The 115,343-nt window shown below is 72.4% G+C and carries 99 protein-coding genes (2 of these 99 only partly in view); 58 read left to right on the plus strand and 41 right to left on the minus strand.

Translation table 11 applies throughout. The features are described 5' to 3' along the window. Positions 1-1,029, minus strand: the 5' portion of a protein-coding gene (locus ABZ805_RS01665) for a long-chain fatty acid--CoA ligase (protein WP_358432826.1). The gene continues 765 nt to the left of window position 1, outside the view; only the first 1,029 of its 1,794 coding nucleotides appear in the window; its start codon is at positions 1,027-1,029; the stop codon falls past the left edge of the window. Positions 1,030-1,438: 409 nt separating this feature from the next. On the opposite strand from ABZ805_RS01665, the gene ABZ805_RS01670 reads away from it, so the two are divergent. The 5 genes from ABZ805_RS01670 (at position 1,439) to ABZ805_RS01690 (ending at position 5,733) form a co-directional block, all read left to right on the plus strand. Beyond that, on the plus strand, positions 1,439-2,227 hold the full coding sequence (locus tag ABZ805_RS01670) for a metallophosphoesterase (protein WP_358432828.1): 789 nt from the start codon (positions 1,439-1,441) through the stop codon (positions 2,225-2,227). Between the two features lie 80 nt (positions 2,228-2,307). Further along, positions 2,308-2,748, plus strand: coding sequence for an SRPBCC family protein (locus ABZ805_RS01675; protein ID WP_358432830.1), 441 nt, complete (start codon positions 2,308-2,310; stop codon positions 2,746-2,748). Between the two features lie 181 nt (positions 2,749-2,929). Then, entirely contained in the window at positions 2,930-4,150 is a 1,221-nt protein-coding gene (locus ABZ805_RS01680) for an ArsA family ATPase (protein WP_358432832.1), read from the plus strand. A 33-nt stretch (positions 4,151-4,183) separates the two neighbouring features. Continuing rightward, a complete protein-coding gene (locus ABZ805_RS01685) occupies positions 4,184-4,780 on the plus strand; it encodes a hypothetical protein (protein WP_358432834.1) in 597 nt (198 codons plus the stop codon). Next, positions 4,774-5,733, plus strand: coding sequence for an ROK family protein (locus tag ABZ805_RS01690; protein WP_358432836.1), 960 nt, complete (start codon positions 4,774-4,776; stop codon positions 5,731-5,733). The genes ABZ805_RS01685 and ABZ805_RS01690 overlap by 7 nt, the downstream gene beginning before the upstream one ends. A gap of 66 nt (positions 5,734-5,799) precedes the next feature. On the opposite strand, the gene ABZ805_RS01695 is transcribed toward ABZ805_RS01690, so the two are convergent. Further along, positions 5,800-6,252, minus strand: coding sequence for a DUF308 domain-containing protein (locus ABZ805_RS01695; protein ID WP_358432838.1), 453 nt, complete (start codon positions 6,250-6,252; stop codon positions 5,800-5,802). Beyond that, a complete protein-coding gene (locus tag ABZ805_RS01700; protein WP_358432840.1) occupies positions 6,249-7,016 on the minus strand; it encodes an alpha/beta fold hydrolase in 768 nt (255 codons plus the stop codon). The genes ABZ805_RS01695 and ABZ805_RS01700 overlap by 4 nt, the downstream gene beginning before the upstream one ends. 175 nt (positions 7,017-7,191) lie before the next feature. On the opposite strand from ABZ805_RS01700, the gene ABZ805_RS01705 reads away from it, so the two are divergent. From ABZ805_RS01705 to ABZ805_RS01745, 9 genes are all read left to right on the plus strand, one after another. Continuing rightward, positions 7,192-7,956, plus strand: a complete 765-nt coding sequence (locus tag ABZ805_RS01705) for a lysophospholipid acyltransferase family protein (protein WP_358432842.1) — start codon at positions 7,192-7,194, stop codon at positions 7,954-7,956. Between the two features lie 78 nt (positions 7,957-8,034). Further along, on the plus strand, positions 8,035-8,535 hold the full coding sequence (locus ABZ805_RS01710) for a polyadenylate-specific 3'-exoribonuclease AS (RefSeq protein WP_358432844.1): 501 nt from the start codon (positions 8,035-8,037) through the stop codon (positions 8,533-8,535). A gap of 156 nt (positions 8,536-8,691) precedes the next feature. Further along, positions 8,692-9,729, plus strand: a complete 1,038-nt coding sequence (locus ABZ805_RS01715) for a 6-phosphofructokinase (RefSeq protein ID WP_358432846.1) — start codon at positions 8,692-8,694, stop codon at positions 9,727-9,729. Positions 9,730-9,883: 154 nt separating this feature from the next. Then, positions 9,884-11,269 carry a class II 3-deoxy-7-phosphoheptulonate synthase gene (locus ABZ805_RS01720; RefSeq protein ID WP_358432848.1) on the plus strand — a complete coding sequence of 462 codons (1,386 nt, stop codon included), beginning with the start codon at positions 9,884-9,886 and terminating at the stop codon, positions 11,267-11,269. 409 nt (positions 11,270-11,678) lie between these two features. Further along, entirely contained in the window at positions 11,679-12,440 is a 762-nt protein-coding gene (locus tag ABZ805_RS01725; protein ID WP_358432850.1) for a DeoR/GlpR family DNA-binding transcription regulator, read from the plus strand. Positions 12,441-12,462: 22 nt separating this feature from the next. Beyond that, entirely contained in the window at positions 12,463-13,818 is a 1,356-nt protein-coding gene (locus ABZ805_RS01730) for a sugar ABC transporter substrate-binding protein (RefSeq protein WP_358432852.1), read from the plus strand. Between the two features lie 11 nt (positions 13,819-13,829). Further along, positions 13,830-14,738 carry a sugar ABC transporter permease gene (locus ABZ805_RS01735; protein WP_358433062.1) on the plus strand — a complete coding sequence of 303 codons (909 nt, stop codon included), beginning with the start codon at positions 13,830-13,832 and terminating at the stop codon, positions 14,736-14,738. Beyond that, on the plus strand, positions 14,735-15,553 hold the full coding sequence (locus tag ABZ805_RS01740; protein ID WP_358432854.1) for a carbohydrate ABC transporter permease: 819 nt from the start codon (positions 14,735-14,737) through the stop codon (positions 15,551-15,553). Before ABZ805_RS01735 ends, ABZ805_RS01740 begins: the two co-directional genes overlap by 4 nt. A 254-nt stretch (positions 15,554-15,807) precedes the next feature. Beyond that, complete coding sequence (locus ABZ805_RS01745; RefSeq protein ID WP_358432856.1) at positions 15,808-16,809, plus strand: zinc-dependent alcohol dehydrogenase family protein; 1,002 nt, start codon at positions 15,808-15,810, stop codon at positions 16,807-16,809. Between the two features lie 114 nt (positions 16,810-16,923). Here ABZ805_RS01745 and ABZ805_RS01750 read toward each other — a convergent pair whose 3' ends face one another. From ABZ805_RS01750 to pknB, 3 genes are all read right to left on the minus strand, one after another. Then, entirely contained in the window at positions 16,924-18,072 is a 1,149-nt protein-coding gene (locus ABZ805_RS01750) for a Cmx/CmrA family chloramphenicol efflux MFS transporter (RefSeq protein WP_358432858.1), read from the minus strand. 472 nt (positions 18,073-18,544) lie between these two features. Then, positions 18,545-20,251 carry a polyprenol phosphomannose-dependent alpha 1,6 mannosyltransferase MptB gene (gene mptB / locus ABZ805_RS01755; RefSeq protein ID WP_358432860.1) on the minus strand — a complete coding sequence of 569 codons (1,707 nt, stop codon included), beginning with the start codon at positions 20,249-20,251 and terminating at the stop codon, positions 18,545-18,547. 106 nt (positions 20,252-20,357) lie between these two features. Continuing rightward, positions 20,358-22,364, minus strand: coding sequence for a Stk1 family PASTA domain-containing Ser/Thr kinase (gene pknB, locus ABZ805_RS01760; protein ID WP_358432862.1), 2,007 nt, complete (start codon positions 22,362-22,364; stop codon positions 20,358-20,360). A gap of 162 nt (positions 22,365-22,526) precedes the next feature. On the opposite strand from pknB, the gene ABZ805_RS01765 reads away from it, so the two are divergent. Next, complete coding sequence (locus ABZ805_RS01765) at positions 22,527-22,892, plus strand: Rv2175c family DNA-binding protein (RefSeq protein WP_224955337.1); 366 nt, start codon at positions 22,527-22,529, stop codon at positions 22,890-22,892. A gap of 359 nt (positions 22,893-23,251) precedes the next feature. Next, positions 23,252-23,821, plus strand: coding sequence for a VanZ family protein (locus ABZ805_RS01770; RefSeq protein ID WP_358432864.1), 570 nt, complete (start codon positions 23,252-23,254; stop codon positions 23,819-23,821). 127 nt (positions 23,822-23,948) lie between these two features. On the opposite strand, the gene crtI is transcribed toward ABZ805_RS01770, so the two are convergent. From crtI to ABZ805_RS01785, 3 genes are all read right to left on the minus strand, one after another. Continuing rightward, positions 23,949-25,409, minus strand: a complete 1,461-nt coding sequence (gene crtI, locus ABZ805_RS01775) for a phytoene desaturase family protein (protein WP_358432866.1) — start codon at positions 25,407-25,409, stop codon at positions 23,949-23,951. After that, positions 25,409-26,542: a polyprenyl synthetase family protein gene (locus tag ABZ805_RS01780; protein WP_358433064.1), complete on the minus strand. Its 1,134-nt coding sequence runs from the start codon at positions 26,540-26,542 to the stop codon at positions 25,409-25,411. The genes crtI and ABZ805_RS01780 overlap by 1 nt, the downstream gene beginning before the upstream one ends. A gap of 74 nt (positions 26,543-26,616) precedes the next feature. After that, on the minus strand, positions 26,617-27,297 hold the full coding sequence (locus ABZ805_RS01785) for a DUF3153 domain-containing protein (RefSeq protein WP_358432868.1): 681 nt from the start codon (positions 27,295-27,297) through the stop codon (positions 26,617-26,619). A 115-nt stretch (positions 27,298-27,412) separates the two neighbouring features. Here ABZ805_RS01785 and ABZ805_RS01790 point away from each other — a divergent pair, with 115 nt between their 5' ends. Beyond that, positions 27,413-29,092 carry a DUF885 domain-containing protein gene (locus ABZ805_RS01790; protein WP_358432870.1) on the plus strand — a complete coding sequence of 560 codons (1,680 nt, stop codon included), beginning with the start codon at positions 27,413-27,415 and terminating at the stop codon, positions 29,090-29,092. A gap of 238 nt (positions 29,093-29,330) precedes the next feature. Here the strand turns inward: ABZ805_RS01790 and ABZ805_RS01795 are convergent, their stop codons facing one another. Both ABZ805_RS01795 and ABZ805_RS01800 read right to left on the minus strand, forming a co-directional pair. Continuing rightward, complete coding sequence (locus ABZ805_RS01795; RefSeq protein ID WP_358432872.1) at positions 29,331-30,113, minus strand: hypothetical protein; 783 nt, start codon at positions 30,111-30,113, stop codon at positions 29,331-29,333. Next, positions 30,110-30,643 (minus strand): SAV_6107 family HEPN domain-containing protein, encoded by a 534-nt coding sequence (locus ABZ805_RS01800; protein ID WP_358432874.1) that lies wholly within the window; start codon positions 30,641-30,643, stop codon positions 30,110-30,112. Before ABZ805_RS01800 ends, ABZ805_RS01795 begins: the two co-directional genes overlap by 4 nt. A gap of 384 nt (positions 30,644-31,027) precedes the next feature. Between ABZ805_RS01800 and ABZ805_RS01805 the strand changes: the two genes are divergently transcribed. Beyond that, a complete protein-coding gene (locus ABZ805_RS01805; protein WP_358432876.1) occupies positions 31,028-31,603 on the plus strand; it encodes a GNAT family N-acetyltransferase in 576 nt (191 codons plus the stop codon). A 139-nt stretch (positions 31,604-31,742) separates the two neighbouring features. On the opposite strand, the gene ABZ805_RS01810 is transcribed toward ABZ805_RS01805, so the two are convergent. Next, positions 31,743-36,332: an ATP-dependent helicase gene (locus ABZ805_RS01810; RefSeq protein ID WP_358432878.1), complete on the minus strand. Its 4,590-nt coding sequence runs from the start codon at positions 36,330-36,332 to the stop codon at positions 31,743-31,745. 472 nt (positions 36,333-36,804) lie between these two features. Between ABZ805_RS01810 and ABZ805_RS01815 the strand changes: the two genes are divergently transcribed. The 4 genes from ABZ805_RS01815 to ABZ805_RS01830 all read left to right on the plus strand — a co-directional run bounded on the left by ABZ805_RS01815 (position 36,805) and on the right by ABZ805_RS01830 (position 39,947). Next, a complete protein-coding gene (locus ABZ805_RS01815; RefSeq protein ID WP_358432880.1) occupies positions 36,805-36,999 on the plus strand; it encodes a DUF3046 domain-containing protein in 195 nt (64 codons plus the stop codon). A gap of 237 nt (positions 37,000-37,236) precedes the next feature. Next, positions 37,237-38,283, plus strand: coding sequence for a recombinase RecA (gene recA / locus ABZ805_RS01820; protein WP_358432882.1), 1,047 nt, complete (start codon positions 37,237-37,239; stop codon positions 38,281-38,283). 362 nt (positions 38,284-38,645) lie between these two features. Beyond that, positions 38,646-39,134 (plus strand): regulatory protein RecX, encoded by a 489-nt coding sequence (locus ABZ805_RS01825; RefSeq protein WP_358433066.1) that lies wholly within the window; start codon positions 38,646-38,648, stop codon positions 39,132-39,134. Between the two features lie 129 nt (positions 39,135-39,263). Next, positions 39,264-39,947 carry an HAD family hydrolase gene (locus ABZ805_RS01830; RefSeq protein ID WP_358432884.1) on the plus strand — a complete coding sequence of 228 codons (684 nt, stop codon included), beginning with the start codon at positions 39,264-39,266 and terminating at the stop codon, positions 39,945-39,947. 170 nt (positions 39,948-40,117) lie between these two features. Here the strand turns inward: ABZ805_RS01830 and ABZ805_RS01835 are convergent, their stop codons facing one another. The 4 genes from ABZ805_RS01835 to edd form a co-directional block, all read right to left on the minus strand. Beyond that, complete coding sequence (locus ABZ805_RS01835; protein ID WP_358432886.1) at positions 40,118-40,861, minus strand: hypothetical protein; 744 nt, start codon at positions 40,859-40,861, stop codon at positions 40,118-40,120. Positions 40,862-40,887: 26 nt separating this feature from the next. Further along, positions 40,888-42,288 carry a polysaccharide deacetylase family protein gene (locus tag ABZ805_RS01840; RefSeq protein ID WP_358432888.1) on the minus strand — a complete coding sequence of 467 codons (1,401 nt, stop codon included), beginning with the start codon at positions 42,286-42,288 and terminating at the stop codon, positions 40,888-40,890. A 283-nt stretch (positions 42,289-42,571) separates the two neighbouring features. Then, positions 42,572-43,195: a bifunctional 4-hydroxy-2-oxoglutarate aldolase/2-dehydro-3-deoxy-phosphogluconate aldolase gene (gene eda / locus ABZ805_RS01845; RefSeq protein WP_358432890.1), complete on the minus strand. Its 624-nt coding sequence runs from the start codon at positions 43,193-43,195 to the stop codon at positions 42,572-42,574. A gap of 82 nt (positions 43,196-43,277) precedes the next feature. Then, complete coding sequence (gene edd / locus ABZ805_RS01850; RefSeq protein WP_358432892.1) at positions 43,278-45,140, minus strand: phosphogluconate dehydratase; 1,863 nt, start codon at positions 45,138-45,140, stop codon at positions 43,278-43,280. Between the two features lie 354 nt (positions 45,141-45,494). Between edd and ABZ805_RS01855 the strand changes: the two genes are divergently transcribed. Continuing rightward, a complete protein-coding gene (locus ABZ805_RS01855) occupies positions 45,495-46,127 on the plus strand; it encodes a hypothetical protein (protein WP_358432894.1) in 633 nt (210 codons plus the stop codon). Between the two features lie 22 nt (positions 46,128-46,149). On the opposite strand, the gene ABZ805_RS01860 is transcribed toward ABZ805_RS01855, so the two are convergent. The 4 genes from ABZ805_RS01860 to ABZ805_RS01875 form a co-directional block, all read right to left on the minus strand. Continuing rightward, positions 46,150-47,016: an amino acid ABC transporter permease gene (locus tag ABZ805_RS01860; RefSeq protein ID WP_358432896.1), complete on the minus strand. Its 867-nt coding sequence runs from the start codon at positions 47,014-47,016 to the stop codon at positions 46,150-46,152. Beyond that, positions 47,013-47,663, minus strand: a complete 651-nt coding sequence (locus ABZ805_RS01865; RefSeq protein WP_358432898.1) for an amino acid ABC transporter permease — start codon at positions 47,661-47,663, stop codon at positions 47,013-47,015. The genes ABZ805_RS01860 and ABZ805_RS01865 overlap by 4 nt, the downstream gene beginning before the upstream one ends. 73 nt (positions 47,664-47,736) lie before the next feature. Then, the gene (locus tag ABZ805_RS01870; protein ID WP_358432900.1) at positions 47,737-48,630 is read right to left on the minus strand and encodes a glutamate ABC transporter substrate-binding protein; all 894 of its coding nucleotides are present in this window, start codon (positions 48,628-48,630) and stop codon (positions 47,737-47,739) included. Positions 48,631-48,701: 71 nt separating this feature from the next. Beyond that, positions 48,702-49,430, minus strand: a complete 729-nt coding sequence (locus ABZ805_RS01875) for an amino acid ABC transporter ATP-binding protein (RefSeq protein WP_358433068.1) — start codon at positions 49,428-49,430, stop codon at positions 48,702-48,704. A gap of 693 nt (positions 49,431-50,123) precedes the next feature. On the opposite strand from ABZ805_RS01875, the gene miaB reads away from it, so the two are divergent. Together miaB and ABZ805_RS01885 are read left to right on the plus strand one after the other, a co-directional pair. Then, positions 50,124-51,614: a tRNA (N6-isopentenyl adenosine(37)-C2)-methylthiotransferase MiaB gene (gene miaB, locus ABZ805_RS01880; protein WP_358432902.1), complete on the plus strand. Its 1,491-nt coding sequence runs from the start codon at positions 50,124-50,126 to the stop codon at positions 51,612-51,614. 152 nt (positions 51,615-51,766) lie between these two features. Then, on the plus strand, positions 51,767-52,255 hold the full coding sequence (locus ABZ805_RS01885; protein WP_358432904.1) for a hypothetical protein: 489 nt from the start codon (positions 51,767-51,769) through the stop codon (positions 52,253-52,255). A gap of 248 nt (positions 52,256-52,503) precedes the next feature. Here the strand turns inward: ABZ805_RS01885 and ABZ805_RS01890 are convergent, their stop codons facing one another. Beyond that, positions 52,504-53,832 (minus strand): DUF349 domain-containing protein, encoded by a 1,329-nt coding sequence (locus tag ABZ805_RS01890; protein ID WP_358432906.1) that lies wholly within the window; start codon positions 53,830-53,832, stop codon positions 52,504-52,506. A gap of 278 nt (positions 53,833-54,110) precedes the next feature. Between ABZ805_RS01890 and ABZ805_RS01895 the strand changes: the two genes are divergently transcribed. The 5 genes from ABZ805_RS01895 to ABZ805_RS01915 all read left to right on the plus strand — a co-directional run bounded on the left by ABZ805_RS01895 (position 54,111) and on the right by ABZ805_RS01915 (position 59,494). Next, a complete protein-coding gene (locus ABZ805_RS01895) occupies positions 54,111-54,821 on the plus strand; it encodes a hypothetical protein (RefSeq protein ID WP_358432908.1) in 711 nt (236 codons plus the stop codon). A gap of 47 nt (positions 54,822-54,868) precedes the next feature. Beyond that, positions 54,869-55,786 (plus strand): tRNA (adenosine(37)-N6)-dimethylallyltransferase MiaA, encoded by a 918-nt coding sequence (gene miaA, locus ABZ805_RS01900; protein ID WP_358432910.1) that lies wholly within the window; start codon positions 54,869-54,871, stop codon positions 55,784-55,786. Between the two features lie 10 nt (positions 55,787-55,796). Next, positions 55,797-56,648 (plus strand): diaminopimelate epimerase, encoded by an 852-nt coding sequence (dapF, locus tag ABZ805_RS01905; RefSeq protein ID WP_358432912.1) that lies wholly within the window; start codon positions 55,797-55,799, stop codon positions 56,646-56,648. Between the two features lie 253 nt (positions 56,649-56,901). Further along, complete coding sequence (gene hflX / locus ABZ805_RS01910; RefSeq protein ID WP_358433070.1) at positions 56,902-58,272, plus strand: GTPase HflX; 1,371 nt, start codon at positions 56,902-56,904, stop codon at positions 58,270-58,272. A 130-nt stretch (positions 58,273-58,402) separates the two neighbouring features. Beyond that, entirely contained in the window at positions 58,403-59,494 is a 1,092-nt protein-coding gene (locus ABZ805_RS01915; RefSeq protein WP_358432914.1) for a hypothetical protein, read from the plus strand. A gap of 117 nt (positions 59,495-59,611) precedes the next feature. Here ABZ805_RS01915 and lexA read toward each other — a convergent pair whose 3' ends face one another. Beyond that, entirely contained in the window at positions 59,612-60,280 is a 669-nt protein-coding gene (gene lexA / locus ABZ805_RS01920) for a transcriptional repressor LexA (protein ID WP_358433072.1), read from the minus strand. Positions 60,281-60,457: 177 nt separating this feature from the next. Here lexA and ABZ805_RS01925 point away from each other — a divergent pair, with 177 nt between their 5' ends. From ABZ805_RS01925 to ABZ805_RS01935, 3 genes are all read left to right on the plus strand, one after another. Further along, on the plus strand, positions 60,458-61,075 hold the full coding sequence (locus ABZ805_RS01925; RefSeq protein WP_358432916.1) for a LysM peptidoglycan-binding domain-containing protein: 618 nt from the start codon (positions 60,458-60,460) through the stop codon (positions 61,073-61,075). 274 nt (positions 61,076-61,349) lie between these two features. Next, complete coding sequence (gene nrdR / locus ABZ805_RS01930) at positions 61,350-61,841, plus strand: transcriptional regulator NrdR (protein WP_358432918.1); 492 nt, start codon at positions 61,350-61,352, stop codon at positions 61,839-61,841. Positions 61,842-61,965: 124 nt separating this feature from the next. After that, positions 61,966-64,794: a vitamin B12-dependent ribonucleotide reductase gene (locus tag ABZ805_RS01935; RefSeq protein WP_358432920.1), complete on the plus strand. Its 2,829-nt coding sequence runs from the start codon at positions 61,966-61,968 to the stop codon at positions 64,792-64,794. 111 nt (positions 64,795-64,905) lie between these two features. Here ABZ805_RS01935 and ABZ805_RS01940 read toward each other — a convergent pair whose 3' ends face one another. Then, positions 64,906-65,205: a hypothetical protein gene (locus tag ABZ805_RS01940; protein WP_358432922.1), complete on the minus strand. Its 300-nt coding sequence runs from the start codon at positions 65,203-65,205 to the stop codon at positions 64,906-64,908. Between the two features lie 193 nt (positions 65,206-65,398). Here ABZ805_RS01940 and ABZ805_RS01945 point away from each other — a divergent pair, with 193 nt between their 5' ends. After that, on the plus strand, positions 65,399-68,728 hold the full coding sequence (locus tag ABZ805_RS01945) for a phosphodiester glycosidase family protein (protein ID WP_358432924.1): 3,330 nt from the start codon (positions 65,399-65,401) through the stop codon (positions 68,726-68,728). A 104-nt stretch (positions 68,729-68,832) separates the two neighbouring features. Continuing rightward, entirely contained in the window at positions 68,833-69,966 is a 1,134-nt protein-coding gene (locus ABZ805_RS01950) for a DUF4192 domain-containing protein (RefSeq protein ID WP_358432926.1), read from the plus strand. 86 nt (positions 69,967-70,052) lie between these two features. On the opposite strand, the gene galE is transcribed toward ABZ805_RS01950, so the two are convergent. Genes galE through ABZ805_RS01965 form a run of 3 tightly spaced genes read right to left on the minus strand, consistent with a single transcriptional unit; the run spans position 70,053 to position 72,949 of the window. Further along, a complete protein-coding gene (galE, locus tag ABZ805_RS01955; RefSeq protein WP_358432928.1) occupies positions 70,053-71,015 on the minus strand; it encodes a UDP-glucose 4-epimerase GalE in 963 nt (320 codons plus the stop codon). A 60-nt stretch (positions 71,016-71,075) separates the two neighbouring features. After that, positions 71,076-72,254, minus strand: coding sequence for a galactokinase (galK, locus tag ABZ805_RS01960; protein WP_358432930.1), 1,179 nt, complete (start codon positions 72,252-72,254; stop codon positions 71,076-71,078). Further along, positions 72,251-72,949 (minus strand): metal-dependent transcriptional regulator, encoded by a 699-nt coding sequence (locus ABZ805_RS01965; RefSeq protein ID WP_358432932.1) that lies wholly within the window; start codon positions 72,947-72,949, stop codon positions 72,251-72,253. The genes galK and ABZ805_RS01965 overlap by 4 nt, the downstream gene beginning before the upstream one ends. 151 nt (positions 72,950-73,100) lie before the next feature. Here ABZ805_RS01965 and ABZ805_RS01970 point away from each other — a divergent pair, with 151 nt between their 5' ends. The 5 genes from ABZ805_RS01970 (at position 73,101) to ABZ805_RS01990 (ending at position 80,256) form a co-directional block, all read left to right on the plus strand. Beyond that, a complete protein-coding gene (locus ABZ805_RS01970) occupies positions 73,101-73,952 on the plus strand; it encodes a sulfurtransferase (RefSeq protein WP_358432934.1) in 852 nt (283 codons plus the stop codon). A gap of 86 nt (positions 73,953-74,038) precedes the next feature. Continuing rightward, positions 74,039-75,214, plus strand: coding sequence for an acetoin utilization protein AcuC (locus ABZ805_RS01975; protein ID WP_358432936.1), 1,176 nt, complete (start codon positions 74,039-74,041; stop codon positions 75,212-75,214). 84 nt (positions 75,215-75,298) lie between these two features. Further along, positions 75,299-78,307: a GNAT family N-acetyltransferase gene (locus ABZ805_RS01980; protein ID WP_358432938.1), complete on the plus strand. Its 3,009-nt coding sequence runs from the start codon at positions 75,299-75,301 to the stop codon at positions 78,305-78,307. A 436-nt stretch (positions 78,308-78,743) separates the two neighbouring features. Further along, positions 78,744-79,643 carry an alpha/beta fold hydrolase gene (locus tag ABZ805_RS01985; RefSeq protein WP_358432940.1) on the plus strand — a complete coding sequence of 300 codons (900 nt, stop codon included), beginning with the start codon at positions 78,744-78,746 and terminating at the stop codon, positions 79,641-79,643. Between the two features lie 175 nt (positions 79,644-79,818). Next, a complete protein-coding gene (locus tag ABZ805_RS01990; RefSeq protein WP_358432942.1) occupies positions 79,819-80,256 on the plus strand; it encodes a hypothetical protein in 438 nt (145 codons plus the stop codon). Positions 80,257-80,648: 392 nt separating this feature from the next. Here ABZ805_RS01990 and ABZ805_RS01995 read toward each other — a convergent pair whose 3' ends face one another. Next, positions 80,649-82,301 (minus strand): fumarate hydratase, encoded by a 1,653-nt coding sequence (locus ABZ805_RS01995; protein ID WP_358432944.1) that lies wholly within the window; start codon positions 82,299-82,301, stop codon positions 80,649-80,651. A gap of 133 nt (positions 82,302-82,434) precedes the next feature. Between ABZ805_RS01995 and ABZ805_RS02000 the strand changes: the two genes are divergently transcribed. Then, positions 82,435-83,148: a tyrosine-protein phosphatase gene (locus ABZ805_RS02000; RefSeq protein ID WP_358432946.1), complete on the plus strand. Its 714-nt coding sequence runs from the start codon at positions 82,435-82,437 to the stop codon at positions 83,146-83,148. Between the two features lie 178 nt (positions 83,149-83,326). Here the strand turns inward: ABZ805_RS02000 and ABZ805_RS02005 are convergent, their stop codons facing one another. The 3 genes from ABZ805_RS02005 to ABZ805_RS02015 form a co-directional block, all read right to left on the minus strand. Then, complete coding sequence (locus tag ABZ805_RS02005) at positions 83,327-84,295, minus strand: sigma-70 family RNA polymerase sigma factor (RefSeq protein ID WP_358432948.1); 969 nt, start codon at positions 84,293-84,295, stop codon at positions 83,327-83,329. A 402-nt stretch (positions 84,296-84,697) separates the two neighbouring features. After that, on the minus strand, positions 84,698-85,123 hold the full coding sequence (dtd, locus tag ABZ805_RS02010) for a D-aminoacyl-tRNA deacylase (protein WP_358432950.1): 426 nt from the start codon (positions 85,121-85,123) through the stop codon (positions 84,698-84,700). Continuing rightward, entirely contained in the window at positions 85,123-86,637 is a 1,515-nt protein-coding gene (locus ABZ805_RS02015; protein ID WP_358432952.1) for a methyltransferase, read from the minus strand. The genes dtd and ABZ805_RS02015 overlap by 1 nt, the downstream gene beginning before the upstream one ends. A 74-nt stretch (positions 86,638-86,711) precedes the next feature. Here ABZ805_RS02015 and ABZ805_RS02020 point away from each other — a divergent pair, with 74 nt between their 5' ends. Then, complete coding sequence (locus ABZ805_RS02020; RefSeq protein WP_358432954.1) at positions 86,712-87,287, plus strand: HhH-GPD-type base excision DNA repair protein; 576 nt, start codon at positions 86,712-86,714, stop codon at positions 87,285-87,287. 241 nt (positions 87,288-87,528) lie between these two features. Here the strand turns inward: ABZ805_RS02020 and ABZ805_RS02025 are convergent, their stop codons facing one another. After that, positions 87,529-88,200, minus strand: a complete 672-nt coding sequence (locus ABZ805_RS02025; RefSeq protein ID WP_358432956.1) for a lysophospholipid acyltransferase family protein — start codon at positions 88,198-88,200, stop codon at positions 87,529-87,531. Positions 88,201-88,383: 183 nt separating this feature from the next. Here ABZ805_RS02025 and ABZ805_RS02030 point away from each other — a divergent pair, with 183 nt between their 5' ends. Together ABZ805_RS02030 and ABZ805_RS02035 are read left to right on the plus strand one after the other, a co-directional pair. After that, on the plus strand, positions 88,384-88,704 hold the full coding sequence (locus ABZ805_RS02030) for a DUF3099 domain-containing protein (protein WP_358432958.1): 321 nt from the start codon (positions 88,384-88,386) through the stop codon (positions 88,702-88,704). A 60-nt stretch (positions 88,705-88,764) separates the two neighbouring features. Further along, complete coding sequence (locus ABZ805_RS02035) at positions 88,765-89,019, plus strand: DUF3039 domain-containing protein (protein WP_224955395.1); 255 nt, start codon at positions 88,765-88,767, stop codon at positions 89,017-89,019. 72 nt (positions 89,020-89,091) lie between these two features. Here the strand turns inward: ABZ805_RS02035 and ABZ805_RS02040 are convergent, their stop codons facing one another. Beyond that, positions 89,092-90,270 carry a YihY/virulence factor BrkB family protein gene (locus tag ABZ805_RS02040; protein ID WP_358432960.1) on the minus strand — a complete coding sequence of 393 codons (1,179 nt, stop codon included), beginning with the start codon at positions 90,268-90,270 and terminating at the stop codon, positions 89,092-89,094. 327 nt (positions 90,271-90,597) lie between these two features. Here ABZ805_RS02040 and ABZ805_RS02045 point away from each other — a divergent pair, with 327 nt between their 5' ends. Both ABZ805_RS02045 and ABZ805_RS02050 read left to right on the plus strand, forming a co-directional pair. Further along, positions 90,598-92,340 (plus strand): DEAD/DEAH box helicase, encoded by a 1,743-nt coding sequence (locus tag ABZ805_RS02045; RefSeq protein WP_358433074.1) that lies wholly within the window; start codon positions 90,598-90,600, stop codon positions 92,338-92,340. A 64-nt stretch (positions 92,341-92,404) separates the two neighbouring features. Further along, entirely contained in the window at positions 92,405-93,613 is a 1,209-nt protein-coding gene (locus ABZ805_RS02050; protein WP_358432962.1) for a cysteine desulfurase-like protein, read from the plus strand. Positions 93,614-93,699: 86 nt separating this feature from the next. Here ABZ805_RS02050 and ABZ805_RS02055 read toward each other — a convergent pair whose 3' ends face one another. Further along, positions 93,700-93,885, minus strand: coding sequence for a hypothetical protein (locus ABZ805_RS02055; RefSeq protein ID WP_358432964.1), 186 nt, complete (start codon positions 93,883-93,885; stop codon positions 93,700-93,702). Positions 93,886-94,703: 818 nt separating this feature from the next. Further along, positions 94,704-95,681, minus strand: a complete 978-nt coding sequence (locus ABZ805_RS02060) for a pentapeptide repeat-containing protein (protein ID WP_358432966.1) — start codon at positions 95,679-95,681, stop codon at positions 94,704-94,706. Between the two features lie 145 nt (positions 95,682-95,826). Between ABZ805_RS02060 and ABZ805_RS02065 the strand changes: the two genes are divergently transcribed. After that, positions 95,827-96,441, plus strand: coding sequence for a hypothetical protein (locus ABZ805_RS02065; protein ID WP_358432968.1), 615 nt, complete (start codon positions 95,827-95,829; stop codon positions 96,439-96,441). A gap of 246 nt (positions 96,442-96,687) precedes the next feature. Here ABZ805_RS02065 and ABZ805_RS02070 read toward each other — a convergent pair whose 3' ends face one another. Further along, complete coding sequence (locus ABZ805_RS02070; protein WP_358432970.1) at positions 96,688-98,088, minus strand: RNA polymerase sigma factor; 1,401 nt, start codon at positions 98,086-98,088, stop codon at positions 96,688-96,690. Positions 98,089-98,394: 306 nt separating this feature from the next. Further along, positions 98,395-99,153 carry a polyphosphate--glucose phosphotransferase gene (gene ppgK / locus ABZ805_RS02075; protein ID WP_358432972.1) on the minus strand — a complete coding sequence of 253 codons (759 nt, stop codon included), beginning with the start codon at positions 99,151-99,153 and terminating at the stop codon, positions 98,395-98,397. Positions 99,154-99,240: 87 nt separating this feature from the next. On the opposite strand from ppgK, the gene ABZ805_RS02080 reads away from it, so the two are divergent. Next, entirely contained in the window at positions 99,241-100,047 is an 807-nt protein-coding gene (locus ABZ805_RS02080) for an inositol monophosphatase family protein (RefSeq protein ID WP_358432974.1), read from the plus strand. A gap of 59 nt (positions 100,048-100,106) precedes the next feature. Here the strand turns inward: ABZ805_RS02080 and cei are convergent, their stop codons facing one another. Continuing rightward, complete coding sequence (gene cei / locus ABZ805_RS02085; RefSeq protein WP_358432976.1) at positions 100,107-100,835, minus strand: envelope integrity protein Cei; 729 nt, start codon at positions 100,833-100,835, stop codon at positions 100,107-100,109. A 357-nt stretch (positions 100,836-101,192) separates the two neighbouring features. On the opposite strand from cei, the gene ABZ805_RS02090 reads away from it, so the two are divergent. Beyond that, positions 101,193-101,495, plus strand: coding sequence for a DUF4193 domain-containing protein (locus ABZ805_RS02090; protein WP_224955409.1), 303 nt, complete (start codon positions 101,193-101,195; stop codon positions 101,493-101,495). Positions 101,496-101,822: 327 nt separating this feature from the next. Here the strand turns inward: ABZ805_RS02090 and ABZ805_RS02095 are convergent, their stop codons facing one another. Beyond that, positions 101,823-102,326: a DUF3093 domain-containing protein gene (locus ABZ805_RS02095; protein ID WP_358432978.1), complete on the minus strand. Its 504-nt coding sequence runs from the start codon at positions 102,324-102,326 to the stop codon at positions 101,823-101,825. 24 nt (positions 102,327-102,350) lie between these two features. Between ABZ805_RS02095 and dut the strand changes: the two genes are divergently transcribed. The 4 genes from dut (at position 102,351) to ABZ805_RS02115 (ending at position 104,841) form a co-directional block, all read left to right on the plus strand. Continuing rightward, a complete protein-coding gene (gene dut, locus ABZ805_RS02100; RefSeq protein WP_358432980.1) occupies positions 102,351-102,845 on the plus strand; it encodes a dUTP diphosphatase in 495 nt (164 codons plus the stop codon). 4 nt (positions 102,846-102,849) lie between these two features. Then, the gene (locus tag ABZ805_RS02105; protein WP_358432982.1) at positions 102,850-103,491 is read left to right on the plus strand and encodes a DUF3710 domain-containing protein; all 642 of its coding nucleotides are present in this window, start codon (positions 102,850-102,852) and stop codon (positions 103,489-103,491) included. 199 nt (positions 103,492-103,690) lie between these two features. Further along, positions 103,691-104,068 carry an OB-fold nucleic acid binding domain-containing protein gene (locus ABZ805_RS02110; RefSeq protein ID WP_358432984.1) on the plus strand — a complete coding sequence of 126 codons (378 nt, stop codon included), beginning with the start codon at positions 103,691-103,693 and terminating at the stop codon, positions 104,066-104,068. A 122-nt stretch (positions 104,069-104,190) separates the two neighbouring features. Beyond that, entirely contained in the window at positions 104,191-104,841 is a 651-nt protein-coding gene (locus ABZ805_RS02115; protein WP_358433076.1) for a DUF3159 domain-containing protein, read from the plus strand. Between the two features lie 228 nt (positions 104,842-105,069). Here the strand turns inward: ABZ805_RS02115 and ABZ805_RS02120 are convergent, their stop codons facing one another. Then, positions 105,070-105,729, minus strand: coding sequence for a TrkA family potassium uptake protein (locus tag ABZ805_RS02120; RefSeq protein ID WP_358432986.1), 660 nt, complete (start codon positions 105,727-105,729; stop codon positions 105,070-105,072). Beyond that, positions 105,729-106,394, minus strand: a complete 666-nt coding sequence (locus ABZ805_RS02125; protein ID WP_358432988.1) for a TrkA family potassium uptake protein — start codon at positions 106,392-106,394, stop codon at positions 105,729-105,731. The genes ABZ805_RS02120 and ABZ805_RS02125 overlap by 1 nt, the downstream gene beginning before the upstream one ends. 239 nt (positions 106,395-106,633) lie before the next feature. Between ABZ805_RS02125 and ABZ805_RS02130 the strand changes: the two genes are divergently transcribed. The 5 genes from ABZ805_RS02130 to ABZ805_RS02150 all read left to right on the plus strand — a co-directional run bounded on the left by ABZ805_RS02130 (position 106,634) and on the right by ABZ805_RS02150 (position 114,351). Next, positions 106,634-108,646, plus strand: a complete 2,013-nt coding sequence (locus ABZ805_RS02130; protein ID WP_358432990.1) for an APC family permease — start codon at positions 106,634-106,636, stop codon at positions 108,644-108,646. Further along, positions 108,643-109,884 carry a TRAM domain-containing protein gene (locus ABZ805_RS02135; RefSeq protein ID WP_358432992.1) on the plus strand — a complete coding sequence of 414 codons (1,242 nt, stop codon included), beginning with the start codon at positions 108,643-108,645 and terminating at the stop codon, positions 109,882-109,884. Before ABZ805_RS02130 ends, ABZ805_RS02135 begins: the two co-directional genes overlap by 4 nt. Positions 109,885-110,473: 589 nt before the next feature. Further along, complete coding sequence (gene dxs, locus ABZ805_RS02140; protein ID WP_358432994.1) at positions 110,474-112,405, plus strand: 1-deoxy-D-xylulose-5-phosphate synthase; 1,932 nt, start codon at positions 110,474-110,476, stop codon at positions 112,403-112,405. Positions 112,406-112,501: 96 nt separating this feature from the next. Continuing rightward, entirely contained in the window at positions 112,502-113,188 is a 687-nt protein-coding gene (locus ABZ805_RS02145; RefSeq protein WP_358432996.1) for a response regulator transcription factor, read from the plus strand. Between the two features lie 2 nt (positions 113,189-113,190). Beyond that, on the plus strand, positions 113,191-114,351 hold the full coding sequence (locus tag ABZ805_RS02150) for a HAMP domain-containing sensor histidine kinase (RefSeq protein ID WP_358433078.1): 1,161 nt from the start codon (positions 113,191-113,193) through the stop codon (positions 114,349-114,351). A 235-nt stretch (positions 114,352-114,586) separates the two neighbouring features. Here ABZ805_RS02150 and ABZ805_RS02155 read toward each other — a convergent pair whose 3' ends face one another. Beyond that, positions 114,587-115,343, minus strand: the 3' end of a protein-coding gene (locus ABZ805_RS02155; RefSeq protein ID WP_358432998.1) for a 3-hydroxyacyl-CoA dehydrogenase NAD-binding domain-containing protein. The gene runs 1,349 nt beyond the window's last position; only the last 757 of its 2,106 coding nucleotides appear in the window; its start codon lies off the right edge, out of view — the gene reads right to left on this strand; its stop codon occupies positions 114,587-114,589.

Consider the following 115,343-nt stretch of genomic DNA (forward strand, 5'->3'; position numbering starts at 1 on the left):
GCCGCCGAGCGCGGCGCGCAGCTTGCCGAAGACGAGCTTGTCGAACAGGAAGTGCTTGGCGCGCAGGCCGATGCCGGGCCCGCCGGTGTCCAGCGCCTGGCTGTAGGCGACGGCGGTGTCCTCGGCGGCGTCGAAGATGCGGCCCTTGCCGTCGCCGTGCGCCTTCTGCTTGGCGGTGTTGTAGACCTTCTCGAACACGCGCGGCACGGCGAGGATCAGCGTGGGCCGGAACGACCCGAGGTCGCTGACGAGGTCCTTGACATCGCCGGTGTGCCCGAGCGTGGTGCGCGAGTAGACGCAGGCGGTGGCGATGGCGCGGGCCAGCACGTGCGCCATCGGCAGGAACATCAGCATCGAGTTGCCCTGCCGCAGCAGCTGCGGGAAGACGCTGACGTCGCCGCGGACCTCGGCGAGCAGGTTGCGGTGGCTGAGCTCGCAGCCCTTGGGGCGGCCGGTGGTGCCGGAGGTGTAGATGAGGGTGGCCAGCTCGTCGGCGCGGACTTCGCGGCGGCGCCGGTGGGCGTCCTGGTCGGTGATGTCGGCGCCGAGCTCGGTGAGCGCGTCGACGGCGCCCTCGGCCGCGTCGATCTGCCAGACGTGCTCCAGGGCGGGGAGCTTCTCGACGACGCCGTCGAGCTCCGCGCGGTGCGCGTCGGTCTCGACGAACACGGCGCGGGCGCCGGAGTCGCTGAGGATCCACTCGGCCTGGTCGGCGGAGGAGGTCTCGTACACCGGCACGGTCACGCAGCCCGCGGACCAGATGGCGAAGTCCAGCAGCGTCCACTCGTAGCGGGTGCGGGACATCAGCCCGACCCGGTCGCCGTGCTGCAGCCCGGCGGCGATCAGCCCTTTGGCGATCGCGAGCACCTGGGCGGCGAATTCGGCGGCGGTGACGTCGATCCAGGTGCCGTCCACCCGGCGGCGGAAGCTCACGTTGCCGCCGAAGCGTTCCGCGTTCGCCCACACCATGTCGGTGAGGTTCTCGTCTTCGGCCACGGCCTCAGTCGCGGGGACGCTGAACTCTCGCACCTTGAAACCTCCGATGAAACGCGAAATGTGCGGACAACCTAACGCTGATGGTTACCGAGCGGTAGACCCGAGCCCCCGATTACGAAACTAGTCCGACTCGTTTACTGCCCCCGCCCGCAGCCTGCCACGCCGCGATCCGCCGCGCACCGGTGCCCGCCCGAGTCGTTTCCGCCGGTGGTGAGGATCATGGCAGGCTGTCCGGTGCCACCGCTAACCACGTCCGGAGCAGTCGAGGGCCCGCGGAACCGTCCGCGCGGACCACTCGGCGCCGCCGAACGGCTGGCCCGCGCCGTCCCGGACGGTGATCGCTGCTGGTTCCATCCCGCGCGGCACGGCAGCATGGCGGTGCGGCGGACAGCGGCGTCCGCGCTCGCGACCCGGTCGGCAGAACTGCGGTGAGGAGTAGATCGTGCGCGTGCACGTGGTGTCCGATGTCCATGGCAACGCCGAAGCCCTGAAGCGGGCCGGTGACGGTGCCGACGCGCTCGTCGTGCTCGGCGACCTGATCGACTTCGTCGACTACCACGACCACGGCCGGGGCATCCTCGGCGCGGTCTTCGGCGCCGAGAAGGTCGCGCACTTCGCCGAACTGCGCCGCAACCACCGCGGTGCCGAGATCGGTGCCTACGCGCGCTCCCTGTGGGCCTCGCTGGACGAGCCCAAGCGCGTCGTGCGCGAAGCCGTCCGCGAGCAGTACGCCACCCTGTTCGCCGCGATGAGCGCCCCGACCTACGCCATCGCGGGCAACGTGGACGAACCCGAGCTGTGGCCCGAGTTCGCCCGCGACGGCGTGCACTTCGTCGACGGCACCAGCGTCGAGATCGGCGGCCTGCGGTTCGGCTTCGTCGGCGGCACCGTGCTGTCCCCGGGCGGCGTGCTGCGCCGGGACGCGGCCTGGGTGCCGTACCTGCGGCCGGAGGAGGAGTACGACGCCGCCGTCGCGGCCCTCGACCCGGTCGACGTGCTGTGCAGCCACCTGCCGCCCGCGGTCCCCGACCTGGTCTACGACGTCATCGCCCGCCGCCCCGAGCACGGTTCCGCGGCGCTGCTGGAGCGCATCCACCGGGACCGGCCGCGCTGGTCGCTGTTCGGGCACGTGCACCAGCCGCTGGCCACCCGGGTGCGGGTCGGGAGCACCGAATGCGTCAACGTCGGGCACTTCCAGCGCACCGAGCGGCCCTACGCGCTCCGCTGGTGACGATCACGAACGATGGACGGCGCCGGACACCGGGCCGCCGGTCGCGCCCCGCCCGCGCGCGGACCTGTAATCTTCGGGGCATGGTCGATCAGTCCACCCAGTCCATCGTGATCCAGGCGGCCGCTGCCGACATCATGGCGGTGATCGCGGACTTCGCGAGCTACCCGGAATGGGCGGAAGCGGTCAAGGAGACCGAGGTGCTCTCGACGACCGGCGGCGGGCAGGCCGAGAAGGTGCGCTTCGTGCTCGACGCCGGGGTGGTCAAGGACACCTACGTCAACGTCTACGAGTGGGCCGAGGACGGGCTGTCGGTGAGCTGGACGCTGTCCGAAGGGCAGGTCCAGAAGGCGCAGCAGGGCAGCTACCGGCTCGCGCCGAAGGACGGCGGCACCGAAGTGACCTACAGCCTCGCGGTGGACCTGGCGATGCCGATGATCGGCATGTTCAAGCGCAAGGCCGAGAAGATGATCATGAATACCGCTCTGAAGGAGCTCAAGCGCCGGGTCGAAGCCCGCTCCTGACCCGGGCGCCCCGCACCGCGGTGATCGTCGGTCCGGGTGCGGGTCCCGACCGACGCGGCACCAGCAGCACCGGTCCCAGCAGCACACCGACCACAGCGGCGGTGACCCCCGAGCCGGTGGCCGGACGGCTCGGCGACCGGTCGGCCCCGGCACCAGCCCCGATCCGATCCAGAGACCGCCCTTGCGCATCCTGTTGTTCACCGGAAAAGGCGGCGTCGGCAAGACGACCCTCGCCGCCGCTACCGCCGCACGCCTCGCCGAGCTCGGGCAGAAGGTGCTGGTGGTCTCCACCGATCCGGCGCACTCCCTGGGCGACTCGCTGGGCACGCCGCTGGGCGCCGAACCCGCCGAGGTCGAACTGCGCGCCGAGCAGCGCACCGCCCGGCTGCACGCCGCCGAGGTGCAGACCCGCGACCTGCTCGACCGCGCGTGGTCCGACCTGCGAGAACACCTGCGCACCATGCTGCTCGGCGCGGGGGTCGGCGAGCTTGAGGCCGAAGAACTCACCCACCTGCCCGGGGTGGAGGACCTGCTGGCGCTCGCCGAGGTGCACCGCTTCGCGTTCGACGGGGTGTGGGACGCCGTCGTCGTCGACTGCGGGCCCACCGCCGAGACGCTGCGGCTGCTGGCGCTGCCCGAATCGCTGTCCGGGTACCTGGAGCGGCTGTTCCCGGCCCACCGCCGCGTGGTGCGCGGGCTGCTCGCGGGCGTCGCGGGCAGCGAGAACGTGGAGCGCTGGGACGGGGTCGCCGAAGCGCTCGGCAGGCTCGCGGACCGGTTGGCGGAGCTGCGCGGCACGCTGCTCTCCCCGCAGACCGGGGTGCGGCTGGTGCTCACCCCGGAAGCCGTGGTGGCCGCCGAGACCCGGCGCACGTTGACCGCGCTGGCCCTGCAGCAGATCCGGGTGGACGGATTGGTGGCGAACCGGCTGGTGCCGCACCCGGGATCGGCCCGCGGGGAGGCGGCCACCTGGCTGCGCACCCGCCGCCGGGAGCAGGAGAATGTGCTGGCCGACGTGCGGGCGGCGACGGACCTGCCGGTGCGCTCGGTGCTGCACCGGGCCGCGGAGCCGGTGGGCCCGGCGCTGCTGGAGCTCGCCGACGAGCTCTACGGGACCGACGATCCGCTGGCCGGCGCCGCGAGCGCCCCGGAGGTGGAGCTCGGCGGCGGGGGCCGGTCGCTGGACGCGGAGTACACGCTGCGGCTGGGCCTGCCGCTGCACGAGGACGCCGAGGTGGACCTGGCGCGGATCGGCGACGAGCTCGCCGTCACCGTCGACGGCAGGCGGCGGCTGATCGCGCTGCCCGCGGTGCTGCGCCGGTGCACGGTGACCGGTGCGGTGGCCGCCGACGACGGGCTGACCGTGTCGTTCCGGCCGGACCCCGGCCAGTGGATGCGATGAGAGCGGCCCCGATCAGTGGAGGTGGTGGACCAGATGCGCGGTGAGCATGCCGATCCCGCGGGAACGGGCTCCGCGGACGAGTCCCGGACGACCGGGGCCGGTCGCGACCGGATGGCCGAGGAGTTCCGGCTGCTGCTCGACGCGGCGGCCGGGCGCGCGGAGGAGTACCTGCGCGGACTCGGCGGCGCGGAGCACGCCGCGCACGCGAGCACCGGTGACCCGCGGACCGGTGACCCGCGAACCGGCGACCCGCGGACCGGCGGCGCCGGGACCGGCGATGCGGGAATCGGAGACCGGCGAACCGGCGCGGGCCGCACCGAGCCGGGTACCGGCGACCGCGCCACCACCGGCGCGGACCGCGGCGGTCCCACCTGCGGTTGGTGCCCGATCTGCGCGATCGCGAGCCTGCTGCGCGGCGAGCGCCCCGAACTGACCTCCCGGCTGGCCGACCAGCTGGCCGGACTGCTGGACCTGCTGCGCGAATCCGCCGCCGAGCACCACCCGGCGGGCACCGCGAACCCGCCGCCCGAACCGGCCGCACCGGAACCGTCGAAGGTGCAGCGCATCGACGTGCGACGGGTCCGCGGCCGGACCGCCGCGCAGGCCGCGGGCGGAGGTGCCGAGTGCTGACCGTCGGAGTGGACGTCGGCGGCACCAGCCTGCGCGCCAGCGTCGTCGACCCGCAGGGCACCGTGCTCGACACGCTGCGGGTGCCGTCCGCGGGCACCGGCCCGGAACTGGACTCGGCGATCGCCGACACCGTGCTGTGCCTCGCCGACCAGTACCCGGTGGCCGGGGTGGGCCTCGCCGTGGCGGGCTTCGTCAGCGAGGACCGGCGGGTCGTGCGGTTCGCCCCGCACCTGCCGTGGCGGCACGTCGCGGTCGCCGACAACATCGCCGACCGGGTGCGGCTGCCGGTGGTGCTGGAGCACGACGCGAACGCGGCCGCGATCGCCGAGCAGCGCTTCGGCGCGGCGGCGGGCGCGAAGGTCGCCGCGCTCGTCGCGCTCGGCACCGGCATCGGCGGCGCGCTGGTGCTGGACGGCGACGTGTTCCGCGGTGCGCACGGCGTCGCCCCCGAACTCGGGCACCTGCGGCTGGTGCCGGGCGGGCGCGCATGTCCCTGCGGGAAGCGGGGCTGCTGGGAGCGGTACTGCAGCGGCACCGCGCTGGCCGCGACGGCGCTGGAACTGCTGGCCGAGGACCCGTCCTCCCCGCTGGCCGCCGAGGCCGCCAAGGACCCGGGTGAGATCACCGGGGAGCGGGTCGCGCAGGCCGCTGAGCAGGGCGATCCGGTGGCGGCGCGCGCGGTGGACGAGCTCGCGCGCTGGTTGGGCGAAGGACTCGCGCTGGTCGCCGACGTCTACGACCCGGAGGTCGTGGTGCTCGCGGGCGGCGTGTCCGGCTCGGCGCACCTGTTCCTGCCCGCCGCCCGGCGGCACTACGCGGCGGCGCTCACCGGCGCGGGCCACCGCCCGCTGGCCCAGGTGCGGGTCGCCAAGCGCGGTGACGAAGCGGGCATCGTCGGCGCCGCCACCCTGGCCAGGGAGCACGTGGCCGCCACCGCCACCCACCTCAGCTGAGCACGAACGGCGAAGGACCGACCGGCCCGATCTCCGCTGGGGCGGGCGGGCCGGTCGCCCCTGGGATCAGAGCTGGGCGCCGTCGTCGGTGGGGTCCTCCGGCGGTGTCCGGCGTATCCGGAACAGCAGCCAGCCGATGCCGGCGCTCACCGCGACCAGCCCGATCGAGAGCGCGGGCGTGGTGCCCAGGCCGAGGAGCCCCGGCACCAGCAGCAGCGTCATGCCGAGCGCGACCAGCAGCACGCCGCCGACCGTGCCGACCCCGGGACGCGGCATCGGCGGCGGTTCCGGCGGCTCGTAGTGCCCCTCGTCGGGCGCGTCCGCGGGCGGGGTCCAGTCGCGCGGCGCGGCCGCGGGTTCCGGTGCGGCGGCCGGGGGCTTCGGCGCCTCGTCGCCGGTGCCGCGGTCCTCCTCGGGCCACCGCGCCATCGGCTCGTCCTGCTCGAGACCTGCGACGATCTCGGCGAAGGCGGCGTCGATGTCCTCCGGGCCGTCGGCGTTCTCATGACGCGTGCTCATGCGGGTTCCTCGACACGCTCGCGGTGGATCCTGCGGACGAATTCGACGCTACCGGTGAACACCGACGCGGCGTCGTGGTCGAGGGTCGCCACGTGGTAGCTGTCCCGCAGCACGACTTCGGTGACGTCGCCGCTTCGGATGCCTTCCAGCACGATCGTCGAGTTCACCGGCTCCACGACGTGGTCGGTGGCGGAGTGGGCCAGCAGCACCGGCTGCCGCACCTTCCCGAGATCGCGGCGCACCAGCCGCCACAACCGCTGCAGGCTCGCGGCCGCGCGCAGCGGCGTCCGGTCGTAGCCGAGCTCCACGGCGCCCGGCTTGGCGATGTCCCCGGCCACGCCCGGGATCGACGGCAGCACCCGGGACAGCAGGGGAAGCAGGACCGCGTCCTTGCGCAGCGTCGTCACCGACGGGTTCACCAGCACGATGCCGGACAGCTCCGGGTGGTTCTGCGCCAGCCGCAACGTGAGCGTGCCGCCCATCGACAGCCCGAAGACGAACACCGACCGGCAGCGCCCGGTCAGCTCGGCGAGGTCCCGCTCCACGGCCGCGTACCAGTCGGTCCAGCCGGTGCGGTTGAGGTCCCGCCAGTGCGTGCCGTGCCCCGGGAGCCGTGGGCAGCGCACCGTGAACCCCTCGGCGGCCAGGTGCTCACCCCAGTCCCGCATGCCCTGCGGGGTTCCGGTGAACCCGTGGCACAGCAGGACCCCGATCTCGTCGGACCCGTCGTGCACGAACGGTTCGGCGCCGGGAAGAACGGGCACCGCAGCCTCCTACCGCCATCGATCCGCCGCTGTCCGGACATCGTCGCACGCGAGAGGCCTCCACGGGGCGATCTCCAGCCGCGTGATCCGTCTCGGGCGGGGTCGCATTGTGCGCGCTGACCGGGCTCCGTAACCTTGAACGAGGCATTCCGGGTGTTCAGAAAGGCAGCGGCGCGTGCTGTACTGGGTGATGAAGCACATCGTGCTCGGTCCGCTCATGAAGCTGTTCTGCCGTCCACGGGTGGAGGGCATCGAGCACGTACCGGAATCCGGGGCGGCCATCCTGGTCAGCAACCACGTGGCGGTGGCCGACTCGTTCTTCATGCCGCTGATGATGCCGCGGCGGGTGACGTTCCTGGCCAAGCGCGAGTACTTCACCGGCACCGGGCTCAAGGGCAAGCTGCAGAAGTACTTCTTCTCCGGCGTCGGCCAGGTCCCGATCGACCGCTCCAGCGGTGCCGCGGCGCAGGCCGCGCTGGACACCGGGGTGCGGCTGCTGCGCGAGGGCAAGCTGCTCGGCGTGTACCCCGAGGGCACCCGCTCGCCGGACGGCCGGCTCTACAAGGGCAAGACCGGTGTCGCGCGGATGGCGCTGGAAGCCGACGTGACCGTCATCCCGATCGCCATGTTCGGCACCGACAAGGTCAACCCCATCGGCTCCAAGATGTGGTACCCGCACAAGGTCAAGGTGAAGATCGGCGAGCCGCTGGACTTCTCCCGCTACGAGGGCCTCGCCGGCGACCGGTTCGTGGAGCGCTCGATCACCGACGAGATCATGTACGCGCTGATGGAGCTCTCCGGCCAGGAGTACGTGGACGTCTACGCCGCGAAGGCCAAGGACGACCTGGCCGCGCAGGGCAAGCACGTCGCGGGCTGGAACGTGCAGCAGCAGGGTGGTCCCGGCGGCGCCGACCGGCTCCCGCGCTCGCAGGCCGGCTGAACCCCCAGCACACCGCGCATCGGGTGACCGCGGCCGGGGCCGGTCCTGGCCGGTGGGCGGCGTCTTTACGCTGGGCCGGTGCGGTTCTTCTACGACTGTGAGTTCATCGAGGACGGCCAGACCATCGACCTGGTCTCGATCGGGGTGGTGGACGAGACCGGCCGCGAGTTCTACGCCGTGTCCACCGAGTTCGACGAGTCCAAGGCCGGGCAGTGGGTGCGCCGGAACGTGCTGCCGCAGCTGCCGCCGCCCGCGGACAGGGCGTGGCGCTCGCGGAGCAGGATCCGGGACGACCTCTACGAGTTCCTGACCGCACGCGATCAGGACGTCGAGCTGTGGGCCTGGCTGGCCTCCTACGACCACGTGGCGCTGGCGCAGCTGTGGGGTGCGATGCCCGCGCTGCCGCCGAAGGTCCCCAAGTTCACCCGCGATCTGCGGCAGCGCTGGGAGGACGTGGGCAAGCCGAGGCTGCCCTCCGCGCCGTCGAACGCGCACGACGCGCTCGCCGACGCCCGGCACAACCTGACCCGGTGGAAGGTGATCGAGGAGGTGCAGCGCAAGCGCGGGTTCCCGCTGTGAGCGCCCGGCCGCGCTGACCAGGTAGTTCGCCGATCTTCGCGCCGTTCGCGCCCGATCCGTCGCCCGGTCGGAGTACTTGCTGCACCGATACAGGGCGTGACAGGCTCCCGGACGAGATCCAGATCACCGTGGAGCGGATCAAGGGAGGCGGCGACGATGCCGGCTGGAACGCGTATCGGAGTGTTGACCGGCGGGGGCGACTGCCCGGGGCTGAACGCCGTGCTGCGCGCGGTCACCCGCAAGGGGATCGCGGTGCACGGGCACGAGATCGTCGGGTTCCGCAGCGGCTGGCGGGGGCCGATGGACGGCCTCACGATGCCGCTCGGCCTGGAGCAGGTTGAGGACGTCCTCGCCCGCGGCGGCACCATCCTCGGTTCCTCGCGCACCAACCCGTACCAGGAGCAGGACGGCGTCGAGCGGATCAAGCGGACCCTCGCCGAGCACGGCGTGGACGCGCTGATCGCGATCGGCGGCGAGGACACCCTCGGCGTCGCCGAACGGCTCAACCAGGACGGCGTGCCCGTGGTGGGCGTGCCGAAGACGATCGACAACGACCTCGACGCCACCGACTACACGTTCGGCTTCGACACCGCCGTGCACATCGCGACCGAGGCGATCGACCGGCTGCGCACCACCGCCGAATCGCACCACCGCGCGCTGGTGGTGGAGGTGATGGGGCGGCACGCCGGCTGGATCGCGCTGCACTCCGGGCTGGCGGGCGGCGCGAACGTGATCCTCGGGCCGGAGAAGCGGTTCAGCGTGGACCAGGTCTGCGAGTGGGTGCAGCAGCGCTTCGAACGGCAGTACGCGCCGATCATCGTGGTCGCCGAGGGCGCGGTCCCGCAGGACGGCGAGGAAGTGCTGCTGACCGGCGAGACCGACGCGTTCGGCCACGTGCGCCTCGGCGGCGTCGGCACCTGGCTGGCCGACGAGCTGGCCCGCCGCACCGGCAAGGAGTCCCGCGCGGTGGTGCTCGGCCACACCCAGCGCGGCGGCACGCCCACCGCCTACGACCGGGTGCTCGCCACCCGCTTCGGGCTGCACGCGGTGGACGCGGTCAGCGAGGGCGCCTTCGGGAAGATGGTGGCGCTGCGCGGCACCGACATCGTGCGGGTCCCGCTGGGGGAGGCGACGGCGAAGCTGAAGACCGTCCCGCTGTCCCGCTACGCCGAGGCCGAGGTGCTGTTCGGCTGACGCACCGGCGCCGTCCCGCCCGCCGGGTGGGACGGCGTTCGCACGTCCTGGGCGGGTCGCCGCGCGCGGCCGAGCGGGTGAATCGATTCGCCCGGCGTGCGCTCCGTCTCTCCCAGGTGAAAAGCACTGGCCAGCACGGCCTATCCTGGCAAATGTGAATTGGACCGTCGATGTTCCGGTCGATGAACTTCCGGAACTTCCTCCGCTGCCCCCTGAGATGCGCGCCCGCCTGGACGAGGCGCTGAAGCTGCCCGCCGCGCAGCAGCCCGAGTGGCCCGAGGAACAGGTCGCGAAGGTCCGCAAGGTGCTGGAGAGCGTGCCGCCGGTGACCGTGCCCTCCGAGGTGGACCGGCTGCGCGGACAACTCGCCGCCGTCGCCCGCGGTGAGGCGTTCCTGCTGCAAGGCGGGGACTGCGCGGAGACCTTCGCGGACAACACCGAGCCGCACATCCGCGGCAACATCCGCACCCTGCTGCAGATGGCGGTCGTGCTCACCTACGGCGCGAGCATGCCGGTGGTCAAGCTCGGCAGGCTCGCCGGGCAGTACGCCAAGCCGCGCTCCAGCGGCACCGACGCGCTCGGCCTGCCCAGCTACCGCGGCGACATGGTCAACTCGCTGGTCGCCACCGAGGAGGCCCGCAGGCACGACCCGTCGCGGCTGATCCGCGCCTACGCGAACGCCAGCGCCGCGATGAACCTGTCCCGCGCGCTGACCAGCGGCGGCATGGCCGCGCTGACGAAGGTGCACGACTGGAACAAGGACTTCGTGCTCAACTCGCCCGCGGGCGAGCGCTACGAGTCCGTCGCCGCCGAGATCGACCGCGGCCTGCGCTTCATGGCGGCCTGCGGGGTGGACGACACCAGCCTGCACGCGGTGGACCTGTACGCGAGCCACGAGGCGCTGGTGCTGGACTACGAGCGGGCGATGCTGCGGCTGGACGGCTCGCAGGAATCGCCGCGGCTCTACGACCTGTCCGGGCACTTCCTGTGGATCGGGGACCGCACCCGCCAGCTCGACCACGCGCACGTCGCGTTCGCCGAGCAGATCGCGAACCCGATCGGCCTGAAGATCGGCCCGTCCACCACGCCGGAGATGGCCGTGGAGTACGTGGAGCGGCTCGACCCGAACAACGAGCCCGGCCGCCTGACGCTGATCAGCCGGATGGGCAACGGCAAGGTGCGCGACGTGCTGCCCGCGATCGTGGAGAAGGTCACCGCCACCGGCCACCAGGTGGTGTGGCAGTGCGACCCGATGCACGGCAACACCCACGAGTCGAGCACCGGCTACAAGACCCGCCACTTCGACCGCGTCGTCGACGAGGTGCAGGGCTTCTTCGAGGTGCACCACCGGATGGGCACCCACCCGGGCGGCATCCACATCGAGCTGACCGGCGAGGACGTCACCGAGTGCCTCGGCGGCGCCCAGGACATCTCGGACACCGACCTGGCGGGCCGGTACGAGACGGCCTGCGACCCGCGGCTGAACACCCAGCAGTCGCTGGAACTGGCGTTCCTCGTCGCGGAGATGCTGCGCAGCTGACGCGCGCGGCGGGCCGCGAGGACCGGCGGGCCGGGGTGGGCGACCACCCCGGCCCGTTCGCGTTCCGGCCGCCGGCAGGCCCGTGACCGGCGATCTCCGGTCGATCGTTGCCCGAATGGGATCTTCATCGGTTCCGAGACCACGGTTCCGGACGGCCCTGTGGTGCCGATGCCGCACATCCTGGGCCGGATGGCCGCTGCCGCCGTCTGCTTCCGAGTCCTTTTGTTTCTGCGCGTATTCCTGTGGTCACGCTCCGAGTTCGCGTTGCGCTGATCGGGGCGAGCGCTGGTCCTATTGCTGGTCGTGCACCCTTGACGGTGGCTGTGAACACCGGCTAAACAAACTCGGTCAGATGAAAGCGGACCGATTCGGGCATCGGAGTCGGGTCGAGGCCGGAGGACCGACCAGGGTGTACGCGCGTGAACGCCAGCAGCTCATCGTCGAGCGTGCGAGGCAGGAGGGCCGCGTCGACGTGACCGGACTCGCGGGGGAGCTGCAAGTGACCCCGGAGACGATCAGGCGCGACCTGACCGTGCTGGAAGAGCACGGACTCCTGCACCGCGTGCACGGGGGTGCGATCCCGGTGGAGCGGTGGAGTTTCGACCCGCAGCTGTCCGCCCGAGAGAACGTGATGGTCGCCGAGAAGACCCGCATCGCGCGGGCCGCTCTCGCCGAACTGCCTGCTGAAGGCGCCATCCTCATCGAATCCGGCACCACGTGTGCCCGGTTCGCTGAACTGCTGCCGGCCGACCGGCCGCTCACCGTGATCACGGACAGCTTGAGCATCGCCGTCTCCTTGGCGGCGCGGCCCAACCTGTCGGTGCTCACGCCGGGCGGAAGGGTGCGCGTGACCACCAACGGAGGTGTCGGGACCTGGGCTGCGCAACGGTGGCGGGAAGTGTTCGCCGACGTTGCATTCCTGGGCACCGACGGGGTTTCCCTGCATCGGGGACTCACCACTCCGGACCAGAATTCCGCTGAGATCAAAACACTGATGTTGCGCGGGGCGCGACGACGGGTCCTGCTCGCGGACCACAGCAAGATCGGCCCGGTGTCCCTGCACCGGTACGGCGATCTCTCCGAGGTCGACGTGCTGGTCACCGATACCGGGCTGGACCAGGGCATCGCCGAGGACATCGAGGCGATCGGCCCGCGGGTGGTGCGAGCGTGAGCAACGGCAGAAAGGGATGCCGATGAATTTCGGCAGGAAATGGTGGTCGCTGGTCGCCATGATGGCGGCGGTGCTGCTCACCGCGAGTTGCGCGGGAGCGGGAGCGATCGGGTCCGGCGACGGGCGCCGGGTGCTGCGGGTGGCGGTGGTGTCGAACCCGCAGATGGAGGACATGCAGGACCTGGTCGGGGAGTTCGAGGCGCAGCACCCCGACGTGCGGGTGCGGTTCATCTCGCTGCCGGAGAACCAGGCGCGGGACAAGATCACCCAGTCGGTGGCCACCGGTAGCGGCCAGTTCGACGTGGTGATGGTCAGCAACTACGAGACGCCGATCTGGGCGGCGAACGGCTGGCTGCACGACCTGGATCCGCGGATGGACGCGACTCCGGGGTACGACAAGGACGACTTCATCCCGTCCATCAAGGACTCGCTGTCCTACCAGGGCCACATGTACGCGGCCCCGTTCTACGGCGAGACGGCGCTGCTGAACTACCGCAAGGACCTGTTCGCCGAGGCCGGGCTGACGATGCCGGAGAACCCGACCTGGCAGCAGGTCGCGGACATGGCGGCGAAGCTCGACGGCGGCCCCGGCGGTCGCGCCGGGATCTGCCTGCGCGGCCTGCCCGGGTGGGGCGAGGTGATGGCGCCCCTCAACACCATGATCAACTCGTTCGGCGGGCGCTGGTTCGACGAGAACTGGAACGCGCAGCTCACCTCGCCCGAGGTGCGCGAGGCGGTGAACTTCTACGTGAACCTGGTGCGCGACCACGGCGAGCCCGGCGCTTCCAGCAGCGGTTTCACCGAATGCCTCACCGAGTTCGGCCAGGGCAACGCGGCGATGATGTTCGACTCGACGTCCTCGGCGGGCACGCTGGAGGACCCGAAGGAGAGCACCGTCTCCGGCAAGATCGGCTACGCGAACGCGCCGACCGGCCCCGGCGGCAAGCCCGCCAGCTGGCTCTACACCTGGGCGCTGGGCGTGCCGAAGACCACCGAGATGCCCGACGAGGCGTTCGACTTCATCGCCTGGTCCACCTCCAAGCAGTACCTGCGGACCGTCGGCGAGCGGCTCGGCTGGCAGAACCTGCCCCCCGGCAGCCGCCAGTCCACCTACGAGATGCCGGAGTACAAGAAGGCCGCCGCGGCGTTCGGGCAGCAGACGCTGCACGGCATCAGCCGCGTCGACCAGACCACCCCGAGCTCCCAGCCCACGCCCTACCAGGGCCTGCAGTTCGTGCGCATCCCCGAGTTCGTCGACCTCGGCACCCGCGTGAGCCAGCAGATGTCCGCGGCCATCGCCGGGAGCAAGACCGCTGACGAAGCGCTGGAGCAGGCGCAGCGCTACGCCGACACCGTGGGGGAGAACTACCGGCCATGAGCACTGCGGAGATGACCGCGGCCAAGGGCGCGACCCTCAGCCGCAAGGAGAAGTGGTCCCGCCGGGGACCGTTGCTGCCCGCGCTGATCTTCACGATCATCATCACGCAGGCCCCGTTCCTCGCGACGATCTTCTACTCGTTGCACTCGTGGAACCTGCTCAACCCCGGTTCGTGGGGCTTCATCGGCCTGTCGAACTACGCGGACGTCTTCACCGACAGCGAGTTCTACACCGCCGCGCTGAACACGGTCGTGATCACCGTCGGCTGCGTGCTGGTGTCGCTGGCGCTGGGCGTCGGGCTGGCGCTGCTGCTGGACCGGCCGTTCTTCGGGCGCGGCGTGGTGCGCACCATGCTCATCACCCCGTTCCTGATCATGCCGGTGGCCTCGGCGCTGCTGTGGAAGACGAGCATGCTCAACCCCACCTACGGGCTGGTGGACGCGGTGCTCAGCCCGATCGGGCTGGGCGGCATCGACTGGGTCGGGGAACACCCGATGGTGTCGGTGCTGGCCGCGCTGGTGTGGCGCTGGACGCCGTTCATGATGCTGATCGTGCTCGCCGGGCTGCAGAGCCAGCCGCGCGACGTGCTGGAGGCCGCCAAGATGGACGGCGCCACGCACTGGCAGACGTTCCGCTTCATGACGCTGCCGTTCCTGCGCCGCTACATCCAGCTCGCCGGGCTGCTGGGCTCGATCTACGTGGTCAACACGTTCGACGAGATCTTCATGATGACCCAGGGCGGTCCCGGCATCGCCACCACCAACCTGCCGTACTACCTCTACCAGCGGGTCTTCCAGGGCTTCGACGTCGGCCAGGCGGCCGCGCTCGGCGTCGTGGTCGTGATCCTGACCATCATCGTGGCCACCTTCGCGTTGCGCGCGATCTTCACCGCCATTTCCGGCAAGGAGGTTTCGGAATGAAGCGCCGCACGGCGGGAGGGACCGCACTGACGATCATCGCCTGGGCGCTGGGGATCATGTTCGTGTTCCCGGTGTTCTGGATGGTGCTGACGTCGTTCAAGCAGGAGGCCGACGCCTACACCGACGACCCGAAGTTCCTGTTCACCCCGACGCTGGACCAGTACCGGCTGGTGTTCGACGGGGGCCTCGGGCCGTACCTGGTGAACTCGCTGATCGCCACGGTGATCTCGTGCCTGCTGGTGGTGGTGCTGGCCGTGCCCGCGGCCTACGCGCTGTCCATCCGGCCGGTGAAGGGCACCAAGGACGCGCTGTTCTTCTTCATCTCCACCAAGATGCTGCCGGTGGTCGCGGCGATCGTGCCGATCTTCGTGGCCGCGCAGAACATGCACCTGCTGGACAACATCTGGTCGCTGGTCCTGCTCTACACGGGCATGAACCTGCCGATCGCGGTGTGGATGATGCGCTCGTTCTTCCAGGAGGTGCCCTCCGAGGTGCTGGAGGCGGCGAAGGTGGACGGTGCCGGGTTGCGCACCGAGCTCACCAAGGTGCTGCTGCCGATGGTGGCCCCCGGCATCGCGGCGACCGCGCTGATCTGCGCGATCTTCGCCTGGAACGAGTTCTTCTTCGCGGTGAACCTCACCGCGATCAACGCACCCACGGTGCCGGTGTTCCTGGTCGGCTTCATCACCAGCGAAGGCCTGTACTGGGCGCGGCTGTCGGCCGCGGCGACGCTGGCGGTGCTGCCGGTGGTCATCGTCGGCTGGATCGCGCAGCGCCAGCTGGTGCGCGGGCTGTCCATGGGCGCCCTCAAGTGATCGGACCGGTTCACCTCGGGTGAACCGGCGGCGGCCGCGGCGGCACCCGACGAGGTGCCGCCGGGGTCGCGGGAGCGGGGCGGAGTGGCGGCAGCGCCACCCCGGCCCGCTCCGCCATGACCGCCGGATCGCGATCCGGCGGAGGTGCGGTCCCGCCTCCCGGTCCGGTCGGGAGGCGAGGCGGGTACCTCGTGCAAGGAGCGAACGGGCGCGCCCGCCCGTTCGGGGAGAGGCGAGAGGAAAGGATGGCCGGCATGCGTGCGGTCGTCGTCGAAGGACCCGGTCAGATCACGGTCACCACGGTGCCCGATCCCACCCCGGGCCCGAACGATGTCGTGGTGGCGGTGGACGCCTGCGGGCTCTGCGGCACCGACCTCCACCTGGTGGACGGGGAGATCCCGGTGGTGAACTACCCGATCACCCCGGGCCACGAGCTGGCCGGCCGGGTGGTCGCGGTGGGCAGCGAGGTCACCCGCCTCGCCGAGGGCGACGCCGTCGCGGTGGATCCGTCGCTGCCCTGCGGGGAGTGCCGGTACTGCCGCAAGGGCAAGGGCAACCTGTGCGAGCCGTGGCAGGCGATCGGCATCAGCTCGCCCGGTGGTGCCGCCGAGTACGTCAAGGTGCAGGCCAAAAAGTGCTACCCGCTGCCGGAGGGCATCTCGCCCACCGCGGCGGCGCTGATCGAGCCGCTGTCCTGCGCGGTGCACGGGCTGGACAAGGCCCCGCACGACCTCACCGACGACGTGCTGATCTACGGCGCGGGCACGATGGGGCTGCTGCTGGCGCAGCTGCTCAAGCGGGCCGGGGTGCGCAGCCTGTCGGTCGTGGACCGCAGGCAGGACCGGCTCGCGGTGGCCGAGTCGATGGGCGTGAGCGCGATCGCCACCGACGCCTCCGCGCTGGACGAGGCGGCCGAGGGCTGGGACCTGGTGGTGGACGCCACCGGCGTCATCGCCGCCATCGAGGACGGGCTGGGCCGGGTCCGCAAGGCGGGCACGTTCCTGCAGTTCGGCGTCGCGGACGCGGCGAAGACCGCGAACTTCTCCCCGTTCAAGGTCTACAACGAGGAGATCACCATCGTCGGTTCGATGGCGGTGCACAACAGCTTCGACCGGGCGCGGGACCTGCTGGTCGCGGGCGCGATCGACTCGGACGCGCTGATCACCAACACCGCGGGGCTGGACGACTACGCCGCCGCGCTGGAGGAGTTCCGCACCGGCACCGGCCTGAAGACGCTGGTCCTGCCCTCCAAGTGACGGCTTCCGCCACCGCCCGGCCCACCCCCGTCCGGCCGGGCGGCGGCGGACACCGAGCCCGCACCCGCGGACTCACCCGGGGGAACGGCCCGTCGGCCTGGTCGATCGGGCCGTTCACCCGGAGGTGAGGGTGCGGAGCCGGGGGAGGGCCGCGAGCAGTGCGAGCGCGGTGAGCGCGGCCGCCACCAGAACCGGCCCGAGCTCGCCCGCGCTCGTCGTGAGCGCCGCGGCCCCGGCTGCGGGACCGCCGACGGCCCCGACGTTCAACGCGGCCGTCGCGTACGCGCCGCCCAGCACCGGTGCCCCCGCGGCGAAGCGCAGCACCAGCGCGATCAGCGTGCCGCCCACGGCGAACGCCGCGGTGCCCTGCGCGAGCAGCAGCACCAGCAGCACCACCGGATGCGCGGCGAGCACCGCCAGCAGCACCCAGCCCAGCAGCAGGACCGGCCCTCCGACGGCGAGCACCACCCCGGGCCGCCGATCCGACAGCCGCCCGGCGAGCGCCACCCCCGCGGACGATCCGGCGCCGAACAGCACCAGCGCGGGCGACACCCACCACTCCACCAGTCCGGCCGCCCCGGTGACCACCGGTGCCAGGAACGTGAACGCGGCGAACGTCCCCGCGTTCACCAGCGCGGCGAGCCCCATCGCCAGCGTCAGCCGCGGCACGCGGAGCTGCGCGAGCTCGGCCCGCAACCGCACCGCCGCCGCGTCCGCGCCCCCGCCGGGCACGCCGCGGGCGACGCCCAGCGCCGCGGGCGCGCACAGCAGCGCGACGACCCAGAACGGTGCCCGCCAGCCGAACGCCGCGCCGAGCAGCGCACCCGACGGCACGCCCACCACGGTGGCGACCGTCGTCCCGGACAGCAGCACCGCCAGCGCCCGGCCCTGCCGGTCCGCGGGGACCGACCGGGTCGCGGTGCTCAGCGCGACCGCCAGGAAACCGGCGTTCGCCAGCGCGGCCACCACCCGGGTGCCGAACAGCACCGGGAACGCGGCCGTGAGCGCGCCGACCACGTGGCAGCCCGCGAAGACCAGCAGGCAGGCCAGCAGCGCCCACCGGGCCGACCGGCGGCGGGCGAGGACCGCCATCGCGGGCGCGCCCACCACCATGCCGGCGGCGAACGCCGAGGTCAGCAGGCCCGCGGACCCGATCGGGACGCCGAGATCGGCGGCGATGTCCGGCACCAGGCCGGCGAGCATGAATTCCGAGGTGCCCATGGCGAACATGGCCAGGGCGAGCAGGGGCAGGACGAGCGGCATCGAGGACTCCGGAACGAGCGGACGAGGACGGGACGTCTCGTGACCGCGTCAGCCGGAACGCGCGAACCGGGCGGCCCGCGGGTGCGGCGGGCCGCTCCGGTGCGCAGCGGCGCCGAGTGCTCGGGCCCGCCGGACGTTCGGGCGAGCCGGACGTTCGGCGGGCGCCGGATGCCTCGGGGCGCTGCGTTGCTCAGGGGCGCGTGCTCACCGCCCGTCTCTGAACCTGCCCGGCGGGTCGTGTCGGTGTCCTGTCAGCGGCGAAGCGCTGAGCAGCGACCACCCAAGACATCGGCACCGCCGCTGAGGTTCCGCCACCCGAGCACTACGCGGCAGAAGTGGCGAGAACAGGCGGTCAGGGGTGCTGGGGGCTGACGGCGGTACCGGCAACCCCCACCTCGGACGCTTCGGGGCTCGACATGCCGCGCACGCTACTCGACGGCGGGTGCGGGACCGCAACCCGTTTTCGGTGCGGCTAGGGCGCGGAGTCCGGTGCGGGGGAGCGCCGCTCGGGCGGCGCGATCACGTCCACCTGGGTCACCTGGGGCACCTGCGCCGTCCGGCCGCCGTCCGGTTCCCGGTCCGCGCCGCCCTGCTCCGGTGGCTCCTCCGGACCCGGGCCGCCCCGGAAGCGGTTCAGCCCCAGCGGGTCGAACCGCACCAGCGACAGCGCGGCGAGCACCGCGGCGGCGACCCCGACCGCGACGAACGGCCAGTTGTACATCGCCTGCTCGCCGTCCGGGTAGTACGCCAGCACCAGCACCACCGAGGCACCCACCACGTAGGACAGCGCCCGCGGCGTCCACCGCAGCGCGCAGCCCAGCGCCACGCTCCAGGTCAGGTACCAGGGCAGCACCACCGGGGAGAGCAGCGCGGCGGCGAGCAGCGCGATCGCGGCCCGGCGCACCGCGGTGGTGCCGCCGTCCTGCGCGCGCCACCACTGCCACACCAGCACCCCGGCCAGCGCCAGCGAGCCGAGGGTGCGGCCGACCTCGACGAACGGGCCGCGGTCGACCTCGACGAACAGCGACACCAGCCCGTGCACGGCCTGGCCGATGCCGGTCGGCGCGGACAGGTAGTTCACGATCATGCCGGGCGCGGAGAGCGCGGGCAGCCAGCCGAACCCGACCTTCGCCAGCGCCATGCACGCGGCGAACACCGGCACGAAGATCGCCACCGAGGCGGTGCCCGCCCGCAGCAGCCGCTGCCAGCGGTTGCCCGGCAGCCGCGCCGCCCAGATCCACACCAGGAACGGCAGCGCCACCCCGGCCGTCGCCTTGATCGCCATCGCCAGCGTGACCAGCGCGATCCCGCTCTTGTGCCTGCCGCGCAGCATCAGCAGCGTGCCCATCGCCAGCAGGCCGATCATGAGCATGTCGTTGTGCGGCCCGCCGACGAGGTGCACCACCGTCATCGGACTGGCCGCGACGAGCCACAGCGCCACCGGCAACCGGCCCCCGAGTTCACGGACCAGACCCGGCAATGCGAAGATCAACAAGACCAGGCCGCAGAGCAGCACCAGGCGCATCACGATGACACTCGAGATCATGCCGTCGCCGGCGATCAGGATGACGCCCTTGGCGATGCCCATGAACAGCGGCCCGTACGGGGCCGGCGTGGTCTGCCACGTCGGGTGCACGTTGTCCGGGATCGGCCCGGTCAGCGTCGACGGCCCGACCGCGTAGGGATCGATCCCGTGCAGCGCGAGCAGGCCTTGGCCCAGGTAGCTGTAGACGTCCCTGGTGAACAGCGGCGGGGTGATCAGCATCGGCGCGATCCACGCGGCCGTCGCCGCCAGCACGCCCCGCGCGTCCACCAGCTCCGCCAGCACCCCGCGGCCCAGCCGCACCCACGCCCACACCAGCACGCCGAAACCGGTGTAGAGCACGGCCAGCGCGAGATCGCGTCCGTGGCCGTAGCGCATCGCGGACAGCGGGCCGGAACCGAGGATCGGGTCGTGCACGAGCACGCCCGCACCGCCGAACGAACCGGCCAGCAGCAGCAGCGAACCGATCGCTCCGAGGGCGATGGTCCGCAGCGGTAATCGCCTGCTGCGGGTGCTCAGCTCGCGCGCTGCCTCGCCGGTGGGGCGAGCAGTGCTCGGGACGGGGGCTCCGGCGCCGTTCCGGCCCAGGGGGGCCTCGGTCGCGGCGCCCGGCTCGGTGGGCGGGCTCGGGGGCATCGTGCGCTCCATGTTTCCACACGGTGATCCGCCGCCGGGCGGGACCGGCCCCGGTTGACCACTTCGTGATCAACCGGGGCCGGGTGAACGCATGATCAAACCCGGGTCACAGCGCCGTGACGCCGACCGTCGAACCCGGCTCCACCTTGCTGCCCGCGAGCGGCAGCTGGCCCAGGATCATGCTGTCGGGGCGCTCGAAGAACGAGTGCACCTCCAGCGTCAGCCCGAGCGCCGCCAGCTCCTGCTGCGCGTCCTGGGTGCGCTTGCCGTTGAGGTCGGGCACCGTCACCGCGTTGGACAGCACCACGCCCACCCGGGGCTTGCCGGACAGCTTCACGACCGTCTCCGGCGCCGGATCGGTGGTGATCACGTGGTCGCCCTCGACGTTGGAGTCGAACTGCCTGCCCGCCTCGTACGGTTCGAACCCGGCGGCGATGAGCGCGGCGAACGCCTCGTCCTTGCTCGCCCCGGTCACGTCCGGCACCGGCACCGGCGGCGGGCCCTTGCTGACCACGATCCGCACCGTCGAGCTGATCGGCAGTTCGGTGCCCGGGCCCGGGTCGACGCCGAGCACCGCGCCTTCCGGCACCTCGGTGTCGTACTGGTCGGCGGAAGCGTCGCGCTCGGGGCGCAGCGATGCGTCGCGCAGCGCCTGCTGCGCCTGCTCCAGGTCGGTGCCCTTGGCGATGTCGGGCACCTTCGGCTTGCCCAGCGACACCACCAGCTCCACCGACTGGCCGCTGAGGATGCGCGCGCCCTGCTTCGGCGAGGAGCTGATGACGACGCCCGCGGGCACCTCGTCGTCGAGCTGCCTGCTGATCTCGGCGCTGAGGTCGGCGCCGCGCAGCACCTGCTGGGCGACCTGCTCGGTCTCGCCGGTCACCCGCGGCACCTGGATGTAGCGGCCGCTGCCCATCCACCAGGCGGTGCCGCCGATCAGGCCCGCGACCACCAGGATCGCCAGCGTGATCAGCGCGAACCGGCGGCCGCCGCGCTTGCGCTCCTGCTCGTGGCGCTCGGCGGGCGACGGGCGCACCGCCGCGATCTCGTGCGTGGTCTCCTCGGGAGCGGGCGGGCGCGGCATCGCGCGGGTCCCACGGGGTCCGCCGGAGTGGTCGTAGGCGTCGGGCACCGAGGCCTCGGTGATGGGCGCGATCCGCTCCGTCGGCGGCCCGCCCGGATCGGCCGAGACCATCTCGGTGCGCTGTTCGGACACCGGCACCGGGACCGGCACCGGGCGCAGCCCCAGCTCGGCGCTGATCCGCTCCAGCTCGCGCAGGAACGCCGCCGCGTCGTCCGGTCGGCCCGCCGGGTCCCGCCGGGTGGCGCGCAGCACCAGGTCGTCGATCGCGGGCGGCAGTTCCGGGGTGATCTCGCTCGGCGGCGGGACGTCGGCGTTCACGTGCTGGTAGGCCACCGACAGCGCGGTGTCCCCGGCGAACGGCGGACGCCCGGTCAGCAGCTCGTACAGCACCACACCGGCCGAGTACACGTCGGTGCGCGCATCCGCGTCCCCGGTCGTCACCTGCTCCGGGGACAGGTAGGCGACGGTGCCGAGGATGACGTTGCCGGTGGTGCTGCCCGCCGACGCGGTCGCCCGCACCAGGCCGAAGTCGGCGACCCGCACCGAACCGTCCAGCCCGACCAGCACGTTCTCCGGTTTGATGTCGCGGTGCACCATGCCCGCGTGGTGCGCGGCCGCCAGCGCCGAGAGCATCGGGCGCAGCACGCTCACCGCCATCGGCAGCGGCAGCGCGCCCTGCTCCAGCAGCACCTCCCGCAGCGTGCAGCCCTCCACGAGCTGCATCACCAGGTACACCCGGTCCCCGTCGACCTCCCGGTCCACGCCCTGGTCGTAGACGGCGACGACGGACGGGTGGTGCAGCCGGGCCGCGGACCGCGCCTCCAGCTCGAAGCGCTCCACGAACGACGGGTTCGCCGAGTAGTGCGAATCCATCACCTTGAGCGCGACCGGCCGGTCCAGCCGGGTGTCCAGCCCCCGGTAGACGACGGACATGCCGCCGCGCGCGATGACCGAATCCACGCGGTAGCGGCGCTCCAGCATGGTCCCGACGAGCTCCGAGCCGCCGCCGGGTCGTGTTTCAGGAGTCATGGTGTGTCCGCCAACCGCCGGGATTCCGCTTGCCTGCGACGATTGTTCCAGGGCTCGTCACCGCGCCGTCGCCCGGTGGGTCGCGGTGGGCGTCGTGCACCGGATCGATGATGACCCTTCCGGGGCACGCTCGCGGCGGGGCGTTGTGGCATCGTGTTCAAGGTGAGTGCTATCCCCGCTGCCCCGGATGTGCTTGCTCCAGATGTGGAGATGACACCGCTGCCCGACGTCGCAGAACGTCTGGGCCTGGTGGTGACCCGGGTGCACCAGCTGATCCGTGACGGCCACCTGCTCGCCATGCGTCGCGACGGCATCCTCGTCGTCCCCGCCGCGTTCCTCACCGAGACCGCGGTGGTGAAGGGGCTGGGTGGCACGATCACCCTGCTCCGCGACAACGGCTACAACGAGGACGAGATCCTCACCTGGCTGTTCACCCCGGACGATTCGCTCCCCGGCACGCCCATCGAGGCGTTGCGCGGCGACCGCGGTCGCGAGGTGAAGCGAAGGGCGCAGGCGATGGGCTTCTAGGCCACCGCGGCGGGCGCCACCGGCCCCGCGCGCTTCCGGACCGTCGGCGGTCCGGAGAGATGAACCACAGCCGACATCCGTTCCACTCCGGTGCCGGGTCGCTCCTGCGAGCGGCCCGGCACCGTCGTTTTCGCCGGGCAGCGCGCCGCACTCGCCGTGCCGTCCGCCGGCGCGCCGGGGAGTTCGTTCACCGAATGGGCCCCGTGATTGAAACGTGATTTCACATTCGGATGTTCTCCTGGGGGAGAACTCGGAACGCATCGCCGCGCCCGCGCTTCGCGCAGCAGCGGCGATCGGGCGCGGCCGGACCAGGAAGGTCAGGTCGACAGTTGCGCCCCTTCACGACGGCCTGGAGCGCTGTGATCCCGGCAGCGTCCTCGTACCTGCTGCTCACGATCGCCGCCGCCGCGTTCGCGGTGCTCGTGCGCAGCAGGCGGTTCACCGTCGTCCCGGCGCTGCTGGTGTCCGGCGTCGACGCGGTGCTGCTGCACTCGGCCTGCCTCGTCGGCTACCTGGTGGCCGCGCCGCAGCCCGCTCCGGCGGGGGTCGCGGTGCGGCTGGTGCCCGGCACCGACCTGGGGGCCGCGCTGCAGGCCTCGCCGGGTGACCTGCTGCCGTGGTTGCAGCTGGTCGGGAACCTGCTGCTGCTGGCTCCGTTCGGCGCGCTGGTGCCGGTGCGGGTGTCCTGGTTCGGCGGCTGGAGCCGGATCGCCGCGGGCGCGCTCGCGGTCACCTGCGGCATCGAGTTCCTGCAGTACACCGTGCTCACCGGGCGGGTCGTGTCGGCCGACGACGTGCTGCTGAACGCCTCCGGCGCGCTGCTCGGCGCGTTGGTCACCCGGCCGTGGTGGGGCCGGTTGCCGCAGACGCTCACCGCCGCCCGGCCCGCCCGCGCCCGGCACGCGCTGCGCCCGCAGTACGCCCGGTGAGGCAGCGGCGAATTCGCGCGGCGCAGTGCGCGGCGCGGAATTCGCGGGAAATCCCCCGAATTCGAGGTGCCGGAATCGGTGTTGCGGAATCCGGGTTCGCGGGATTCGACGGGGCGGTGCGCCGAGATCAACCGGTGATCCGCCGCGCCGCCAGCTTCCCGGAGATCAGCACCGGCGGGACCCCCACGCCGGGCGTCGTCCCCGAACCGGCCAGCACCACGTTCTCCGGATCGCGCAGGAGGTTCCGCGGCCGGAACGGCCCGGTCTGGGCGAAGGTGTGCGCCGCCGAGAACGGGGTGCCAGCCGCGTGCCCCTGCGCCGCCCACCCGGCCGGCGTGACCACGCGCTGCACCTCCACCGAGTCCGCGAACCCGTCGAAACCCCGCGCCTCCAACGCCGCGAACAGCTCGTCCCGGTAGGCCGGGCCGATCCGCTCCCAGTCGAACCCGGCGGTGCGCAGGTTCGGGCACGGCGCCAGCACGTAGTGCAGCTCCCGGCCCGCGGGGGCCAACCCCGGATCGCTCGCCGTCGGCCGCGTCACCAGCAGCGACGGATCGCTCATCAACCGGCCGTCCCGGATGATCTCGGTGAACGTGCGCTCCCAGGCCGCGCCGAACGAGATCGTGTGGTGCGCGGTCCCCGGCCACGAGCGGGTGGTGCCCGCGTGCACCACCACCGCCGACGGCGACCAGCGCAACCGCCGCTGCCGCCCGCCGAGCAGCCCGTGCACCACCGGCGGGTCCGGGGTGAGCACCACCGCGTCCGCCGGAATCCGCTCCTCCCCGGCGTGCACCGCGACCACCCGGTCGCCGCGCCGCTCCAGCCGCCGCACCTCGGCGCCGTAGCGGAACCGGACCCCGGCCGCGGCCGCCGCGTCCGCCAGCGCGGTGGGCAGCGCGTGCATCCCGCCGCGCGGGAACCACACCCCGCCGATCGTGTCCATGAACGAGATCACCGCGTACAGCGCCAGCGCCCGCCGCGGATCCAGCCCCGCGTACAACGCCTGGAACGAGAACACCCGCCGCAGCCGCTCATCGCGCAAGAACCGCCCGATCGCCGGGCCCAGCCGCCCGAATCCGCCCAGCACCGCCAGCCTGCCCAGCTCCGGGCCGACCAGGTCCAGCGGGGAATCGAAGTTCGCGTCGATGAACCGGCCCATCTCGGCGCGGTACACCTCGGTGAGCCAGCCCCGCAGCCGCCGGTACCCGGCCGCCTCCGCCGGTCCCGCGAACCGGCGCACCTCCTGCTCCATCGCCGCACCGTCGGTGTGCACGTCCAGCGCCGAACCGTCCGCGAACCGCGCCCGGTACGCCGGGTGCAGCGGGATCAGCTCCAGCCGCTCGGCCAGCGACGAACCCACCGCGGCCAGCGCCTCGTCCACCAGCTCCGGCATCGTCAGCACGGTCGGCCCGGTGTCCACCCGGTAGCCGTCCAGCTCCAGCAGGCCCGCGCGCCCGCCCGGCAGCGACTCCCGCTCCACCACCGTGACCGAACGGCCCGCCCCGGCCAGGTGCAGCGCGCACGCCAGGCCCGCGAGCCCGGCGCCCACCACCACGACGTGCTCGGTGCGGCCCGGGACGCGGCGCATCAGTGCGTCCGGTCGGTGACGGCCTCCGCGAGCTCCCCGAGCCGCGTCGCGGCCGGTTCGGCCAAGTCGGCTGCGCGCAACGTGGCGTGCGCGGTGGCGGTGAGCTGCGCGATCCGGTCCTCCACGGCCTGCTGCGCGCCCAGCCGCACCAGCACCTCGCGGGCCGAGCCGATCCGCTCCGGCGACACGTCCGGGTCGCCCAGCACCGAGCGCAGCTCGGCGGCACCCGCCGCATCGCCCCGGTCGCCGGCCACCCGCAGGGCCTCCGCGATCAGCAGTGTGCGCTTGCCCTCCCGCAGATCGTCCCCGGCGGGCTTGCCGGTCACCGCCGGGTCGCCGAACACGCCGAGCAGGTCGTCCCGCAGCTGGAACGCGACCCCGATGTCGTGGCCGAAGTCCTCCAACGCCGCCAGCACTCCCGCGTCCGCCCCGGCGATCTCCGCGCCCAGCTGCAGCGGCCGCGCCACCGTGTACGACGCGGACTTCAGCTCCGCGACCCGCAGCGCCGCCTCCGGCGTCTCGTCGCCGCGGACCTGGCTGAACACGTCCAAGTACTGGCCGGCGAGCATCTCGGTGCGCATCGCCCGCCACGGACCCAGCCCGCGGGCCAGCGCCGCGGGCTCCACCCCGGCGCAGTGCAGCATGTCATCGGCCCAGGCCAGCGCCAGATCGCCCAGCAGCACCGCCGCGCTCATCCCGAACTGGGCCGCACCCCCGGCCCAGCGCTCCCGGTGGTGGGCGTGCGCGAACTCGCGGTGCACCGTCGGGCGGCCGCGGCGGGTGTCGGACTCGTCGATCAGGTCGTCGTGCACCAGGGCGCACGCCTGGATCAGCTCCAGCGCGCTCGCGGCCCGCAGCATCGCCTCCGCCGCCGGACCCGACGCGGCACCTCCGGCGGCGCGCCAGCCCCACCACGCGAACGTCGGCCGGATGCGCTTGCCGCCGCCGAGCACGAACCGGCTCACCTCGCGCGCCGCGGCGGCGAACCCGGCGTCCAGCTCGGCGCACTCGGCGAGCCGGGAGTCCAGGTGTTCGGCGAGGGTGCGCTGCACCTGACCGGGAAGATCGGAGTCCACGGCGTCCTCGGTGGTCGTGTCCGCGGGGTCGTTCAGCTGCGGTGCGGATTCCTTGATGGGCACGGGCACCATCCTGCGCGACGCGCCCCCTCGGGCGGCGCACGGGGCCGGACGCCCAGCGCGACCACCGGTCACGGCACGCGATCGCGGGTCTCGGCGAGGTCCCGCTCGTGCGTGCGCTGCGCGAGCAACCCGATCACCACCACCGCGCCGATCACCAGCGCCGCCAGCCCCATCGTCCAGGCCCAGCCGACGCCGATCCCGGTGCCCGCGTACTGGAAGGTCGCGTTGAGCTGGCTGACCTCGCCCGGCTCCGGCGCCCAGGTGACGACCCCCGACGTCTCCTTGCCGTTCGTCGACGTGATCTCGCCCGGTGCGGTCAGCTCGATCTGCACCGACGAATCGGTGTCCGCCAGCGGCGTCAAGTCCAGCATCGTGGTGAACTCCACCAGCGAACCGCGGCGTTCCACGTGCAGCTGGTAGCGCGACTCCGACGGGCTCAACGCGTTGCTGAGCCGCTCCAGCTCGTCGAACTCCAAGTCCTGGAACGTCAACCGCGACCCCACCCGGCCCTGCTCCTCGACCGGCGCCACCTGCACCCGGTCCGCGAGATCATCCGGCGGGTGCAGCCGGAACGGCACCTGGCCGTCCGGGGTGTCGGTGGTCAGCACCAACGTGCCGGAAGCCTTGTCGTCCTCGCTCAGCGACACCGACGCCGTCGTGTGCAGGCACCCGCTCAGCAACGTACCGACCAGCACCAGCAGCAACCCCAGCCCGGCACGGCGGCCGGTGCGCATCGTTTCCCCTCGCACGCCGGTGATGCTCGCACCGGCCCGGACTGATCGCCGTGCTCCGCGGTCGCCGCGCGATCACCGCCGGACACCGAAGGTGGCTGGGCGCCCCCACCGGCGCGATAACCTTCGCCCCATGGCATCCGAGCGCAGTGGCGTCCACCAGATCAGCGACCGCTTCGTCGACGAACTCGCCGAACTGGACCCGATCGAGGCGACGGCCCTCGGCCTTCCGGGTGGTGATGAGCTGCTCACCGACTACTCGCCCGACGGGCACCGCGCCCGCGCCGAACTGGCGCGCCGCGCACTCGCCGAGATGACCGCCGCCGAACCCGCCGACGCGGGCGAGCGCGCCGCGAAAGCGGTCTTCGAAGAACGCATCGGGCTCGACGTCGAACTGCACGACGCCGGTGAGGACCTCGCCTCGCTCAACGTGATCGCCAGCCCCGTGCAGAACCTCCGCCAGATCTTCGACCTGATGCCGACCGACACGCCCGAGCAGTGGCGCACCATCGCGCGCCGCCTCGAACAGCTGCCCGCCGCCGTCGCCGACCTGCGCGCCGGGCTCACCGAAGCCGCCACCCGCGGCCAGGTCGCCGCCCTCCGCCAGGTCACCAAGGTCGCCGAGCAGTGCGACACCTGGGCGGGCGCGGGCGGTCGCGACTCCTACTTCGCCGACCTCGTCGGGCGCGCCGACGTCCCCGACTCGCTGCGGTCCGAACTGGACTCCGCCGCCGCCGGTGCGGCGCGCAGCTACGCCGAATTCGCCGGGTTCCTGCGCACCGACCTCGCCCCGCGGGCACCGCGGGCCGACGCCGTCGGCGAACAGCGGTACCGGTTGTGGTCGCGGTACTTCACCGGTGCCGCCCTCGACCTGCGCGAAGCCTACGAATGGGGCTGGGCCGAGTTCGCCGGCATCGAAGCCGACATGAAGCAGGTCGCCCACCGCATCCGCCCCGGCGCCACCCTCGCCGAGACCGCCGCCCAGCTCGACGCCGATCCGCGCTACCGGGTGCACGGCCAGGACGGCCTCCAGCAGTGGATGCAGCGGCTGTCCGACCAAGCGCTGCACGACCTGCGCGGCACCCACTTCGACATCCCCGACGAACTGATGGCCCTCGAATGCCGCATCGCCCCGCCCGGTGGCGGCGTCGGCGCCTACTACACCGGGCCCACCGACGGATTCACCCGGCCCGGGCGGATGTGGTGGTCGGTGCCCGCCGACCGCGAGGAGTTCCCCACCTGGCGCGAGACCACCGTCGTCTACCACGAGGGCGTCCCCGGCCACCACCTGCAGATCGCGACCGCCGTGCACCAGGCCGAGCGGCTCAACAAGTTCCAGCGGCTCGCCTGCGTCGTCTCCGGGCACGCCGAAGGCTGGGCGCTCTACGCCGAGCGGCTGATGCGCGAACTCGGCTACCTCGAAGACGACGGCGACCTGCTCGGGATGCTCAACGACCAGCTGTTCCGCGCCGCGCGGGTGATCGTCGACATCGGTATGCACCTCGAGCTGGAGATCCCCGCAGGCACCGGATTCCACGAAGGTGAGCGCTGGACCCCGGAACTCGGCGCCGAGTTCATGCTCACCCGCACCGTCGCCGAACCCGCCCAGGTCCACGACGAGATCGACCGCTACCTCGGCTGGCCCGGGCAGGCGCCGTCCTACAAGATCGGCGAACGGCTGTGGCGAGCAGCGCGGGACGACGCGCGCGCCCGCTACGGGGCGGCGTTCGACTCGAAGGACTTCCACCGGCGGGCGTTGGAGCTGGGGTCGATGGGACTGGACACCCTCCGAACCCAACTCTCGGGGCTCTGACTCTCTCTGATCGGGCTCGTCGTGCGTTGGGGGTGGGTGGCGGAACCTCAGCGGCGTTGTCGCTGCGGGATCGTTTTCACCGGTGGCTCCACCACAGGCGACAACGCTGTCCTCGCGAGGAACCAGCTGCGAACCCGCGGCGGTGCGAGTTGCTCAGATGGTCGTTCAGCGACTTCGCCGCTGACGGGAGAACGGTGCTGAAGACCTGACAGTGCCTGGTGCGGGCCGGGGTGGTGGGTCATCTCGTTGCGAGGCGGAGGAGGGCCCAGAGCTGGGCTGTGGCGTCCTGGTCTCCCTCGGTGGTGATCTCGCGGTCCGGCAGGCGGCCCCACAGCCACAGGTAGAGCTGCTCCGGAGCACCGCTGAGCACCGCGTCGGCGGACACGTGCTCACCGGGCGCGGTGCGCTGCACCGTCGTGCGGTTCGCTTCGGCCCGCACCAGCCAGTCCGCCCCGGCGGTGGACACGCCCACCACGCACGGCCGGGTCGCGTGGATGCCGAGCGCGTGCAGCCGGTAGCCGAGCCACAACCGCAACGCCTCGTCGATGCCGTCCAGCGCCACGTCCACGTCGATGCCGGTGCGCGGCACGCCCGCCGCGCCCTGCACGTCGACCCGGTGCACCGCGGTGGCGTGCAGCACCCGGCGGATCCAGAACCGCACCGAATGCTCTTCCGGCCACCAGGTGGGGCAGGCGTCCTCGGGCGGCCGGGTGCCGAACTCGGCGAGCAGTTCGGCGAGGCGGGCGGTGAACCGGCCGGTGACCTCCCGCAGGCTCGCCGGATCCGGCACCACCCAGGCGCTCGCGTCCTGCTCGGAGGCCCCCAGCCAGGTCAGCGCGTCCTCGCACTGCCCGCCGAGGAACCAGATGGTCTCGGCCACGGTCCGGCCGGAGGCACCGGGCACCCGCGCGTCCGGGTGCACGTCGTGCGTGGCCGCGGTCAGCAGCTGCCCCTCCACCCCGATCAGCTCCAGCATCCGGCCGGTGTCGATGGTGAGGTCGGCGGGCGGGCGCAGGGTCATCGGGCGGCCCCGGACACGCCGCGCTCGACGACGCCGACGAACTCGGTGGCGTGCCGCAGGCAGATCTCGGCCTCGCCCGGGCTGATCCCCGGGCTGCCCGCCTCGGCCGCGGCGCGGCGCAGCGAGCCCGCGGTGAAGTGGGCGGCCCACTCGCGCAGCTCCGGCGCGACCTCGGTGAGCTGCAGCCACACGCTGCCGCCGCGCCGGGAGCGGTGCCGCCAGGACCGGGCGAGCACGACGGCCGTCGCCGCCCGCAACGCCGCGAGGTGCGCGAACACGTACCGCTCGGTCGGCTTCGCGGTGTCCTGCGCGTCGAGCAGGCACGCCCGGGCCTGCGCCAGCAGGGAACGGGCACCCGCGGGCGCGGCGGGCTCGGCCACCGGCAGCCAGTCCGCGCCCTCCTTCCGCCGGTCACCGCGGTGCGCCGGGTTCGCGCACCGCTGCCGCAGCGGCGCGTCGGACGGGCGCCGCTGTGCCGGGATGGGCAGCGGTCCGCGCCGGTACCGGGACGTGGGCAGGTGCTGGGACATCGGTGTTCTCCGCTCGGTCACGACGGTGCCGATCCGGTGCCGGAGCGCCGGATCGCGGTGGGCGTGGTGAGCCGGGGGGAAGCCGGCCGCCCGGCGGCGAGGTGCTTCCCCCACCCCGCCACCGGACGTGACGCGCGAACCGAAGCCCCGCGAGCCCGGGACCCGTGGCGCGGGCCCGGCGTACTCGAACTTCAGTTCGACTGGGTCCAGACTAGACCGGAGCGGCTGCGCGCTCAAGCATGGAGCCGTAGATCACCTGTTCGAGTCATGTCGGTACCGCCGCGCCCACCAGCGGCGACGGGGAAGTCCCGGCGCACGGCCGGGTGCACCGCCGACCGAGACCGGACGCCGACGGGCCTTGCCGGACCCTCTAGTGTTCGGCTCGTGACAGCCGCGCCCTCACCGCACATCGACCGCATCGTCGAGCTGACCGCAGACCAGCTCAGGGCACGCTTGGCCGAAGCGCTACAGGTCTACGTGGACGCGATGGGCTACCCCCCGTCCACCGCGCAGCAGCGCGCTCCCATGTGGTCGGCGCACATGATGCGGGCCGGCTGGCGCTGCGTGGCCGCGTTCGACCAGGACGACCAGCTCGTCGGCATCGGCTACGGCTACCTGGGCGTCCCCGGGCAGTGGTGGCACGAGCAGGTCTTCCGCGGCATGTTGACCGTCACCCCGCGGGCCGAGGCCGAGCAGTGGATGCGGAACTACTTCGAGCTCACCGAGCTGCACGTGCGCCCCGACAGCCAGGGTGGCGGGCTCGGCGAGACCTTGCTGCGGCGGTTGCTGGACGGCGCGCCCGGTGAGGCCGTGCTGCTGTCCACGCCGGAGGGTCCGACCCGGGCGTGGAAGCTGTACCGCCGGGTCGGCTTCGGCGACGTGCTGCGCCACTACCAGTTCACCGGCGACCCGCGCCCGTTCGCGGTCCTCGGCCGCACGCTTCCGCTGGAAGCTCCGTGATCGGCTGACCCGGCCGGCTGACCTGCTCGACCGGCCGACCGGCTGACCGTCCTGACCGGCTGACCGTCCTGACCGGCTGACCGTCCTGACCGGCTGACCGTCCTGATCGGACGACGACCCGGACGGCCCGGCGGGTTGGTCACGCGCGGAGGCGGAGGCCCTTCGGCGTGGGGCGGAACCCCGCCTCGGTGAGCACCTCCGCCAGCCGCGACCCCCACGCGTCCTCGCCGTCGGCGCGCTGCACCACCAGCTGCTCCAGCCAGCCGTCCCGCACCGCCCGCGCGAGCCCGGCCGCCCCGGCGCGCAGCGCCTCCTCGTCCGCGGTGAACGACAGCAGCGACTTCCCGCCGCGCTCCACGTACAGCACGGCCGATCCGGCTACCAGCACCACCAGCGAACCCGCCTTGCGGCCGGGGCGGTGCCGGGTGCCGCCGACCGCGTCCGGCCACGGCAGCGCCGCGCCGTACGGCTGCGCCGGGTCCGCGGCCGCCAGCACCAGCGCGTCCCCCGCCGCGGACTCCCGGTCGTCCGGGCCGGACAGCGCGCGCACCCGGTCGATCGCCCCGGGGACCGCGAACTGCGCCGCGCCCAGACCTTCCACCACGTAGCCGCGGCGGCACCGGCCGGACTCCTCCATCGCGCGCAACACCTTGTACACCGCGGAAAAACCACCGGCGACCCGCTCGGCCTCCAACGCGCCGCGGGTCAGCACGCCGTGGCGCTCCAGGAAGGACTCGGCCCGCGCGTGCGCCCGGCGCGTCGGCTCCGGCGCCGGGGTCGGTGCCAGCGACCAGCGCCCGGACACCGCGGGCGGGCCGCTGCGGCTCGGCATCGCGGGCCGCCCGGCGCGCAACCGCGCGTACCGGCCGCGCGGTGCGCCGCGGCGCGGTTTGTGCGCCGCCCCCTTGCCGGACACGAGCGCCCGCAGCGGCGCCAGCGTGTCGTTGGTGACCCGGCCGGACCACACCAGGTCCCACAGCGCCGCGATCACCGCGTCGTCGGCCGGCACCTGCTCGCCGCGCTCCACCAGCACCGCGCCCGCCCGGTCCGCCAACGCCCGGAAGAACTGCGCTCCACCGTCCAAAGTGGACAAGAGGGCGTCGTGCAGCGGGCTCTCCGCCGCGGCCTCCGGCAGGTCGGGCAGCAGCAGGTCCGCCACGTCCGCCGGGGCGAGCGCGATCCAGCCGTCCCCACCGGCCAGCGCCCCCGACCCGACCCAGGACACCTCACCGGTCGAGGTCAGCTCGTCGAGCAGCGCGGGCGAGTACCCGGGCAGCCGGGCGGGCAGCACCAGGGACTCCAGCGCGCTCGCCGGGATCGGCGCCCCCGCCAGCTGCTCCACCACCGCGTACACGTCGTCCACCGTCGGCGCCGTCCGCAACCGGGCGCCCACGCCGTGCCACGCGGGCAGGAACCGGCCCAGCGCCGCCGGTTCGACCGGTTCCACCTCGGCGCGCAGCCGGGCCAGCGAACCGCGCCGCAACCGGCGCAGCACCTCGGCGTCGCAGTACTCCAGCGCACCGCCGCCCCCGGCCTCCAGCGGCCGCAGCTCGCCGCGCACCAACCGGCCCGATCCGGCCAGCCGGTCCAGCACGTCGTGCACCACGGCCACCCCCAGGCCGAACCGGCGGGCCGCCGCCTCGGCGGGGAACGGGCCGCGGCAGCGGGCGAACCGGATCAGCAGCTCGCCCAGCGGATCGGCGACCGGCTCGGTGAACGCCTCCGGCACCCCCACCGGGAGCGCCACGCCCAGCGCGTCCCGCACCTTGCCCGCGTCCTCGATCGCGATCCACCGGGCCTCCCCGGCGATGCGCACCTCCAGCGCGCGCCGCTGCGCCCGCAGTTCCGCCAGCCACTCCGGCCGGACGCCGCGCTCCTCCGCCTCCGCGGTGGACAGGTCGCCGAGGAACCGCAGCAGGTCCGCCGCGGACTCGGCGTCCTTCGCGCGCCGCTCCGGATCGAGGCGCTGCAGCTGCCGCTCGACCTCGGCGACCACCTCCGGATCCAGCAGCTCGCGCAACGCCTCCGAACCGAGCAGCTCCGCCAGCAGCGTCGGGTCCAGGCTTAACGCCGCCGACCGCCGCTCCGCCAGCGGCGCGTCCGTCTCGTACAGGAACATGCCGATGTAGCCGAACAGCAGGCTGCGCGCGAACGGCGACGGCGACGGCGTCTCCACCTCCACCACCCGCACCCGGCGGGACGCGACCTGCGACATCAGCTCGACCAGGCCGGGGACGTCGTAGACGTCCTGCACGCACTCGCGCAGCGCCTCCAGCACGATCGGGAACTGCTCGTACTGCGCGGCCACGGCCAGCAGTTGCGCGGACCGCTGGCGCTGCTGCCACAGCGGGGAGCGCTTCCCCGGATCGCGCCGCGGCAGCAGCAGCGCCCGCGCCGCGCACTCCCGGAACCGGGCGGCGAACAGCGCCGAACCACCCACCTCGTCCGTGACGATCCGCTGCACCTCGTCCGGGGACAGCAGCACGTCCTCGGCGCTGGGCAGCACGTCCGCGCCCCCCTCGTCCAGCGCGTCGGCGAGCCGCACCACGATGCCGTCGTCCGAGGACGCCACCTGCGGATCGATGCCGCGCCGCTCCCGCAGCCGGGCACCGATCGCCAGCCCCCACGGTCCGTTGACCTGCGCGCCGAACGGCGAGTGCACCACCATCCGCCAGTCGCCGAGCTCGTCGCGGAACCGCTCCACCACGATCGTGCGGTCGTCCGGGACGTGCCGCGTCGCGGCCCGCTGCTCGGCCAGGTACGCCAGCAGGTTGTCCCGCGCCCACTCGTCCAGCCCGGCCCGCGACATCCGCTCGATCGCGTCCTCCCGGTCCGCGGCCACCAGCTCCCGCACGAACGCGCCCAGCGCACGGCCCAGCTCCAGCGGGCGGCCCGGCGAATCGCCCTTCCAGAACGGCATCCGCGCCGCCCGGCCGGGAGCGGGCACCACGATCACCCGGTCGTGGGTGATGTCCTGGACCTGCCAGGACGAGGTGCCCAGCAGGAACGTGTCGCCCACCCGCGATTCGTAGACCATCTCCTCGTCCAGCTCGCCGACCCGCACCCCGCCGCGACCGGCCTCCTCGTCGCCCGGCGTCGTCACCGTGAACAGGCCGCGGTCCGGGATGGTGCCGCCCGAGGTCACCGCGAGCCGCTGCGCGCCCGGCCTGGCCCGCAGCTCGTCCTGCACCCGGTCCCACACGACGCGCGCCCGCAGTTCGCCGAACTCCTCGCTCGGGTAGCGGCCCGCCAGCATGTCCAGCACCGCGTACAGCGCTGAGTCCGGCAGTCCCGCGAACGGCGCCGCCCGCCGCACCACCCGCGCCAGCGACTCCAGCGGCCACGGCTCCACCGCCACCATCGCCACCACCTGCTGGGCCAGCACGTCCAGCGGATTGCGGGGGAACGACAACGACTCGATGAGCCCGGCCGCCATCCGCTCCGCCACCACCGCGCAGCTCACCAGGTCACCGCGGAACTTCGGGAACACCACCCCGCGCGACACCGCGCCCACCTGGTGCCCGGCGCGCCCGACGCGCTGCATCCCGGACGCCACGCTCGGCGGCGCCTCCACCTGGACCACCAGGTCCACCGCGCCCATGTCGATGCCCAGCTCCAGCGAGGACGTCGCTACCACGCACGGCAACCGGCCGGACTTGAGCTCCTCCTCCACGGCGGAGCGCTGCTCCTTCGACATGGAGCCGTGGTGCGCCCGCGCCACCACCACCGCCGCGCCCGTGGTGATCCCGGAACCGCCGACGGCCTCCGCGGGGAACCGGTCCGGCTCGGCGTCCTCCCCGGCGCGTTCGGAGGCGAGCTCGTTGATGCCCGCGGTGAGCCGTTCGGCGAGCCGCCGCGAATTCGCGAACACGATCGTCGAGCGGTGCTGACCGACCAGGTCCAGCACGCGTTCCTGCACCGACGGCCAGATGGAGGTGCGCGGCTGCTCGCCCGCGGCCGGGCCGTCCACTTCGCCGGTCTGCTGCCCGAGCTCGGCGAGGTCCGGGACCGGCACCTCCACGGTCACCTCGACCTGCTTGGGGTGCTCGGGCTGCACGGTCCGCACCGGACGGCCCCCGCAGAGGAAGGTGCCGACCTCCGAGACCGGCCGCACCGTCGCCGACAGCCCGATGCGCTGCGCGGGCGCGGGCAGCAGTTCGTCCAGCCGTTCCAGCGACAGCGCCAGGTGTGCGCCGCGCTTGGTGCCCGCCACCGCGTGCACCTCGTCCACGATCACCGTCTCCACTCCGCGCAGCGATTCCCGCGCGGCCGAGGTGAGCAGCAGGAACAGCGACTCGGGCGTGGTCACCAGCACATCGGGGGGAGTGCGGTTGAACGAGCGCCGCTCGGCGGCCGGGGTGTCGCCGGTGCGCATGCCCACCCGGATCTCCGGCGGTGCGGTGCCGCGGCGCTGCGCGGCCTGCCGGATGCCGGCCAGCGGGGCTCGGAGGTTGCGCTCCACGTCCACCGCCAGCGCCTTCAGCGGTGACACGTACAGCACGCGGCAGCGCCGCTTCGGGTCCTCCGGCGGTGGTTCGGCGGCCAGGCCGTCCAGCGCGGACAGGAACGCGGCCAACGTCTTGCCGGAGCCGGTGGGCGCCACGACCAGCGCGTGCTCCCCGGCGCCGATCGCCCGCCACGCCCCGTCCTGCGCCTGCGTCGGCGCGTCGAAGGCGCCTCGGAACCAGTCGCGGGTGGCAGGGGAAAAGCGATCCAGCACGTCGTCCACCCCTCCATGCTGAACCAGCGCACCGACACCGGCCCCGGCCACCGACCGCGCCGACCAGCGGAACGCCGTTCGCCGGGCGCAGAGCTCACCCGGCGGAGAGCGTCGTCGTCCTGTCAGCGGCGAAGCCGCTGAGCAGCGACCACCCGAGCAACCGGCACCGCCGCGGGTTCTCAGCTGGTCCCTCGCGAGGACAGCGTTTTCGCATGTGGCGGAGCCACCTGCGAAAACGATCCCGCAGCGAGGGGCCAGCTGAGGTTCCGCCACTCGACCGCTGATCAAGACGAGCCGGACCCCGGGAAAGAGTTCAGCGGCGGCGGTTGTGCCAGAGCCAGCGGAGGGTGACGACTATCGCGGCCAGCAACATCGCCGCGATCACCAGCTGTCCCAGCGGGCTGGAGAGCCCGGTCGGGTCCGCTTGCATCGGCAGCACACCTCGACGGTACCCGGCCGGGCCCTCGGTAGGCTGGTCGCGATGCGACACACCGATTTCCGCGAACGCATGGCCGACGAGTTCGGCAGGCTGCGCGCCGAGATGCTCGCCGAGGACCACGTGATGTCGGAGCTCGGTGGCCGCACGGCGGACCAGGCCTTGGAGGCCGGTTTCTCGCCGAAGCAGGTGTGGCTGGCGCTGTGCGACGTCTTCGAGGTGCCGGCCGCGCGCCGCTGATCCGCTGCTCCGGCGGCCGTTCTTCACACGCAAGGGTGACGCGGTTGGCGTGTCGGCTCGATGATCGAACATCCGTTCGCCTATGATCGGATGCGCGGACCGGACCTCGGGATTCCACCGGCCCCGTCGCTCGGAACACGGGCGACCGGGTGGCCAGGGCATCCACCGGAGTGTCGGTCCCACCCCGTAGCGTCGTGCGCACACGACGAAGTCCGACTTGACCGAGGTGGACCCCCGATGGCAGCGACACCGGACAAGGGCAAGGCGCTCGAACTGGCCCTCGCCCAGATCGACAAGCAGTACGGCAAGGGATCGGTGATGCGTCTCGGCGACGAGACGCGGGCGCCGGTCGAGGTCATCCCGACCGGGTCCATCGCGCTGGACGTGGCGCTGGGCATCGGTGGCCTGCCACGGGGACGCATCGTGGAGATCTACGGCCCGGAGAGCAGCGGTAAGACCTCGGTCGCGCTGCACGCGGTGGCCAACGCCCAGAAGCTCGGCGGCACCGCCGCGTTCATCGACGCCGAGCACGCGCTGGACCCCGAGTACGCCAAGTCGATCGGGGTGGACACCGACGCGCTGCTGGTATCCCAGCCCGACACGGGTGAGCAGGCGCTGGAGATCGCGGACATGCTGATCCGCTCCGGTGCGCTGGACTGCATCGTGGTCGACTCGGTGGCCGCGCTGGTGCCGCGCGCCGAGATCGAGGGCGAGATGGGCGACAGCCACGTCGGCCTGCAAGCCCGGCTGATGAGCCAGGCGCTGCGGAAGCTGACCGCGGCCCTCTACAACGCCAAGACCACCGCGATCTTCATCAACCAGCTCCGCGAGAAGGTCGGCGTCATGTTCGGCAGCCCGGAGACGACCACCGGTGGCAAGGCGCTGAAGTTCTACTCCTCGGTGCGGCTGGACGTGCGGCGGATCGAGACGCTCAAGGACGGCTCGGACGCGGTCGGCAACCGCACCCGGGTCAAGGTGGTGAAGAACAAGACCGCGCCGCCGTTCAAGCAGGCCGAGTTCGACATCATCTACGGCATCGGGATCAGCCGCGAGGGCTCGCTGATCGACATGGGCGTGGAGCAGAGCATCATCCGCAAGTCCGGTGCCTGGTACACGTACGAGGGCGATCAGCTGGGCCAGGGCAAGGAGAACGCCCGCAAGTTCATGCGGGAGAACCCGGACGTGGCCAACGAGATCGAGAAGCGGATCAAGGAGAAGCTCGGCATCGGGGCCAAGCTCGATGACGAGCAGCAGGCCGCGGAGCCGGCTCCCGTCGAGTTCTGAGCCTGCTCGTGCCGGAAGACGACGACTACGCCCGATCATCCGGGGACGCCGAGTCCTCCCGGACCGGTTCCCGCGGTCAGCGGGCCGGTTCGGCGGGCCGACGGCGCAGCGGCGGTTCCGGTGGGCGAGGCGTGTGGCGCAGCACGGACCACGCGCCCCGTTCGCCGGACGGCGCCGCGGAACCGGAGTCCGCGGCGGGTGCGCCGGGCGACGACTCCGCCCGCTCCGAGTTCGTGTCGGCGGACGGTTCCGCCGCGCGCACCGGGAAGCGACGTCGCCGCAGCGAGCTGACCGCCGACGAGCCCGAGCCCGCACCGAGCGATCAGCGGAGCGGGCGGCGCCGGGAGGAGCGGCCGCCCGGCGTGCCGCAGTCCCCGGAGGCCACGGCCCGCGACGTCGTGTACCGACTGCTGGCGGTGCGCGCCCGCAGCCGATCCGAACTGCGGAACGCCTTGCTGCGCAAGGAGATCGACGAGGACGTCGCGGACGCGGTGCTGCAGAAGTTCGTCGACGCGGGCCTGGTCGACGACGCCGAGTTCGCCGAGGCCTGGGTGCACGAGCGGCAGCGCAACCAGGGCTTGGGCCGCAAGGCACTGGGCTACGAACTGCGGCGCAAGGGCGTCGACGAGCACCTCGTCGCCGAAGCCCTCTCCGCGGTGGACCCGGACGCCGAGGAGGAGCGGGCGCGGGAACTGGTGCGCCGCAAGCTCCGCTCGGCCCGGGTGGACGACCCGGAGAAGCTGCTGCGCCGGCTGGTCGGGATGCTCGCGCGGAAGGGCTATCCCGAAGGCCTCGCCTTCCGGGTGGCCAAGGACGAGCTCGGCCGAGCGGACGAGCCGGACCTGCCCTGAGCGCGGGAACGGCGCGGTCCGGCACGTCGGACGGGGTGACGTAGCACGCGCCCGGCGGGCGGAACCGGAGATCTCCGGTCTTCGCTAGGCTGCCCGCTCGGACGTCCGGAGTCGAGGAACAGGGGTGACATGCGGGTCGGTGGTGGCGCGGACACGGCGGCACGGCACATCGTGTGGGACTGGAACGGCACGTTGCTCGACGACAACGACGCCGTGGTCGCGGCGGTGAACGCGGTCTGCGCGGAGTTCGGCAGAGATCCGATCGACCTCGAGCACTGGCGATCGGTGTTCAGCCGCCCGCTGCAGCAGTGCTACGAGCGGCTGCTGGAGCGCCCGCTGACCGAGGCGGACTGGAACAAGCTCGACGTGCTGTACCACCAGCACTACCGGGAACTGCTGCACACGGCGCGGCTCGCCCCGGGCGTGCCGGACGAGCTGCGCACCTGGGCCGCGGCCGGCCGGACCCAGTCGTTGCTGTCGATGTGGTTCCACGACGAGCTGGTCCCGCTGATCGCGCAGCTGGAGCTGGCGCCGTTGTTCGAGCGGGTCGACGGGCTGCGCACCGACGTCGGCGGCGGCGCCAAGGCCGAACACCTCGAACGCCACCTCGCGGCGCAGCGGCTGCACCCGGCGGACGTGGTGCTCATCGGGGACGTCCTCGACGACGCGCGCGCCGCCGAGCAGATCGGCACCGGCTGCGTGCTGGTGACGACGGGCGTGATGAGCCGGTCCGCCCTGGAATCGGCGGGCGTGCCGGTCGTCGACTCCATCCCGGACGCCCTCGAACTGATCACCGAGGACCTCGCGGCCTGACGGGGCAGACGACCTGACGAGTCTGACGGTCCTGACGGGTCTGACGGTCCCGACGGGCCTGACGGTCCGGACGGGCAGACGGGTCTGACCGACTCGACCAACCTGACCGAACCGGCCGGACCGGTCGACCCGCCCGGACCGAAGCCGACCGAACCGAAGCCGACCGCCCGTCACCAGGTCGTCGGCGGCGAGGTCGTGACGATTCGCCGCCACGGCCCGTCGGGCACGTCGGACTCCGCCACGAAGCGCCAGTTCACCCGGTCCTGCGCGCCGTTGAGCCGGGTGAACCCGAGGCAGCCGTTCAACGCGGGCGAGACGTCCAGGCCCGCCCCGTTGAACCGGGTGTTCACCGGCCGCGCGTCGTCGTGCCCGAACACGTAGCGGGCGTCGTGGTATTCGGCCGGCCCCGCGTCCTGCACCTGCCCGAAGCAGACCGCACCGCCCCTGGTGAGCTGCACCCAGCGGTTCTTCAAGTAGCTGAACCCGCGATCGTGCTCGCGTCCCGCGTAGCCGGGGTCGCGGCTCCACGGCACCACGTCGGCGCGCTGCGCGAAGGCGACCGGATCGTTGAGGTCGTCGAACGGCAGGTCCAGGTAGAACGGGTTCTCCCGCGGGGCCATCCGGGTCGGGAAGTACCCGTTGCGCGCGGTGCGCGGTTCCGTCTCGCACCGCCCGCCGACCAGCACCCCGTCGCAACCGCCGTAGTGCTCCTGCCACGCCGAGTCGTAGGTGGAGATCACCTGGCTGCCGTCCGAGGCGTCCGGGTCGAGCACTTCACCGACCCAGAACGTGGTCGCCACGATGCCGGTGTGCCAGGGGTAGGTGCGGCCGGGCACCGGTTCACCGCCCGCGCAGGACGCGGTGAGCAGGGCCGCGGCCAGGGCCGCCACCGCGCGCATCCCCGGCGGCGGCATCCGCGTTCACCTCGTTCTCCGGTCGGTCACGGGCACAGCCACCGCCGCGGCTGCCACCAGGGCAGTTCGCGGCAGGAGCTCTCGTTGGTGGCCTTCGCGTCCACTCGCACCCGGTAGTCGTCGGTGGTGACCGAACCCGGTGAGAACAGGGCGAGCCCGTAGCTGAGCCCGGTGGCCTCCTCCGGGATCGGCGGGGTCGTCCAGTAGGCCTTCGACCACTGCGCGGCGGGCGCGTACGTAGGACCCGCCACCCAGTAGCGCCACTGCCCGGCCCGGTCCCGGTAGTACACGGCGAGCTGGGTGGGAGCGGTCGATTTGTACCAGGTGCTGAGCGTGTAGTTGTGCCCGGTGTGCGCGGGCAGCGCGTACTCGCCGAGGTCGAGCGTCGTCATCAGCTTCGCGTCGCCGTCGGTGAACCGGGTCATGTCCAGCCGTTGCGCCCAGTTCCCCCCGTGCGCGTCGCGGGTCCTCGTCCACACCGGCGTGTTCGTCCCCCACCCGCCGGTCTCCCAGCCGATCGGGACGCCGTCCGGCCCGGCGTCTTCGAGGGAGGCGTTCACCGGGCGGGCCCGGTCCTGCGGCGGTGGTGCCCGGTGCACGGGTGCGGTCCGGCCGCCCACGACCTCGTGCACGGTGCGCACCGGAGTCCCGCGGTCGTGCAGCCAGCCGGCGAATTCGTCGAGGACCCGCGGGTTGAGGCCGAGCGGGCCGCACATCTCGCAGGTCTGGTGCAGCACCAGCGGCACCCATCCGCCGCCCGCGTCGTCGGCGCGGGTCACGGCGGCTTTGAGGTCGTCGAGGGTGGTCTCCCGCCGGATCATGCCGGGGGAGCGGATCTCGAAGGGATCGGCGGGCGGCATGGTCTCGGCGTCGGGGCAGTCGGCGCAGTCCCCGGGCGCGCGCAGGCCGCCCATGGTGCGGGCGCTGTTGTACCCGCAGTCCCGCACGGCTTTCCGCACGGCGTCGTCGGTCTCGTTGAACGGCGTGGTGAACGAGGTGGCCGAGTAGCCCCACTGCTCGAGGTTGGCGCGGTCGTCGCAGATCTGCCTGCGCATCTCGTCGGGGCTGACCGAGGTGAGGTCGGGGTGGGTGACGGTGTGCCCACCGATCTCGTGCCCGGCGTCGGCGATGCGCCGCAGCTCGTCGTGGCCGAGGTAGCCGGGGCTGCCGATGGCGCCGGAGATGATGTAGAAGGTGCCGTGCATGCCGTGCCGCTGCAGGACTTCGGCACCGGAGGTCTGCGAGACGCTGCCGTCGTCGAAGGTGAAGCTGACGACGGTCCCGCCGCGCGGGGTGCGGTCCGGTTCGGCGCCGGCGGGGACGCCCGCGGCGACGCCGAGCAGCGCGGTGAGCAGCAGGGCGCCGAGCGCTCGCCGGGGCCGTTGCGGCGGCTCCGGCGAGCGGTGTCGGATGGCGCGCAGGTGCATTCGGTGACCGTCCCAGCGTCGAGGTGCCTCGACGCTACGAGTCGCCGCGGGGGACCGGATCGCCTGCGGAGGGGACGACACCTACCGCGTCCGCGGGAGGACGCGCGCGGGGATCAGCCCAGTACCGGGACCATTCCAGTACCGGGACCATTCCAGTACCGGGACCATTCCAGTACCGGGACCATTCCAGTACCGGGACCATTCCAGTACCGGGACCAACCCAGTACCGGGACCAACCCAGTACCGGGACCAACCCAGTACCGGGACCAACCCAACGCCGAGATCAGCCCAACGCCGCGGCCTGCCGGGCCAGCGCTTCGACCTGTCCCCACTGCCCGGCGGCGAGCAGTTGCTTCGGCGCGAGCCACGATCCGCCGACGCAGCCCACGTTGGGCAGCGCCAGGTACCGGCCGGCGTTGTCGACGCTGATGCCGCCGGTGGGGCAGAACCGCAGCTGCGGCAACGGCCCGGCGAGGGACTTCAGGTACGGCACTCCGCCGCTGGGTTCGGCGGGGAAGAACTTCATCGCGGTGACCCCGCGCTCGGCGAGCCGCATCGCTTCGGAGATGGTGCTGATCCCGGCGAGGTAGGGCAGCCCGGCGGCGTCGACGTCGTCGAGCAGCCGGTCGGTGGCGCCGGGCGTGACGATGTACCGGGCGCCGGCTTCGCGCACCTTGTCGGCTTGGCCGACCTCGGTGATGGTGCCCGCACCGACGACGATCTCGGGGACTTCCGCGGCGAGCCGTTCGATGGCGGGCAGGCCGGCGGGGGTGCGGAGGGTGACTTCGATGGTGCGGATGCCGCCGCGCAGCAGCGCCTGGCCCAGCGGGACCGCGTGGGCGACGTCGTCGAGGGCGACGACGGGGACGACGGGGCTGAGTTCGAGCACTTCGGAGGCAGTGTTCATGGTGGTGTTCACCTGTTCTCGGTAAGCGCCGGTGCGGGCGGTCGGCTGTCCTGCGCCGCCCCGGGCGCCTCGGGCGGGTGGATCAGACGGGCAGGTCGCTGGGCGCGTCGGTGCGCTGCCGCGGTGCGAACACGCTAGCGCCCTGGTCGGCGCGGCCGACGGCGTGGCGGAACGCGGTGAACAGTTCGCGGCCGGTGCCGTGCTGGGTGGTGGCGGCGCCGGGGGCGGGTTCGCGGGCGGCGAAGTCCTCGTCGCCGACGAGCACTTCGAGGGTGCCGTTCTCGGCGTCGAGCCGGACCATGTCGCCGTCGCGCACCCGCGCGAGCGGTCCGCCCGCGGTGGCTTCGGGGGTGAGCTGGATGGCGGCGGGGATCTTGCCGGAGGCCCCGGACATCCGCCCGTCGGTGACCAGCGCGACCTGGTGCCCGCGGTCCATCAGCACGCCGAGCGCGGGGGTGAGCCCGTGCAGCTCGGGCATGCCGTTGGCCTGCGGACCCTGGTTGCGGATGACGACCACGACGTCCTGGTCGAGCTCGCCTGCGCGGAACAGTTCGGTGAACCGGTGCTGGTCGTCGAAGACGCGCGCGGGCGCGGTGACGACGCGGTGCTCGGGCTTGACCGCGGAGACCTTGATGACCGAGCTGCCGAGGTTGCCGCGCAGCACCCGCAGGCCGCCGTCGGGTGCGAACGGGTCGTCGACGCCGCGCAGCACGTCCGGGTCGAGGCTGTCGGCGGGGGCGTCGCGCCACACCAGCTCACCGTCTTCGAGGAACGGCTGCTGCCGGTACCGGTCGAGGCCGTATCCGGCGACGGTGTGCACGTCGGGGTGCAGGAATCCGGCGTCGAGCAGCTGGCCGACGAGCGTCTGCACGCCTCCGGCGGCGGCGAAGTGGTTGATGTCGGCGGAGCCGTTCGGGTAGACCCGCGACAGCGAGGGCACGACGGCGGAGAGCTCGGCGAAGTCGTCCCAGGTGAGTTCGATGCCCGCGGCCGCGGCGATGGCGGGCAGGTGCAGCGTGTGGTTGGTGGATCCGCCGGTGGCGAGCAGGGCGACGACGCCGTTGACGAGCGCGCGTTCGTCGAGCAGTCGGCCGATCGGGGTGCGTTCCTCGCCGCGGGCGAGCTGCACGACGCGCCGCGAGGCCTCGTCGGTGAGGGCGCGCCGCAGCGGGGTGCCGGGGGCGACGAAGCTGGAGCCGGGCAGGTGCAGCCCCATCACTTCGACGACGAGCTGGTTGGAGTTCGCGGTGCCGTAGAAGGTGCAGGTGCCGGGGGAGTGGTAGGAGGCCGATTCGGCTTCGAGGAGGTCTTCGCGGGTCGCCTTGCCCTCGGCGAACAGCTGCCGGATGCGGCTCTTCTCGCCGTTGGGCAGCCCGGAGGGCATCGGCCCGGCGGGCACCAGGATCGTCGGCAGGTGCCCGAAGGCGAGGGCGCCGATGAGCAGCCCGGGCACGATCTTGTCGCACACGCCGAGCAGCAGCGCCCCGTCGAACATCTCGTGGGAGAGCGCGACGCCGGTGGCCATGGCGATCACGTCGCGGGAGAACAGCGAGAGCTCCATGCCCGCGCGGCCTTGGGTGATGCCGTCGCACATGGCGGGGACGCCGCCGGCGAACTGGGCGACGCCGCCCGCGTCGCGCACCGCGTCCTTGATCCACGCGGGGTATTCGTCGTAGGGCTGGTGTGCGGAGAGCATGTCGTTGTACGCCGACACGATCGCCACGCCCGGCTTGGTCTCGCCGCGCACCGCGATCCGGTCGGCGCCGCTACAGCCTGCGAAGCCGTGGGCGAGGTTGCTGCAGGGCATCCCGGCGCGGGTCGGTCCGTCGGCAGCGGCGGCGGAGTCGATGCGTTCGAGGTAGTCGCGCCGGGTGCGGGCGCTGCGCTGCGCGATGCGTTCGGTGACCCGCTGAACGATGGGATGGATGGCCGCGTGCGTCGCCATTCCTCGCCTCCTGAGCGATCAGTGCTGATGAGCGCTGTGCGGGGCGACGACATTGGCGCCTTCGTGACGGCAGCCACACTAATGGGTGTGACGGGGAAGTCAAAACCGATCCAGAATTCGTTGCGAGTGTGAACGCTACATGTCGACCGGATGACTAGTGGCCGTACGCACCGTTCACTGTGCTGTTGAGCTGCTGCGATCCGAGCACCGCCGGGCGCCCGCGGGACCGGCGGGAACGGTCCGGTCCCCGACCGCGCCGCGCGAATTCTGGGGTTTTCCCGAGCACCTGGAACGGCGTCCGGTCCGGTCGGGGAAACGCCCGCCGTGATCCGCTCGACTGGCAGGATGGTGCGCATGCGCACGGGAGTGGTGGCAGTGGTGCTCGCTGGCGGACTGGCCCTGACCGGATGTTCGGCGGGCGGCGGCGAACCGGAGCAGCAGCCGCCGCCGAGCGCGCCGGTGCCGGTGTCCTCGCCGTCCACTGCTCCGCAGCCCGCCGCGGCCCCGCCGCCTCCGGTCGAGCTGGGCGGCTCGTCGACCTTGGAAGAGGTGCGCAGGCGCGGCTCACTGCTGGTGGGGCTGCGCGCCGAGGAACCCCGGTTCGCGACCCGCGACGGCGGCCACTACCGCGGTTTCGACGTGGAGGTGACGGAGTTCGTCGTGCGGGAGCTGGGCTTGGACCCGCGTACCCAGATCTCGTACCGGATGCTGCCGCCGACGTTGCGCGACGGTTCGCTGGCGCGCGGCGAAGTGGACCTGCTGGTCGGCGGTGCCGAACCGGGGGACTCGGGGGTGGACGCGGTCGGCCCGTACGCGGTGACCGCGGACGGGACCGAGCACTACCTGGGCATCAAGTCCGGTGATGCGGCGCTGCACGACCGGATCGACGCGGCGCTCGCCACCGCGGTCCGCGACGGTGCGTGGCAACGCGCCTACGACGAGACCCTCGCGACCGAGGGCGTGCAGGCCCGCCCCGCCCCGCGCTGAGGCGGGACGGGGCGGACCCGGATCACTCCGCCGCCTGGGCCTGCGCGGCGCGGGCGGTGGTGCCGCCGCCCTTGCGGCCCTGGCTGAGCCTGCGCTCGGTGTAGACCGCGGCCCGGCTCAGCGCGTAGTTGATCACCACGAACAGCACGCCGACCGCGAGGTACATCTGAATCGGGTTGTTCAGGTTCTGGATGGCGATCTGCCCCAGCCGGACCACGTCGACGTAGGTGATGATGAAGCCCAGCGAGGTGTCCTTCACGACCACCACGAGCTGGCTGATCAGCGCGGGCAGCATCGCCCGGAACGCCTGCGGCAGCAGCACGGTGCGCAGCACCTGCGAACGCCGCATCCCGATCGCGTAGGCGGCTTCGCCCTGGCCGCGCGGCAGCGACTGGATGCCGGCCCGCACGATCTCCGCGATGATCACCGAGTTGTACACGGTGAGGCCGATGACCAGGTACCACATCACCGACATGTCCAGCCCGAACGTGGGCAGCACCCGGCTGGCGAAGAACACCGCGATGACCACCGGCACACCGCGGAGCAGTTCGACGACGCCGACGATGGCCCACCGGTACCAGCGGGCCGCGACGACGCGGGAGACCGCCAGCAGCGTGCCGACCAGCAGCGAGAACACCATCGCCAGCGCGGCGGCCAGCAGCGTGTTGGCCAGCCCGGTGCCCATCAGCGTCCACAGCGGGACGAAGGTGCCGTCGGTCGGGTCGATCAGCGGACCCCACTTCTCGGCGGTCAGCTGGTCGTTGGCGCCGAGGGTGTACAGCACCCAGGCGAGCACCGCGGCCAGCACGACGCACACCACGACGCTGAGCACGACGGCGCGGCGCTTGGCGGCGGGCCCGGGGGCCTCGTAGAGCACGGAGTTCGTCATCGGGCGATCGCCACCTTCCGCTCCAGGGCGCCGAGCAGCAGCCCGGCCGGGATCGTGATCACCAGGTAGCCGAGCACCACGCCGGTGAGCACCGGCAGCGCGGCCTCACCGCGCGCCGAGGTCAGCGTGTCGGCGACGGCGAACAGGTCCCCGCCGACGCCGAACGCGCCCGCGATCGCCGAGTTCTTGATCATCGCGATGAAGACGTTGCCCAGCGGCGGCACCACGGTGCGGATCGCCTGCGGCAACACGATCAGGCGCAGCACCTGGCTGAACCCGAGGCCGATGGCGCGCGCCGCTTCGGCCTGGCCGGGCGGCACGGCGTTGATGCCGCTGCGGATCGCCTCGCACACGAAGGCGGAGGTGTAGAGCGCGAGCCCGATGGTGCCGAACCAGAAGTACGAGCCGTTCAGGCCCAGTTCCGGCAGCCCGAAGGCCATGAAGAACAGCACCACGGTCAGCGGGCAGTTGCGGAACACGGTGACCCACGCGGTCCCGGTGGCCCGCAGCGGCGGTAGCGGCGCGACCCGGAAGGCCGCGATGACGGTCCCCAGGACCAGCGAGATCAGTCCTGCGTACAGGCATATCTGCAGCGTGCGCAGGAGCCCGCTCAGGTAGAGGGGCAGGTTGTCGGTGATGACGTGCACGGTTCTCTCCGGCTCTGCGGACAGGGAGGACCGGTGGGGGCGTCGCTGGACGCCGCCCCGCACCGGGAGGTGATCAACTGCAGGGGTCCAGCTGCGGCAGCGGAGGGGTCTCCGGCGACACCTTGCCCGCGGTGGCCGCCCAGGACTTCGCGTACGTCCCGTCGGCCACGGCCTGGGTGAGGGTGTCGTCGATGAACCGGCAGAACTCCGCGTCGCCCTTCTTGATGCCGACCCCGTAGGGCTCCTTGGTGAACTGCCGGTCGACGAGCTTGAACCGGCCGTTGCCCTGCTGGACCAGGCCCATCAGGATCACGTTGTCGGTGGTGACGGCCTGGACCTGGCCGGTGCGCAGCGCGTCGGCGCACTTGGAGTAGACGTCGAACAGCGTCAGGTTCTCCGGGTCGACGTACTGCTTGATCTGCTCGGCGGGCGTGGAGCCGATGACCGAGCAGACCTTCGCGCCGGTGGGGCGCAGCGAGTCCGGGCCGGTGATCGTGTCGTCGTCCGAGGAGACCATCAGGTCCTGGCCCGCCTCGTAGTACGGGCCGGCGAAGCTGATCCGCTGCTTGCGCTTGTCGTTGACCGTGTAGGTGGCCACGACCATGTCGACCCGGTCCTGCTCGATGATCTCCTCGCGGGTCTTGCTCGGCGCCTCGACCCAGTCGATCTGCTCGGCGGGGATGCCGAGCTTCGCGGCGACGATCTTGCCGATCTCGACGTCGAAGCCCCGCGGGGTGCCGTCGAGACCTTGGAGGCCGAACAGCGGCTGGTCGAACTTGGTGCCGATCCGGACGGTGCCGGACTGCTGCAGCTTCGCCATCGTGGTGCCGGGCTCGAAGTGCGCGTTCGGGTCGACGGGCACGACGGTGCCGGTTTCGAGGCGGTTCTCGCTGTTGCCCCCGCAGGCGGTCAGCGCCAGCGCCATCGACGCCGCCAGCACGCCCCAGCGCACGCTGCGCGCTTTCATCTCGGATGCCCCTCTCTGGAGGTGTACGGCTCCTGCGTCCCCGCGCGGGCGCGGGGACGACGCGAGGGAGGTCAGTGGGTGAGGATCTTGCTGAGGAAGTCCTGGGCGCGGGCGCTCTCCGGCTCGTCGAAGAACCGGTTCGGCGTCGAGTCCTCGACGATGCGTCCGTCGGCCATGAACAGCACCCGGTGCGCGGCGCGCCGGGCGAAACCCATCTCGTGCGTGACGACCAGCATCGTCATGCCCTCGGCGGCGAGCCCGGCCATCACGTCGAGCACCTCGTTGACCATTTCGGGGTCGAGCGCCGAGGTCGGCTCGTCGAACAGCATGACCTTGGGCTTCATCGCCAGGGCGCGGGCGATCGCCGCCCGCTGCTGCTGCCCGCCGGAGAGCTGGGCGGGGTACTTCTCCGCCTGGTTGGCGATGCCCACCCGCTCCAGCAGGGCGAGCGCCTCCCGTTCGGCGGTGGCCTTGTCGGCCTTGCGCACCTTGATCGGCCCGAGCAGCACGTTCTCGAGGATCGTCTTGTGCGCGAACAGGTTGAACTGCTGGAACACCATGCCCACGTCGGCGCGGAGCTCGGCGAGCGCCCGGCCTTCGGCGGGCAGCGGCTTCCCGTCGATCTCGATGGTGCCCGAGTCGATGGGCTCCAAGCGGTTGATCGCGCGGCACAGCGTGGATTTGCCCGAGCCGGACGGCCCGAGCACCACCACGACCTGGCCGGGCGGCACGGTGAGGTCCACGTCCTGCAACACGTGCAGGGAACCGAAGTGCTTGTCCACCGAGGACATGCGGATCATCGGCGAATCCGGGGAACCGGCGGTCATGCACACTCCTAGCCCGAGAATGTCCGGATCTGATGGCGAAAATTTAAGCTGCCCGTCCCGATTAGTCCATATGGTGCGGGTCAACGCAGGTTGCAACTCGGTTACGCGGGTGGGTCCCGGGTCCGGCGAGGGTTTTCCCGAATTTCAGCGAACGCGGTCATCCGGCTCTCAACTGCGCGGACGGCCACCGGAAGGAGTGGCCCCACGGCGGGTTCCCGGTACTCCGGCCGGCTCCCGGAGGGCAGCCGAGTCGTCACCTTCCGTGCTCGATGCTGCCTCCGCTCGTCCGGATGGACCGTTCGGGTGTGACCCGCCGTAACCCCTTCGAGTTCGTGGATCCGCACCCCCGCGCACCTCCTCCGCGTTCTCGCGGCGAGTTCCCGCGCATCCCGCGACAACCGGCGAATGCCCACTATGAATGAGTCGCACCCGTCCCCGACGCGCTTTCGCTCGATTCACCGCGGCTGCTCGAAAAGAATCACCGAATGCCGCTCATCCGGATTCCCGGGAACGGTCCGGACGGGCGCACCCGGTCCGCCGAACGCCGCAGCGGGCCGCGTTTCCCGTCCCGGCGTCCCAGCCCGGTGGCGACGATCTCCGGCCAGGTCGCCGCCCTCGTCCGCAGGCGCTGGCCGACCAGTCCTGAGCAGCCGATATGGTGGCGGGGTGAGCACGACGAGCACTTCCCGGACCTACGAGATCCGCACCTACGGGTGTCAGATGAACGTGCACGACTCCGAGCGGCTGTCCGGAATGCTGGAAGACGCCGGGTACGTGCGCGCCGCGAAGGACCACGATCCCGACGTGGTCGTGTTCAACACCTGCGCGGTCCGGGAGAACGCCGACAACCGGCTCTACGGCAACCTCGGCCACCTGCGGCCCGCCAAGCAGGAACGCCCCGGGATGCAGATCGCCGTCGGCGGCTGCCTCGCGCAGAAGGACCGCAGCGAGATCGTCCGCCGCGCCCCCTGGGTCGACGTCGTGTTCGGCACCCACAACCTCGGCTCGCTGCCGACGCTGCTGGAACGCGCCCGGCACAACGAGGAGGCCGAGGTCGAGATCCTCGAATCCCTCGAGACCTTCCCGTCCACGCTGCCCGCGCGCCGCGAATCCGCCTACTCCGGCTGGGTGTCCGTCTCCGTCGGGTGCAACAACACCTGCACGTTCTGCATCGTGCCCGCGCTGCGCGGCAAGGAGAAGGACCGCAGGCCCGGCGACGTGCTCGCCGAAGTGCAGGCCCTCGCGGACGAAGGCGTCCTCGAAGTGACCCTGCTCGGGCAGAACGTCAACGCCTACGGCGCCGAATTCGGCGACCGCTACGCCTTCGGCAAGCTGCTGCGCTCCTGCGGGGACATCGACGGGCTCGAACGCGTCCGCTTCACCTCGCCGCACCCGCGCGACTTCACCGACGACGTCATCGAAGCCATGGCCGAGACCCCCAACGTCTGCCACCAGCTGCACATGCCGCTGCAATCCGGCTCCGACCGGGTGCTCAAAGCGATGCGTCGCTCCTACCGCTCCGAGCGCTACCTCGGCATCCTGAACAAGGTCCGCGCGGCGATGCCCGACGCCGCCATCACCACCGACATCATCGTCGGCTTCCCCGGTGAGACCGAAGAGGACTTCGAAGCCACCCTCGACGTCGTCCGCCGCGCCCGCTTCACCTCGGCGTTCACCTTCCAGTACTCCAAGCGCCCCGGCACGCCCGCCGCCGAACTCCCCGGCCAGCTGCCCAAGGACGTCGTGCAGCAGCGCTACGAACGGCTCATCGCGCTGCAGAACGAGATGTCCTGGGAGCTCAACAAGGAACTCGTCGGCCGCGGCGTCGAACTCCTCGTCGCCGAAGGCGAAGGCCGCAAGGACACCGCGACCCGCAGGCTCTCCGGCCGCGCCCGCGACGGGCGGCTCGTGCACTTCCACCCCGGTGGTGCCATCGACCGCGAGATCCGGCCCGGCGACATCGTGCACACCGCCATCACCCAGGCCTCCCCGCACCACCTGGTCGCCGACGGCGAGATCACCGCGCACCGGCGCACCCGCGCGGGCGACCACTGGGAAGAAGGCCGCAAGCCCAAGACCTCCGGGGTCGTCCTCGGACTGCCCGGTTTCGGCGCCCCCGCGGCGCAGCCCGCCGCCGAACAAGGATGCGGCTGTTGAGCGATCAGCCTCGTCCCGAACCGGACGACACCCCCGGCCCCGAGACGACCGGCGGCCCTGGGACGACCGGCGGGCCTGGGACCACCGGCGGGCCTGGGGGAAGCGGCCCCGGCGGCACCGGACCGGGTGAGGACTCGCGAGAAGGGACCGACGTGCAACGCGCCGAACCGACCGACCAGGCGAACACCCCCGAGCAGGCGGACCGGCAGGAACGGGCCCGGTCCGAACGCGAACTGCTGCGCCGCATCGACCCCGGCAGCACCGCCGTGGTCATCGCCGGCGTCATCCTGGTGCTGGTCGCCAGCTCGCTGCTGCCGTGGATCGGCGACGCCACCGGCCTCCAGATCCTTCTCGGCCACGCCGACCCCGCGCTGCAGGTCGGGCTGCTGCCCCGGCTCTTCTCGATCAACGCCACCATCGTCGGCGTGCTCATCGGCTCGCTCGCGCTCGTCACCCGCCGCTGGGCCGTCGCCTGGGTCGCGGGAATGGCCGCGATCATCGTGTCCTTCGAAGGCATGATCGCCATCTGGTCCCGGCAGACCACCCCCGCGGGCGGGCCCTCCTGGGGGCTTGTCCTGGCGGCGTTGTGCATGGTCGTACTAGCGGTCCAATGGCTCCGCGTGGTCTTGACCAGGCCTTGATGTCCGGCCCTGCTCGCTCTGCTTCGTGGTGAGGTGGCCGAACCTCAGCGCTTTCCTCGCTGCGGGATCGTTTTCACCGGTGGCTCCGCCACAGGCGAAAACGCCGTCCTCGCGAGGACAGCGCTGAGAACCCGCGGCGGGGCCGGTTGCGTGCGTGGTCGCTGTTCAGCGGCTTCGCCGCTGACAGGATGAGAAGGCGCTTCGTGGGGGTTGGTGTGGCCCGCCCTGGGAGCAGGGCGGGCTTCGGGTCAGCGGTCGGCCATGGCCTGTTCGGCTGCGGCGAGCCAGACCCGCCACTGGTCGGCCTGCTCGTCGGCCTTCTTGGCCCGCTTCGCGTCGCCCGCCGCGCGCGCCTTCTCCGCCTGCGCCTCGAACTGCTCGACGCGCTCCCGGAACTGGTCGACGCGGGCCTGCGCCTCCGGGTCGGTGCGCCGCCACTGCGCGTCGGAAGCCGACCGGACCCGGTCCACGACCGTGCGCAGCCTGCCCTCCAGCTCCCGCATCCGCTCGCGCGGCACCTTCCCGGCCTCGTCCCAGCGCTGCTGGATGCGCTGCAACTGGGCCTGCGCGGCGTGCAGGTCCGCGCCCGGATCGATCGCCTCCGCCTCGACCAGCAGTGCTTCCTTGTGCTTCGCGTTCTCGGCGAACTCGGCATCGCGCTCGGAGAACGCCGCCGACCGGCGGGCGAAGAACGCGTCCTGCGCGCCCCGGAACCGCTGCCACAGCGCGTCATCGCTGTCCTTCGGAGCCCGGCCGCTCTCCTTCCACTCGGCCATGAGCTCCTTGTAGCGCGCCGCCGTCGCCCCCCAATCGGTGGACTCGGTGAGCGCTTCGGCGGCCTCCACCAGCTCCTGCTTGCGGGCCTTCGCCGCGGCCCGCTGCCGGTCCAGGTCGGCGAAGTGCGAGCCGCGCCTGCGGTTGAACGCGTCGCGGGCCTTCGAGAACCGGCGCCACAGCTGCTCGTCGGTCTTGCGGTCCACGCCGCGCACCGACTTCCACTCCTCGAGGATCGCGCGCAACCGGTCCCCGGCGGACTTCCAGTGCGTGGCCTCCGCGGCGATCTGCTCGGCCTCGGCGGCGAGCGCCTCCTTGCGGGCCACCGCATCCGTGCGGGCCTGCTCCTTGTGCGCCTTCGCCTCCTCGACGGCCAGCTCGGCGTGCTGCACGAGGTGCTCGGCCAGCGCGCCCAGCGCCGCCAGGTCACCGACGACGGCGGCATCGGCCAACCCGTCGCGCAGGTGCTTGGCGCTGGTCAGCGACTGCTTCGCGTCCCCGGACCGGCTGTTGAGCCGGTTCTCCAGCAGTTCCGCCTCGGTGCGCAGGTCGTCGAACTTCCGCGCGAAGTGCGCCAGGCCCTCGGCGGGCTCACCGGCCTGCCACGAACCCACCTCGCGCTCGCCGTCGGCCGTCCGCACCCACACGGTGCCGGCCTCGTCGACCCGGCCCCACTGCTCCGGGTGCGCCGAAGCGGCCGGGACCGAGGGCGCCGTCGAGGTGGACCCGGTCCCAGCGGCGGCCGCGGCCGCATCGGGCGTGGCGCCCGCAGTGCTGTCGGGGGTCGTGTCCTGGTGCGTCATGACCGGAATCCTCCTCGGGTACCCGCTTCGGTGCCCGTGCCGGGCACGGGCGCCCCGCACGTGCGGGGCCGGTGCGCGGCGATCCGGACTCGGGCGTCGAGTCCGATCTCCGCTGGCGCATTCAAACAGGTCGGCACCCGAGCCGGAATTCCGGCGGTCCTCCGCGCGGTTCGCCCGGCCGAGCGCACCGGCCGCGGGCCGGCGCCTCGAACGCCCGCGTCCACCGATCGGATGCCTGCTCCGCTCACCGCTGACCGTGACCTCTACCGTGCACGGGTGTGATCACCCGCATCGCCGTGGTGCCGTACCCACCGCTGCTCGTCCCCGAACTGACCGTGCGGTCCGCTCCGGTGATCGAGCCGGTGCGGCGCGCATGCCTGCGCGCCACCACCATTTTGACCGAATCCGCAACCGAATGGGTGGCGGTCGGGGTAGATCGTTCCGGTCCTCTCGAACTCGCGCCGGGCACGACGGGCACCTTCGCCGGGTACGGCGTCGACGTCCCCGTCTCGCTGCACGAACACCAGCGCACGACCCCGGACCCGGAGCTGCCGCTGCCCGCGCTCATCGCCGGGCTGCTGCGCGCCCGAGCGGGCGCCGCGTCGGTGCGGATGCGGCTGCTCGACCCCGACACACCCGCCGAGCAGGCCGCTGAACTGGGTGAACGGCTGGACCGGGTCGGGCCGGAGACGGCGCTGCTGGTGCTCGCCGAAGGCGGCAGCCACCGCGACGAACGCTCCCCGCACCCGCCGGACCCGCGCGCCGAAGTCCTCGACGAGGTGCTGCGCCACGCGCTGCGCGACGTGGACCGCGCCGCGCTGCTCGGCCTCGACCCCCGGGAGTGCGCCGAGCTGGGCGTGCACAGCCGCGCCGCCTGGCAGGTCGCCGCCGGAGCCGCCTCGCGCGGGACCTGGCGGGCCGAACCGCTGTACTCCGACACCCCGCTGGGCATCACCTACCACGCGGGCGTCTGGACCCGGACCGGCTGACCGACCTCCGCGACCCCCGACCGGTGGCAGGCCTTACAGTCCCCTCCGTGTCCGCCGCATCCCCAGCTCGACCGGTGGCGATCGTCGGGCCCACCGCCACCGGCAAGTCCGACCTCGCCGTCGCACTCGCGACCGAACTCGGCGGTGAGGTCGTCAACGCCGACGCGATGCAGCTCTACCGGGGCATGGACATCGGCACCGCCAAGCTCACCGCCGAGGAGCGGCGCGGCGTGCCGCACCACCTGCTCGACGTGCTGGACGTGACCGAAGCCGCCTCGGTGGCCGCCTACCAGCGCGACGCGCGCGCCGCCGTCGACGACGTGCTCGCCCGCGGCCGCACCCCCGTGCTCGTCGGCGGCAGCGGGCTCTACGTGCAGGCCGTCCTCGACGACCTCCGGTTCCCCGGCACCGATCCGCAGGTGCGGGCGCGCTGGGAGGCCGAACTCGCCGAACGCGGATCGGACGCGCTGCACCGCCGCCTCGCCGAACTCGACCCGTCCGCAGCCGAAGCCATCCTCGCCTCCAACGGGCGACGCCTGGTGCGGGCGCTGGAGGTCATCGAGATCACCGGCGAACCGTTCTCCGCGAACCTGCCCGTGCCCGGCCCGCCGCGCCACGGCACCGTGCTCGTCGGCCTGGACCGGCCGGTCGCGGAGCTCGACGACCGGGTGGACCGGCGCGTCACCCGGATGTTCGACGACGGGCTGGTCGCCGAGGTCCGCGCACTCGTCGAGCAGGGCCTCCGGCACGGGCGCACCGCCTCCCGCGCCCTCGGCTACCAGCAGGTCCTCGCCGAGCTCGACGGCTCCGGCGACATGGCCGCGGCCGCCGCCGAAACCGCCCGGCTCACCCGGCGGTTCGTGCGCAAGCAGCGCTCCTGGTTCCGCCGCGACGACCGCATCCGGTGGCTGGTGCCCGAACCGGCCGACGCGGTGCCCGCCGTCCGCGCACTGCTGCGCACGTAGACTCGCGGACGTGCGGTTTTCCGAAGGACCAGAGTTCGCCAAGGGCCACGGCACGCAGAACGACTTCGTCGTGCTGCCCGACCCGGACGGCGAGCTGAAGCTCACTGACGCGCACGTGCGCGCGCTCTGCGACCGGCGCCGCGGCTTCGGGGCCGACGGCGTGCTGCGCGTCGTCCCCACCGCGGCCGTCCCGGACGCGCCCGGCGACATCCACCCGGACGTGTGGTTCATGGACTACCGCAACGCGGACGGTTCGATCGCCGAGATGTGCGGCAACGGGGTCCGGGTCTTCGCCCGCTACCTCGTCGACTCCGGGCTGGTCACCGGCACCGAGTTCCCCGTCGGCACCCGCGCCGGGCTCCGGCGGGTCCGCACCCACCCGGACGGTGGGAGCACCGTCGACATGGGCACGGCGAACGTGTTCGGCGACTCCACCGCGACCCTGCGCGGCCGGGAGTTCCCGGGCGTGGCCGTGGACCTCGGCAACCCGCACCTGGCGTGCGTCACCGACGCCGACCTCGACGCCCTCGACCTCGCCGAAGCCCCTGCGCACGACACCGGGCTGTTCCCGAACGGCGTCAACGTCGAATTCGTCCGCCCCACCTCACCCGGACGGGTGCGGATGCGGGTGCACGAGCGCGGCGTCGGCGAGACCCGCTCCTGCGGGACCGGCACCGTCGCGGCCGCCGTCGCGGCCCTCCGCGCCGACGGCGAGACGACCGGCAGCCGCACCGTCGACATCCCCGGTGGCACCGTGCACGTCGAGGTGACCGCCACGACCACGCTGCTCACCGGACCCGCCGTCCTCGTCGGCGGCGGGCGGATCGACGCGGACTGGTGGCGGCAGCTCGCGGGCGGCTGACCGCCATCACCCCGGTCGAAGGGTGAAAACCACTCGCGTGCCGTGGGACAATGGTGCCGATATGAAGAAATCCGCACTGTGGTCACATGAGGCGGGCACCCGCGACGGGAACGCCCGCACGGCATCCGATGACGTCCGGGACGACCTCCCCGAGGACTCCCGCTACGACGACGGCCACTTCGACTCCCTCGACGACGGCCCGTTCGGCTTCGACGACGACGCGGCCGGCTTCCACGACCCGTCCGCCGGCGAGATGGAGCTCGAAGAGCGCAACTCGCTGCGCCGCGTCGCCGGGCTGTCCACCGAACTCGCGGACATCACCGAGGTCGAGTACCGGCGGCTGCGGCTGGAACGCGTGGTGCTGGTCGGGGTCTGGACCGAAGGCGACGCCGAGCACGCCGAGAGCTCGCTGGCCGAACTGGCCCGGCTCGCCGAGACGGCCGGTTCGGAAGTCCTCGACGGGCTGGTGCAGCGCAGGCCGCGGCCCGATCCGGCGACGTACGTCGGGTCCGGCAAGGTCAAGGAACTGCGCGAAGTCGTGATCTCCACCGGTGCGGACACCGTCATCTGCGACGGCGAGCTCTCCGCGGGCCAGCTGCGCCAGCTGGAGGACAAGCTGAAGGTCAAGGTCATCGACCGGACCGCGCTGATCCTGGACATCTTCGCCCAGCACGCCAGCTCCAAGGAGGGCAAGGCGCAGGTCGAGCTCGCCCAGCTGCAGTACTTCCTGCCGCGGCTGCGCGGCTGGGGTGAGGCGATGTCCCGGCAGGCCGGTGGTCGTGCCGGTGGCGCCAACGGCGGCGTCGGCACCCGTGGTCCCGGTGAGACGAAGCTGGAGACCGACCGCAGGCGCATCCACAAGCGCATCAGCAAGCTCCGCAACGAGCTCAAGGCGATGAGCACCATCCGCAGCACCAAGCGCGGGCGGCGCGAGGCGCAGCGCGTGGCGGGTGTGGCCATCGCCGGCTACACCAACGCGGGCAAGTCCAGCCTGCTCAACGCGCTCACCGGCGCCGGGGTGCTGGTCGAGGACGCGTTGTTCGCGACCCTCGACCCGACGACCCGCCGGGCCGAGACGCCCGACGGCAGGCCGTACACGTTGACCGACACGGTCGGTTTCGTCCGGCACCTGCCGCACCAGCTGGTGGAGGCCTTCCGCTCCACGCTGGAGGAGGTGACCGGCGCCGATCTGCTGGTCCACGTGGTGGACGGGTCCGAGCCGCAGCCGCACGAGCAGGTGGCGGCGGTGCGCACCGTCGTCTCCGACATCGCCGAGGAGCACGGCGCGCCGGTGCCGGAGGAGCTGCTGGTGGTGAACAAGGTCGACCAGGTCGACGCCACCCGCCTCGCCGAGCTGCGGCAGCTGCTGCCCGGGGCCGTGTTCGTCTCGGCGCACAGCGGAGAGGGCATCGCCGCCCTCCGCGAGATCATCTCGGATCGGTTGCCCAGGCCGGACGTGCTCATCGACGCGCTGGTGCCGTACACCCGCGGTGAGCTGGTCGCCCGGGTGCACGCCGAGGGCGAGCTGGTGGCCGAGGAGCACACGGCCGACGGCACCCGGGTGCGGGCGAAGGTCCGGCCCGACCTGGCCGGGGCGCTGCAGCCCTTCGTCGCCGTCGGATGAGCGGCGTGCGGCCGGTTCCGGCCCGTGACCGCGCGCTCGTGGTCCGGGCCGCCACCGCTGCGCGGTGATCCTCGGCGTGAACGGTCCTCGACCCGGGCGTCCTGCGCCTGCGCGCCGGTCGGTCCCGTCGGTGCGGCGGGGCGGCGCGCTGACCGCGGTGCTGGTGCTGTTCGGACTCGCCACCGGAGCCGCGGAGGTGGCCGCGGCGCAGGAGCTCCCCGCTGCGGTGCAGCGCTGCCGGGTCACCGACCCGGGCCTGACCGAGCTGTCCGGGCTGGCCTCGGACGGGCGCTACTGGTACGCGGTCGACGACGGTGGGAGCTCGCTGCGGGTCGCGCTGCTGGACCGGGAAACCTGCGAGGTCAGGGCGGAGTGGACTTCACCGACCGATCCCTACGACGTCGAAGACCTGGCGCTGGCCCCGGACGGTGCGGTGTGGTTGGCCGACACCGGGGACAACCGGCGGGCGCGTTCGACCGTGGCCCTGCACCGGCTGACGGCGGACGGTGATTCGCAGTTGTACCGGCTGACGTACCCGGACCGCCCGCACGACGCCGAGGCGATCCTGCTGGACCGGAACGGCACGCCGCACGTGGTCACCAAGGAGCCGTTCGGCATGGCCTTCGTGTATCGACCGGCCGCACCCCTCGTCGCCGACGGGACCGTGCCGTGGGAACGGGTCGGGGAGCTCGCGTTGCCCACCACCGACTCGCCGGACGGCCCGATCAAGGGCATCGGCACCCGGCTGGTGACGGGTGGCTCGGTGAGCGGGGACGGGACGTTGATCGCGCTCCGCACCTACACCGAGGTCTACCTGTTCCACGCTCCGGACGGCGACGTTCCAGCCGCGCTGCGACGACCGCCGGTGGCGTTGCGGCTGCCGCCGGAGCCGCAGGGCGAGGCGATCGCCTGGGAACCGGACGGGTCCCTGGTGATCAGTTCGGAAGGTCTCCAGCCGGTGCAGGTGCTGCCCGGTGCCGCGGCCTTGCTCGACACCGGAGCCGGACCGGAGTCCACCGAGGCGCCGGTGCCGGGGACCGATCAGCCGGGGACCGATGAGTCGGAGGACCTGGCACCGCCCGCGGGCGATCCGTCCGCTCCCGGATCCGACGAGGAGACCGGAGTGGACGGGACCTTGCTCTCCACCGGTCCCGCGCTCGTCGTCGCCGGTGGCCTCGCCGCCCTGCTGTTGTACTTCCTCGTCCGGATGCGCCGTCGCTGATCGTGCCGCCGGCCGTCAGCACGCCGACCGGGCCGTCACCCGACGAGTCGCCGACCGCTGTGCTTTCGATCGCTGGGCTTTCGACCGCTGCGCCGCCGACCATCGGGCCGCGGGGGATCAGAGCCGGCGCAGCACCGCGACGACCTTGCCGAGGATCGTCGCGTCGTCACCCAGGATCGGCTGGTAGGCCTCGTTGTGCGGCACCAGCCAGACGTGCTCGTCGGTGCGCTTGAAGGTCTTGACCGTGGCCTCGCCCTCGATCATCGCCGCCACCACGTCGCCGTTCTCGGCGTCCGGCTGCTGGCGGACCGCGACCCAGTCGCCGTCGGTGATCGCCAGGTCGGTCATCGAGTCGCCGACCACTTGGAGCAGGAACAGCGAGCCCTCGCCGACGATCTCCTTCGGCAGCGGGAAGACGTCCTCGACCGATTCCTCGGCCAGGATCGGGCCACCGGCCGCGATCCGGCCCACGACCGGGACGTAGGCGGGCTTGGGACGCCCGGCGAGCTCGGACTGCTCGGAGTCGGCCACCAGCACGCCGACCGTGCGCGGCCGGTGCGGATCGCGCCGCAGGAAGCCCTTCCGCTCCAGCACCCGCAGCTGGTAGGCGACCGAGGAAGTGGACGTCAGGCCCACCGCGTCGCCGATCTCCCGCACGCTCGGCGGGTACCCGTGGTCGCGCATCCAGCTGCGGATCGACTCGAGCACCTTGAGCTGCCGGTCGCTGAGCTCGTCGGTGGCGGGCTGCTCGGGGACCGCGGGCGCACTCGCCGGCTCCGCCGCGATACCGCTCTTGATGTCGGTCACGATCGCCTCTGCGCCGCGAGAACCGTTCGCCGATCCGGCGCCGTCGGACGTGCCGCCGAGTTCGCCGTTGATCGATTCGGTCGTGTTGCTGACCACCACTGCCTCCTGTCCTCGTGAACGGGACTGCTCGTGACTCCGATTTCCACAGTAGACGGGGTGAAGTGGAAGATCAAACACCTGTTCGAGTTAATTTGGCCGCACCTCTGGCTTTTTCCGGTGCCGCTGGTACACAATCGCACGCAGGTTCGATCGAACACCTTTTCGATCATGGAACGATCAGCGGGCCGCCCCGAGGCCCTGATGCTGGAGGTGCTCATGGTGGCGATGTCCGGTGCGATGTCCCCGTCGCGATCCGGCGCTGCGACGATGGAACCGTCGACGGCTCCGGCCGGTCGGCCGCGCGGGGAACGCGGTCGTCCGGTGTTCCCCGCCGAGGTGGCCGCGGCTCCGTCCGCTCCCGTCCTCGTATCCGCGCGGGCCCGGTGGTTCGGCGCGATCCGCGAGTGCGCGTGGCTGGCCGCGGTGGGTGCCTGCGCATTCGTCGGAGTCCTCCTGTTCGGCCTGCTCGCGCTCGACTCGGGCGCACGGCCGGTGCCGGATGCTACTGCGGTCGTGCGCGTCGACGACGGCGACACGCTGTGGTCGGTGGCGGCCCGGTTCGCTCCGGACAGTGACCAGGGTGCGGTCGTCGGGCGGATCGTGGAGCTCAACCGGCTCGATCCGGCGGCGCCCGCGTTAGGGCGCGCTCTCGTGGTGCCCGCGCAGCGCGGCTGACGTCCGAGCGGGCCCGCCGGCGGTTTCGCGGGGGTGGCCGGGAGGGCTTCCGCAGGTCGTCGGGTCCGGTGTCACCCGACCGGGCAGGACGGGGTGGGTCGGTTTGCTTCCCTTTCGGGGGCGGATTAGAGTCGACCACAACATCTAGTAGTTACGCCGGTGTAGTTACTCCATGGGTTGCGATCGCGGAGTATTCGCGCGTCCACCTAACGTGAGTGGCACCGGTGGGCTCGATGGTGTGGATGACGATGATGCCGGGGAGGGGGTGAGTCCGATGCGGTGCCCGTTTTGCCGAGGCGATGACTCGCGAGTGGTCGACTCGCGCGAGGTCGAAGAGGGCCAGGCGATCCGACGCAGGCGATCCTGCCCGTCGTGCGGTCGCCGGTTCACCACGATCGAGGAGCTCGTGCTGTCGGTGGTGAAGCGCTCCGGCGTCACCGAGCCCTTCAGCCGCGAGAAGGTGGTGCGGGGGGTGCGGCGCGCCTGCCAGGGCCGTCCCGTGCAGGAGGACGCGCTGCAGCAGCTCGCCCACCGCGTCGAGGACGCGGTCCGCTCCCGAGGTGTGTCGGAGTTGTCCAGCCACGAGGTGGGACTCGCGATCCTGGGGCCGCTGCGGGAGTTGGACGAGGTGGCGTACCTCCGGTTCGCGAGCGTCTACCGGGCGTTCTCCTCCGTGGAGGACTTCGAGGAGGAGATCGCCGACCTCCGGGCCGCAGCCGGCGCAGGCGCGGTCGCGCAGGTCGCCGAGGGGAGCACCGGTGGCTAGGTCGAAGCGGCGGCACGTCAGGCGCGAGCCGTCGAATGCGGGTGGGATGCACCGGCACCACTCCGGGAACACCCCGGACGGTGCCGGGAACGCACGAGCGAGCAACAGGGAAGAGGGACAGGTCATGACAGAGACCGTGGGCAGCCCGGCCGGCGCCGCGGGGGAGCCGGATTCAGATGCCCGTACCGAGGGCATCCGGGTGCAGCGCGTCTACACCACCGAGGGGGTGCACCCCTACGACGAGGTGTCGTGGGAGCGCAGGGACGTGGTGATGACCAACTGGCGCGACGGTTCGGTCAACTTCGAGCAGCGCGGGGTCGAGTTCCCCGACTTCTGGTCGCTGAACGCGGTCAACATCGTGACCAGCAAGTACTTCCGGGGGGCGCAGGGCACCGCGCAGCGTGAGGGCAGCCTGCGGCAGCTGATCGACCGGGTCGTGCACACCTACGTGCGCGCCGGCGTCGAGCACGGCTACTTCGCCACCGAGGCGGACTCGGAGATCTTCGAGCACGAGCTGACCTGGATGCTGCTGCACCAGGTGTTCAGCTTCAACTCGCCGGTGTGGTTCAACGTGGGCACCAGCTCGCGCCAGCAGGTCTCCGCGTGCTTCATCCTGTCCGTGGACGACACGATGGAGTCGATCCTCGACTGGTACAAGGAAGAGGGCCTGATCTTCAAGGGCGGTTCCGGCGCGGGCCTGAACCTGTCCCGGATCCGCTCCTCCCGCGAGCTGCTGTCCTCGGGCGGCACCGCCTCCGGTCCGGTGTCGTTCATGCGCGGTGCGGACGCGTCCGCGGGCACCATCAAGTCCGGTGGCGCTACCCGCCGGGCCGCGAAGATGGTCATCCTCGACGTGGACCACCCGGACGTCGAGGAGTTCATCGAGACCAAGTCCAAGGAAGAAGGCAAGATCCGCGCGCTGCGCGACGCGGGCTTCGACGTCGACCTCGGTGGCGCCGACATGTCCTCGGTGCAGTACCAGAACGCGAACAACTCGGTGCGCGTCACCGACGAGTTCATGCGCGCCGTGGAGAGCGACGGGCCGTTCAACCTGCGCGCCCGCACCGACGGCTCGGTCGTGGACACCGTTCAGGCCCGCGACGTGTTCCGGAAGATGGCCAAGGCGGCGTGGGAGAGCGCCGACCCGGGCATCCAGTACGACGGCACGATCAACGACTGGCACACCGCGCCGGAGAGCGGCCGGATCTCGGCCTCCAACCCGTGCTCGGAGTACATGCACCTGGACAACTCCAGCTGCAACCTGGCCTCGTTGAACCTGATGAAGTTCCTGCGCTCGGACCTGACCTTCGACGCGGAACTGTTCGAGAAGGCCGTCGAGCTGGTCATCACCGCGATGGACATCTCGATCAGCTTCGCGGACTTCCCGACCGAGGCGATCGGCGAGACGACCCGCAAGTACCGCCAGCTCGGCATCGGGTACGCGAACCTGGGCGCTCTGCTCATGGCCACCGGGCACGCGTACGACTCCGACGGCGGCCGTGCGCTGTCCGCGGCGATCACCTCGCTGATGACCGGTACCGCGTACAAGCGCTCCGCGGAGCTGGCCGGCGCGGTCGGCCCGTACGAGGGCTACGCCCGCAACGCCGACGCGCACCAGCGCGTGATGCGCAAGCACGCCGCGGCCAACGACCTGGTCCGTACCTACCACCGCAACGACGTGGCCGTGCACAAGCTGGCCACCAAGGTGTGGCAGGACGGCCTGGAGATCGGTGCCCGCAACGGCTGGCGCAACGCGCAGGCTTCGCTGCTGGCCCCGACCGGCACCATCGGCCTGATGATGGACTGCGACACCACCGGGGTCGAGCCGGACCTCGCGCTGGTGAAGTTCAAGAAGCTGGTCGGCGGCGGCTCGATGCAGATCGTCAACCAGACGGTCCCGCGCGCGCTGAAGGCGCTGGGCTACCAGGAAGAGCAGATCGAGGCGGTCGTCGAGTACATCGCCGAGCACGGCCACGTGGTGGACGCCCCTGGCCTGCGCCCCGAGCACTACGAGGTGTTCGACTGCGCGATGGGCGAGCGCTCCATCGCGCCGATGGGCCACGTGCGGATGATGGCCGCGGTGCAGCCGTTCCTGTCCGGCGCCATCTCGAAGACGGTCAACATGCCGGAGGCCGCCTCGGTCGCCGACGTGGAGGAGATCTACTTCGAGGGCTGGCGGGTCGGCCTCAAGGCGCTGGCGATCTACCGGGACAACTGCAAGGTCGGCCAGCCGTTGTCCGCGGGCAAGGGCGACAAGGCCTCCGCGGAGAAGGCCGTCGAGAAGCAGATCGAGTACCGCCCGGTCCGCAAGCGCCTGCCGAAGAAGCGCCCGAGCCAGACGGTCTCGTTCACGGTGGGCGGTGCCGAGGGCTACCTGCACGCCGGTTCGTACCCGGACGGCGGCCTCGGCGAGATCTTCGTGAAGCTGGGCAAGCAGGGTTCGACGCTGGCGGGCGTGATGGACGCCTTCTCGATGTCGATCTCGGTGGGTCTGCAGTACGGCATCCCGCTGGAGTTCTACGTCTCGAAGTTCCAGAACCTGCGCTTCGAGCCGGCGGGCATGACCGACGACCCGGACGTGCGGATGGCGGGCAGCGTCCTCGACTACCTGTTCCGCAGGCTGGCGCTGGACTACCTGCCCTACGAGAAGCGCGCGCAGCTGGGCATCTTCACCTCCGACGAGCGCACCGCGCAGACTGCGGAGTACGACTCGGGCTCCACCGGCGGTGGCGAGGTCGACCTGGACACCATGCGGTCCACGGTGGACTCCTCGGTCGCGGGATCGCGGGGCGAGGACGACGAGCACCGCGCGGGCAGCTCCACCGAGCTGCTGGAGCTGCGGCTGGGCAAGGCCGCCGACGCGCCGCTGTGCATGACCTGCGGCACGAAGATGCGCCCGTCCGGCTCCTGCTACCTGTGCGAGGGCTGCGGTTCCACCTCGGGTTGCAGCTGACCCGATGACGAGGCGCTGGCCTGCGGGTAGCGGTGCCTCGCCGACGCGGAGGGTGGTCCGGCACGATGCCGGGCCACCCTCTTCGCATGTCGGGACCTGCCGACGGGGTGGTCAGTCGTGGCGGGAGAGCAGGTGTGCCGCGAGGGCGACTCCGGCGGTCGCGGTGCCGACCGCGGGCCACGCCCCGATGTGCCGGGCAAGCGGGTGCGAACCGGCGAGCCCGGCCGCGTAGGCCCCGCCGAGCAGCAGCGCGCGCCCGGCACCGCTGCGCCGCCGGCAGCTCTCCACCGCCGCCAGGCCGCCCACTCCGGCGACCAGCCCGCTCCACGAGCGGTGCCGCTGCACCCGGGTGACGGCGAAACCGCCGATCAGGCCTGCCGAGCTGAGCAGGGCGGGCGGAACGCTGCGCATGGCCGAATCCTCCTGCTGGTCCGGATCGTCGTGGCCGACTCTACCGGCGGCTGCGGTGGAACCGGATCATCGCGGAACCGCATCCGGTGATCGGTGTGGGCTGTTCGAGTGTTGTTCAGCTGGGCGCTCGCCTCCGGTCGTGCCGGTGCGGTCTGCTGGTGCGCCGAGGTTCCGGGGTGATCGGGGAGGGCGCATGAGGTCGCGCGGTCTGGTGCTGGGGCTGTCGGGGGCGGTGCTGGCCGGTGCGATGACCGCACCCGCCGCGAGCGCGGCGCCGTTGGGGCCACCGCCGGTGGAGGACGTTCCCGGTGCCTCCGCCGCCGAGCGCGGACCGGTCAGCGTCCGCTCGGCCACCACGAGATCGGCCGGCCCGGACGGTTTCGACACGTTCCGGGAGACGTCGGAGATCGCGCCGGGCCTGCGGTTGACCGAGTTCGACCGGTACGAGCCGGAGGGCTGGGTGCGCGGCGACGTGCTGACCGCCGACCTGGCCGGGGCCGGGCTGCGGGCCGAATACCTGAGTCCTGGTTCGGCGTCGGCGCGGGCTCCGCTGACCGAGCAGCTCTCCGGCGCGGTCGCCGGGGTGAACGGCGACTTCTTCGACATCGACGCGTCCGGTGCCCCGCTGGGCGCCGCGATGTCGGGCGGTGAGCTGCTGTCCGCACCGGCGGCGGGGCACAACGACGTCGCCGCGGTCGGCGGATCCGCGGGGCGCTTGATGCAGGTGTTCCTGGCCGCGGAGCTGACCCGGCCCGATGGCGGGACGACGCCGATCACCGACCTGAACTCCCCGCACGTCGCGGCGGACGGCATCGGGCTCTACACGTCGTACTGGGGAGCTGCTTCGCGGAAGTCCGCAGTGGACGGTTCGGCCCCGGTGCTGGAGGTGGAGCTCGCGGGCGACGTGGTGTCCCAGGTGCGGCCCGTTCCGGCGGAGGGACCGGTACCGGCGGGCTCGGTGCGTCTGCTCGGAACCGGTGCCGGGGCGGCCGCGCTCGGCTCGCTGCGGCCGGGCGATCGGGTCTCGGTGCGGTACCGGCCGCGGACGGACGGCCCGGCGGACGTGGCGATCGGCGGGAACGAAGTGCTGCTGCGCGACGGGGCGGTGCAGCCCGTCGACGACACCGCGCTGCACCCGCGGACCGCGGCGGGGTTCTCCGCCGACGGGTCCCGGATGTGGCTGGTCACCATCGACGGCAGGCAGGCCGACAGTCGCGGAGCGACGGAACGGGAACTGGCCGAGCGGTTGCGGGAGCTGGGTGCGTCGGACGCGATCAACCTCGACGGGGGTGGTTCGTCGACGCTGCTGGCGCGGGAGCGCGGCGCGGCATCGGCCGAGGTGCGCAATGCGCCCTCGGACGGCGAGCTGCGCCCGGTGCCCAACGGGATCGGATTCGCGACGGCGGTGGGCAGCGGGCGGTTGCGCGGTTTCCGGGTCGAACCGTCCGAAGGGGAACGGGTGCTGTCCGGGCTGAGCCGGGCGGTGGCGGCGCACGGCCACGACGAGACCGGGGCGCCGGTTCCCGCGGAGCCGCGGTGGTCGGTGTCGCCGATCGGCGGCGGCCGGGTGACCGGGGGAGTGCTGCACGCCGGACCCCCCGGCACGACCACGGTCACCGCGAGCGCGCCCGGTGCGCGAGGCTCCGCGGACCTGGTGGTCCTCGGTCCACCCGCTTCGATCACCACCGACGTGCGGCGGGTCGAGTTGCCGGACGAGGGGGCGCGGGGGCGTTTCCAGGTGCTCGGGCAGGATGCCGAAGGCTTCCGGACCTGGGTGGAACCGGCGGACGTGCGGCTGGAGTACGACCACGACGCGGTGCGGATCGAACCGGACGGCGACGGGTTCGCGGTGGCGGCGCTGGCACCGTCGGCGACGTCGCCGGTGACCGTCCGCGTCGGTGACCTGACCGCGCACCTCGGTGTCACCACCGGGTCGCGGCCGGAGCCGCTGGCGCCGCTGGACGGTCCGGCGGGCTGGGCGGCGTCGGTGTTCCCGCAGCAGGTGTCGGCGTCGCTGCACGAGGCACCGGGGCACGCGGGCACTCCCGGCCTGGCGTTGGACTACTCGTTGACGGGTGCCACGACGACCCGAGCCGCGTACGTCGACGCCGCCGAACCGCTCCCACTGCGGCCGGGGACGCAGCGGCTCGGGATGTGGGTGAACGGTGATGGCCGCGGCGCGTGGCTGCGCGGTTCCGTGGTCGATTCCGCGGGCGTGGCCACGACGGTGGACTGGGCGCGGAACGTGGATTGGACGGGGTGGCGCTACGTGGAGGCGCCGCTGCCCGTGGGCACCTCCGGTTCGGTGCGGTTGCAGCGGATCTACGCGGTCGAACCGGACGGTGCACGGCAGTACTCGGGCCGGCTGGTGTTCGACGACCTGACCGCGCTGGTCGCTCCGGACCTGCAGGTGCCGGTCGATGCGGAACCGCAGGACCGGTCGGTGGTGCGGAACGGGACGTTGCCGCCCGCGCCGGGTGCGGCGCGGATCGCGGTGGTCAGCGACGCCCAGTTCACCGCCGACGAACCGGATGGTCCGCTGGTGGCGGCGGCCCGCCGCTCGTTGCGCGAGGCGGTGGCGGCTCGGCCGGACGCGCTGGTGATCAACGGTGATCTGGTGGACCGGGGGACCGCGGCCGATTTCGACCTGGCGCGCCGGGTGATCGAGTCGGAGGTGGGGGATCGGGTGCCCTGGTACTACGTGCCGGGCAACCACGAGGCTTCGGGACCTGGGGACCTGCGCGAGTTCGCCGCCGAGTTCGGCGCCACCCACCAGGTGGCGGACGTGGCCGGGACGAGGGCGGTGCTGCTGGACTCCTCGGCGGGTTCGTTGCTGGGCGGCGGGTTCGACCAGGTCCGGATGCTGCGGTCGGCGTTGGACGGCGCGGCCCGGGATCCGCGGGTCCGTTCGGTGTCGGTGTTCCTGCACCACCCGTTGCGCGATCCGGGTCCGACGGACGCCTCCCAGCTGGAGGACCCGAAGGAGGCCGAGCTGCTCGGCCGGTGGCTGGCCGATTTCCGGCGGGATTCGGGCAAGCCCGCGGTGCTGGTCGCCGGGCATGCCGGCACCTTCCACTCTTCCACGGTGGACGGTGTTCCGCGGCAGGTGAACGGCAACGCTGGCAAGCGGCCCGCCACGGCGCCGGACGCGGGCGGTTTCACCGGGTGGAGCCTGCTGCGGATCGATCCGGGCGACCGGCGGGGCCCGGTGCGCTGGGAGACGAGGCCGCGCGTCGACCGGATCGAGCTGCCGGTGCCGCCGGTCGCGGCGGGCGGCACGGCGCAGGTGGCGGCCCGGTTGGCGCAGGAGGGCCGGTCGGTGCCCGTGCGGTATCCGGTGAGCGCGGAGTGGGCGGGCCGATCCGTCCACATCGGACCGGTGGTGGAAGCGGGGCCGAACGCGGTGGCCGCGTTCGATCCGGACACCGGGGTGCTCACCGGGGTGCGCCCGGGGGAGGGAGAACTGAGCGTGACGATCAACGGGGTGAAGAAGACCACCGTATTCGCTGTCACCCGGAGGTGAGTTCTTCCCGCTGTGCCGGGGAATTCTTCCACAGGGCGCCGATTCATCCACAGATCTGAAATCCACCCTGCGGCGACCGCGGTGGGCTGCCCGATGTTCTGGGTATGACCACTCCGCTGAACGCACGCATCCACCTCGGCGACGCGGGCGAGATCCTCGCCGCCGTTCCGCATCTGCTCGGGTTCACGCCGACCGGTTCCCTGGTGCTGCTGGGCCTGCGCACCGACGGCGACCTCGGGACGTTCTGCCTCACGCTGCGGATCGACCTGCCCCCGCCCGAACACCGACGGTCGGTCATCGACTACCTCTCCGCGGGCCCGATGGTGCGGCGCGGAGCCGATCGCGTCATCGTCGTGGCCGTCGGGCCGGACGGTGGCGGCGGGCACGGCCCGCCGGGCGGCGAACCCGAGCCGTCCGCCGACGCGCACGCCGAGCCGGACCGCGGCGCACGGTCGGAGCCGGACGAGTCCGAAGTGGACGACGACGTCCCGCACCGCGAGCTGATCCTGCTGCTGCGGGAGGGTTTCGCCGCAGCCGGCATCGACGTGCTGCACGAGATCTGGGCCGACCGGCTCGTCGCGGGCGGTCCCTGGCGCTGCTACGACGACCCGCCCTGCCGCGGGGAGATCCCGGACCCCAAGCGCACCGCGCTGAGCGCGGCGATGGCCGCGTCCGGGTCGGTCACCTTCGACAGCCGCCGGGAACTGCAGGACCTGGTGGCGCCCGAATCCGAGCGGACCACGGCCCGCTGGGCGGCCCGGCTGAACAGCCTGCTCGAGGACGCCGAGCGGGACGGCACCGACGTGCACGACGACGTGGCCACCGCTTTCGCCGGAATCCGCCGGACGGCGGCGGGCGAGGCGCTGACCGAGGACGACCAGCTGCGCGTCCTGCTCGCGCTGAACGACCAGCGGGTGCGCGACCTGTGCCTCGGCGTGGCGCTGGGCGAGTCGGCGATGGCGGCCGAGCAGCTGTGGCTGAGCCTGGTGCGCAAGGCTCCGGAACCCGAGGTCGCCGACGTGGCCGCGCTGCTGGCGTTCTCGGCCTACCTGCGCGGGGAGGGGGCGATGGCGAGCGTGGCGCTGGAGCGCGTGGAGGCCGCCCGGCCCGAGCACTCGCTGGGCACCCTGCTGCGGCAGGCCCTCGAACGGGGCATCTCGCCGAAGGAGCTGTCCGAGGTGGCCAAGGACGCGATGACCGATGCCCAGCTCATGATCGAAGTGGAGGAGTCCTCATGATCGCCACGATCAGGCACCGCGCGCCGGTGCGCACTCGGCCGGACCGGCCGGTGCCCGGTCGCGGGGCGAACGGGCACCGGCGGGGTTCAGCCCTGTTCGCGAGCCCGGGTGAACTCCCAGGCGTCGCGCACGATGACCGACAGGTCGGCCAGCTTCGGCTTCCAGGACAGCTCTTCGCGGGCGCGGTCGCTGGCCGCCACCAGCGTCGCCGGGTCCCCGGCGCGCCGCGGCGCCACTGCGGCCGGAATGGGGTGCCCGGTCACCTCGCGGCAGGTCTCGATCACCTGCTGCACCGAGAACCCGGTGCCGTTGCCCAGGTTGTAGATCCGGTGCTCGCCGGGCCGCGCGTTCTCCAGCGCCAGCAGGTGCGCGTCGGCGAGGTCGGTGACGTGGATGTAGTCCCGGACGCAGGTGCCGTCCTCGGTGGGCCAGTCGGTGCCGTACATCTGCACCTGCTCGCGCTTGCCCAGCGCGACCTGCAGCACGATCGGGATCAGGTGCGTCTCGACGGCGTGCCGTTCGCCGAAGGCGCCGTGCGCGCCTGCCACGTTGAAGTAGCGCAGGCTCACCGCACCCAGCCCGTGCGCCGTGGCGTAGGAGCTGATCGCGTGGTCGATGGCCAGCTTCGTCGCACCGTAGGTGTTCGTCGGCCGAGTCGGCGCGTCCTCCGGGATCGGCACCACGTCCGGCTCGCCGTAGGTGGCGGCGGTGGAGGAGAACACCAGCCGCGCCGTGCCGTGCTCGCGGACCGCCTCCAGCAGGCGCAGCGAGGTGAGCACGTTGCCCTGCCAGTACTTGTGCGGGTCCTCCATGGACTCGCCGACGAGCGACTTCGCCGCGAAGTGCAGCACGCCGTCGTAGCCGTCGGCGAGCAGGTCACCGGCCGCCTCGGCGATGTCGGCCTGCACGAAGGTGGCGCCCGGCGGCACCGCGTCGGCGTGGCCGGTCGAGAGGTCGTCGACCACGGTCACCTGGTGACCGTTCTCCAGCAGGCGTGCCGCGCACACGCTGCCCACATATCCCGCACCGCCGGTGACGAGGAGCTTCACGGAGGTTCTGCCTTTCCTGGTACGTCGAACTCGAAGGCCACGCCGCGTCGCGGGGCCGGATCAGCGGTCGCGGCCGGCGCCGGCGGCCGGGATCGCGGTGAACAGCCGCGGCTCCGTCAGGCCCTGCTCGGCGTAGGAGCTCAGCACGGCCTGCCCGATCGCCTCCCGGTCCTGCGCGCGCACCAGCGCGATCGCCGAACCGCCGAACCCGCCGCCGGTCATCCGGGCGCCCAGCGCACCGGCTTCCAGCGCGGCGTCCACCGCAACGTCCAGTTCCAGGCAGGAGATCCGGTAGTCGTCGCGCATGCTCACGTGCGAGGAGGTCAGCAGCGGACCGATCGAGGCGAGCTCTCCGGCGTCCAGCGCGGCGACGGTGGTCACGACCCGCTCGTTCTCGGTGACGACGTGGCGCACCAGCGGCCGCAGTTCCTCCGGGAGCACCTCCAGCGCGCCGTCGAGCTCGGCGAGCGACACGTCGCGCAGCGCCTTGACCCCGAGCAGGTCGGCCGCGTGCTCGCAGCCGCGCCTGCGCTCGCCGTAGCCGGATTCGCTGTGCGAGTGCTTCGCCCGGGTGTCGATCACGAGCAGTTCCAGGCCCACCGACGCGGTGTCGAACGGGATCTGCTCCAGCTCGCCGGAGCGCACGTCGAAGAACAGCGCGTGCGACTCGGTGCAGCTGAGCGAGGCGGTCTGGTCCAGCAATCCGGTGGGGGCGCCGACGAAGTCGTTCTCCGAGATCTGCACCCAGCGGGCGATGTCGGCGGTCGCCGGGGCGTCCGGGCCGTCGGCGGGGCGGCCGGCCAGGTCCAGCAGCGTCAGCGCGACCGCGCACTCCAGCGCGTGGGAGGAGGACAGTCCGGCTCCGGCGGGGACGTCGCCCGCGATGACCAGATCGGCACCGGTGACCTCGACGCCCTGCCCGCGCAGCGCCCACGCGACGCCGGACGGGTACGCGGCCCACCCGGTCTGCGAACCCGGGGCCAGCGCGTCCAGCGGGGCCGGTTCGGCCCGGTGCAGCACGCCGTCGTCGCCCAGCGTGGCCACGGACAGCACGCCGTCGGTGCGCGGCGACGCGGCCACCGCGATCCGGTGCGGCAGCGCGATCGGCAGCACGAAGCCGTCGTTGTAGTCGGTGTGCTCGCCGATCAGGTTGACCCGGCCGGGTGCCGACCAGGCGACCTCGGGAGCGCGCCCGTGCTCGGTGGCGAACGCCTCGGCGGCGGTCTCGGCGGGGCTCACCGGGCGCGGACCAGGACGGCGTGGGCGATGCCGGGGGCGAGCTGGGTGCTGCCCTTGGGACCCGTCACCTGGATCGGCTTGTTCACACCGGTGACCGGCACGATCTCGATGTTCTCCGCGGGCATCAGGCCGACTTGCTTCAGCTCGCTCATCACGTCGGGGTCGAGCTGGACGTGCTCGGCGATCCGGCACACCACTGCCTGGCCGCCACCGTTGCGGGCGATCTCGTCGACCCGCTTCAGGTCGGACTCACCGATGGCCGCGGTCGCCGGCTCCGCGCCGAGCTCTTCGAGACCGGGGATGGGATTGCCGTACGGGGAAGTGGACGGGTTGCCGAGCAGCGCGACGAGCTTGCGCTCGACCGCCTCGCTCATCACGTGCTCCCAGCGGCACGCCTCGTCGTGCACGTGTTCCCACTCCAGGCCGATCACGTCGACGAGCAGCCGTTCCGCGAGCCGGTGCTTGCGCATCACGCGCACGGCGCGGGTGCGGCCGGCCTCGGTGAGCTCCAGGTGCCGGTCCTCGGCGACGGTGAGCAGGCCGTCGCGCTCCATCCGGGCCACGGTCTGGCTCACGGTCGGCCCGCTCTGCTCCAGGCGTTCCGCGATGCGGGCGCGCAGCGGGACGACGCCCTCCTCCTCCAAGTCGTAAATGGTGCGAAGGTACATCTCGGTGGTATCGATGAGATCGTTCACGCTGGCTCCCCGATTTGCGGTCCCACCTGTGATTCTAGTCCCGGTGCCGTACCGCCGGTCGGTGGCTTCCGAGCAGGCGTTTCCGCCGTTGGAGCATGCTTTCGGCCCCTTTCACCGAGCCGTTCCGTCCCCGAGCAATCCAGGAGGTCCGATGGATCCGCTGATCAGTGCAGACGATCTTGCCGAGTCGCTGGCGGGCGCGCGCCCGCCGGTGCTGCTGGACGTGCGGTGGAGCCTGCTCGGGCCACCCGGCCGGGAGGCCTACGAGCGCGACCACCTCCCCGGCGCGGTGTTCGTGGACCTGGACACCGAACTCGCGGCGCCACCGGGTCCCGGTGGCAGGCACCCGCTGCCCGCCGCCGACGACCTGCAGGCGGTGCTGCGCCGAGCCGGGGTCGCCGCGGACCGCGAGGTGGTCGTGTACGACGCCGCCGACGGGTCCGCGGCGGCGCGCGCCTGGTGGCTGGTGCGCTGGGCCGGTCACCCGCGGGTCCGGGTGCTCGACGGCGGTTACCGGGCCTGGGTCGGCGGCGGACGTCCCGTCACCGCCGAGCTGCCGGAGGTCGTGCCCACCGAGTTCGAGGTGGTGCCCGGTTCGCTGCCGGTGATCGACGCCGACGAGGCGGCCCGGCTGGCCGCGGCGGGTCGGTTGCTCGACGCCCGCGCTCCCGAGCGGTACCGCGGTGAGGTGGAACCGGTCGACCCGCGGCCCGGCCACATCCCCGGGGCGCGCAACGCCCCGTTCGCCGACAACGTCACCGCGGACGGGACCTGGCGGGCGCCGGAGGAACTGGCGCGACGGTTCCGCGAGCTGGGCGTCGACGCCGACGGCCCGGTCGGCGCCTACTGCGGTTCCGGCATCACCGCGTGCTCCGCGCTGCTCGCGCTGGAGCACGCGGGCCTGAGCGGTCCGGGAAATCCGGCCGCGCTCTACTCGGGTTCCTGGTCGCAGTGGTCGTCCGATCCGGGCCGGCCGGCGAAGACGGGGGACGAACCGGGCTGACGGGCACGACCGCTCGCGGAATGACCGCCCGGGGCTGTGTTCCGGACCACTGTGAGCGCCGCCACGGGCCGGGTAGCGTCCGGCTCATGGGCAACCAGTGCGCTGTGGTGTGGGACGAGTCGGTCCTCGGCTACGACCTCGGCGGTGACCACCCGCTGCACCCGGTCCGGCTGGATCTCACGATGCGGCTGGCCAGGTCGTTGGGAGTGCTCGACGGCGTGACACCGGTGCCGCCGCGGTCGGCCACCGAGGCGGAACTGCTGCGCGTCCACCGCCCGGACTACCTGGCGGCGGTGCGCGCCGCGCCGACCGCGGCCTGGGACATCGGGTACGGGCTCGGCACCGAGGACAACCCGATCTTCGAGCAGATGCACGAGGCGTCGGCACTGGTCGCCGGAGCCTCGATCACCGCCGCCGAGCAGGTCTTGTCCGGGAAGGCCGACCGAGCGGTGAACATCGCCGGCGGGCTGCACCACGCGATGCCGGAGCGGGCGGCCGGGTTCTGCGTCTACAACGACTGCGCCGTGGCCATCGCCTGGCTGCTCGACCAGGGCGTGGAGCGGGTCGCCTACGTGGACGTCGACGTGCACCACGGCGACGGCGTGCAGCAGGCGTTCTACGACGATCCGCGGGTCCTGACCGTCTCGCTGCACCAGCACCCGATCACGCTGTGGCCGGGAACCGGGTTCGCCACCGAGACCGGAGGCCCCGGGGCGGAGGGCACCGCGGTGAACGTGGCGTTGCCGCCGGGCACGGGCGACGCGGACTGGCTGCGGGCGTTCCACGCCGTGGTGCCGTCGCTGCTGGCCGAGTTCCGCCCGCAGGTGCTGGTCACCCAGGCCGGTGCCGACGCGCACCGGGAGGACCCGCTCGCGGACCTGGCGATGTCGGTGGACGGGCAGCGCGCGAGCTACCAGGCGCTGCGGGAGCTGGCGGAGCAGTGCGCGGGCGGCAAGTGGGTGGCGCTGGGCGGCGGTGGTTACGCGCTGCACCGGGTCGTGCCGCGCAGCTGGACCCACCTGCTGGCGACCGCGCTGGACCGCGATCTGGACCCGGCGACGTCGTTGCCACCGGACTGGCTGGCGCACGCGCTGCAGGTGGCGGGGAACGTTCCGCTGCCGACTTCGTTGACGGATGGGGAGGACCCGACCTTCGTACCCTGGACCGGGGTGACCGAGTCCACGGTGGACACTGCGATCCGGGACGCGCGGCACGCGTCGTTCCCGTTGCACGGTCTGGACCCCGCCGATGTCCGCGACTGACCTCGGCGGCGCACGCGCACCCGCACCGGCGGCGCTGTGCGCCCGGCCTGCTCGACGCCGGTGCGGTTGAGAGGGTGCTGGTTGATGGGCGGCTCGAAGCGACGCAGGGCGAACGGCGGCGGTCGTGCGGACGCGGGGCGGGACGAGGCCCGGCCGACGCCCGGACCGCGAGCGGACTCCGGGGCCCAGCGGCCCGACCGGACCAGGTCCGAGCAGACCGACGCGGCGGACGAGTCCGGCCCGCTCGGCAAGCCCGACCAGCCCGGCCGATCTGACCAGTCCGGCCCGTCCAGCCCATCTGACCAGCCCAGCCCGTCCGACCAATCCAGCCCGTCCGACCAATCCGGCCCCGCTGGCCACCCCACCACCGCCGACCACCAGGTCCCGGCGGGCCCACCGTCCGGCGCGGATCAGCCCGGCGACCGGTCCCGACCCGGCTCTGGGGACGGCAAGCCGTACCCGCACAGCTGGGAGGCCGACGTCGTGCTCTCCGACGGCGGCACCGTGCACCTGCGCCCGATCTCGCCGGACGACGCCGACCAGCTGATCTCCTTCCACGGCAGGCTCAGCGACCGCACTCGCTACTTCCGCTACTTCGGCCCCTACCCGCGGATGCCGAAGCGGGACGTGGAGCGGTTCAGCACCGTCGACCACCGGGACCGGGTGGCCCTGGTGGCGCTGCTCGGCGACGACATCGTGGCGGTCGGGCGCTTCGACCGGCTCGACGACCAGGACTCGGCCGAGGTGGCGTTCGTGGTGCAGGACCAGCACCAGGGCCGCGGTCTCGGCTCGATCCTGCTGGAGCACCTGGCCGCCGCCGCCCAGGAGCGCGGGTTGCGCCGGTTCGTCGCGGAGGTCCTCGCGGAGAACTCGGCGATGGTGCGGGTGTTCCGGGACGCCGGCTACCAGGTGCGGCGCGCGATGGAGGAAGGCGTCGTGCACCTGGAGTTCGACATCGACCCGACCGAGGAGTCGCTGGCGGTGGCGCGGGCCCGCGAGCAGGCGGCGGAGGCGCGCAGCATGCACAACCTGCTGCACCCGCGGTCGGTCGCGGTGATCGGCGCCTCCACCGACCACCGCAAGATCGGCCACGCGGTGCTCGTCAACCTGCTGACCGCGGACTTCGCCGGGCCGGTGTACCCGGTGAACCCCGAGCACCGGGCGGTGCGCGGCGTGCGGGCCTACCCGTCGGTGCTGGACATCCCGGACGACGTGGACCTCGCGGTGGTCGCGATCCCGGCGGCGGGCGTGGACGAGGTGCTGGACGCGTGCCTGGCCAAGGGCGTGAAGGTGCTGGTGATCGTCAGCTCCGGGTTCAGCGAGTCGGGACCGGACGGCCGCGCGATCGAGCGCCGCATGGTCCGCGCGGCGCGGGTGCACGGCATGCGGGTCGTCGGCCCGAACGCGCTGGGCGTGGTCAACACCGATGCCCGGTACCGGCTCAACGCGACCTTGGCGCCGCGGCTGCCGGGGTCCGGCCGCACCGGTTTCTTCTGCCAGTCGGGAGCGCTGGGCGTGGCGATCCTGGCGACCGCGACCGAGCGGGGCCTGGGTCTGTCGACGTTCGTCTCGGCGGGCAACCGCGCCGACGTCTCGGGCAACGACCTGTTGCAGTACTGGCAGACGGATCCTGCGACGGACGTGGTGCTGCTGTACCTGGAGTCGTTCGGCAACCCGCGCAAGTTCGCCCGGCTGGCCCGGCGGCTGGCGCGTACCAAGCCGATCGTGGTGGTGAAGTCGGGCCGCAACGCGGTGCGCCCCGGACTCGCCGCGACCTCGGTGCAGGTCGACGAGACGAGCGTGCAGGCCTTGTTCGAGCAGGCCGGGGTGATCCGCGTCGAGTCGGTGGCGCAGATGTTCGACACGGCGCTGCTGCTGGCCCACCAGCCGCTGCCCGCTGGGGAACGGGTCGCGATCGTCGGCAACTCCTCGGCGCTGGGCATGCTGGCTGCGGACGTCGCGCAGGCGGAGGGCCTGCGCCTGGCGGGGGAGCCGGTGGACGTGGGCGCGTCGGCGAGCCCGGAGGAGTTCGCCGATGCGGTGCGCACCGCGGCGCTGTCCGACGAGGTCGACGCGCTGGTGACGGTGTTCGTGCCGCCGGTCGCCGTGCCGGGCACCGCCTACGCGCGGGCGCTGCGGGAGGCCTTGCAGGAGGCCGCGGTCGCGGCGACGAAACCGGTGGTCACGACGTTCCTGGCGGCCGAGGGCGTGCCGGACGAGCTGGCGGTGCCGGGGCCGGACGGTTCCGCGGGCTGGGGTTCGGTGCCGTCCTACCCGAGCCCGGAGCGGGCGGTGCTGTCGCTGGCCAGGGCGACGCGTTACGCGCGGTGGCGGGCCGCGCCGCAGGGACATTTCGCCCGCCCGGAGGGCATCGCGCCGGAGCGGGCGCGGCGGCTGGTGGAGGCCGCGCTGGCCGACGGGGAGGTGCGGCTCGACGACGAGCGGACGGTGGAGCTGCTCGCGCACTACGGGATCGAGCTGGTGCCGTTCCGCCGGGTGTGCAGCGAGGCGGACGCGGTGAGCGCGGCGACCGAGCTCGGCTTCCCGGTGGTGCTGAAGGCCGCCGACGACCAGTTGCGGCACCGCGCCGACCTGGTTGGGGTGCGCCTGGACCTGGTGAACGCGGACGCGGTGCGCGCCGCGTACGCGGACCTGCTGCGGGTGTCGGACACGGCCGAGGTGTACGTGCAGAACATGGCCGGGCGCGGTCATTCCTGCGTGATCGACCTGATGGACGACCCGTCGTTCGGCACGCTGGTCTCCTTCGGGCTGTCCGGTGTGGCCAGCGAACTGCTCGGGGACAAGGCCTACCGGGCGGTGCCGATGACCGATGTGGACGTGGCGGCGCTGGTGCGCTCGCCGCGGGCGGCGCCGCTGCTGGCGGGCTACCGGGGCGATGAACCGGCGGACCTGGCGGCGCTGGAGGACCTGGTGCTGCGGGTCGCGACGCTGGTGGAGGACCTGCCGGAGGTGCGGGAGCTGACTCTGCAGCCGGTGCTGGCCTCGGCGCGCGGAGTGCGGGTGACCGGGGCGCGGGTCAGCGTGGGGCGCTCGGCCGCGGTGCCGGACACCGGGCCGCGCAGGCTGCGCTGAACCGGGTGCGGGTCCGCGCCGGGCCGCAGCCCTCGCGTCTCCGCGCTCCTCGCGCATCGACTCCGCCGAACGCCCGTGCCGACCGAGCGCTCGAGCCCGACTGGGCACCCGAACTCGGCCGGGCGCTTGAGCCCGACCGAGCGCTCGAACTCGACTGGGCGCTCGAGACCGACTGGGCGCTCGAGACCGACTGGGCGCTCGAGACCGACTGGACGCTCGAGACCGACTGGACGCCCGAACCCGACCGGACGCCCGACCCACCCGAGCAACCGGAGAGCACGCCCCGGCCGCAACCGCTGGCGACCTCGCCCGGCCCAGCGGCTCGCAAGAACCCCCGCATCCGCCCGCGAATCGACCCACACCACGCCCCTCCCTCCGAGACTCATCCGTACCGTTATTCTGTGCGCGCCTAGGAAGCGAGGACGGGAGTCCCGGAATGGCCGACCTGACGTTGACCGAGCTGGGCGAGCTGCCCGCGGGCGAGCACCGGCTGAGCGTCCGCGCCTGCGCCGCCGCGGACCCGGCCGCCCCGGTCGTCGTGCTGCTGCCCGCGATGGGCGTCCCCGCCTCCTACTACCCGCCGTTCCTGCAGGAGCTCCACGACCGCGGTTGCACGGTGGTGAGCGTCGACTGGCGCGGCCAGGGCACCGCGTCGCCGCGCGCCGACCGGAAGATCCGCTTCGGCTACCAGGACCTGGTGGACGACGCGACCGCCGTGGTGGACCTGGTCGCGCGCGAGTTCCCGGCCGCGCCCCGCTTCCTGGTCGGGCACAGCCTCGGCGGCCAGATCGCGCTGCTGCTGGCCGCGGCGGACCCGAGCCGGGTGCAGGGCGTGACGCTGCTGGCCTCCGGGTCGGTGTGGTTCCGCAGCTTCCCGGGGCTGCAGGGCTGGAAGAACCTGGTGGCCACCCAGTTCGTCGCCGCGCTGAGCGCGGTGCTCGGCTTCTGGCCGGGGGAGCGGCTCGGGTTCGGCGGCCGCCAGCCCGCCGGGATCATGAGGGACTGGGCGCGGCAGGGACGCACCGGCCGCTACCGCCTCGGTGGGTCGGACGTGGACTACGAGCGGGCGTTGCGGGAGCTGGACGTCCCGCTGCTGACGGTCAGCGTGGAGGGGGACGAGCTCGCACCGGCGTCCTCTGTGGATCACCTCGCGGCGAAGGCGGCGGCCGCGTCGCGCACCCGGCGGCACTACTCCTGCGAGACGGCGGGCGCGGCGAAGCTCGGCCACTACGCCTGGGTGTACACCAGCGGGGTGCTGGCGGACTGGATCACCGGCTGGGCGGCCGCGGCGACCGGGACCGCGCAGGCCGGTCCCGCGGAGGCCGACGCGCGCTGAACCCGGGACCAACCCGGCCGGTTCAACACCGGACGTTCCCAGTTAATGCCGCTGACCAGCGGTTTCGCCGTTCCTGGCGGCGGCCTGCGCGGATTTCCCCCAAAAGATCCGGCAACCGCGCAACCCGGGGCGGACCGGACTCCGTCTACCGGGCATGAAACGCCTACACACCACAGTGGGCGCGGGCATGCTGCTCCTCGCTTTCACCGCCTGCGCCGGACAGCAAGAAGACGTCGGATTCGGCGGGCAGCCGCCCGCCCCTGAGCCGGCCGCCCCAGTGCAGCCGAAGCCCGAGCAGGAACGGACACCCGTGCCGGAGAACCTGATCAAGGCTACGACCCAGTCGGGGAGCACGACGCCCCGGGTGTGGACCCAGGACGGCGGCTCCGCCGTCGTCACCAACGGCCAGGAAGGCGGTTGCAGCAAGGTCCACGCCGAAGTCGCCGAGCAGAACGACCAGCAGGTGAAGGTCGTGCTGGTGAACGAGACTCCCGATCCGCCGGGGATCTGCACGATGGATCTGCGCTACCCGCCGGTGGCCGTCCAGCTGGACGAGCCGCTGGGACAGCGCACCGTTGTGCTCGATGAGCGCGAGGTGAAGGTTCCGCGTTGATGAGGTCGACGTGCTGACCTGCGCTTCGCAGGCACTTCTCCCGTAGGAGGTGGGGCTCCTACGGGAGAAAGTGCGTTCCGGTCCACTGTGGTGCACGACGGCCGACGGTCCAGAATGGACCGTCGGCCGTTGCGTTGTCGGCGAAATCCGGCCCCCAGCGGTCCTGTCAGGGCGCAGCCCTGAGCAGTGACCACCAGAGCAACCGGCACCGCCGCGGGTGCTCAGCGGTCTCCTCGCGAGGACGGCGCGGACATGCATCGGACATCGATCCCGCAGCGAGGAAACCGCCGAGGTTCCGCTACCCGAGCACTACGCGGCAGAAGCAGCGAGACAGGCAGTGCGGTTCCGCCACCCGCCCCGAAGAGCAGAACGAGCCCGGAGCCCGCTCACGGTCAGCGGGCGAAGGAGATCTGCAGGGTGGGCTGCGTCGAATCCGCGAAGAAGTCCTCCCCCTTGTCGTCCACCACGACGAACGCCGGGAAGTCCTCGACTTCGATGCGCCACACCGCTTCCATGCCCAGTTCCGGGTATTCGAGGACGTCGACGGAGCGGATGCAGTCCTGCGCGAGCCGCGCGGCGGGGCCGCCGATGGAGCCGAGGTAGAACCCGCCGTGTTCGCGGCAGGAGGCGGCGACCTTCGGCGACCGGTTCCCCTTGGCGAGCATCACGAGCGAGCCGCCCGCTGCTTGGAACTGCTCCACGTAGGAGTCCATCCGCCCGGCGGTGGTGGGTCCGAACGAGCCGGAGGCGTAGCCGTCGGGAGTCTTCGCGGGGCCCGCGTAGTACACGGGGTGGTCCCGCAGGTACTGCGGCATCGGTTCGCCTGCGTCGAGCCGTTCGGCGATCTTGGCGTGCGCGATGTCGCGGGCCACGACGAGCGGCCCGGTCAGCGACACCCGCGTCTTCACCGGCAGCTCGGAGAGCTGTGCGCGGATCTCGGACATGGGCCGGTTCAGGTCGATGCGCACCACGTCGGTGGACAGCTGTTCGTCGCCGACTTCGGGCAGGTAGCGGGCGGGGTCGCGTTCGAGCTGTTCCAGGAACACGCCTTCAGGGGTGATCTTCGCCTTGGCCTGGCGGTCGGCGGAGCAGGACACGGCGACGCCGACGGGCAGCGAGGCGCCGTGGCGGGGCAGCCGGATGACCCGCACGTCGTGGCAGAAGTACTTGCCGCCGAATTGGGCGCCGATGCCGAACTGCCGGGTCATCTCGAGCACCTGCGCTTCGAGTTCGACGTCGCGCAGTGCGTGCCCGGACGGGGAGCCTTCGCGGGGGAGCCCGTCGAGGTAGCGGGCGGAGGCGAGCTTGGCGACCTTGAGGTTGTGCTCGGCGGAGGTACCGCCGACGACGATCGCCAGGTGGTACGGCGGGCAGGCCGCGGTGCCGAGCGAGCGCAGCTTCTCCTCGAGGAACCTGGCGAGCCGCGTCGGGTTCAGCAGCGCCTTCGTCTCCTGGTAGAGGAACGTCTTGTTCGCGCTGCCGCCACCCTTGGCCAGGAACAGGAACTCGTAGCTCGGCTCGGTGCCCGCCTTGGTGTACAGCTCGATCTGCGCGGGCAGGTTGCTGCCGGTGTTGCGCTCTTCCCAGAAGTTCAGCGGTGCCATCTGGGAGTACCGCAGGTTCAGCTCCTGGTAGGCGTCGAACACGCCGCGCGCGAGCCGCTGTTCGTCTTCGCCGCCGGTGAGCACGGTTTCGGTGCGCTTGCCGATGACGATGGCGGTGCCGGTGTCCTGGCACATGGGCAGCACGCCGCCCGCGGACACGCAGGCGTTGCGCAGCAGGTCGGTGGCGACGAACCGGTCGTTGGCGCTGGCTTCCGGGTCGTCGACGATGGCTCGCAGCTGCGCGAGGTGCGAGGAGCGCAGCAGGTGCTGGATGTCCTTGATCGCCGCGCCGGCGAGCGCGGTCAGCGCCTCGGGCGCCACTTCGAGGAACCGCCTGCCCGCGGCTTCCACGGTGCGGATGCCCTCGGTGGTGAGCAACCGGTAGTCGGTGTCGTCCGGACCGAGCGGAAGGACCTCGGTGTAGTCGAACGTGGTGGTCACGACGCCGCTCCTTTGCGCGTTCGGGAATGCGGTGACGTTAACGCAACGACTCGCGGGCGCGGACCGGGTCTGTCGGCCGGGGGCGGTCACCTGCGAGGCTGTCGGTCGGTAGCCGAGCCGATGGGAGACGCCCTTGTCCACGACGGATCCGACCTCCGAGGCCCTCGACGGGTTGGTCAACCTGCGCGATCTCGGCGGGTTGCCCGCCGAACCGGGGACCACGCGGGAGGGGATCGTGCTGCGCAGCGACGCCCCCCGCCCGGGAGACCGGGAGCCGGCGGACGTGGCGTGGCCGCCGCGGCTGGTGCTGGACCTGCGGGACGCGTCGGAGCTGAACGGCACGGCGCATCCGCTGGCGGAGGTCGCGGAGGTGCACCAGATCGAGCTGCTCGCGGGCATCCACTCGACCGAGGTGGCGCATCCGCTGCCGGAGCTCTACCAGCTGGCGCTGCGGAACGCGGCGGACAAGCTGGTGCGGGTGTTCCGGCTGGTGCTGGCGGCGGACGGGCCGGTGCTGGTGCACTGCGCGGCGGGCAAGGACCGCACCGGGGTGGTCTCGGCGATGCTGCTGAGCGCGGCGGGCGTGCGCTCGGACGCGATCATCGCGGACTACGTGCGGACGGACCGCAACATGTTCCGGGTGCTGCAGCGCCTGGAGCTGGCGCCCGCGCTGCCGCCGGGGGTCAGCGAGGAGGACGTGCGGCACCTGATCTCGACGCCGGTGGAGGCGATCGAGGGCGTGCTGGCGACCTGGGCGGAGCACGAGGAGCACGCGGCGGGCTGGTTGCGCGCGCACGGCGTCACCGCGGACGAGATCGACCGCTGGCGGCGCAAGTTCCGCGACTGACCGGGCTCCGCGAACCGGGGCGGACGGGGCGAACCGGGGCGGACGGGGCGAGAGGCCGGACCTGCCTCGAAGGCGAGTCCGACCTCCCTTGGAATGCGTCCGGCCGGGTGTCCGGCCGGACGCGCGCGTTCTTCTCCGCGGTCCGCCGCGGCTCCGGGCCGCGGCGGGCACCACCGGGTCAGCTGGCGTAGGCCCGCAGCCGGTCGGCGCGGTCGCCCTGCCGCAGCTTGGACATGACCTCCCGCTCGATCTGGCGGACCCGCTCGCGGGACAGCCCGAAGGCCTTGCCGATCTGGTCCAGGGTGCGCGGCTGGCCGTCGTCGAGGCCGTAGCGCATCCGGATCACCGACTGCTCCCGCTCCTCCAGGGTGCCCAGCACGCGGCGCAGGTCGTCCTGCAGGAAGCCGGAGATCACCGCGTTCTCCGCGTCGGCGGACTCGGCGTCCTCGATGAAGTCGCCGAGCGGGGCGTCCTCTTCGGCACCGACCGGCATGTCCAGGCTCACCGGGTCCCGGGAGTGGTCGAGCAGGTCGGACACCTTCTCCGGGGTGAGCCCGCTCTCGGAGGCCAGTTCCTCGTCGGTCGCCTCGCGACCCAGCTTCTGGTGCAGGTCCCGCTTGATCCGGGCCAGCTTGTTCACCTGCTCGACGAGGTGGACGGGCAGCCGGATCGTGCGGGACTGGTCCGCCATGCCGCGGGTGATGGCCTGCCGGATCCACCAGGTCGCGTACGTGGAGAACTTGAAGCCCTTGGTGTAGTCGAACTTCTCGACCGCGCGGATGAGCCCCAGGTTGCCTTCCTGGATGAGGTCCAGCAGCGGCATGCCGCGCCCGGTGTAGCGCTTGGCGAGGCTCACCACCAGCCGCAGGTTGGCCTCCATCAGGTGGTTCTTGGCCGACCGGCCGTCGCGCACCACTGCCCGCAGGTCGCTGCGCCGTTCGGGCGAGATCTTGCCGTCCGTCTCCAGCATGTGCTTCGCGAAGACGCCCGCCTCGATCCGCTTGGCGAGGTCGACCTCCTCCTGCGCGGTGAGCAGCGCGGTGCGGCCGATGCCGTTCAGGTAGACCCGCACCAGGTCGGCCGAGGGGCCCTGGTTGTCGAGGTCGGCGTCGGTGGCGGTCATGGTGTTGGTCTGCGGGACGGTCATTGAGCTCCCTCCCTGACGGGCTGGCTTGCGGGGCGTGCCCACGGCGCGGTCTGGCGCTGTGGAGGACGCGTACGCTCGGTGTTGCGGGCCGAATGCCACGCCGTCCGGATGTGACGGTTGTGCTGTCTGGTGTCGTGCTGTCGGGTCGGAGTGGTGCGTGTTCCCGACGTGCCGCGTGTGGTTCCGGTGCAGAACGGCCGTTCTGATCGGGACTCCACTCGACTCGCCGTCGAGCCGCCGCGTTGCGGTGGCGGCTCGGTGGACCTGGCTGTCGAAGCTTGGATACCTGGAAAACGAACACGCCCTTGAATTCGTTCCCGAACTGCTCGACCGAGAGACGTCGCGGCGGTCACATCCGTTGCTCCGCGAAGTCTGAGGATCAGCTGAGAACCGGCGTTACATTCAGACGTCGATCAACAACGTGAATGGTCCGTCGTTGACGCTGTCCACTTCCATCGTCGCGCCGAACCGCCCGGTGCCCACCCGCGCGCCCCGCTCCCGCAGCCGGTCGACGACCTCGGCCACCAGGGGTTCGGCCTGCTCAGGGCGGGCCGCCTCGGTCCAGGACGGGCGGCGGCCCTTGCGGGTCGCGCCGTAGAGGGTGAACTGGCTCACCACCAGGAGCGGGGCTCCGGTGGTGGCGCAGGACTCCTCATCGCGCAACGCCCGTATCTCGTGCAGTTTGCGCGCCATATTCGCCGCCTGTTCGGAGCCGTCGGAATGGGTCACGCCCAATAGCACCAGCAGCCCGGGTTCTTCGATCTTGCCGACGGTCTCCCCGCCGACCCGCACCGAGGCCCGCGCGACCCGGCTGACCACCGCGCGCATTACTCGCCGTCCGCCCATTCCGCCGGGATCACCATTCCGTGCCGCACCAGTTCGCGCAGCATCGGCACCGCTGCGCCGGCGAGCTCCGCGGCGTCCTCTCCCGCGCCGAGCGCGAGCAGCTCCACCAGGTCCCGCACCGGCAGCGCGCCCTGGCAGCCGGCGAGCAGCCGCACGCCGAGTTCGTCGATCTCGTGCTGCCAGCCGGGGCCGTCCGTGCGGTGCAGCCGGTGCACGAAGCGCTCCCAGCCCTCCTCGCCGTGCGCGGCGACCTCTTCCAGCACCGTCGAGGAGGCGGTGACCAGCGTCGCGTCCAGCAGGGCGTCACCGGAGCCGTGCTCGCGCAGCCACTCGACCCGGCGCAGCCAGCCGTCGCTCTCCGGGCCCAGCGGGTCGTCGAAGGCCTGCCGGAGGTCTTCGCACACGACCTCGCCGCGCTCGGCGCCGCTGCGGCGCAGCGTGACGAACCCGAAGCCGACGCCGTCCACGTCGTTCGCGTCGAACCAGTCCAGCCACTCGGCGGCCTTGCGCCTGCCCGCGGGCGAGCGCGGGTCGAACCCGGCGTCGCGCAGCCAGGTGCCGACGTAGAGCGCCGGGTCGGCCACGTCGCGCTGCGCGAACCAGGCGTCCACCCCGCCGGGCGGCAGCCAGCGCGCCACCCGGTCCTGCCAGTCCTCGCCCTTGCGGTGCAGCCAGGACGCCAGCAGCTGCCCGGTGCCGCCTTCGTCGAGGAACGACGGCAGCTGCCGCACCACCAGCGCGCTCGCGTCGTCCCCGGCGAGCCCGGAGTCGCGGTACACGTAGTCGGTGCGCGGCGGGCCGACCACGAACGGCGGGTTGCACACGATCTGGTCGAAGCGGCGGCCGCGCACCGGCTCGAACCACTCGCCTTCGGCGAGCTCCACGTCGATCCGGTTGAGCCGGAACGTCGCCGAGGCCAGCGCCAGCGCCCGGGCGGACACGTCGGTCGCGGTGACCCGCTGCGCGTGCGTGCTCGCGTGCAGCGCCTGCACGCCGCAGCCGGTGCCCACGTCCAGCACCGAGCCGACCTGCCTGCGCGAGGTCGCCCGCACCAGGCTCAGCGAGGCGTGCCCCACGCCGAGCACGTGGTCGACACCGGTCGCCCAGCCTTCCGGACGCAGGTCGGAGTCGAGGTCGGAGACGACCCACCACGAGTCCTCGCCCGCGCCGTGCGGGCGGATGTCCAGGCCCGCGCGCAGCGCATCGCCGTCGGCGGCCAGCACGCCACCGGCGACGGCGTCGGCGACCGCCAGCGGCCGCAGCGCCGCGGCGACCTCGGCGGCCGGTCGGGCCTCGCCGAGCAGGAACAACCGGACCAGCGTGCCCAGCGGCCCGCCGTCCGCGGTCGCCCGCAGCGCGGGTTCGGGTTCGCCCCGGCCGAGCGCGGCGTGGGCCTGCGGCCCGAGCAGGTCCACCACGCCGTCGGTGTCGTAGCCCGCCTCCTGGAAGGCGGCGCGGAGGCGGTCGAGGACGTCGTTCGAGAGATCCGGAATCACGCGCCCGATCCTCACACGCCCCGCCGAACGGCCTGCGCAGGGACGCGCGGAACCCCGCGTGCGATCCTGGCCGCATGAGCCGGACGCTGCACCTGACCCAGAACGCCGAGGCCGACGCGCTGCTCTCGGAAGATCCGCTGGCGCTGCTGCTCGGGATGCTCCTCGACCAGCAGATCCCGATGGAGAAGGCGTTCTCCGGCCCGCAGGTGCTGGCCGAGCGCCTCGGCGAGCTCGACGCCCGCGGCATCGCCGCGATGGACCCGGAGGAGTTCGCGGCGACCTGCGCCACCCCGCCCGCGATCCACCGGTTCCCCGGTTCGATGGCCAAGCGGGTGCAGGCGGTGTGCGCGTACCTGGTGGAGCACTACGACGGCGACGCCGAGCGGATCTGGACCGACGGCGACCCGGACGGCGCCCGGGTCCTCGCCCGGCTGAAGGCGTTGCCCGGGTACGGCGACCAGAAGGCGCGGATCTTCCTGGCGCTGCTCGGCAAGCAGTGGCAGGTGCGGCCGGAGGGCTGGCGGGAGGCAGCGGGCGCCTACGGCGATCCGGACGCCCGCCGCTCCATCGCCGACGTCGTCGACCAGGTGACCCTCGACGAGGTCCGCTCCTGGAAGAAGGCCCAGAAAGCAGCCGCCAAGAAGAAGTGACGAAGCGGTCCCGCCCGACAGCCCCCGCGACGGATCATGCCGTCTTCCTGTCAGCGGCGAAGCCGCTGAGCGGAGACCACCCGATCAACCGGCACCGCCGCGGGTTCTCAGCCGGTTCCTCGCGAGGACAGCGTTTTCTCCTGTGGCGGAGCCACCGGTGAAAACGATCCCGCAGCGAGGGACCGGCTGAGGTTCCGCCACCCGCCCCCTGCGCAACAGGTGTCGAGAAGCCTCAGCCAACTCAGGCAGCCCGGGACGAAGGGGATTGGTAGCGGTCCACGTACTCCTGGTCGGACAGCTCCGAGATGGCGTACATGATCTCGTCGGTGATGGACCGCAGCACCGGGAGCGATCCCTCCATGCCGTGGTAGCGGGTGAACTCCAGCGGCGCGCCGAACCGGACCTCGACGCGGGCGAGACGCGGTACCTTCGCCCCGATGGGCAGCAGCCGGTCGGTCCCGTGCAGCGCCACCGGCACCACCTTCGCCGCCCCGCTCAGCGCCAGCCGGGCCACCCCGGTCCGGCCGCGGTAGAGGCGCCCGTCGGGGGAGCGGGTGCCTTCGGGGTGGATGCCGAACGCGCCGCCGTCGGCGAGGACCCGCTCAGCGGCGCCCAGCGCCTCCTTCGCGGCCCGGCCGTGCCCGCGCTCCACCGGGATGGCGCCCAGCGAGCGGAACACGCCGCCGGTCAGCCGGTTCTTGAGCCCGCCGCCCTGGAAGTACTCGGCCTTCGCCAGGAACGCCACCGGCCGGGGGACGACCAGCGGCACGATGAAGCTGTCGGCCACCGACAGGTGGTTCACCGCGAAGATGACCGGCCCGTCGGCGGGGATCCGCTCGGCACCGGTGACCTTCGGGCGGTACACCGCCCGCGCCACCGAACCGAGCACCCGTTTCGTGAGCATGTACAACATCGCGCAGCCTCCCCGTCCGTCTCTCCCGCCACCTCAGAACCTACCGCCGCCGCAGGTCGCCGGGGTCGCCGCCGGGTCAAGTCCACGTGAAACCCGTGGATCGGGTGCGGCGGCGGTCACCCCGCCACCAGGGTGTCGGAGCCGCAATCGGAGTGGGACGATGGACTGCGTGGAGGTGGTGTCGTGAGCAGCACTCGGCACGGCGACGACACCCCGGTGCTCATCACCGAGGCGCAGCCGTCCTACGACGATCAGCAGGCGGAGCGGCGGCGCAAGTACGCGATCATGATGTCGATGCGCATTCCTTGCCTGATCGTGGGCGCGGCGTGCTACCAGATCTGGTGGCTGGCGTTGATCATCGTCGCGATCTCGATTCCGCTGCCGTGGATGGCGGTGCTCATCGCCAACGACCGCCCGCCGCGCAAGAGCGAACAGGTCAACCGCTACCAGCAGTCGGCGCGCGCGCTGGAATCCCGCGATCACCGGGTGATCGACGACTCCTGAACCGGTTCGGGCGCCCGAGGTGCGCGGCGCGCGCCGCGCGCGGTGCGGCATCATGGGGTGATGAGCACGATGACGCTTCCGGAGACCGATGTCCGGCCGGAGACCACGGACCAGACCCAGGATGACCGTCCAGAGGTCTTCCACTACGTGCAGAAGGACAAGATCGCGGAGAGCGCGGTCATGGGCACGTACGTGGTGGCGCTGTGCGGCGAGGTGTTCCCGGTGACGAAGTCGGCCAAGCCCGGCTCGCCGGTGTGCCCGGACTGCAAGAAGGTCTTCGAGGGCCTGCCGCCCGGTGGTGGCGACGACGACTGAGCCGGGTCGCTCAGCGGCTCACCCGGGACCGGGGAGCCGCTGAGAGCTGGGACCGGCTGAGACCGAGACCGGCTAGGACTCCTCGGGCTCCGGTTTCTCCTGCGCGAGCGCCGTCGTCACGATCGTCGTCGGCGGGTCGACGGCGGCGCGCGGCCGCTCGTCCTTCGCACGCCACGCGCGGTAGCCCTCTTCGGTGCGCAGCTGCTGCTCGGCGCGCCGCATCTCCAGCCGCCGCCACTTGCGGCGTTCGCGGCGGGTCATCTTCGCCGGCCACAACTCCTGCAGCGCCTGGTTGAACTGGGCGCCGATGATGATCGCGAGTCCGATGAAGAACGCGAACAGCAGGAACGCGATCGGCGTGGCCAGCGCCCCGTAGGTGTAGCCGGTGCCGGTCACCCAGGTGATGTACCAGCGCAGTCCGACGCTGGAGCACAGGAACACGGCCATCGCCACCAGCGCTCCCGGGACCCCGCGGTGCCACGGCAGCTTCCGCGGCAGCGCCACCTTGTACAGCGTGGCCAGCGCCAGCACCAGCAGCAGCCCGGTGGCGGGGAAGTAGAACACCTGGATCAGCCACGCCACGTCGTCCTGCATCGACGGCGGGAACACCGTCGGCAGCCACTCCGGGCCGAGCGCGATCACCGGCAGCCCGACCACGGCCAGCAGCAGCGCCGCCAAGTAGAGCAGCAGCGCGAAGATCCGCTGCCACACGCTGTGCCGCACCGTGTACTGGTCGTAGGCCATGGTGATCGAGTCCACCAGCGAGGCCAGCGCCGAGGACCCCGCCCACAGCGACAGCAGGAAGCCCACCGACACGATCTCGCTGCGCCCCTTGGTGAGGATGTCCTCCACCGTCGGCCCGATGATCTGGTCCACCACGTTGCCGCTGAACACGGCGCGCGCCCCGGCGAGGATCTTGTCGTGCACCGCGTCCACGACGGCGGGCCCGAACCAGTCGCCGAGGAACCCGAGGCTGCCCAGCAGGCCCAGCAGCAGCGGCGGCATCGACAGCGTCTGCCAGAACGCGGCCGCCGCCGACTCGGAGAAGATGTTGTCCCACCACGCCTTGTCGATGGTCCGCCAGACCAGTTGCAGCGGCCCCCGTCGCTGGCGGGTGTCGGCCGCCGCGTCCCAGCCCTGTTCGGGCGGTGACTGGGCGCCCTCCTCCGGCGCGCGCGCATCGGAGGGCTCCGGCCGTCGGCCGTGCTGGCCGGGCCGCTGGCTGTTACCGGTCGGACCTGAGGAACCCATCGCGGGTACAAGGATGCTGCATGGGGACGACGCGTGGGCGTGGACCCGGCGAACCGGGAGTGTCAGTGCGATCTCGATCCGGCTCGCGGGTCGGTGCGCCCGGTCACGGGAGGCGGGACGGTAGGCTGCGGGTCGCCCTCGGCGGATCTCCCGCTCGGCGCGGAGTCGCGCGGCGGGACGGGTGGACGGTTCCACCGGGTCGCCGGGGCGTCTCCGCGCCCGGCCGGTGATCCGCAGGTTCGCGCCGCGCGCATCGCGAGGGGGAGAAGGCTCAGGAAGGAGCGGCGAGCAAGCGTGTCCGAGGCACAACTCGATCCAGTCCGATCTGTGCTCAGCGACCCGTCGCAGGCCGCCCAGCGCCCGCTGCGCGCCTGGCAGCGCCGGGCGCTGGCGAAGTACCTCTCCAGCAACCCGCAGGACTTCACCGCCGTCGCCACGCCCGGCGCGGGCAAGACGACGTTCGGCCTGCGCATCGCCGCGGAGCTGCTGGCGGACCGGACGGTGGAGTCGGTGACGGTGGTCGCCCCGACCGAGCACCTCAAGCACCAGTGGGCGTTGGCCGCGGGCGGCGCCGGGATCCCGCTGGACCCGGACTTCCGCAACTCCGACGGCTTCACCTCCAGCGACTACCGCGGCGTGGTGGTCACCTACGCGCAGATCGCCGCGCACCCCACGCTGCACCGGGTGCGCACCGAGCGGCGCAAGACCCTGGTGATCCTGGACGAGGTCCACCACGCGGGCGACGCGAAGTCGTGGGGCGATGCGACGCGCGAGGCGTTCACGCCCGCGGTGCGGCGGCTGGCGCTGACCGGTACCCCGTTCCGCAGCGACGACACGCCGATCCCGTTCGTGAACTACGAGCCGGACGCCGACGGCTCGATGCGGAGCAAGGCCGACAGCTCCTACGGCTACTCGGACGCGCTGCGCGACGGCGTGGTGCGACCGGTGATCTTCCTGGCGTATTCGGGGGAGACCCGGTGGCGCACCAACGCGGGCGACGAGTTCTCCGCGCGCCTCGGCGAACCGCTCACCGCCGAGCAGACCGCGCGGGCCTGGCGCACCGCGCTGGACCCGGCGGGGGAGTGGATCCCCGCGGTGCTGCAGGCGGCGCACACCCGGCTGCAGCAGCTGCGCAAGGGCGGTGTGCCGGACGCGGGCGGGCTGGTGATCGCCTCCGACCACGTCACGGCGAAGGCGTACGCGAAGGCGCTGGAGCGGCTGACCGGCTCGGTGCCGACGGTGGTGCTCTCCGACGACCCGAAGGCCTCCGGCCGCATCGCCGAGTTCGCCGACTCCGACGACGAGTGGATGGTCGCGGTCCGGATGGTCAGCGAAGGCGTCGACGTCCCGCGGCTGGCCGTCGGCGTCTACGCCACCAGCGCCTCCACCCCGCTGTACTTCGCGCAGGCCATCGGCCGCTTCGTCCGCGCGCGGCGCCCCGGGGAGACCGCGAGCATCTTCCTGCCGAGCGTGCCGGTGCTGCTGGAGCTGGCCAGCCAGCTCGAAGCCGAGCGCGACCACGTGCTGGGCAAGCCGCACCGGGAGAAGGACGGCTGGGAAGACGAGCTGCTCGCCGACGCGAACCGCACCAAGGACGAGCCGGGCGAGGAGGAGAAGGCGTTCACCTCGCTGGGCGCCGATGCCGAACTCGACCAGGTGATCTACGACGGTTCCTCGTTCGGCACGGCGGCCTTCGGCACCAGCGAGGACGAGCAGGACTACCTGGGCCTGCCCGGGCTGCTCGAACCGGACCAGGTGCGGGCCCTGCTGCGCCAGCGCCAGGAGCAGCAGCTGGAGACCGTCGGCAAGCGGGAGGCCGCGGACAAGGAGCAGAAGGCCGCGGAACGCGCCGAGCAGGCCGAGCAGGCCCGCCGCCCGCAGAGCGTGCAGGAACGGCTGAAGGGGCTGCGCAAGGAGCTCAACACGCTCGTCTCGCTGCACCACCACCGCACCCGCAAACCGCACGGCAAGATCCACAACGAGCTGCGGCGGATCTGCGGTGGCCCGCCCACCGCGATGGCCACCGTCGAACAGCTGGAGGAGCGGATCGCCACCCTGCGGTCCTGGTGACACCCGGCTGCGGCCGGTGTCCGATCGCGACCCGCGTGTGATCGCCCGTACCTACCCTCTCCCCATGGCATTCGACGTGGAGAAGGTGCGGGCCCGGTACCCGGCGCTGTCCGACGGCCGGTCCTGGCTCGATGCGGCGGGCGGGACGCAGGTCCCGCAGCAGGTGATCGACGCGGTCGCGGACGTGCTGGCCCGCGGGGTCTCGAACGTGGGCGGGGACTTTGAGTCCAGCCGCCGGGCGGCGTCCGTCGTGGCCGGGGCGCGGGCCGCGGTGGCCGATCTGACCGGAGCTCCCGGCCCGGAGTGCGTGGTGTTCGGGCCGAGCACCACGGCGCTGGTCTACCGCTTCGCCGGGGTGCTCGCCGCCGGCTGGCGGCCCGGTGACGAGGTGGTGGTGACCGAGCTGGACCACGACTCGAACGTGCGCCCGTGGGTGCAGCACGCGCAGCGGGCCGGGGCGACCGTGCGGTTCGCCCCGATCGACCCCGACACGGGGGCGCTGGCCGCCGAGCGGGTGGTGGAGCTCATCGGGGAGCGGACCAGGCTGGTCGCGGTCACGGCGGCGTCGAACCTGGTCGGCGACGTTCCCGACGTCGCGGCGATCACCCGGCGGGCCCGTGAGGTGGGGGCGACCAGCTTCGTCGACGGCGTGCAGCACTGCCCGCACGCCGAGGTGGACCTCGCCGCGCTCGGCGCCGATTTCTACGCGACCAGCGCCTACAAGTGGTCCGGCCCGCACCTGGCGGCCGTGGTGGCGGCCGACCCGTGGTCGCTGGAGACGTTGAACCCGGACAAGCTGCTGCCCGCGCCGGACGAGATCCCGACCCGGTTCGAGCTGGGCACCGCGCCGTTCGAATCGCTGGCGGGCGTGACCGCGGCGGTCGACCACCTCGCCGAACTGGACTCGGCGGCCACCGGGACCCGCCGGGAGCGGCTCCTCGCGAGCCGCCGCGCGGTCGTCGCCCACGAGGACGCGCTGGCCGCGCTGCTGTTCGACGGGATCGCGGAGCTGCCGCACGTGCACCGGGTCGGCCGGCCGGTGGGTCGTCCCACGCCGATCGCGGCGTTCACCGTGCCCGGGCGCTCGCCCGCGGAGGTCGCCGGGTCGCTCGCCGAGCGGGGGATCAACGTGTCCGCCGGGCACGGCTACGCGTGGCAGGCGGTACGCGCGCTCGGCGTCGGCGAGGCGGGCGTGGTGCGCGCCGCGCTGTGCCACTACAGCGAGGAGGCCGACGTGCGGCGGCTCCTCGACGCGCTCGGCGAACTGGCCTGACCGCGGGGCCCGGCTCGACCGGACGCCCGGGGAACGCCGAAAGCCCCGGAGAACCAGGTTCTCCGGGGCTTTCGGGTCGGGTGTCGTTACTGGTCGTCCTGCTGGAGTTCGGCGTCCATTTCCCGCAAGCGCGGCTCGAACTCCCGGCCGTGGTGCCCGCAGAACAACAGCTCCCCACCGGATGGCAGTACGGCGCGAAGCTTCGCAGCGGCCCCGCAGCGGTCGCAGCGGTCGGCGGCGGTCAGCTCGGGGCGGGTGAGCGTTCCAGGCATCGTGATCTCCCTCCGTCCCGGCGCCGGGTCGTACCCCGACGCCCTCGATCCTGCTGCGACCACCGGTGGCCCACTGGCGGCGGGGCCGGTGCTCGCTTACCCCACTCTTGCAGACGCACAGCCGTACGTCAGTGTTCCCGTGCGGAGTGGCGACCGTCGTCACGTCGAAGTACCCGCTTGCCGCAGCCCCGGTAGCGGAGCGTGGCAATCTCGTCACGGCGCCGTTTTCGAGTCGCCTGACCAGGGAAAATGGTGAGCTTCGAATTGCGCCGAACGGCGTTTCGTGCGTACCGGCGGTGCGCATTCCCGGCTCCGGGCGCGAACCGTTCTGCTGCAAGCGAACGACCCGCACGCCTGGGATGCGTCGAATTCCCCAGAATCAATGTGTGATGAATCACGTCTGGATTCCCATCGATTCCGGCGAATCCGGCGTGATATCGCCGCGGCGGGGCCTCCGCGGAACGTTCCGGTCTCGGCTCGCCGGGCCTGGGAGGGATCGTGCGGATCGATCGGGGTGGAGCGGCCACCAAGCCGCGCCGGTGCCGTCGAGCGATCACGCGGATCCACTCCGTGATCCGGGCGTCCGAAGCTCCGGGCGAGACGGACTGCTCCGGCCGGGAGATCGACCGCGGTCGGCCCACGGCCGCCGCGATCACCTAACCGAGCGGGTCCGTGGGCGAACCACCACCGAGCATCGACCGAGCCGTCCGCTTCGAGCGGTTCGCGCGGGTGCATCGCCTGACAGCGAGTCGTGCGTACATCGTCGACATGGGTGTTCACCCACTTCCACATCTCGAGGGTTCGGCCTTCCGGCCGGATCATCCTTTCACGTGGGGTGATGCGTCGGAAGATTCATTACCCGATCGTACGAGCAGGTGCTCCCCGCCGTCCGGTTCCTCGCGCCAGCCTGCGGGCCACTTGCGGCGGACCCCGTCGTCGGGTGGCGTCGCGCACGCGCCGGTCAGGGCGGCCTCGGTGTGCGTGCCGAAGTCGACCTCGCCGGCGAACAGGGCGCCGCGGAAGTTCGCGCCCTCGCCGTCGAAGGTCACCCGCCGGAAGTCCGCGATCCCGGTGAACCGCGCTGACCGGAAGTCGGCCTGCTGCTCGAACACGGCGCCGCGGAACACGCCGGGTCCGTCGAAGCGGGCCCCGGCGAACGTCGCCTGCCGCACCCGGCAGCGGGTGAACCGGAACGTGCTCAGCACCGCGCCCGCCAGGTTCAGCCGGATATCCGGCCAGAACAGCTCGGCGGTGTCCGCATCGGTGCGCAGGTGCGCGGCGAGCACCGACTGCGCGGTGTCCCGCACCTGCTGCTCCAGCGCGGGACCCGCGTCGTCCGCGCCGGACGCGGCGGCGGGCATCCGCAGGTAGGCGCACAGCAGGTCCACGATGGTCTGCCGGTGCTCCGGGTTGTTCTGCCCGAGCCGTTCCAGCGCGAAGATCCCGGCCAGCCGCACCGGCGCCTTGTCGCTGCCGAGCTGGTCCGCGGCCCGGCCGTAGAGCTCGGTCACCCTGGCCTCGGTCGAGTCGTGGCTCTTGATCTCGATGTCCAGCTCGGTGGACCGCTGCTTGCGCGCGGTCAGCAGCAGGCCGGCGGCCCCGCCACCGCCGAGCACGATGCTGAACGCGGTGCGGATGGCGTCCAGCCGAGTCCCCGCCTCCGGACCGGTGTTGCTGACCAGCGCCCACAGCGCGGTGATCGAGATCAGCCCCAGCAGCACGAGCCCGATGGCCCAGGCCACGATCGCCGCGTTCGACAGGACTTCGGGTCGCCGAGTACTCCGCCGTTCACTCACCACATGATCATGTGGCTCCGGCCGGCGTCCCGCCGCGGAACAGCGCAACGTCACCCGGATGCACGCCCCGGTGGCGCGGAGTGACCGGGCTCCCGGATTCGCCGAAGCACCTCGCCGGACCGTGGCGTCTCGCTAATCTCCGCGGGTGATCACTGAACACGTCGGCGTGGCCTCGCTGACCCACGTGCACGCCCGCCCCGGCGGTCGCGGAGTGCTGCGCTTCGACCAGCAGGGCTGGGCCCTGCACCGCAGCGCCTTCGCCTGGCCCGACCTCAAACGGCTGATGATCTGGGTGGTCGTCGCCACCTGGGTGCTGGCGGTGCTGGCCATGCCCTTCCGCGAGCGGCTGGAGCACGACGACACCGCCCAGCTGGTCGCCGCGATCATCGCGACGCCCATGTTCCTGATCCTGGTCGGCCTGCTGCTGTACTGGTCGGTGAACCTGATCGCCGAGGTCGTGTCGATCGTGTTCACCGTCGTCACCCTCGGGCACTTCCACCGGAACCCGCCGCGCTGGTTGCAGCGGTTGCGCGCCGCCCGGCGCCGGAAGTCCGCACCGGGCGAACCGTCCGCGCCGGTCGCCGCGCACCGCTACGACTCCGTCGTCGACGGCCGCGTGCTGCACCGGTTCCGCCGCACCGTCGTGCTGCTGCGGACCACCGACGGGCGCACGCTGCGCTACCGCACCTGGGGGTTCGCCGGGCGGACCCGGCTGCTCGGCAACGCCTTCGCCGAGCACCTCGGCGACCGGCTCCGCTGAGGCCGCGCGGGCCCGAGCCCGCCCTGACCCGTTGGTCCGGTGGGCCACTCACCTCCATCGACACACGAGGTGAGTGGCCCACCCGCCCAACCTCGTTGGTCCGGTGGCCCACTCACCTGGATCGGCTCGCCGGGTGAGCGGGCCGTTCGACCAACCTCGTTGGGCCGGTGGGCCACTCACCTCGGCTCTGAACGCACCGGAGGCCGGTACCCCGCGGGGTACCGGCCTCCGATGTGGTTCGGGATCTCAGTCCAGGTAGTCGCGCAGCACCTGGGACCGGGACGGGTGACGCAGCTTCGACATCGTCTTCGACTCGATCTGCCGGATGCGCTCGCGCGTCACCCCGTAGACCTGGCCGATCTCGTCGAGCGTCCGCGGCTGGCCGTCGGTGAGGCCGAAGCGCAGCCGCACCACGCCCGCCTCCCGCTCGGACAGCGTCGCCAGCACCGACTGCAGCTGGTCCTGCAGCAGGGTGAACGACACGGCGTCGACGGCGACGACCGCCTCGGAGTCCTCGATGAAGTCGCCGAGCTGGCTGTCGCCCTCATCGCCGATCGTCTGGTCCAGCGAGATGGGCTCCCGGGCGTACTGCTGGATCTCCAGCACCTTCTCCGGGGTGATGTCCATTTCCTTCGCGAGCTCTTCGGGCGTGGGCTCGCGGCCCAGGTCCTGCAGCAGCTCGCGCTGGATGCGACCCAGCTTGTTGATGACCTCGACCATGTGCACCGGGATGCGGATGGTGCGGGCCTGGTCGGCCATCGCGCGGGTGATGGCCTGCCGGATCCACCAGGTGGCGTACGTGGAGAACTTGTAGCCCTTGGTGTAGTCGAACTTCTCCACCGCGCGGATCAGACCGAGGTTGCCCTCCTGGATCAGGTCCAGGAACGCCATGCCGCGGCCGGTGTAGCGCTTGGCGAGGCTGACCACGAGCCGGAGGTTGGCCTCCAGCAGGTGGTTCTTGGCCCGCTCGCCGTCCCGGACGATCCAGCGCAGGTCGCGCTTCATCTGGAACGTGAGCTTCTCGTCGGCCTCCTCGGCCTGGCGGAGCCGCTCGGCGCCGTAGAGGCCGGCCTCGATCCGCTTGGCGAGTTCGACCTCCTCCTCGGCGTTGAGCAGCGCGACCTTGCCGATCTGCTTCAGGTAGGCGCGCACCGAGTCGGCGGAGGCGGTGAGCTCGGCGTCCTTGCGGGCCTGCCGCAGCGCCTCCGACTCCTCCTCGTCCCAGACGAAGTCGGAGTCGGTCTTGCCGTCTTCGTCCTCGGGGACGGTCGGCTCCTCCGGGATCTCCACTTCGACCTCGGCGAGGTCACCCACGTCGGGCGAGGTCAGGTCGGTCTCGATCGGTTCGTCGATCTCCAGACCCTCGCCGTTCTTGGCGGTGTTCTTCGCACCGGCCTTGCCCGCACCGGACTTGGCCGGAGCGGCCTTGGTGCCCTTCTTGGCCGCCGGCTTCGCGGCGGTCTTGCGACCCGCCGACTTCGCGGCTGTCGCGGACTTGGCCTTCGCCGCGCCGGTACCGGTCTGGCCGGTCTCTTGCGCGGACGCCTCGGTCTGGGACTGGGATGCGGACTGGGCCGACGAAGACTGGCCACCGCCGGCGGTTGCAGCGGAGCTGGAGCGTCGGGTTGCGGTTTCTGCGGCTGCCACGTACGCCCTTTCGCGACGGTCGATCAGGGCAGGCCGGAGGGCGCGAAACCTCGGCCGCCAGAGGTCGGGGACGACCCACCTTCCAGAACTTCCGAAGCGGAGTCGATTTCGGCTGAACGCCTGTTCCGGCGCCGTGCCGGAGGTTCCGGATGAGGTCGGTCGTGTTCCATTGTAACCGCGACGGTGGAGTGCGGTTCCGCTGCAAGGCGGAGATCGGTCCCGCCCCTGCGCAACGCGGTCCTTCCGAGATCACTCGGACGGGCGTACCGGGGAAACGTCGTGACATCGCCCCGGCCGCCGCGAAGATCAGTCCTCGAGGGCCGCCGCGGCCGTGGCCGCACCGACGATCCCCGCGTCGTTCTTCAGCGTCGCCGCCACGATCGGGGTGCGGATGTCCAGCAGCGGGAGCCACTTGTGCGCCTTCTTGCTGACTCCGCCGCCCGCGATGAACAGGTCCGGCCAGAGGAACTTCTCCAGCCCCTGGACGTAGCGGCTCACCCGCGGTGCCCACTCCGGGTAGCTGAGGTCCAGGTCGTCCTTCACCGAAGCGGCGGCCTGCTTCTCCGCGTCGTGCCCGTCGACCTCGATGTGCCCGAACTCGGTGTTCGGGACCAGCTTGCCGTCCAGGAACATGGCGCTGCCGATGCCGGTGCCGAAGGTCAGCACCACCACCAGGCCCTTGCGGCCCGCGCCGGAACCGGAGCGCATCTCGGCGAGCCCGGCGGCGTCGGCGTCGTTGAGCACGATCACCTGGTCGCGTGACTTGCCGAGCCGTTCCGCGAACAGCGCCTGCGCGTCGGTGCCGATCCAGCTGTCGTCGATGTTCGCCGCCGAATGGGCGACACCCTCCTTGATCACGCTGGGCAGGGTGACGCCGACCGGCCCGGACCAGCCGAACTTCTCGACGATCTCCGCGACCGCGTCGGCCACCGCACCCGGTGTCGAGGGGTGGGGGGTGGGGATTCGCATGCGTTCTTCGGCCAGCACACCACCGTCGATGTCCACCGGACACCCCTTGATGCCGGACCCGCCGATATCCACGCCGAAACCGCGGGCAGTGCCCATGCCCGATCCTTCCTATTCGATTCAGAACGAGGTGTGCAGACCTTATCCGCGCTGTGCTGCGATGTGAACGTGGGATTGACAGCTGACATGGACAACGAAACCCTCCGCGCCGTCGCGACGCAGGTCGCGGGCGAGGCGGCCGAGCTCGCGCGCACGATTCGTGACGAATCGGTGACCGGCGGTGCGGTGCGGACCAAGAGCACGGAGACCGACGTCGTCACCGAGGCCGACCGAGCGGCCGAACGGCTCGTGCGGAACCGGCTCGCCGAGCTGCGCCCCGGCGAATCGGTGCTCGGCGAGGAGGAGGGCGGCGCCGGAGCGCTGGACGGGCTGCGCTGGGTGGTGGACCCGATCGACGGAACCGTGAACTACCTCTACGGCTACCCCTGGTACGCCGTGTCGCTGGCCGCTCAGGTCGACGGCCGGTCCGTCGCGGGCGCCGTGGTGGAACCCGTCTCGGGGCGGGTGTGGAGCGCCGCCGAGGGCGGCGGGGCGTTCTGCGACGGGGAGCGGTTGCGGGCCTCCGGCGCGGACCGGCTGGACCTGGCCCTGGTGGGCACCGGGTTCGCCTACGAGGTCGAGCGGCGCCGCGGGCAGGCGGCGGCGACCGGCAGGCTGCTGGGGCGGGTGCGCGACATCCGGCGCTCGGGAGCGGCCTCGCTGGACCTGTGCGCGGTCGCCGCCGGCTGGCTCGACGCCTACTACGAGGTCGGGCTGAAGCGGTGGGACTGGGCCGCCGGAGCGCTCATCGCGCAGGAGGCGGGCGCGCTGCTGCGGCTGCCCGCGGCCGGGTCGACCGACGGGCTCGGGGACGAGACGATGGTCTGCGCGGCGCCGGGCGTCGCCGACCGGCTGACCGCGGCGCTGCGCGACGTGGGGGCGTTCGAGGTGTGAACGACGTGATGCCCGCCTCCCGTCCAGGACGGGAGGCGGGCATCACCGCGTTCGAGGGATCAGCAGGCCACGTTGCGGGCGGCCTCCAAGAGGTCCTCGTCGATCTGCGGCGGGCGGACCTCCTGCTCGGCCGAGCCCTGCGGCTGCCGGTTCTTCAGCTCCTGCAGGATCTGCCGGGCCTCCGGCTTGTTCCGGATGTCCCGGAAGTCCTTGCCCAGCGCCAGGTCCAGGCCGTCGCCGTCGCGGTCGTCGCGCACCAGCTGCGCGCATGGGACCATCAGGCTCAGCGTGCGGGCCGCGCTCGCCCCGGCGGCGCCGAAGCGGATCTGGCCGTGGCAGTCGAGGTCGTAGTTCGGGTAGACCGGGTCGTTGTCCGGCTCGCCGCCCGGCGCGAACCCGTAGTTCGTCAGCTCCTGGCTGATCAGGCCGGCCTGGTTGGCCTCGCCGTTGCCGTTGAGCACCCGCACCTTCACGTCGCGCGCGGTGATCGGGTTGGTGCGGTCCAGCGCGTCGCGGGGCAGCATCTGGCCCAGCGCGGGCGGTTCCCGCCCCGCGTCGGCGCCGGGCTCCGGCGGTGCGGTCGGAGCACCGGGAACGGTGCACCTGGTCGCGGTCTCGACGTCCTCGGTGGTCTCGAAGACCCGGGTCCACATCAGACCGGACAGGACGACCAGCAGCCCCAGCACCAGGAGAGCGGGAAGCGGTCGCCGTCGCCGGTATCGAGGGCCTTGGCGGCCCCAGCGTGAAGTCGCGGCTGACACGTCCTGCCACTCTCCTCTTGCCGTCATCGGATCGGACGTTGCGCGATCAGCCTAGGCGTTCGCGTTGTGTTCCGCGTCGCCGGACGGGCCGTCGTGTCGCACTTGTTGCGTCTGCTGTTGCAGACGTTCGGGTGATCTTGTCGGATGCCTCGGTGCAGTGCACACCACACATATGGGTGACCTCATGCGTCTGCGGCCCGGGGATGGGCTACCCTCTCGGCGCCTCGGGCAGTGACGGGGAGCGAGAACGGCTCGTTTCAGGGGGAACTTGGGGCGCAGCAGGCGAGATCACCGTCACGCACGCCCCCGGGCACAAATGAGAGCCCTGGAACGTTTACCAGCGGCACACCATTGCAGTCTCCACTATCGCAGGGGTGAATCACGATGGCGACCGACTACGACGCTCCGCGCCGCAGCGAGTCCGAGGAAATGACGGAAGACTCGCTGGAGGAGCTCAAGGCGCGGCGCAACGAAGCGCAATCCGGCGTCGTCGACGCCGATGAATCGGAGATCGCGGAGAACTTCGAGTTGCCGGGAGCCGATCTGTCCGGTGAGGAGATGACCGTCAAGGTCCTGCCCAAGCAGGCCGACGAGTTCACCTGCTCCAGCTGCTTCCTGGTGCACCACCGCAGCAGGCTGGCCGAGGAGCGCAACGGCGGTCTGATCTGCCGCGACTGCGCTGCTTGAGCAGTACCGGACGGGGGTCCGCAGGCGGGGTGGCCTGCGGTGACGCTCGGACGGGGCCGGTGGCGAGGGCGACCTGGAGGGGCGTTCTCGCGGCTCGGGCCACAGCTGTCCGGGCGCAGCGCGACCCCGCGGCTCGAATCGGTGGTTCACCGGTTCGAGCGAAGCGGGGAATCGGCTGCGGCGAGTCGGCGGACGCGGCGAATGGCTACGGCGAAGACCGAACACGGACCTGGGCTCACGAGTGCTCGTGCGCCCAGGTTCGTTGTTTCCCGGGACCGTTCGCCCCGATGAGTCGCGCGCGGTGAACGGGTCGCCGCGCAAGTCCGTTCAACTCCGCAATGCGGCGGCCAATTGCTCCGGACGGCGGGAACTCACCACCCAGTAGGGGGTGGGATCGTCCTCGTCGTTGAGCCAGATGCGCACCGAAGCGGGCGCCCACGGGCGGTGCAGCACGAATGCGGCCGGGTCGAGTTCCGGGCCCAGCGCGCGCCGCTTCTCCGCGGCGGGCACCACCTCGGCGTCCTCGATGAACCGCAGCGGCACGTGCGCGTCGCCGACCCACAGCTCGCCGCCGGTGACCTCGAGCTTCGTGCGGCCGAGCCACAGCGGGACGGCCACCGCGATCGGCAGCAGCAGCACGTACGGCAGCCACGCCCGGATGCCCGGGTAGCCCATGTGCACCTCGGCGGCCAGCAGGCCCGCCATCACCAGCGGCAGCGGCCACGTCCACCAGGCCGCGTAGAGCTGTTCCCGGTAGGTCCGCGACTCGCCGACGTTCGCCTGACCGGGGGCCTCCGCGGCGGGGCTGGTTGCTTCTGCGCTCTCCGACACGCCTCCAGGGTAGTCTCGCCGCCCGTGCCGAACGTGAAGGTCCTGTTGACCCGTCTCGACCCCGAAGTGCCGATCCCGTCGTACGCCCGGCCCGGTGATGCCGGTGCCGATCTGGTGACGACCAGCGACCTCGTGCTGCGACCCGGCGAGCGAGCGCTCGTCGGCACCGGGGTCTCGCTGGCCTTACCCGAGGGGTACGCCGGATTCGTGCACCCCCGTTCCGGGCTCGCCGCGCGCGCCGGGTTGGGGGTGGTGAACTCCCCGGGCACGATCGACTCCGGGTACCGCGGTGAGATCAAGGTGTGCTTGATCAATCATGATCGTGCTGAGACGTTGTCGCTGCGGCGCGGTGACCGCATCGCCCAGCTCGTCGTGCAGCGCGTGGAGTGCGCGGTGTTCGAAGAGGTCGAGGCGCTGCCCGAATCGCAGCGGGGGACCGGTGGGCACGGATCCACCGGCGGGCACGAGGTGCTGACGGGGCCGGCGTCCGCCGGGGCCGAGCACAGGACGGAGGTCTGAGGGGATGTTCGGAAAGGGCCGTCGCGGGCGGGACTCGCGGCAGGACGAGGTCGCGGCTCCGGAGAACCCGCCGGAGGTCGTCGAGGGCGAGTCGGGGCTGGGGCCCTACGACCTCAGCGAACTCCCCACGGGCGACCGGATGGAGCGGCTGGACCTGGGCTCGGTGCGGCTGCCGGTCCCGGAGGGCAGCCAGCTGCAGGTCGAGGTGGACCCGGCGGGACCGGTCCGCGCGGTGCACCTGGTGACCCGGGTGGGCAGGCTCACCATCAGCGCGTTCGCCGCTCCGCGCAGCGCCGAGCTGTGGCCGGAGGTCCGCGCCGAGCTCACCGCGCAGCTGCGCAAGGACGGCGCCACGGTCCACGAGGAAGAGGGCGAGTGGGGCCGGGAGCTCGTCGGCGACTCGCCGCGCGCCGCGCTGCGCTTCGTCGGCGTCGACGGGCCGCGCTGGATGGTCCGCGGCGTCGCCGCCGGGCCGGGGGAGACCGCCGAGGCCTGCTCGAAGCTGCTGTACACGGTGCTCGACGAGACCGTGGTGGTTCGCGGGGACGATCCGCTGCCGGTGCGCACGCCGCTGCCGATCGAGCTGCCGGAGTCCATCGCGCGGCACATCCAGCAGGCGCAGAACGGCGAGCAGCAGCAGGCCTGAGCACGAAGTCGATCACACCTTCGAGTGATCGACTTCGATTTGGCGCCAGGGTGGCGACGCGCGGCTGAGCGCGGGCTACGCTGGTGTTCGGAGCGCGCAGCAGTGCCCCGAGAAGTCAGCGGAAGACCCGGTGGCCCGCCGTTCCCGACGGGCTCCCGGCGGTCGTGTTCCAGTCCCAGGCGTACGTGGAGCGCTAGCGATGAGCAACACCGGGGGCGGCTACTGGCACCGCCTCATGCGTCGGTTGACCAGCGACGTCGCCGAGCTCGACGCCGACGACCTCTCCGAGCGCGCACAGGCGGACGGGGCGCAGCGTGCCTGCGACTGCCGGTGCGGCCAGGAGGCCGTGGTGCTGGGCAGGCTGCGCAGCGTGGACATGTCCCCGAAGAACTCCGCTCCGACGCTGGAAGCGGAGCTGTTCGACGGCACCGAGGGCGTGACCCTCGTGTGGCTGGGGAGGCGCCGGATCACCGGCATCGAACCCGGTCGCACCATCAAGGCCCGCGGCCGGATCGCGGTCCGCGACGGCTGCAAGGTGCTGTACAACCCCTACTACGAGTTGCAGAACACCGCATGAGCGAACGCGAGACACCGCCCGCCGACCAGCGGCCCGCCGCCGAGCCGACCACCGGCCAGGAACCGGCGGGAGCCGCCGCCGAGGCCGCCACTCCGCTGTCCGAGAAGACCCTGCTGGAGCAGATGGGCGGGGTCTCCGGCCTCGCCTACTCGGCCGTGCCGATCGTGGTGTTCGTCATCGTCAACGCGATCGCCGGGATGATGCCGGCCATCTGGTCCGCGGTCGGGCTCGCGGTGGCCATCGCGGTGTGGCGGCTGGTGCGCAAGGAACCGCTGCAACCCGCGATCTCCGGGGTGCTGGGCGTGGCGGTGTGCTCGTTCATCGCCTACCGCTCCGGGGACGCGAAGGGCTTCTTCCTGCTGGGCATCTGGACCAGCCTGGTGTACGGCGGGGTGTTCCTGGTGTCGGTGCTGGCGCGCTGGCCCCTGGTGGGCGTCGCCTGGTCCGCGCTGAACTCGCTCGGCTTCGACTGGCGCAAGCAGCGGGCCGCGCTGCGCGCCTACGACGTCGCCACGCTCGCGTGGGTCGTGGTGTTCGCCGCGAAGTACGTGGTGCAGCAGTGGCTGTACGACGCCAACGAGACCGCGTGGCTCGGCTTCGCCCGCATCGCCATGGGCTACCCGCTGACGGTGCTGGCGCTGCTGGTCACGGTGTGGGCGATCCGCCGCGCCACGAAGATCGCGCAGGAAGCCGCGGACCGCGAGCAGGCGGAGAACAACGCGGCGGACGCAGCCGCGTACACCCGCCACGCGCTTCCCGAAGACGGGAGCTGAGCTCCGCCCGCAGGTGGAACGCGCCGGTCGTGCGCGGCGGGTCCTGTCGTTCCTCAGCCGCGAGCCGCGTTTCCGACCACCCGGACCGATCCGCGGGTGCTCAGCGGTGTGCTCGCCGGGGACGGCGCCTGCTCCCGTGGCGGAGCCGGTGCGGACGATTCCGCGGCGAAGGCGTCGCCGAGGTTCCGCCGACCCGCCCGCCGGAAGACGCTTCCGCGGACCGGTCGCTCAGCGGCCGTGGACCGCTTCCCGGATCTGCTGTTCGACCTCGGCCGCGGCCACGAACAGCAGCTCGTCGCCTGCCTCCACCGGGTCGTCCTGCTGCGGGACGATGACCCGGCCGCCGCGCAGGATCGTCACCAGCGCCGCGTCCGCGGGCAGCGCCAGGTCGCGGACCCTGCGGCCCGCGAGCGAGGTCTCCGGGGGCAGGGTGATCTCCACCAGGTTCGCTTGGCCCTGGCGCAACGTCATCAGCCGCACCAGGTCACCGACGTTGACGGCCTCCTCGACCATCGCGGCGAGCATCCGCGGCGTGGACACGGCCACGTCGACGCCCCAGGAGGTGGTGAACAGCCACTCGTTGCGGGGGTCGTTGACCCGGGCGACGACGCGGCGCACCGCGAACTCGGTCTTCGCCAGCAGCGAGACCACCAGGTTCACCTTGTCGTCGCCGGTGGCGGCGATGACCACGTCGCAGGACTGCAACCCGGCCTCCTCCAGCGAGGCGAGCTCGCAGGCGTCGGCGAGGACCCATTCCACGTCGGGGATGGTCTTCGGCCGGTAGTTCTCGGTGCTGCGCTCGATGAGCATGACCTGGTGGCCGCCGTCGAGCAGCTCCCCGGCGATGGAGTGGCCGACGGCCCCGGCGCCGGCGATCGCGATGCGCATCACTCGGTCTCCTCTGGTGCGCGCAGCGCCGCCGCGGTGACGTCGGTGACGGTGCCGGACAGCGCGGCGACGTAGACGTCGTCGTCGGCTTGGATGACGGTCTTGCGGTCGGGGAGCACGCCGTTGCCGAAGCGCATCACGAACGCCACCCGTGCGCCGGTGCTCTCCTCCAGCTCGACGATGCGCCTGCCCACCCAGTCCTCGTGCAGCGGCAGCTGCAAGACCGCGACGGCGCCGGAGGGTTCGCGCCACGCGGTCGCGACCCCTTCCGGCAGCAGCATCCGCAGGAAGCGGTCGGTGGTCCACGGGACGGTGGCGACGGTGGGGATGCCGAGCCGCTCGTACACGGCGGCGCGCTTCGGGTCGTAGATGCGGGCGACGACGTGCTCCACGCCGAACGTCTCGCGCGCCACCCGGGCGGCGATGATGTTCGAGTTGTCGCCGTTGGAGACGGCGGCGAACGCCGCGGCGGATTCGATGCCCGCTTCCGCCAGCACGTCCCGGTCGAAACCGTTGCCGGTGACCTGGCGGCCCGCGAAGTCCTTGCCGAGCCGGTGGAACGCGGCCTCGTCCTTGTCCACCACGGCGACGGTGTGGTCGAGCCGTTGCAGGGCGGCGGCGAGGGATGCCCCCACCCGGCCGCAGCCCAGGATCACGACGTGCACGGCCTTGTCTCCTCATCACGGGCGTTCGGCGGCACGGCGGCCGACCGCCGCGCCAGCGTGACGGTACCCGGCGGGGCAGCTGCGCGACTCCGCACACGTGCCGACGGGGGCGACCGCCGCTCCCAGCGTGTGCACGGTAGCCGAGGCCGACGGCGCCGCTCACGCGGCCGGGGGCGGGGAGACGTGGGCCACGGGCGGGCCCGGCGGCGCGCGCGGGACGAGCACTTACGCTCATGCCCGTGTCCAAGCTCGCGACCGCGACGAAACGCCTGCTGGTAGGGCGCCCGTTCCGCAGTGACCGGTTGTCGCACACGCTGTTGCCGAAACGGCTGGCGCTGCCCGTGTTCGCCTCCGACGCCATGTCCTCGGTGGCCTACGCACCGGAAGAGATCTTCCTGGTGCTGTCCGTGGCCGGTCTGTCGGCCTACGCGTGGACGCCGTGGGTGGGGGCGCTGGTCGCGCTCGTGATGCTCACCGTGGTGGCCAGCTACCGGCAGAACGTGCGGGCCTACCCGTCCGGCGGTGGTGACTACGAGGTCGCCACCGTGAACCTGGGCAGGCACGCGGGGCTGACGGTGGCCAGCGCGCTGCTGGTCGACTACGTGCTGACCGTGGCGGTGTCGATCTCCTCGGCGGCGGCGAACGTGGGCGCGCTGATCCCGTTCGTGTCCACCCACAAGGAGTGGTTCGCGGTCGCGGCGATCGTGCTGCTCACCGCCGTCAACCTGCGCGGGCTGCGCGAATCCGGCGGGTTCCTGGCCGTGCCGGTGTACGCGTTCCTGTTCGGCGTGCTCGGGATGATCGCGTTCGGCCTGTTCCGGGCCGTGGTGCTGGACCAGCCGATGCGCGCCGAGAGTTCGACCGTCGAGGTCATGCCGGACGAGAGCCAGCTGGCCGGGCTCGCGTTCGTGTTCCTGGTGATGCGCGCGTTCTCGCAGGGCGCGGCGGCGCTGACCGGTGTCGAGGCGATCAGCAACGGCGTGCCCGCGTTCCAGAAGCCGAAGTCGCGCAACGCGGCGACGACGCTGCTGCTGATGGGCGGCATCTCGGTGACGATGCTGATGGGCCTGATCTGGCTCGCGCAGCTCACCGGGGTGCGGCTCGCGGAGAACCCGGCGGCGCAGATCATCTCCGCGCCGCCCGGCTACGTGCAGCACACGATGGTGGCGCAGCTCGCGGGCGCGGTGTTCGACGTGTTCCCGCCCGGCGCGTTCTTCGTGACGGCGGCGACCGCGATCATCCTGGTGCTGGCCGCGAACACCGCGTTCAACGGGTTCCCGGTGCTCGGCTCGATCCTCGCCCAGGACCGCTACCTGCCGCGCCAGTTCCACACCCGCGGCGACCGGCTGGCGTTCTCCAACGGCATCCTGTTCCTCGCCGCGTTCGCGGTGGTCCTGGTGCTGGCCTTCGACGCCGAGGTCACCCGGCTGGTGCAGCTGTACGTGGTGGGCGTGTTCGTGTCGTTCACGGTGAGCCAGACCGGCATGGTGCGGCACTGGAACCGGCTGCTGCGCAAGGAGCAGGACCAGGCGGCGCGGCGCCGGATGCGGCGCTCCCAGGCGATCAACGCGTTCGGGCTGGTGCTGACCGGGTCGGTGCTGCTGATCGTGCTGGTGACGAAGTTCGCGAAGGGCGCGTGGATCGCGCTGGCGGCGATGGGCGCGATCTACCTGCTGATGACGGCGATCCGCAGGCACTACGACTCGGTGCAGGAGGAGCTGGCGGAGTACGACGCCGAGCCCGCGGTGCTGCCCTCCCGCAACTACGCCCTCGTGCTCGTCTCGCAGCTGCACCTGCCGACGCTGCGCGCGCTGGCCTACGCGCGCGCCACCCGGCCGGACACGCTCGAGGCGGTCACCGTGAACGTCGACGACACCGGGACCAGGAAGCTCACCGCCACCTGGGAGTCGAAGGACATGCCGGTGCCGCTCAAGGTCATCGAGTCCCCGTACCGTGAGGTGACCCGGCCGCTGATCGAGTACGTGAAGCGGATCCGCCGCAACAGCCCCCGCGACGTGGTCACGGTGTTCATCCCGGAGTACGTGGTGGGGCATTGGTGGGAGCAGGTGCTGCACAACCAGAGCGCGTTGCGGCTCAAAGGCAGGTTGCTGTTCGAGCCGGGGGTGATGGTGACGAGCGTGCCGTGGCAGCTCGCGTCGTCGACCCGGGCGAAGCAGCGCGCCAAGACACGGGTGATGCCGGGCGCGTTGCGCCGCGGTTTGGGCGAATCGAAGGGGACTGAACGTCGGTGACCGTGAAGTTGGATTGGACCGGCAGGCGCCTGAAGCTGGACGTGGGGCCGGTCGCGCACGGCGGCCACTGCGTGGCCAGGCACGAGGGACGTGTCGTGTTCGTGCGGCACGCGCTACCCGGTGAGGTGGTGCTGGCCGAGGTCACCGACGACCCGGGCAAGGGCTTCTGCCGGGCGGACGCGGTCGAGGTGTTCACCGCGGCCGAAGGGCGCGTCGCGCCGCCGTGCCCGCTCGCCGACATGGCGCTGGGCCACGACCGCTGCGGTGGCTGCGACTGGCAGCACGCCGACCACGGCACGCAGCGGGAGCTGAAGGCGGCGGTCCTGCACGAGCAGCTGCAGCGCCTCGCCGGACTGGACCGGCACGTCGAGGTCCAGGAGCTGCCGGGCGGCCCGCTGCGCTGGCGCACCCGGGTGCGGCTGTCCGTGGACCGGGTCGGGCGGCCCGGGTTCCACCCGCACCGCAGCCACCGGGTGCTGCCGGTGCAGGACTGCCCGATCGCGGTGCGCGGCGCGCTGGACGGGCTCGCCGACCGGGAATGGCCGCAGGGCGCCGAACTGGAGGTCGCCACCGACGCGGACGCCGCCGTGCACGTGACCCTGCGGGAACGCGCGCCGCAGCGCCGCCGCGGCAAGCGCGGTGCCGTCGTGAGCACGCCGGTGCACGACTCCGGCACGGCCAGGGAGCAGGCCGCGGGCCGCTCCTGGGACGTGTCCGCGGACGGGTTCTGGCAGGTGCACCCGGCCGCCGCCGATACCTTCGCGCGGGTCGTCGCCCGGATGGCGCAGGTGCCGGCGGGCGGGGTGGCCTGGGACCTCTACGGCGGGGTGGGGCTGTTCGCCGCGGTGCTGGCCGAGCAGGCCGGGCCTGCCGGGGACGTGCTGCTGGTGGAGTCCTCGCGGCGGGCCACCGAGGACGCGGTGGCGAACCTCCGCGACCTCCCGCAGGTCTCGTTCCGGGCGGGCACCGTGGAGGAGGTGCTGACCGACGAGGAGCTGCCGGAGCCGGACGTGGTGGTGCTCGACCCGCCGCGCAAGGGCGCCGGGCGCCGCATCGTCGAGGCCGTGTGCGCGGCGCGCCCCGCACGCGTGGTGCACGTCGCCTGCGATCCGGCGGCGCTGGCCCGGGACGTGAGCCTGTTCGCCGAGCAGGGCTACCGGCTCGCGGACCTCGAGGCGTTCGACGCGTTCCCGATGACCCACCACATGGAGTGCATCGCCCTGCTGACCCGCGACTGATGCCTCGTCTCCGCCGCCGTCTGCTGCGTGGAGGTGGGGTGGCGGAACCTCAGCGGTTCCCCCGCTGCGGGATCGTTTTCACCGGTGGCTCCGCCACAGGCGAAAACGCTGTCCTCGCGGGGGAACCGCTGAGAACCCGCGGGTGGTCCGGCTGGTCAGGTGGTCTGCGGCTCAGCGGCTTCGCCGCTGACGGGAAACAGGCGGAGAACCCACCTGGCAGGTCGGGGGCAGGCGGTGCGGGCTGGTGGGCGGCCCGCCGGACCGGTGGCCGTCCCCTCGAACGTGGGGCGTGTGCGGTGCGTGGTCGCGTTGGTCGGAACGGGTGGTGATGTTCCGCCCGAGTGGAGGAAATCCCGCTGCGCAGCCCAGGCCCAGCTGTCGCCTGGTGTCCGTTGTGGCCGGTGAGACCGGTGCGGGCGTCGCCCTGACCGGTGATCGGAGCTCCCGGGAGGCGTGCGTACCTTGTCCGGAGCGGGTGGTCGTGCTCCGTAGACTGGTCGCGGTTCCCCGAGGGTGAGCCCGGCCGTCGCGAGGCGCCCCGCCCCGGTGGTGAAGGCATGTGATGCGGGATGACGAACGAGGTGGAGCGGTGACGCTGCTGGAATCCGTGCAAGGTCCGGCCGACCTGAAACGCCTGGAGCACGGTGAGCTGGTGGAGCTGGCCGCTGAGATCCGCTCCTTCCTGATCGAGAAGGTGTCCCGCACCGGCGGGCACCTGGGACCGAACCTGGGCGCGGTGGAGCTGACCCTGTCGGTGCACCGGGTGTTCGACTCGCCGCGGGACGCGGTGGTCTTCGACACCGGGCACCAGGCGTACGTGCACAAGATCGTGACCGGCCGCCAGGAGGGCTTCGACCGGCTGCGCAAGCGGGACGGCCTGTCCGGCTACCCGTCGCGCGCCGAGAGCGAGCACGACCTGGTGGAGAACTCGCACGCCTCCACCTCGCTGTCCTACGCGGACGGGCTGGCCCGGTCGTTCCAGCTCACCGGCGGCGGCAGGCACGCGGTGGCGATCGTCGGCGACGGCGCGCTCACCGGCGGCATGTGCTGGGAGGCGCTGAACAACATCGCCGCCGACCAGGAACGCCCGCTGGTCATCATCGTCAACGACAACGGCCGCTCCTACGCGCCCACCATCGGCGGGTTCGCCGAGCACCTCTCGGCGCTGCGGCTCAACCCGGGTTACGAGAAGGCGCTGGAGCGCGGCCGCAGCACGCTGCGCAACCTGCCGGTGGTCGGCAGGCCGCTCTACACCGGTCTGCACGCCGCGAAGTCCGGGCTCAAGGACGCGTTCAGCCCGCAGGTGATGTTCTCCGACCTCGGCATCAAGTACCTCGGGCCGGTCGACGGCCACGACATGAAGGCCATGGAGCAGGCGCTGCAGATGGCGCGCTCCTTCGGCGGCCCGGTGATCGTGCACGCGGTCACCCGCAAGGGCAACGGCTTCGCCCCGGCGGAGAACCACGAGGCCGACCAGATGCACCAGGTGAAGGTGATCAACCCGGAGACCGGGCTGCCGACCTCGCCGACGCCGAAGAGCTGGACGAACGTGTACTCCGACGAGCTGGTGCGCATCGGTGGCGAGCGCTCCGACGTGGTGGCGATGACCGCCGCGATGCTCGGGCCGACCGGCCTGGACAAGTTCGCGAAGGCCTACCCGGACCGCTGCTTCGACGTGGGCATCGCCGAGCAGCACGCGATGACCTCCGCCGCGGGCATGGCGATGGGCGGGCTGCACCCGGTGTTCGCGGTGTACTCGACGTTCCTGAACCGCGCGTTCGACCAGCTGCTGATGGACGTGGCGCTGCACCGCCAGCCGGTGACGGTGACCTTGGACCGCTCCGGCATCACCGGTGACGACGGCGCCAGCCACAACGGCATGTGGGACATGTCGATCCTCGGCCTGATCCCGGGCATCCGGGTGGCGGCGCCGCGCGACGCGGTGACGCTGCGGGAGGAGCTGCGCGAGGCCGTGGCCGTCGACGACGGACCGACGGTGGTGCGGTTCTCCAAGGGCTCGGTCATCGAGGAGGTCCCGGCGCTGGAACGCGTCGGCGGCATCGACGTGCTGCACCGGCCGGACGGGGGCGAGCGCAGCGACGTGCTGCTGGCCGTCGTCGGCGCGTTCGGCGAGACCGCGGTGGCCGCGGCCCGGCGGCTGGCCGCGCAGGGCATCGGCGTCACCGTCGTCGACCCGCGCTGGGTGACGCCGGTCCCGGAGCAGGTCGTGACCATGGCGGCCGAGCACGAGCTGGTCGTCACCCTGGAGGACGGCGGCAGGCACGGCGGCTTCGGCTGGTCGCTGGCGGCCGCGCTGCGCGACGCCGGAGTGGACGTGCCGCTGCGCGACCTGGCGGTGCCCAACGAGTTCCTGCAGCACGCCTCCCGCGAGCAGGTGCTGGCCGACCTGGGCCTCACCGAGCAGGACGTGGCGCGCCGCGTCACCGAGTGGGTCGCGGACCGGCTCCGCGACAAGCAGCAGGCGACCGAGCTGGACAGCCCGGCCCGCCGCGAAGCCTGAGCAACACCCTCGACGGCCCCTCCACCCGCGGGTGGAGGGGCCGTCGTCGCGACCGCTGGTGATCCCCGCCGGAGCCGGTTGTGGCACGGTGAACCGGTGCGAATCCTTGTCGTGGAGGACGAGCAGCCGCTGGCCGACGCCGTCGCCCGCGGGCTGCGCAGGGAAGGCATGGCCGTGGACGTCGCCTACGACGGCGAGAGCGGCCAGGAGAAGGCGTCGATCACCCGCTACGACGTGATGGTGCTGGACCGGGACCTGCCGGTGATGTCCGGGGACGAGCTGTGCCGCCAGGTGGTGGCCTCCGGCGAGCTGACCCGGGTGCTGATGCTCACCGCCAGCGGCACCGTGCAGGACCGGGTGGACGGCCTGTCGCTGGGCGCCGACGACTACCTGGCGAAGCCGTTCGCGTTCCCGGAGCTGATCGCGCGGGTGCGGGCGCTGGGCAGGCGCGCGACCCCGGCGGTGCCACCGCTGCTGACCGCGCGCGGCCTGGTGCTGGACCCGGCGCGGCGGGTGGTGCGGCGCGACGGCGCCGAGGTGGAGCTGACCCGCAAGGAGTTCGGCGTGCTGGAGGTGCTGCTGGCGGCGGGCGGCGCGGTGGTCAGCTCGGAGGAGCTGCTGGAGCGGGTGTGGGACGAGCACGCCGACCCGTTCACCACCACCGTGCGGGTCACGATGATGACGTTGCGCAAGAAGCTCGGCGAGCCCGCGGTCATCGACACCGTCGTCGGCTCCGGCTACCGGGTGCCGTCGGCGGGCCGCGCCGAGCACAGCGGGGCGTGAGCGTGGGCCGAACGGCGGTGCCACCCGGCCTGCGCCCGCTGATCCGGCGCGGTCCCGGGTTGCGCGCCCGGTTGACGCTGCTGGCGACCGGCCTGGTCGCCGCGGTGAGCGGACTGCTGCTGTGGCTGGGCTGGGTGCTGGTCGGCAACGTGGTCGCGGGCGTGCCGCGGCTGCCCCCGGGCGGTCTGGTCCGGGTGGGCGAGGTGCTGGTGCCGGCCGAGCAGCTCGGGGCCGCGCTGCGCACCTCCGCCCGCCAGCAGGTGCTCGGCGCCGGTGGTGCCGCCTTCGTGGCGGTGGTGCTGGCGGCGGGGGTGCTGGCGTGGACGGTGACGGGCCGGGTGCTGCGCCCGCTGCAGGAGGTGACCGACTCGGCGCGGCGGCTGTCCGCGGAGTCGCTGGACGAGCGGATCGCGCTGGGCGGCCCGCGGGACGAGGTCGCGGAGCTGGCGGACACGTTCGACGCGATGCTGGACCGGTTGCAGGCCGCGTTCGACTCGCAGCGCCGCTTCGTCGCCAACGCCAGCCACGAGCTGCGCACGCCGCTGGCGGTGATCCGGACCGAGCTGGACGTGACGTTGAGCGATCCGGACGCCGACGCCGAGGAGCTGCGCCGGATGGCCGAGGTGCTGCGCGAGGCCGCGACCAGGGCGGAACGGCTCGTGGAGGCGCTGCTGCTGCTGGCCCGCACCGACGGCGCCGAACTGGGGCGCGGCGAGCGGGTGGACCTCGCCGAGGTGGCGGCCCGCGCCCGGCGCGGCGTCGAGGCGGAGGCGCAGGCGCGCTCGGTGCGGATCACCTGCGGCGGCGGGCCCGCGGTCGTGCTGGGCGATCCGGAGCTGCTGGAGCGGGTGGCCGGGAACCTGCTGGAGAACGCGGTGCGGCACAACGCCGACGGCGGCTGGGCGGAGGTCGTCGCGGAGGTCGCGGGCCCGGTGGCGCGGCTGCGGGTGTCCTCCTCCGGCCCGCGGATCGATCCGGGCCAGGTGGACGCGCTGTTCGACCCGTTCCGCCGTGCCGGGGTGCAGCGCACCGCCCGGACCGGCGCCGGGCTGGGCCTGTCCATCGTCCGCGCCGCCGTCACCGCCCACGGCGGCCGCGTCACCGCCACCCCCGTCGACGGCGGCGGCCTCACCGTTCAGGTCGAACTGCCCGCGTGGCGGTGAGGGCCGGGGCGTTCGGCGGTGCGCGGCATCCGGTTCGGCGGTGCCGCGCGATGTTCCCGGGAGGTCGGCACCGCGCCCGTTCATCGAGTCGAGCGACGGCACCACCGGCTGCGGAGGACCGCGGAACCGCGGGTGACCGGATCGCGCGGGGGTACCGATCCGCGTGGTCCACCGCCCCGGAACGACGCAGGGCCGGGGAGGTGGTGCCTCCCCGGCCCTGCTGCGACTCGTCCGATCAGGCGGGCACCGAGGCCACGCCCTTCGGCAGGAACCGCGTGCCGTTGACCTGCTCGGCGATGCCGGAGCGGTCCAGGTAGGCGGTGATGCCGCCCAGCCAGAACGGCCAGCCCGCGCCGAGCAGCATGCACAGGTCGATATCCTGCGCCTCGGCGACGACGCCCTCGTCGAGCATCAGCCGGATCTCCTGGGCCAGCGCCTCCAGCGCCCGGTCCCGCACCTGCTCCGAGGTCGACGGGTTCGAGCCCTGCTCCCACAGCGCGACGACCTCGGGGTCGACGACCTGGCCGCCCTGCTCGTCCTGCTGCCACACGGCGGTCTTGCCCGCCTTGACGAACCGCTGCAGGTTCTCGCTGATGCCGAACCGGTCCGGGAACGCCGCGTGCATCGTCTCGTTGACGTGTTGGGCGACGGCCGGGCCGACGAGCTGCAGCAGCACCAGCGGGCTCATCGGCAGGCCCAGCGGGGTCAGGGCGCGGTCGGCCACGTCGAACGGGGTGCCCTCGTCGACGGCGGCGATGATCTCGCCCATGAAGCGGGTCAGCAGCCGGTTCACCACGAACGCCGGGGCGTCCTTGACCAGCACGCTGGACTTCTTCAGCTGCTTGCTGACCGAGAACGCGGTGGCCAGCGAGGCGTCGTCGGTCCGCTCGCCGCGCACGATCTCCAGCAGCGGCAGCACGGCGACCGGGTTGAAGAAGTGGAAGCCCACGACCCGCTCGGGGTTGGTCAGCTTCGAGGCCATCTCGGTGATC

It is taken from the genome of Saccharopolyspora sp. NPDC047091 (genome assembly GCF_040643635.1).
Classification (GTDB): domain Bacteria; phylum Actinomycetota; class Actinomycetes; order Mycobacteriales; family Pseudonocardiaceae; genus Saccharopolyspora_C.

Bases quoted from the DNA above. Each gene is read 5' to 3' on its own strand.
- ABZ805_RS02025 (WP_358432956.1), bottom strand. From the start codon at position 88,200: ATGTTGTACATGCTCACGAAACGGGTGCTCGGTTCGGTGGCGCGGGCG.
- ABZ805_RS01790 (WP_358432870.1), top strand. From the start codon at position 27,413: ATGGCATCCGAGCGCAGTGGCGTCCACCAGATCAGCGACCGCTTCGTC.
- ABZ805_RS01870 (WP_358432900.1), bottom strand. From the start codon at position 48,630: ATGAAAGCGCGCAGCGTGCGCTGGGGCGTGCTGGCGGCGTCGATGGCG.
- eda (WP_358432890.1), bottom strand. From the start codon at position 43,195: ATGAACACTGCCTCCGAAGTGCTCGAACTCAGCCCCGTCGTCCCCGTC.
- ABZ805_RS01875 (WP_358433068.1), bottom strand. From the start codon at position 49,430: ATGATCCGCATGTCCTCGGTGGACAAGCACTTCGGTTCCCTGCACGTG.
- ABZ805_RS02035 (WP_224955395.1), top strand. From the start codon at position 88,765: ATGAGCACGATGACGCTTCCGGAGACCGATGTCCGGCCGGAGACCACG.
- ppgK (WP_358432972.1), bottom strand. From the start codon at position 99,153: ATGGGCACTGCCCGCGGTTTCGGCGTGGATATCGGCGGGTCCGGCATC.
- ABZ805_RS02005 (WP_358432948.1), bottom strand. From the start codon at position 84,295: ATGACCGTCCCGCAGACCAACACCATGACCGCCACCGACGCCGACCTC.
- ABZ805_RS02055 (WP_358432964.1), bottom strand. From the start codon at position 93,885: ATGCCTGGAACGCTCACCCGCCCCGAGCTGACCGCCGCCGACCGCTGC.
- ABZ805_RS01730 (WP_358432852.1), top strand. From the start codon at position 12,463: ATGAATTTCGGCAGGAAATGGTGGTCGCTGGTCGCCATGATGGCGGCG.
- ABZ805_RS02020 (WP_358432954.1), top strand. From the start codon at position 86,712: ATGAGCCGGACGCTGCACCTGACCCAGAACGCCGAGGCCGACGCGCTG.
- ABZ805_RS01970 (WP_358432934.1), top strand. From the start codon at position 73,101: ATGGATCCGCTGATCAGTGCAGACGATCTTGCCGAGTCGCTGGCGGGC.
- ABZ805_RS01945 (WP_358432924.1), top strand. From the start codon at position 65,399: ATGAGGTCGCGCGGTCTGGTGCTGGGGCTGTCGGGGGCGGTGCTGGCC.
- ABZ805_RS01735 (WP_358433062.1), top strand. From the start codon at position 13,830: ATGACCGCGGCCAAGGGCGCGACCCTCAGCCGCAAGGAGAAGTGGTCC.
- hflX (WP_358433070.1), top strand. From the start codon at position 56,902: ATGGAGCTCGAAGAGCGCAACTCGCTGCGCCGCGTCGCCGGGCTGTCC.
- ABZ805_RS01835 (WP_358432886.1), bottom strand. From the start codon at position 40,861: ATGCCGCCGCCGGGGATGCGCGCGGTGGCGGCCCTGGCCGCGGCCCTG.
- ABZ805_RS01980 (WP_358432938.1), top strand. From the start codon at position 75,299: ATGGGCGGCTCGAAGCGACGCAGGGCGAACGGCGGCGGTCGTGCGGAC.
- ABZ805_RS01975 (WP_358432936.1), top strand. From the start codon at position 74,039: ATGGGCAACCAGTGCGCTGTGGTGTGGGACGAGTCGGTCCTCGGCTAC.
- recA (WP_358432882.1), top strand. From the start codon at position 37,237: ATGGCAGCGACACCGGACAAGGGCAAGGCGCTCGAACTGGCCCTCGCC.
- ABZ805_RS01740 (WP_358432854.1), top strand. From the start codon at position 14,735: ATGAAGCGCCGCACGGCGGGAGGGACCGCACTGACGATCATCGCCTGG.
- ABZ805_RS02115 (WP_358433076.1), top strand. From the start codon at position 104,191: ATGGGCGGGGTCTCCGGCCTCGCCTACTCGGCCGTGCCGATCGTGGTG.
- dtd (WP_358432950.1), bottom strand. From the start codon at position 85,123: ATGCGCGCGGTGGTCAGCCGGGTCGCGCGGGCCTCGGTGCGGGTCGGC.
- nrdR (WP_358432918.1), top strand. From the start codon at position 61,350: ATGCGGTGCCCGTTTTGCCGAGGCGATGACTCGCGAGTGGTCGACTCG.
- ABZ805_RS02080 (WP_358432974.1), top strand. From the start codon at position 99,241: ATGGACAACGAAACCCTCCGCGCCGTCGCGACGCAGGTCGCGGGCGAG.
- ABZ805_RS01855 (WP_358432894.1), top strand. From the start codon at position 45,495: ATGCGCACGGGAGTGGTGGCAGTGGTGCTCGCTGGCGGACTGGCCCTG.
- ABZ805_RS01695 (WP_358432838.1), bottom strand. From the start codon at position 6,252: ATGAGCACGCGTCATGAGAACGCCGACGGCCCGGAGGACATCGACGCC.
- ABZ805_RS02105 (WP_358432982.1), top strand. From the start codon at position 102,850: ATGTTCGGAAAGGGCCGTCGCGGGCGGGACTCGCGGCAGGACGAGGTC.
- ABZ805_RS01815 (WP_358432880.1), top strand. From the start codon at position 36,805: ATGCGACACACCGATTTCCGCGAACGCATGGCCGACGAGTTCGGCAGG.
- ABZ805_RS01745 (WP_358432856.1), top strand. From the start codon at position 15,808: ATGCGTGCGGTCGTCGTCGAAGGACCCGGTCAGATCACGGTCACCACG.
- ABZ805_RS01940 (WP_358432922.1), bottom strand. From the start codon at position 65,205: ATGCGCAGCGTTCCGCCCGCCCTGCTCAGCTCGGCAGGCCTGATCGGC.
- ABZ805_RS01935 (WP_358432920.1), top strand. From the start codon at position 61,966: ATGACAGAGACCGTGGGCAGCCCGGCCGGCGCCGCGGGGGAGCCGGAT.
- ABZ805_RS01985 (WP_358432940.1), top strand. From the start codon at position 78,744: ATGGCCGACCTGACGTTGACCGAGCTGGGCGAGCTGCCCGCGGGCGAG.
- ABZ805_RS02090 (WP_224955409.1), top strand. From the start codon at position 101,193: ATGGCGACCGACTACGACGCTCCGCGCCGCAGCGAGTCCGAGGAAATG.
- ABZ805_RS02120 (WP_358432986.1), bottom strand. From the start codon at position 105,729: ATGCGCATCGCGATCGCCGGCGCCGGGGCCGTCGGCCACTCCATCGCC.
- ABZ805_RS02050 (WP_358432962.1), top strand. From the start codon at position 92,405: ATGGCATTCGACGTGGAGAAGGTGCGGGCCCGGTACCCGGCGCTGTCC.
- ABZ805_RS01715 (WP_358432846.1), top strand. From the start codon at position 8,692: ATGCCGGCTGGAACGCGTATCGGAGTGTTGACCGGCGGGGGCGACTGC.
- mptB (WP_358432860.1), bottom strand. From the start codon at position 20,251: ATGCCCCCGAGCCCGCCCACCGAGCCGGGCGCCGCGACCGAGGCCCCC.
- ABZ805_RS01750 (WP_358432858.1), bottom strand. From the start codon at position 18,072: ATGCCGCTCGTCCTGCCCCTGCTCGCCCTGGCCATGTTCGCCATGGGC.
- ABZ805_RS01840 (WP_358432888.1), bottom strand. From the start codon at position 42,288: ATGCACCTGCGCGCCATCCGACACCGCTCGCCGGAGCCGCCGCAACGG.
- ABZ805_RS01830 (WP_358432884.1), top strand. From the start codon at position 39,264: ATGCGGGTCGGTGGTGGCGCGGACACGGCGGCACGGCACATCGTGTGG.
- ABZ805_RS01890 (WP_358432906.1), bottom strand. From the start codon at position 53,832: ATGACGCACCAGGACACGACCCCCGACAGCACTGCGGGCGCCACGCCC.
- crtI (WP_358432866.1), bottom strand. From the start codon at position 25,409: ATGCGCCGCGTCCCGGGCCGCACCGAGCACGTCGTGGTGGTGGGCGCC.
- ABZ805_RS01675 (WP_358432830.1), top strand. From the start codon at position 2,308: ATGGTCGATCAGTCCACCCAGTCCATCGTGATCCAGGCGGCCGCTGCC.
- ABZ805_RS01800 (WP_358432874.1), bottom strand. From the start codon at position 30,643: ATGTCCCAGCACCTGCCCACGTCCCGGTACCGGCGCGGACCGCTGCCC.
- ABZ805_RS01950 (WP_358432926.1), top strand. From the start codon at position 68,833: ATGACCACTCCGCTGAACGCACGCATCCACCTCGGCGACGCGGGCGAG.
- ABZ805_RS01795 (WP_358432872.1), bottom strand. From the start codon at position 30,113: ATGACCCTGCGCCCGCCCGCCGACCTCACCATCGACACCGGCCGGATG.
- ABZ805_RS01860 (WP_358432896.1), bottom strand. From the start codon at position 47,016: ATGACGAACTCCGTGCTCTACGAGGCCCCCGGGCCCGCCGCCAAGCGC.
- ABZ805_RS02040 (WP_358432960.1), bottom strand. From the start codon at position 90,270: ATGGGTTCCTCAGGTCCGACCGGTAACAGCCAGCGGCCCGGCCAGCAC.
- cei (WP_358432976.1), bottom strand. From the start codon at position 100,835: ATGACGGCAAGAGGAGAGTGGCAGGACGTGTCAGCCGCGACTTCACGC.
- edd (WP_358432892.1), bottom strand. From the start codon at position 45,140: ATGGCGACGCACGCGGCCATCCATCCCATCGTTCAGCGGGTCACCGAA.
- pknB (WP_358432862.1), bottom strand. From the start codon at position 22,364: ATGACTCCTGAAACACGACCCGGCGGCGGCTCGGAGCTCGTCGGGACC.
- ABZ805_RS02110 (WP_358432984.1), top strand. From the start codon at position 103,691: ATGAGCAACACCGGGGGCGGCTACTGGCACCGCCTCATGCGTCGGTTG.
- ABZ805_RS01685 (WP_358432834.1), top strand. From the start codon at position 4,184: ATGCGCGGTGAGCATGCCGATCCCGCGGGAACGGGCTCCGCGGACGAG.